Genomic DNA, 115,343 nt, shown 5'->3' on the forward strand with positions numbered 1-115,343 from the left:
GCCGCATTGTTGACCTTCGGCGGCGCCTATGCGGTTTTGCCCTACGTCTACCAAGGCGCCGTCGGACACTTCGGCTGGCTGACCCCGACACAAATGATCGACGGCCTGGCCCTGGGCGAAACCACCCCCGGGCCGCTGATCATGGTTGTGGCCTTCGTCGGCTTCGTCGGCGGCTACGTGATGCAGGTGTTCGGCCCCGAACAGGCCTTTCTTGCCGGGGCCGTCGCGGCCACGCTGGTGACCTGGTTTACGTTCCTGCCCTCGTTCCTGTTCATCTTGGCTGGCGGCCCGCTGGTGGAATCGACCCACAACGCATTGAAATTCACCGCGCCGCTGACGGCGATTACCGCAGCGGTGGTCGGAGTGATCCTTAACCTGGCGTGCTTCTTCGGTTACCACGTGCTCTGGCCCAACGGTTTTGCAGGTGCCCTGGACTGGCCGTCGGCGATCATTGCAATTGCCGCGGCCGTGGCGCTGTTTCGCTACAAGCGCGGGGTGATCCAGGTCTTGCTGGCGTGCGGCCTGGCCGGGCTGGCGGTGCATTTGCTGCGCTAGTGGCCTGTACGGTTAATTCGAGTACTCAAATTCGAGTGCCAGGGCTTGCCAGGCAAGGCGCCATGACGAGTCGTAGCCCGCTACGGCGAGGAATGGCAACGCAGACTGGCAAGTTCTGGCGCCGAAGTTGAGTGCACGAATTAGCCACACAGGCCACTAGACGAGGCGCTTGCTCAGGTACGTCGCCGAAGCCGGGCACAAGGTCTTGAACTGGGCCGTCGCGCTGATCGAAACGGGCGCCAGCGAGCGGTCCCCCGGCCGATAGCCCTGGCCGGTAAAAAACGCGGCGGCGCTCTCGGTCAGCAAGTGAAGCCGCTCTGCCCCCTCGCGTTTTGCAAACGTTTCAATAGCGGCCAGCACCGCCGCACCAGTGCCCTTGCCTCGCAGCCCCTCAAGCACAACCAGCGAGCGCAGCAACCGCTCGGCCCCCTCTCCTTCTATGCCGGCAAACGCCACTTCAACGCCTTGGTGGCTGAAGCTGAAGAACTGTCGGCCAGGATACGTCAGGTCGTCCACAGGTAGGCCGGCCAAGCTAAGCGCATCGCGCAGTGGTTCCAGGTGGTTATTGCTTAGAGCTGTCATACGCATGGTTTGGGCTCGCTCCTATTCATTGGTTATCCTCTATTTTGGTTACAACCGACAGGGTGAATAGGAGGATGGAATTCCAATAACATGTCCCACCGTCAGGCACTGGAGATAACCGTGAGCATTTTTTCGATGAGCTGATGGAAAGCGTGCAACAGATGGACGAACTCGTCCACGCTAAGCAGCTACCGTCACCACCACCTTCCGGCAACCCACCACCTCATGACCCAGCGCAAACGACCCCCCCAGCCCATCAGCTAAGCTCAACCTATCATCACGACAGGGAATCGACATGAGCAAGGCAGACGAGCTAGCGGCCAAACTGAGGAAAACCCAGCAGACCCGCGCGGATACCGACAACTGTGCCGACCTGGCAATCGAGCACTGGCCCGCCCAGGTCTACGAACTGTATCGCCAGATCGAAATCTGGCTGGCGCCCGTGTGCGAGGCCGGCCTGGATATCCGGCGCAATCCCACCCACGTATTTGAAAGTCATTCCAGCGGTTCGACGTATAACTACGCGATCGATCAACTGGTGATCGAAGGCAATCATCGCCGCATTTCATTCGACCCGATTGCGCGTTTTTCGCCCCAGGGCGAGGGCTGCATTGAAGTCCATATGAAGGGGCAGGAACACTGCATCGTGCGCTCGCTCGGCGAGCATGGCGAATCGCTTTGGCATATCCAAGCCCTGCGATCGGCCGGGCAACCGCGTCCTGATCCTATCATTCTGGACGAGGACACTTTGCTCTCGCTGATAGAAGAAGGCCTCGGCCTTTAAGGCAAATGGGCGACTCTTGAGGTTAATGCCAGTCAGCTAAGCAGTAATCCTGTGGGAGCAGAGCTTGCTCGCGATTGCGGTAAGCCAGCCGACTACGATATTGGCGACTCTGCCGCTATCGCGAGCAAGCTTTGCTCCCACAGGATTTATGCCGTTTGCTGCTTAACTGACAGGTACTAACCCTAAAGTTCACCCATTTTCATCGCGGCGCTGATTCAAGCGTTGAGTCGGGCCCGGGAACCAGTAGCGTCAATGCTTGCGCCGGTCTTCCCACAAGTTTATTCAAGGCATTGTCGATTTCGTCAGCCGCACCTTGCGTATATTGGGCATCTGCCCAGCCCCAGTACGGATCGGATATCAGCCCGCCCACGGCGTGCGCACACAATTCATCGCTACTGATGCCCATCTTCCCGGCAGCAGCGATCACAGCCATCAGGGCTTGTTCTAATTGGGAAATTCGCTCGGTAGTCACAATCAACCAACATGCTGGATAAACAGACCCCGAGCATAACAAGCCATCAATGTGCCACCAAGCTCAGGCGCCCAACGGTCGCCCTCTCCTGGCTTACAGGACTGGCCTCAATCCGCCGCGCTATAAGAGGCCGTATCCGAAATCGACGAAGGCTCTCGGACCGCTGAACGAGCAGCCAGCACCGTCAGCACCGCGGCCATCCCCAACACGGCCGCACCGGTTTCGAACGTCGCGCGATAGCCATTCAGATCAAACAGAACGCCACCCACGGTCGCGCCTCCGGCGATGGCAAGTTGGACGATCGCCACCATCAGGCCGCCGCCGGCTTCGGCATCTTCCGGCAGCGTTCGCGAAAGCCAGGTCCACCAGCCGACGGGCGCGGCCGTGGCCGCCAGACCCCACAGGCCGAGCAAGAGCGTCGTGACCGTGACCGACCCGCCGAACCCCACCAGCGCAATGGCAATCGCGGCCATCAGCAGAGGAATGACGATGAGCGTCCGATAGAGGTTGTTTTTCAAGCAGGCGCCGATCAGGAAAGTGCCCAGCAGCCCCGCCACACCGATCACTAGCAGCATGAAGGACAGCGTGGATACGCTCACTTGTGTCACCGACTCGAGGAACGGTCGCAGGTAGGTGAACAGCATGAACTGGCCCATGAAAAACGTGCTGACCGCCAGCATCCCCAGCGCGACCGGTGTCCGGGCCATCAACTTGAAGGCGTTGGTGGTGCCCCGCTTCGCCTGCGAAGGCATGGCGGGCAGGCGTAACAACAGCCAGACCAGGGCGATGGCAGCAACAGGCACGATGCAGAAAAACGCGCCACGCCAACCAATAATCGCCCCGAGGAAACTGCCCAGCGGCGCCGCGACCACCGTCGCCAAGGCGTTGCCGCCGTTGACGATGGCCAGCGCTTGCGGGACGCTATCTTCCGGCACGAGCCGCATGGCCGTGGCCGCCGACAGCGACCAGAAGCCGCCAATCGCCACGCCGATCAACGCACGTCCGACCATGAATACCGCGTAGTTTGGCGCGAACGCCACCACGGTACCTGAAACGATCATCAGCAAGATCAGTCCCAGCAGGAGCCATTTGCGATCAACCCGGGCGGCGATCGAGGCGATAAACAGACTGGTGATCAGGGCAAAGGCGCCAGAGACGGCAATGCCTTGACCAGCCTGCCCTTCGCTGACCTGAAGATCCGCCGCCACCGGCGTCAGCAAGCTGACCGGCATGAACTCCGAAGCCACCAGCACGAACGCGGCGAGGGCCATGGCAAATACCGCGCCCCAGGCGGGCGGGTCTTGTGGCAATGATTTATCGGTCATTGAATGACAATCCTGTATTGCTTGATGGACCTGTGGGAGCGAGCCTGCTCGCGATGGCGTCGGCACAGCCAACATCGCTGTCTCAGGCAGACCGCTATCGCGAGCAAGCTCGCTTGCACCGTTTTGAATGGCGGCGTTCCCCTATTTCGTGCCCGCTATCTTCATCGCCCAGATCAATGTGCAGGTAGTGCATACCGATGAGATTCTTGCCTGATCCTAGGCGTTGTTCCCGCGCATATAGGCAGCGCTTCGCTTAGCGCGTTAATGTCCTGCCTATAGCGCTCGAGCCGAGACGACACCCGGAGCCGACATGGCCACCCAACGCAGATCCATACAAGAAACAATGACCGCCATCATCGACGACTGGACCCCACACCCGGGCGACGTCGAAACGCCCATCCCCGGCCTCGCCTTCTTCCGACGTGAAGCCCCGGCACCGCCGGTGATTTGCATGATCGAGCCGAGCATCGTGCTGGTGGCCCAAGGCGTGAAGCAGGTATGGATCGGTGGCGAGGCCTATGGCTACGACACCGGGCGATTCCTCATGACCTCGCTGGACATCCCGGCCAATTCCGAAGTGCTGCAGGCAAGCCCCGAACAACCCTGCCTGGGCCTGGTCCTGAAGCTCGACTTGCGCATGGTCGCCGACCTGATCGCCCAAGGCAGCCTGTCGCCCCCGCGTGATCGAGCGGTCGGGATTGGCGCGGGCATCGGCACCGCGACGCCCGACCTCTTGGCGCCGTTCGCACGCCTGCTGGCGTTGTTGGAAGAACCCGAAGCGATCCCCATACTGGCACCGTTGATCCAGCGCGAGATTCACTACCGTCTGCTGCTCAGCGACCAGGCCGCGCGGCTACGGCAGATCGCCTCGGTCGATAGCCAGGGCTACCGGATCGCCAAGGCCATCGACTGGTTGAAACTCAACTACACCGAGCCCGTGCGCGTAGACGACCTCGCGGCGCGGGTCCAAATGAGCGCGCCGACGTTTCACCACCACTTCCGCCAGCTCACGGCGATGAGCCCGCTGCAATACCAGAAGTGGCTGCGGTTGAACGAAGCAAAACGCTTGATGCTCAACGAGCACGTGGACGTGGCGAGCGCGGCCTTCAAAGTGGGTTATGAAAGCCCTTCCCAGTTCAGCCGCGAATATGCCCGCTTGTTTGGTGCACCGCCCAAGCGGGACATCGCGGCGTTGCTCGGGCTAGGCAATCACACCAAAGCGGTTTGATTGATCCGGGCTTGATCCGTTGTGGCTTGATCCATTGTGGCTTGATCCATTGTGGCTTGATCCATTGTGGCGAGGGAGCTTGCTCCCGCTGGGCTGCGTAGCAGCCCGCTTTTTTGTGAGCGCTTCGCACTCAAGCGGGAGCAAGCTCCCTCGCCACAAGGGCCAACTTTCACCCGTCAAATCGCGGCAACATGCTCCAGGCTGTTCAAGACATCAGGCTTGCCAGCCCCCTGCGCCAACGCCACACACTTCAACGCCAGGATCATCGTCGGATCAACAAGCGCCACCCTATGCCCGTTGATCTCGAACGCCTCGCAATGCCCCAGCACTAGCGGCAACTCCGTGCACCCCAGGATCAGCACGCCCGCGCCCAACTCGCACAAATGCTCGGCCGCCAGCAACAGTTGCTCCTTGCAAAGGCCTTGCGTGAAGCCGGCCTTGATACCCCGCGGTCCGTAGATAGCGTCCATGACCATCGCCTGATAATCGACACCGGGCGTGAGGACCTGGAGCCCGGCATGACGCGCCGCCTGGTGATAGACCTGGCTCTGCAGCGTACCGGACGTGGCCAGCAGGCCAATCGCCTGGCCCGAACCATGGGTGCGCGCAATCCACTCCACCGTCTCGCTCAACATGTTCACGATGGGCACCCTCAAGTGCGCCTGGATCCGCTCGACGAAGGCATGGGCGGTGTTGCAGGGAATCGCGATGGCGTTGGCGCCGGCGCTTTCAAGACGTTTGCAGGCGGCGTACATCGCCATCGTCGGATCGGTCTCGTCCCGCAGCAGGCTGGCCGTCCGATCCGGTATTTGCGGGTTTTGCTCGACCACCATCTTGATGTGGTCCTGGTCCCTTCCCGCCGGCGTATTGGCTACCACCTTGGCCATGAAATCCACCGTGGCAGCAGGCCCGACGCCGCCCACGATGCCCAGCTTGAAGGGTGGGCGCATGGGCTGCTGGTCCAGCGTCGCGAAGTCGGCGTAGATCTCATTGATGTCAAGCACGGTAATCCCGCGACGCTGCAAATCGGCACACACCAGGGACAGCTCAGTCATGCCGGGCAGGATCACTGTCGCCCCCTGGGCCTGCAACGACAGGCACGCCTGATAGACCGCTTCAAGTGGGGCGCCCTCGAGGTGACCGTCCTTGATGCCGTTGAGACCGTACATCGCCTCCATCAACTTCGCTTGAGCGTCTGCGTCGGGGTAAACAATCTGGAAGTCTTTCCCGAAATGTCGCTCGAACAATCCGCAATGGCGCACGAAGTCGGAGGCGATCACCCCCAACGTCGTCCGGGGCGACACCGTATGGCGGACGTGCCGGGCCAAGGCCACCATCATGTCCAGCACCGGAATGCCCAGCTCCTCCTCGATTTCAGCGCGAAATGTCTGGCTGGCGAAGCACGGAAGCATCACCGCATCGAAGCCACTGTCCTCGAACGACTTGCACACCTGGAACACATAGAACTTGCGCGACGTCATGCTCGAGCCCTGGTCCAGCGGCAGCAGCACGTCCTTGAAGGGGTGCTGCTCGAACAGGAAATGGTAGCGGCCCTGATCCTCGAGCACCGCCCGGGACTTGACCAACTTGTAGAACAGATCGCCCCCGGCCAGTGACCCAAGCCCGCCCACGATGCCCAACTTGCGCACCACGGAAGCCTGTTGACGCGATCTCGATTTAGCCTTCATGACCGTCTCCTCAAGCCGCCGGCACCGGCTCGGACCGCGACTGAATAGGGGCATGTACATCCTCGTCCTCGTCGGCTTCTTCGTGGGGTTCGGACTTGGCGACCACCGCCGTGGCAATGCTGTTACCCACCACGTTGGTGGCAGTGCGGGCCATGTCGAGGAACTGGTCGATGCCGATGATCAACAGCAACCCCGCCTCGGGCAGATTGAACATCGGCAACGTGGCCGCGACCACGACCACCGAAGCCCGGGCGACACCGGCCATGCCCTTGCTGGTGATCATCAATGTCAGAAGAATCAGCATCTGTTGAGTGAAACTCAAATCGATGTTGTAGGCCTGGGCGATGAACAGGATGGCGAACGCCTGGTACATCATCGAACCGTCGAGGTTGAACGAATAACCCAACGGCAGCACGAAGCTGGACACGCGTTTTGGCGCGCCAAACTTCTCCAGCGCCTCGATGGTTTTCGGGTAGGCGGACTCGCTGCTGGCAGTGGAAAAGGCCAGGAGAATCGGTTCGCGAATGAGCTTGCCAAGGTGGAAAACCGAGCGGCCAAGGAACAGGTAGCCAGCACCGAACAGCAATGCCCAAAGGATCAAGATCCCCAAATAAAACTCGGCAATCAGCTTGCCGTAATCCACCAGCAACCCAAGCCCCTGAGTCGTAATGGCCGAGGCGATGGCGGCAAACACCCCAATCGGCGCGAAGGCCATCACATAGTCGGTGATCTTGAACATCACCTTCGCCAACTCCTCGATGGAATCGGTGATCCGGGTGTAGCCCGCCCGTTTCACGCCCGCCAGTGCAAAGCCGAAGAACAGCGAAAACACCACGATCTGCAGGATCTCGTTGTTGGCCATCGCTTCGGCAATGCTGCGGGGAAACACGTGGCCGATGAACGCCTTGAGACTGAAGTCACCGGTATTGACCGGCACGGCCACAGCCGCATGCTGGGCCACGTCCATGTTCAGCCCGGCACCGGGTTGGAACAGGTTGACCAGCCCCATTCCGATCAACAGCGAGACCACCGAGGCGGTGACAAACCAGGCCATCGCCCGCGCCCCGATCCTGCCGACGGAACGGGAATTGCCCATGCTGGCGATACCGCCCACCAGCGTCGCGAAGACCAGGGGCGCGATGATCATCTTGATCATGCGCAGGAAAATATCCGTGACCATCGAGAAGTAACTGGCGATCTCTTTGGCACTCTGCTCGCTCCCTGCGAAATGGTGACACGCCCAACCGACCAGCACGCCCAGGGCAATGCCCATTGCAATACGACGTGGGAGCTTATTCTTCTTCACGGTGCTGTCCTCAAGTAGTTCTTGGAGTTTTTTACTTGGCAGGATCGATTCTAAAGAGCGGACTCAAGAGGATGATGAGTAATCCAGCTAGCCCCATGCGCTTTTGGAATAGTTAGCGAAAGGCCGCGCTATGCCGGGAGATCGCGCAGTAAAATCGTGCGCTCACAGCGGGAGTTCTAGATATGCAACTCAAATGGCTGGACGATCTTCTGGCGATTGGCGAATGGAAAAACTTCTCCCGCGCGGCCGAGGTACGTTGCGTGACGCAATCGGCTTTGTCCCGGCGTATCCGTTCACTGGAGGAATGGGTGGGCGTCAAGCTGGTGGACCGGGGCACCTACCCTGTCCAACTCACACCCGCGGGAGTCACCTTCTGCGATGAAAGCCGAGAGGCGCTCGCCGGGTTATTGAGGTTGCGCTCGACCCTGCGGGACGTGGAACGCATGCCCGGACGCTCGATCCAGATCACCGCCGGCCACAGCCTGTCGATGACCTTCCTGCCCAAGTGGCTTTCGCAGTTCCAGCCACACAACGAACAGTTCAACGCCCGGGTGGTGGCCGCCAACATTCACGACGCCGTTATTGCCTTGGAAGAAGGCAGTTGCGACTTGATGATGGTCTACCACCACCCACTTGCCCCCATCCTGCTGGACCCCGAGCGGTTCGGCAGCCTGGTGCTCGGCCACGACGCATTCATCCCCCTGTGCGCGCCCAACCGCAAGGGCGAACCGCTGTTCCGCCTGCCCGGCCGCGCCGGCAAACCGGTGCCCTACCTGGCCTACACGGCAACGACGTTCCTCGGTCGCGTCGCCGACATCGTCATCAACAACGGCCCTGAACCGATCGCGCTGGAGCGCTGTTATGAAGCGGACATGGCGATGCTGCTGATGCGCATGGCCATCGAGGGCTACGGCGTGGCCTGGTTGCCGCAGAGTGCGGTGGCCGACGAGTTGGAGCGCGGGCTGTTGGTGCGGGCCGGTGGCGAGCAATGGAGCACGCGATTGGAGATTCGCTCGTACTGTGCGATTGCCAATCGCAATCCGACGATGCGCAAGCTGTGGAAAACGTTGGAGGGGGCTTCGTTGCAGCGGCCGGGCAGCGCGCCCTCTGCGCCCACGGAGGCGAATTGATCAACGTTACTCAAGCACTGCTCACAAGTTTTACTGTGGGAGCGAGCTTGCTCGCGAAGACGGCAGCACATCCAGCCACTCATCAACAGACCCACCGCTATCGCGAGCAAGCTCGCTCCCACAGTGGATTTAGGGTGTACGCACTGTCTGTGAACACCCCGGAAAAAACTGTGGAAGCGAGCCTGCTCGCGAAGACGGCAGCACATCCAACCTCTCAACCAACTGACCTACCGCTATCGCGAGCAAGCCCGCTCCCACAAATCGCTGGCTGCAAAGGTGACCTTATGAGATCACCCATTTCCATTACAACGCCAACACCTGCGCCTGCAATCGTCGCCCAATCACATCCAGCAAATCACACCCATCGCGCAGGGGGATCGCCAGCACTTGGGCAAAATCATGAAGTATCACGGCATCCGTACTGATGTCGGAACGCATGGCGAGGTTTTCCAGTAACTGGGTGACAGTGGCAATGCGGTAAGCGGCGGTGTCGTGTAGCACGTCCAGCGGCGCTTCTGTGTCGATCAGGAGCGCGTGGAAATTGTTTTCGATACCGGTGATGGGCATGTAGCGGGACATGAGGGATTTACTCCTGCGGGGATGGGAGGTCAGTGGCGGATTGGGATGCCGCTGGCAAAGGGAGCGAATCCGGGATCGAGCTTCGGATATTTAGCAGGAGATGTTCGTGGGTGACGCTAGACGAAAGCCACCTTGGATTGGCTGTGGCTTTCGGAGGGTTGGGGGTGAGCTTTTTCATTTGGCTTATATCCTAGATTATGTAAAGGAACTGCCTTCACCACTTCCACATGGTGGGTGGCAGCTGTACGCGGGTGTGGAAGACCGAGAATCTAGGACCCGGCGCACCCGAAGGTGCCCCGCGTACAGCCGCCGTAATTTAACAGCAGACCCAGGAAAAGCGTCTGCTTTTTAATTTAGCGGCGCAACGCGCTAGATTTTCGTGAGGGCTTCCACACCCTGCCGCTGAATTTGCAGCGACGGAGAGAACTTAGCGCACGGCGTGATTGGCTGGATAGTCAGCGGGGAGCGACGCGGCTTGAACGAAATTTCCGATGGGGGTGTCCGGCGTTGGACTCAGTAGTTCAGTTGATGGGACGCAAGAATGATTTCGATACGAATGAGCGCTCAACGCCATAAGCGAGAGCTGAGGTTCATCGTATGGTTGAACGCACCCGTACTGCCCGCAAGCCAAACGAAAGGGCTGACACAGGATCTTTTTTATACATATAGAATATGCATAATGACAACATTCAGAATTCAATATGCGACTAGCCTCCAAAAAAGAACTGCGTCAGTACCTGGGAGGTTGAACCTCATGAAAGAAGAATACGATTTCAGCACAGCCAAGCGTGGGGCGGTTGCCAGCAGCAAAGGCAAAACCCGCATAACCATCATGCTTGATGATGACGTGATCGAGGCCGCTCGCGAACGCGCCGAAAGTGCTGGTACTGGATATCAGACCATCATCAACAATTTACTGCGTCAGGCTCTGGTATCTGAAACTGCCCACAATCTGGCACCGGCAGCCCAAAAGCGAACCCGAACAGTCAAACCCTATGCAAACGGCATTACCCGGTCCGATGTGAAGGATCTGGAAAAGCGACTAGCCGCTATGACTGAAGAGCTGCACAAGATGGTGGACGCATCTAAGCCCGGTAAAGCCAAAGCATCGGTATGAACTGAGAAGATCCGATTTACTCAGGGGCAAGGCACTGTCTTAACTCAGTGCCTTCACCCAGACCGACAATAATCCGCTTGCCCATTTTCTCCCCCACCTCCAACGCCTGCCCATCCCGCTGCTTCCCCCGCCGCGCCAACCCCACCAGTCGAGGAATCAACTCCCCTTCCGGCAAGTGCCGCCAGAATCGCCCCGGCATGTGCTGACGCAGCGCCTGGGGATTGAGCCGCGCCGGGTTGAAAATGTGCTTGTAATAAGTTCGCCACAGCTCCGCGCCGGGATCCTCGGCGTGACGTGCCCAATGCTGCCATTGCGCGGGACAACGTCGCCGGTAATCCAATGACTGCCCATCAAAACGGATGCCGTCGCGCGGCGTTGCGATCAGCCAGCGTTGCTGCCCCAGCCGCTCGGCAAAATGGCCGCTGGCGCTTTCGAGGATGTCGTGGGCCGGCTGATGAAAAGCGACCAGGTCCAACTGCAGTTGCTTGGCCAATGGCTGCGGCAAGGGAATAAAGCGCACGAAGGCATGCAGGTGATGAGCCTCGCGTTGCACCTGCTTGATCCGCCGCTGCAATTCACTGCCCAGGCGGTCACCGGCGAGCATGGCCGTGCGGTCGCCGTGGGCAACCCGCCAAAGCACTTCGTACAACAGATTCCAGCGTTGTTCGCCCTGGTAGCGGCCAGCCTGTTCGAGCTGAGTCAGCAAGGCCGCAGGGACCCGCGTACGGAACGGGCCAAGCCCTTGAGGCGGCGCTGCCGGCACGGCCAACAGATCGGCCATCGGACCTTGGGCCCAGGTGACATCGCTCGGGTCGATACCGTGGCCGAGCAGCGTTCGGGCCTGATCTCGCCACGTGGAGAAATCATCCTCACAATCCAGGGCAATCACGACCACAGCCCCATCTGCTCTGGCCGCTGGGGGTCGCGCAACCGCGCCCGTAGCAAACCGCTGCGCACCTGGGCGTCGGCAGGCCGATAATCGCTGGTCACAATGAACGGTCGCGCCTTCTCCAGCACGCACCGCAACTGCACCAGGTCGTCATAACGCACCCGCCGCTCCCGACGCAGTGCAACCAAGCGTTGCACGCTACGCAGGCCAATCCCCGGGATACGCGCCAGCAATGCGGGTTCGGCGCGGTTGATATCCAGCGGAAACACCTCACGATTGGCCAGCGCCCAGGCCAGCTTGGGGTCGATGTCCAAATCCAGGTTACGGGTTTCACTCAAAAGCTCCCCCGCCTTGTAACCGTAACCGCGCATGAGAAAGTCGGCCTGATACAGCCGATGCTCCCGCAACAACGGCGGTGCCGCCAGGGGCACGCTGGCGGGGCTGTCGGGAATCGGGCTGAACGCTGAATAGTAAACCCGCCGCAAACCGTACCCCTGGTAGAGCGACTCGGCGTTGCTCAAGATGGCGTGATCATCAGTGGTATCCGCCCCCACAATCACCTGCGTGCTCTGCCCGGCCGGGGCGAAACGCGGCGCTCGCGGCTCGCCGACTACCGCCTGTTGTCCCAGATGGATAATGCCCATGGCCTGGCGAATGGTCGTCAATTGCTTCTCCGGCGCCAGGCGCTTGAGGCTGATATCGGAGGACAACTCGATATTCACGCTCAAGCGATCAGCCAACCGCCCCGCTTCCTCGATCAACAGCGGGTCGGCATCGGGAATGGTCTTGAGGTGGATATAGCCACGAAACTGGTGCTCCTCCCGCAACAACCGCGCCACCCGTATCAACTGCTCCATGGTGTAATCGGCCGAACGAATGATGCCGGAACTCAAAAACAACCCGCTGATGCAGTTGCGACGATAAAAATCCAAGGTCAGCCGGACCACCTCCTCCGGCGTAAAACGCGCCCTCGGCACATTGCTGGAGCGACGGTTAACGCAATACTGGCAGTCGTACAGGCAAAAATTGGTCAGCAGTATTTTCAGCAACGAAACGCAGCGTCCGTCCGGCGTATAGCTGTGGCAAATGCCCATGCCATCGGTGGCCCCCAGCCCCTCACGACCACGGGAGCTACGCTTGGGAGCACCGCTGCTGGCGCAGGAAGCGTCATATTTGGCAGCGTCGGCAAGAATGCCGAGCTTGGCGATCAGTTGCATGGAACGCTCTCGAATACTGGATATAAACACAGTATTTTGAGGCGCGCCGAGATGCAAGCGCCATTGGTCATTTCCGCGACATAGGTCATGCCAACGGGATGGGCTATAATCCGTCCATCAACGCGATTTGAGGTCCAGCCCATGGGCAATGTCAGCCTTGAAACCAAAAAGGCCTACGCCGCGAGAACACGTAGATCCAACTACGCGGCCAGCCTCCGTCTGGAAGGTTTCAAAACGACCTTCGCCGACGGCGAACGCAAAATGCCAACGCGTGAAGAGGTCTTGAAGGCCTTCACCCAGACCAGAACCTGATGCCTGATAAATATGGAGTCGGTGAAGACGCTTATTGCTATCCCGGCTCCACGGTCCTGCGCAACAAACTCGATATCCGTGACGAACCGACCCTAAGCGAAGCCGAACAACAGCTCTCGGCCATCGCAGCGGACAACGTCGAATTCGGCCCTCCTCCCTACAGCCTGGCCTACCTTCAAAACATTCATCGAATTCTCTTTTCGGACTTGTTCGAATGGGCTGGAGAGTTGCGCACCGTTGGCATGTCCAAACAAGCCACCCGCTTTTGCCAACCTGAGTACATGGAGAAAGAAGCCAATAAAATCTTCGCCAACATGGCCGCGGCAAACTGGTTCGAGGGCATGGAGCGGACTGAGCTGATCGTCGCTGTGGCAGAGGCTTATTCCGACATCAACGTCGTACACCCCTTCCGCGAAGGCAATGGCCGTGCGCAACGCATCCTGTTTGAACACCTCATCATGAATGCAGGGTTTGAAATCAGTTGGTGGGGGATTGAAAAGGACGAGTGGATCTTCGCCAATATCGCGGCTTACAACGGCGTCATGGAGCCTATGGAGCAGGTTTTTGAGAAGTGTATTGGTGAGGCGATTCAAGCTTGACCGTACAACCTTATTCCCTCGCTCAGCAGCTTACTGTTTATTTCGCCAAATGATACAGTCACCGCCAATCAACATCTGCTGAAGCACTGAAAATGTACAGGACGAGATCTTTTCCATCCAACACAAAAGGTCGCGATTTTGTGGTGGGCGACATTCACGGGCATTTCAAACTTCTAACAGCAGCCTTAAACAAACTAGACTTCAACACTGAGCTGGATCGCATCTTTTCCGTAGGCGACCTCATCGACCGAGGCCCCGACTCCATAGACGTATTGAACTGGCTTGAGAAGTCTTGGTTCCACGCCGTACGCGGCAACCATGAGCAGATGCTTATTGACTGTATCTCCGGCCAAGGGGACATACCCCGACACATCCGAAACGGTGGTGCCTGGCTCTACGAGCTACAACCCGACATTCAGCAAGAACTATCAAAAGCCCTGCAAGCACTTCCACTGATCATTGAAATCAAACTTTCAAACGATCATACAATTGGAATAGTTCATGCTGAAGCCCCCGTCATCCAAAGTAGCGATGACTGGCAGGAAGCCAAAGAGGCTATTACTGGAAATTCTGGGGAGCCACGTCAGCGGCACGCCTTGAAAACAGCGCTGTATGCAAGAGAAAAAATCGAGCAACAAGACCTCACGTCCATTAAAGGAATAGATCGGCTCTATGTCGGGCACTCAACAGTACCCGGTGTCATACGCTTGGGCAACGTCGTTTATATCGACACAGGCTGCTCATTTTCCGACGGCGCATTGAGCTTGGTAGACATCCAAACCGAAACCATAATCAGCATAGGCATGGACCAGTGAGAATGGAGCAGTCTCATTTGCCTTGATCCTCGGTGTGAGATCAACGTCATGCCATTCCATATCCCACATTTATCCGCAGGACGGCGTCTGTGAGGCTTTTCAGATCAGCGCACGAGGGGAACAATTCACGTCGAGACACACCTTGCGACGGCCTGCTGATTCAAGCGCTCGGTCAACGGTGTAAGATGCCCGAAAACGTCCACCATCGAGGCTGCCATGTCCGGCATATCCCTGAATCTGCCCGAAGACCTATCGAACTCCCTCGCCGACCTGGCCAAGACCAACGGGCAAAGTGCGAGCTACCTGGCGATGGACATTCTTCGCGACTACATCGAACACGAAAAAGCGCTGACCACACAGATCGAACTTGCCGTAAAGGAAGCTGACCAAGGAAAATTCGCTACCGATGAGCAAGTGGCAGCGATGCGTGTCCGGCGATGGGGTCAGAATGCAGGTTGAGTGGCTGGAAAAAGCACTCAAAAACCTGGAGGACGAAGCCAACTATATTGCACTTGAAAACCCCAAGGCTGCTGACGACTTTTCCGAAGCGATCTTCGCCAGCGTAGATAAATTGGCTCAGTTTCCCGCAATGGGTCGGGAAGGACGAGTTAAACAGACGCGGGAATGGGCAGTCCCAAACTAGTCTTATCTGATTCCATATCGCGTACACGGTAATCGCCTTCAAATCCTCGGCGTATTTCACACTCGACAACGCCCCCGCACCAACTGGTGAAGTCGGCGTAATATTGCCCTCCCACCACGTCCTGCCCTTCCCTGATAGACTGTGCCATCCACCTCGCTTATACCGTTACCGAGGCAAAGCTAATCAGCACGCAGCAAAAAGCCGCCTCATCGGCGGCTAATTTTTTACGAACAGTATTTAGCAACTAAGCCTTCAGTTCTTCTGGTGTATGCGTCTTGAGCCAATCGGCCAAGGCGGCGTTCATCCGTGTTTGCCAGCCCGGGCCAGAAGCTCTGAATCTCTCCAACACATCTGCATCGAAACGAACATTGACGTGCTCCTTAGTGGTTACCGACTTGGGGCGACCACGCTTTGGCTTGAGCATTTCCTTTGCCTGGGCTTTGCCAAACAACTCAACAAGCACCTCGCTGGCTGGTTTGGCCTTGGCAAAGTCTTCGGTCGACCATTCGGGGTTTGCCGTATCGACCCTCTCAGGACTGGGTTTCTTGGTCATAATTCTTGACCTCCCGTTTGTTGGCTTTACGAAAGCTGATGACGTGCAAACGGAAGTCCACGTTCTTCGACGTTGCGAGCGTCTTTGGCTGGGTCATAGGTAATCTGCATGCAATTATCGTAGCCACATTAAATCACCAATACAAGGTGCGCGTTGAAACCTGACCGAGCATGCGCTCTGCCTGGTTGTCATCAAAGATTGAGTGGCTAGGCTTGAGAGCCCGTCAAGTACCCGACAAGCATCCCTGATAAACTGCGGCCATTCGCCCCAATGACTCAGATTCCCAATGTCCCTACAAGCTGCCCCACTGTCCCGCCGCTTCTCCGTCGCCCCGATGATGGACTGGACCGACGCCCACTGTCGCTTCTTCCTACGCATCCTCTCCAAACACGCCCTGCTCTACACCGAAATGGTCACCACCGGCGCTTTACTCAACGGCGACCACGAACGCTTCCTGCGCCACCACTCATCCGAACACCCCCTGGCCCTGCAACTGGGCGGCAGCGTCCCAGCCGACCTCGCCGCCTGCGCCCGCATGGCCCAGGAGCACGGCTACGACGAGGTGAACCTCAACGTCGGCTGCCCCAGCGACCGGGTGCAGAACAACATGATCGGCGCGTGCCTGATGGGTCATCCGGACTTGGTGGCCGATTGTGTGAAGGCCATGCGCGATGCCGTGTCGATTCCGGTGACGGTCAAGCACCGCATCGGGATCAATGGGCGGGACAGTTACGAGCAGTTGTGTGAGTTTGTCGGGACGGTGCGCGAGGCCGGTTGCACGAGTTTTACCGTGCATGCGCGGATTGCGATTCTGGAGGGGTTGTCGCCGAAGGAGAATCGCGACATCCCGCCGCTGCGTTATGACGTGGCCGCGCGGTTGAAGGCGGATTTTCCGGAGTTGGAGATTGTGCTCAACGGCGGAATCAAGACGCTGGAAGCCTGCCACGAGCATTTGCAGACCTTCGACGGCGTGATGCTGGGACGCGAGGCTTATCACAACCCGTATCTGCTGGCCGAAGTGGACCAGCAGTTGTTCGGCAGCACTGCGCCGATCATCTCTCGGGCCGAGGCGCTGGCGCAGTTGCGGCCTTATATCGCCGATCACCTGGCCGCGGGTGGGGCGATGCATCACATCACCCGTCACGTGTTGGGGCTGGGGACCGGGTTCCCGGGGGCGCGGCGGTTTCGGCAGTTGTTGTCGGTGGATATTCACAAAACCAAGGATCCGCTGGGGTTGCTGGATCAGGCGGGGCAGTTGCTGGAGGGGCGTTAACCGTCACTTGCTTTGAACCTGCGGGCGGTTTTGGCATCGTATCTACCGATACCGCCCCGGCCTTTCAAACAACCGTTTTCAGGTTGTTGCCGCTGGGGCCCGTCGATACCTCTTCACGCCCTTGAGTGGCTGCCGGCCCTCGGGTAATGTCAACAGACCCATAGGACAGAGCACGCTCATGACTTCCAAGCTGGAACAACTCAAACAGTTCACTACCGTCGTGGCCGATACTGGCGACTTCGAAGCCATCGCCCGCGTCAAACCCGTCGACGCCACCACCAACCCTTCCCTGCTGCTCAAGGCGTCGGCCATTCATGGCTATGCCGAGCAGCTGAACGCCTGTGTGGCGGACTGCAAAGGCGATGTGGGCCTGGCCAGCGACCGTTTTGCCGTGGCGGTCGGGCAAGAAATCCTGAAAGTGATCCCTGGGCGTATTTCCACTGAGGTGGATGCGCGCCTGTCGTTCGACACCGAGGCCATGTTGAAGCGTGCGCATCGTCTGATCGATCTGTACGAAAAGGCCGGCATTGGCCGCGAGCGTGTGCTGATCAAGATCGCCTCCACCTGGGAAGGCATTCGCGCGGCCGAGCAGCTGGAGCGTGAAGGCATCCAGTGCAACCTGACCCTGCTGTTCTCCTTCGCCCAGGCCGCCGCCTGTGCCGATGCCGGGGTGTTCCTGATTTCGCCGTTCGTGGGCCGTATCTACGATTGGTACAAGAAAGCCAACGGCAACGATTACACCGGCGCGGATGATCCGGGCGTGCAGTCGGTGACGCGTATCTACAACTACTACAAGGCCAATGACTACAAGACCGTGGTCATGGGCGCGAGCTTCCGCAACCTCAACCAGATCGAGCAACTGGCCGGCTGCGACCGCTTGACCGTCAGCCCGGACCTGCTGGAAAAACTCGCCGCCGACGAAGGCAAGCTGGAGCGCAAGCTGGCACCTGGGCAAGCCGGGGAAGCGCGCTTGATCCTCAACGAAGCGCAGTTCCGCTGGTTCTCCAACGAAGACGCCATGGCGACCGAGAAACTGGCTGAAGGCATTCGTCAGTTTGCCCGGGACCAGGAGAAGCTGGAGGCGTTGCTGCAAGCCAAGCTTTGAGCTGATTCAGCAGGCATGCAAAAAGGGCGAACCTGGGTGGGTTCGCCCTTTTTTATGCGGTTTGGCCTAGGGGATGTGGTGGATTGATAAATGCCATCGCGAGCAGGCTCGCTCCCACAGGAGATTGGGGGCAGATCCAAAAGTGTAGTCTATGCAAGACACTGTGGGAGCGAGCCTGCTCGCGAAAGCGTCAGTTCGATCTACACAAGCCCAAGGCTCAGGGACGCTCCAACGCATTCACCAGATCATGAAACGCTTCACGATTGGAGTCGTTCAGCCCCATGAGAATCTTGTGGGCTTCGAGCACCTTGATCCGCACTTCCTCTTCGGACTGGTCCTGGTCAGGCAGGTCGTCCAGGCATTCCGGGCACGGCACAGGGTCGCCCACGATGTTGAACACCTGGTCGAAGCCCATCGATTGCAGCAGACGGGTAATGTCATTGTGGGTGGTGACGACGGTCGGCAGCAGGCCGACCTTTTGCCGCGACAGAATTGACAGCTTGGCCAACAGGCCCAACGTGGTGCTGTCGATGCTGCGGGTTTCGGTCAGGTCGATCACGATGGCGCTGAAATTCAGCGCGGTGAAGATCCGCTCAATAGTCGCATCCAGCGCCGAACACAGGGTCAGGCGCACTTCACCGACAAACTTCAGGACGAAGGTGCCGTCCTGCTCGGCGAACTGGATTCTACCGGTACTCATCAAAGGTTCCTGCTCAACACTAACAGGGCGATATCATCCGGCATCTCCCCGAGCGTGGCTAATCCAAACACTTGGCGCAAGCCTTCCAGGCTGCCGCCCGCTGCACTCACCCGTTCAGGCAAGGCCGCTTCTTTCTCTTTGAGTGTAGGTTCTGTCAAAAGGTCCAAAATGCCATCAGACATCAGCGTCAGGCTGAAGGTCGGCGGCAATTCAAGCACATGGTCTTCGTAGGTGGCCTCGTTGAACAGGCCCACCGGCAAACCACGCCCTTCCAGGTAACGAACACTGTCTGGCGTATACAACACAGGCAAAGGCAGGTGACCGCCGATGCTATAGGTCAACAAACCAGTCTCCTCGTCGATGACTCCACCGACCATTGTGACGTGTTTGCCCAGCTTACAACTGATCAGGCCTCGGTTGATATGCCCAAGGACTTCCGAAGGCTTGAACTCTGGCAAAGTGCCGTTGCGCTTGGACTCGAACAACAGCCGCGTGGTCATGAACTTCAACAGCACCGTCACGAAGGCCGAAGACGCACCATGGCCAGAAACATCCGCCAGGTAGAACGCCACTCGCCGCTCGTCAACGCGAAAATAGTCCACGAAATCGCCCGACAGGTACAACGACGGGATGATCTGGTGGGCAAAGCGGAAATCGTCGACGGTCCAAGGGCTGACCGGCAGCATGTTCATCTGCACTTGGCGACCGGCGTTCTGGTCTTCCTGCAACAGGTTCAGGCTGGCTTCCAGCTCGCGGTTGGCGGTTTCCAGCTTCTCGCGGTAGCGCTGGTTTTCCACCAACAGGCGCGAACGGTCCAAGGCCCGGCGCACCGAATGCTCGAGCACGGCAAGGTCTTCAAGGGGCTTGATCAGGTAATCCGCCGCGCCCAGGCGCAATGCCTCGACCGCGTCGTTCATCACGCCCGCGCCCGACACCACGATCACCGGCGTCTGCGAGGAGATCTCGGTGACTTGGCGAATGAGTTCGAGTCCGCCCATCTGCGGCATGCGCAAGTCGCAGATGACCAGGTCGGGCTTGTCTTGCTCGAATACCTGAAGACCCTGTTGGCCATTGCTGGCCTGCAGGACGCTGAAACCACTGTCTTCCAAGTAGGCTGCGAGACTGGCTCGCACCACTTCGTCATCGTCGATTATCAGCAGCGTGGCACTGGTTTTTGGCATGTGGGCAAACGGCGCCAGAATTAGGTTGGCGTAGCGGGCTGGGCGGTCTGGCCTGGCACGCACTACTGGATTCGCTTTCTAGCCTCTCTGTCGTACCGGTTTCAGGCCATTGCCCTACACACAATTACATCAGAGGTGCCCTTCTAAGGCGCAGACGGTACTCCCATCCGCGGGGCGTTTCAAGCTCATGCAGATAGCCGCTTGCCGTCTTTATTTGTCAAAGCACAGAGAGTTATAAGAACCGAGCGAAGCGTAACTCAATGGAAGGATCAAACCCGCTCAAACCCGCCCCGAAAGCACAGAAGGCGGCCTTATGGGCCGCCTTCGTGGTTTACAGGACGAAATTAAAAGTCGTCTTCGACCTGCCCATCCTTGACCTTGAACTCGCGGTTTTGCAGGTAGGCGTTGCGGATAAAGACATATTTGTCGCCACTCACCATTTTCTCGGCCGACAACAGGCTGGCGCGGGTGTCGACGATGTTCAGGCCCCAGATGGAGTTACGCACCGAAACGTTATCGATATAGCGATACGGGGCGGTGTAGTTATCCACCAGCTTGGCCGGCGCATCTCGCAGGGTGCTTGGCCCCATCAGCGGCAGCATGACATACGGACCACTGCCCACGCCCCAGTAGCCGAGGGTCTGGCCGAAATCTTCGTCGCTGCGCTGCAGGCCCATCTGGGTACCCACGTCAAAGAAGCCCAGCAGGCCGAAGGTGGTGTTGAAGATCAATCGGGCGGTGTCGACCCCGGCAGCGGCCGGCTTGGCCTGCAGCACGTTATTGGCCAAGTTGCCGACGTCACCGATGTTGCGGAACATATTGTGGATGCCGTCTTCGAGGAACTGCGGCGTCACGTATTGATAGCCCTGGGCCAGTGGCTTGAGCGCATAGGTATCGAGGGTGTCGTTGAAGGTGAAGATGGGCCGGTTGACGCTTTCCCAAGGATCTTCTTCCGTAGCGGCCTGGGCGGCGAACGGAACCAGCAGGACGCAGGCGGAAAGACACAGCTGAGCTAGACGATGGCTCCAGCGCATAGGGGAAAACTCCTTGGATTATTCAGGCAAGGGCGCCGAGCCCAGGCGGTAAGCTGGCTAGTATAAGACGGAACGCGAGGATAGGCAGCACCGAAAAAACATGCCGGCCGTAGGATGTTTTCGCTACTGGCGCCCTTCACTTCTCTGTCACCGGACTGTCATCCACGCGCTTTAGGCTGCTGGTTATTTCAAGGACGTTCCCATGCCCCGCACCGAAGCCCTGCCCCTTCCTGCTCCCAGCCTCACCGCTGTACTGTTTGGCCTGAGCGGGTGCCTGGTGGATTTCGGCGCGCGCATTCGTCAGCCAGGGGCAGCGCCGGCGGATCACGCCCAGCCGACACCCGGCGCGTTGGAAAGCCTGCAAAGCTTGCAGCATCTGAACATCCCCTGCGCCTGGCTCGACGAATTGCCCCCCGCCACCAGTCATGGCCTCGCGGCCGCATTGCCTACGTCCATCAAAGCACCGCAACTTCCTGCAACAAATTATCCATGGCCGGCTCCGCACGCCTGCTGGCAAGCCCTGATGGCGTTGAATGTCCAGCAGTTGGACGGCTGCGTGCTGGTCAGCGGCGAACCCCGGTTGTTGCAGTCTGGGCTCAACGCAGGTTTGTGGACCATCGGACTGGCCTCCTGCGGCTCTTTGTGTGGCCTGGCGCCCGCCGAGTGGCAGGCATTGAGCCAACAGGCGCGGGAAGCCAAACGCGCCAAGGCCACCGTGCAGTTGTTCAGCCTGGGGGTGCATTCAGTGATCGATCACTTGGGCGAACTCGAGACTTGCCTGGCCGACATCTGTCTGCGTCGCATTAAAGGCGAGAAGCCCTGACCGGGATCATGCAGGGCGCGTGAGTGTGGATTACTCTTAAGGCAGGCCATGGACTTTTGACACATCGTCGCGGTCCATGGTGTGCCTATCAATAAAGGGAGTACGCCAATGCCTGCCCGCGAATTGCAAGAACAGCTCAATAAACTGCGCGAGCAATTGGACCACAATCCACCGCTGTCCGAAGCCGAGCGCGAAGACCTGCACGCGCTGATGCAACAGATCGAACTTGAGCTTGAGTTGGAAACCAAAACACAGGACACCAACCTCGCCGACAATGTGAACCTGGCCGTCGAACGCTTCGAGCTGGAGCACCCCACCTTGGCCGGGACCTTGCGCAACATCGTACAAACCTTGGGCAACATGGGGATCTGAACCCTTTAAATGCAAAAAGCCCTGCTATCGCTAGCAGGGCTTTTTAATGTCGGCGTTCTGAAACGCAATCCACTGTGGGAGCGGGCTTGCTCCGGGCGGCGATCCGACGAAGGCGGTGTGTCAGCCAAATGGATGTCGACTGATACACCGCCTTCGCGAGCAAGCCCGCTCCCACATTAGCTACTCATTGGCGGACCAGGCGATGGTTCGGCAGTTGAACGGCTTCAGTACTGCGATACGGGTTGATGTCCAGCCCACCACGGCGCACATACCGCGCATACACCGTCAGTTTCTCCGGCTTGAGCAACCGCTGCAGGTCAAGAAAGATTCGCTCCACGCATTGCTCATGGAAATCCGAATGCTGGCGGAAGCTGACGATGTAGGCCAGCAGGCTTGCCGGGTCCAGGGCCGCGCCGCGATATTGCACCGCCACGCTGCCCCAGTCTGGCTGGCTGGTCACCGGGCAGTTGGACTTGAGCAGGTGGCTATGCAGGCTTTCCTCGACGATGCGCGAAGCATCGCAACGCAGCAGTTCCGGGCGCGGATGCGCGTAGGAATCGACGCTGATGTCCAAGTCGTCAATGCACGCACCGGGCAGCGCCACGACGCCTTCGCTTTCCACATCCTTGAGACTGCGAATCCGTACACCCACTGGCTTGCCGGCAGCCGCCGAAAGGTCTTTGCGCAGCGTCGCTTCCAGGCTCGCGGTGTCGGCGAACGGGGTCTGGTTCAACGAATTGAGGTACAGCTTGAAGGATTTGGATTCGATGATATTCGGCGAATCCGCCGGGATCGCGAATTCGCCGATGGCCACCACCGGCTTGCCGGACGGCAGCAGCCACGACAGCTCGAAACAGTTCCAGAAATCCACGCCCTTGTACGGCAGGGTCTCGGCCGTCAGGCCCAGTTCCGCCCATTTCGCGGTGCGCGGGATCGGGAACAGCAGTGACGGCGTGTAGGTGGCGATGTATTCGCTGGATTTGCCCAGCGGCGAATGTTCGGCTGCGGGATGCATGACGGAAACCTGACTGAAGAATCAGCGGATTCTACCAGTCTTTGCCGCCGCCTTTGAGTGCTTACTGACTGACTGTCAGGTCGCCCTTCATCCCGGCCTGGTAGTGGCCGGGAATATTGCAGGCGAATTCCAGGCGCGTGGCCTTGCTGAAGGTCCAAGTCAGCTCGCCGGTCTTGCCCGGCTCCACCAGCACGCTGTTGGGATCATCGTGGCGCATGCTCGCCTGGTCGTGGCCCATGGCGGCGTGATCCATCCCTGGCTTCATCGCGGTCGGCAACAACTGGCCGCTCTGCTGCATCTTGAGCATTTCCTGTTGGTGGTCGGCGTGCATGGCCGCGTTGCCCAGGTTGAATTCGTGGAGCAACTGGCCTTTGTTGACCAGCACGAACCGAACGGTCTCGCCGGCCTTGATATCCAGTGCTCCGGGATCGAACGTCATGTCACCCATCACCACCTCGATGCTGCGACTGGCCTTGGTCGCCGGTGCAGGCTGGCCGAAATCATAATGCCCCGGCGATGCCCACGACGGCGCACTGAGGGCCAGTGCGCAAGCGGCCAGGATCAAGCGTTTTCCCATCAACATGTCCATACTCCAATCAGGTTCGGCGTGTGGGAAACTCTATCGTTGCAGGCCTGCCAATCGGCTTACAGCTCGATTACAACTTTGTCAGGTTGCGCCACGAACCCACCCGCCACGGTATAACGCCCTCGTCCCAACCTGCCTCGAGCCGCCCATGAAATTGCTGATCGTCGAAGACCAAACCAAAACCGGCCAATACTTGCGCCAGGGCCTCGGCGAAGCCGGGTTCACCGCCGACCTGGTGGCCGACGGCATCACTGGCCAGCAACTGGCCTTGAGCGGTGAATACGCCTTGCTGATCCTCGACGTGATGTTGCCCGGCCGTGATGGCTGGCAAATCCTCCAAGCGGTCCGCGGGGCCGGCCTGGATACCCCGGTGCTGTTTCTCACCGCAAGGGATGCGGTGCAGGACCGGGTCCACGGCCTGGAGCTGGGCGCCGATGATTACCTGGTCAAGCCCTTTGCCTTTTCCGAGTTGCTGGCGCGGGTGCGCAGCCTGTTGCGTCGAGGCAATTCGACGCAACAGGAAACCAGCCTGCAACTGGCCGACTTGCGCCTGGACCTGATCCGCCGCCGCGTCGAACGCAGCGGCCGGCGCATCGACCTCACCGCCAAGGAATTCGCCTTGCTGGAAATGCTCCTGCGCCGCCAGGGTGAAGTGCTGCCCAAATCGCTGATCGCCTCCCAGGTCTGGGACATGAATTTCGACAGCGACACCAACGTCATCGAAGTCGCCATCCGGCGCCTGCGCATCAAGATCGATGATGAGTTCCCCAATAAGCTCATCCACACCGTGCGCGGCATGGGCTATGTGCTTGAAGAGCGCAGCCTGTGAGGGGCCGGTGGTCGCTGAGCAGCCGCCTGGCGCTGCTGTTCGCCGCCTGCGCGGCGGTGGTGTCGTTGTTCGCCGGGGTCTTGTTCAGCCGGGGTAGCGAGGCGCACTTCATCGAGCTGGACCAGCAATTGCTCGAAGGCAAGCTGATCGGCCTGCGCCGGGCCCTGCAAGACCTTAACGCCGAGCAGACCCAGAGCCGCCTGGAAGATGAACTGAGTCGTCAGGCCGACCTGGCGCTGCGCATCAAGGGCAGCGATGGCGTGCGTTGGTACGACAGTTCGATCCGGATTCCAGCGCAATTGCCGGAGCGCCCCGGCCTGTCGACCCTCAGCGATGCCGACAACGATTATCGAGTGTTGAATGCGCCGCTGTACCCCGACCGAACCAATTCGCCGCAACTGACCTTGCTGCTGGATATCACTCATCACCAGCATTTCCTGCAGCGCATGCAACGGCTGATCTGGTTGACCGTCGGCCTCTCGGCCCTGGCCACCGCCCTGCTCGGTGCCTGGGCCGCCCGGCGCGCCTTGCGGCCGTTGCGACGCATGGGCGCCATTGCCGGCAATGTCTCGGCCCGCTCCCTCAACGCCCGGCTGCCAGAGGAACAAATGCCCGCCGAACTGGCGGAATTGGCCCACAGCATCAACGCCATGCTCGGACGCCTCGACGACGCGTTTCAACGGCTCTCCGCGTTCTCCGCCGACATCGCCCACGAATTGCGCACACCGCTGTCGAACCTGCTGACCCACACCCAAGTCACCCTCACCCGCGAGCGCTCCCTTGAGGATTACCGCGAGGCGTTGCACAGCAATCTCGAAGAACTGCAATGGATGGCGCAACTGGTCAACGACATGCTGTACCTGGCCAAGGCCGACCACGGCCTGCTGGCGCTCCATCGCGAACCGCTGCAATTGGCCGAGGAAGTGGACATGTTGCTGGATTTCTTCGCGCCCCTGGCCGAAGACGCCAACGTACGCCTGAGTCGCGACGGCGAGAGCCTGATCGAGGGTGATCGCAACATGCTACGTCGAGCCCTTTCCAACCTGCTGGACAACGCCCTGCGCTTCACCCCGGTTGACGGCGAAGTGCGGGTGAGGATGGTCGATGGGGCTCAAGGGGTGAGCGTAAGCGTGGAAAACAGTGGCGAGGGAGTTCCAGCGGATTTACTGCCGCGCCTGTTCGACCGATTCTACCGCGCCGACCCGGCCCGCCAGGAAGGCAGCAGCGAACACGCGGGGCTTGGACTGGCCATCACCCGCTCGATCATCCGCGCCCATGGCGGGCAGATCCGTTGTGAATCGGCCGATGGCTGGACGCGGTTTCTTATCGAACTGCCGAAGGGTAATTAAGGCCGAATCAAGTCCCTGTGGCGAGGGAGCTTGCTCCCGCTGGGCTGCGCAGCAGCCCCAAATGCTGCGCACGCATGCGCGGAACTTCCGTTTTTTTGGGAGCGCTTCGCGCTCCAGCGGGAGCAAGCTCCCTCGCCACAAGAGCAATCGTCACTTGCCAGTGGGCTTGCAGTGAGTCAGCAAATCCACTGTTGCAGGGGCCTCAGGAATACCGCAACGCCTGCGCCGGTTCGATCTTCGCCGCGCGCCACGCCGGGTACACGGTGGCGAGGAAGCTCAGGATGAACCCTGCCGAGCAGATCAGAACAACGTCCCCACGCTGCAGCTCCGACGGCAGGTTGCTGACGAAGTACACATCGGAACTGAAGATGTGCTGGCCACTGACCCGTTCCAGCCAACCCACCAGCGCACTGACGTTCAACGCCGCGATCACGCCCAGCACGCCACCGATCAGCGTGCCGACGACGCCGATCACCGTGCCCTGGACCATGAAGATCGCCATGATCTGCCGCGGCGTGGCGCCAATGGTGCGCAGGATCGCGATGTCCGCGCCCTTGTCGTTCACCACCATGATCAGGGTCGCGATGATGTTGAACGCCGCCACCGCGACGATCATCAGCAACAGCAGGCCAATCATGGTTTTTTCCATTTTCATGGCGCTGAACAGGCTGCCCTGGGTGTGGGTCCAGTCGTCAGACTTGTAACTCGCACCAAGACCGGCGGCGATGTCACCCGAGACCTTCGGCGCCGCGTACAAGTCTTTCACCGCCAGGCGCACGCTTTGCACCTGGTTCGGCTGCCAATGCTGCATCTGCGCGGCATCGGCCAGGTGAATCAGCGCCATGGAGCCGTCCAGCTCCGCACCGACCTTGAACACACCCACGACATTCAAGCGCTGCATCCGCGGGGTAATACCGCCCGGCGCGGTGCTGACTTCCGGCACGATAAGGGTCAGTTTATCGCCCACGTTCAGGCGAAAACGCCGAGCCGTGATCTCACCGATCACGACGCCAAACTCGCCCGGCTTCAAGGCATCGAGACGCCCTTGGACGATATGCTGGGCAACGATGGACACCTTGCCTTCCTGGGCCGGGTCGATGCCGCTGATCTGGATCGGCTGCATCGAACCCTTATGGCTCAGCATCCCTTCCATCTCGGTAAACGGCACGGCCGCCGTGACTGCGGGATTTTTCAGCGCCGCGGCGGCCACCGGCTGCCAATCGTCGATCGGATTGACGCCGACGATAGTGGCGTGGGGCACCATGCCGAGGATGCGCGAGCTCATTTCGCGCTGGAAGCCGTTCATCACCGACAACACCACGATCATCGCCAGCACACCCAGGGCGAGGCCGATCATCGAGGTCATGGAGATGAACGAAACAAAGCGATTGCGGCGCTTGGCGCGGGTATAGCGCGTGCCGATAAAGATCGATAACGGTCTGAACATTCGCGGGGCACCGTATGCAAATAAAAGACCCGGCACTTGCAGCAAGTGCCGGGTTTCGGTCGGTCAGATGGGGGTCAGGCAACCTTCCTGCAAATGCAGGACGCGGTCCATCTGGCGGGCCAGGTTCATGTCGTGGGTCACCACCAGGAACGCCGTGCGCATCGAGGTGCTGAGTTCCAGCATCAAGTCCTGGATGCCTTGGGCGGTGTGGGAGTCGAGGTTGCCGGTCGGCTCGTCGAGCATCACCAAGCCAGGTTTGTTGACCAGGGCCCGGGCAATCGCCACGCGCTGGCGCTCGCCACCGGACAGTTCGGCTGGCTTGTGCTCCAGGCGATGCCCCAACCCTACCCGCTCCAGCAACGCCGTGGCACGCTGACGAGCCTCGGGAATCGCCGTGCGGCCGATCAACAGCGGCATGCAGACGTTTTCCAGCGCGGTGAACTCGGGCAGCAGGTGGTGGAACTGGTAGACAAAGCCCAGGGAACGGTTGCGCAGCAGGCCACGGGCCTTCTCGTTCAACGCCGACAGTTCCTCGCCGGCCAGCCAGACGCTGCCAGCGGTCGGCGTATCCAGCCCGCCCAGCAGGTTGAGCAAGGTACTTTTGCCCGACCCGGAAGTGCCGACAATCGCCACGCGCTCGCCCGGATGCAACTCCAGTTGCAGGCCCGACAACACCACCACCGACTCTGGGCCTTCCTCGTAGGATTTGCCCAGGTTGCGGCAGCTCAAGATTGCTTTTTCACTCATGCCCGACTCACTCATAACGTAACGCCTCCGCAGGCTGGGTGCGCGCGGCACGCCAGGCAGGATACAGGGTGGCGAGGAAACTCAAGACCAACGCGGCGCCGCAGACCATCAACACGTCATCGGACTGCAACTGCGATGGCAGGTAGTCGATGAAGTACACGTCGGCGTTGAGGAACTTGTGCCCGATCAGCCCTTCGAGGCCGGCGATCGCAGCGCTGACATTCAGCGCGGCGAACATGCCGACCAACGCGCCGACGAACGTGCCGATGACGCCGATGACGGTGCCCTGGACCATGAAGATCCGCATGATCTGCCCCGGCGTGGCACCGAGGGTACGCAGGATGGCGATGTCGCCCTTCTTGTCGTTCACCACCATCACCAGCGTGGAGATGATGTTGAACGCCGCCACGGCGACGATCAGCAACAGCAGCAGGCCGATCATGGCTTTCTCCATGCGGATCGCCTGGTACAGGTTGCCATGGGTGCGGGTCCAGTCCCGGGCGTAGTAGCGGTCTTCGCCAAGCTGCTGGGCGATGGTCCAGGCCACTCGAGGGGCCTGGAACAGGTCATCGAACTTCAAGCGCAGGCCCTGCACCTGATCCGGCTTCCAGCGATGCAGGCGGGCGAGATCCTGGAGATTGGTCACGCCGAGGTAGCCGTCCAACTCGCCAGCACCCACATGGAAAATGCCGACCACGGTAAAGCGCTTCATGCGCGGGAACATGCCGCCCGGCGTCACGGTGACTTCCGGCGCCACGAACGTCAGCTTGTCGCCGATGGCCACGCCGAGCTTCGCCGCGGCCTTGTCGCCGATGACGATGCCGAAGCTGCCCGGCGCCAGGTCGTCGAGTTTGCCCTGCTTCATGAAGTTGTCGATGATCGACACCTGCCGTTCCAGCCCGGGATCGATGCCGTTGAGCAAGACCTTGGACACCTTGCCGTCGTTGGTCAGCAGCCCCTGCATCTGGGTGAAGGGCGCCACGGCCAGCACCTGCGGGTTCTGCTTGACCTTGGCGGCCAGGCTTGGCCAATCGCTGATGGCTTCGCCGGTTTCGAGGGTCGCGTGGGGCACCATGCCCAGCACGCGGGTGCGCATCTCATGGTCGAAGCCGTTCATCACCGACAGTACGACAATCATCACGACCACGCCGAGGGCGAGACCGATGATGGAGGTCAGGGAAATGAACGATACGAAATGATTGCGACGCTTTGCACGGGTATAACGCGTGCCGATAAATACGAAGAGAGGTCTGAACATGTCGGGGCTTGTTCGGAGGGAAAAGGAACGTCCTTGTGGCGGGGGTCACAAACCAGCTTTACACTCAGACCACCGCCGCTACCATGGGTTCGCCATGTCGACATTAGATGAAGAAGATCGCCGCGAATACTACCGTATCGAGGACACGATCGCACTGGAAATTCGGCCCCTGTCCATTCCTGAAGCTGCTGGCCAGGAAGTGTTGCAGGATGCTTCTCCATTGTTCAATCTGCTCAGCGAACTGCACCTGAGCGAATTCGAGTCGCAACACCTGCTGCGCCAGATCAGCGAGCGCGAACGCAGCATCGCGGCGTACCTCAAGGCGATGAACAAACGCATCGACCTGCTCAGCCAGGTCATTGCCCTGACGGTGCTCGGCGAAATTGGCGATCCGCAGCCGGTGATCATTTCCGAAGGCGGCATCGACTTCCAATACCCCACCCCCATCGCCGTCGGCGCGCACCTGTCGATCAAGCTGGTGCTGATGCCCCAGGCCCTCGGCTTGCTGCTGCGGGCGCGGGTCACGCACTGCGACCCCAAGGGCGACGGCTACGACGTGGGCACCGAGTTCGAACGCCCGACCGACGCCCAGCGCCAGTTGCTGGCCCGCTACATCCTGCAGAAACAGGCGCAAGAACGGCGCCTGGCCCGGGAACTGAACGAATCAGGCATCAATAAGGAAGAACCGTGACCCTCATTTATGGCCACCGCGGCGCCAAGGGCGAAGCGCCGGAAAACACCCTGACCGGTTTTCAGGAGTGCCTCAAGCACGGCGTACGCCGTTGCGAGCTGGACCTGCATCTTTCAATGGACGGCGAGTTGATGGTGATCCACGACCCGACCCTCAAGCGCACCACCGACCGGCGCGGCAAGGTGGTGGAGCATTCCGCCGCCGAGCTGGTGACCTACGATGCGCGCAAGGGTGGCCCGGGATGGATCAAGCCGTGCCCGATCCCGCGCTTGGAGGAGTTGTTCGAGCAGTGTGATTTCGAGCATTGGCAACTGGAGGTCAAGAGCGCTTCACGCACCCGCGCCGCCGCCACCGTGCTGGGCATCCGCGAAATGGCCCAGCGTTTCGGGCTGCTGGACAAGATCACCATCACTTCCAGTTCCCGGGAAGTGCTCAAGGCGGCCTTGGACCTGACCCCGGACATTTCCCGTGGACTGGTGGCCGAATACGCCTGGCTCGACCCGTTGAAGGTCGCCCAGAGCTACGGCTGCGAGATTCTGGCGCTGAACTGGACCCTGTGCACGCCGGAACGCCTGGCCAAGGCGCAGCGCCAGGGGCTGCATGTGTCGGTGTGGACCGTCAACGAGCCCGCGCTCATGCGCAGGCTCGCCGACTTTGGCGCTGACAGCCTGATTACAGACTTTCCCGGTTTGGCCACTGCCACCCTCGAGAATTGCTGAAATCGGTCTCCCCGGCCGGCTCAGGCCACCGGCCGGAGCCGCTCAAAAAAGCCGGTTGAGCCCGTCGTAGGCGGCTACCCGATAGGCTTCGGCCATGGTCGGGTAGTTGAACGTGGTGTTGACGAAGTACTTCAGCGTGTTCAGTTCGCCCGGCTGGTTCATGATCGCCTGGCCGATGTGCACGATCTCCGATGCCTGGTAGCCGAAGCAGTGCACGCCGAGCACTTCCAGGGTCTCGCGGTGGAACAGGATCTTCAGCATGCCTTGCGGCTCGCCGGCGATCTGCGCACGCGCCATGCTCTTGAAGAACGCCTTGCCCACCTCGTACGGCACCTTGGCCTGGGTCAGCTCCTGCTCGTTCTTGCCGATCGAGCTGATCTCCGGAATGGTGTAGATGCCGGTCGGCACGTCGTTGACGAAGCGCCAGCTGCCATTGTCGACAATACTGCCGGCGGCCGAACGACCCTGGTCGTGAGCGGCACTGGCCAGGCTCGGCCAGCCGATCACGTCACCGGCACCGTAGATGTTCGGCACGCAGGTGCGGTAGTTCTCGTCGACTTCGATCTGGCCACGGCTGTTGACCTTCACGCCGATGTTTTCCAGGCCCAGGGTGTCGGTGTTGCCGGTACGGCCGTTACACCAGAGCAAGGCGTCGGCCTTGATCTTCTTGCCAGACTTGAGATGCAGGATGACGCCATTGTCGACGCCTTCGACGCGGTCGTAGTCTTCGTTGTGGCGCACGGTGATGTTGTTGTTGCTGAAGTGATAGCTCAGGGCCTGGGAAATTTCCGAGTCCAGGAAGCTGAGCAACTGGCCGCGGTTGTCCACCAACTCCACCAGCACACCCAGGCCGCTGAAGATCGAGGCATATTCGCAACCGATCACGCCGGCACCGTAGACGATGAGCTTACGCGGGGTGTGACCCAGGCTCAGGATGGTGTCGCTATCGTAGATCCGCGCATGGTTGAAATCGATGTCGGCGGGGCGATACGGGCGCGAACCGGTGGCGATGATGATGTGCTTGGCCACCAGCTTCTCGACCACGCCGTTGCCACAGACCACCTCGACCGTCTGCTCATCGGCAAAGCTGCCGGTGCCGAAGAACACGTCTACGCGGTTGCGGGCGTAGTAGCCGGTACGCGAGGCCACTTGCTTGGAGATAACCTTCTCGGCGCTCTTGAGCACGTCCGGGAAGGAGAACCAGCGCGGCTCGCCGATGGCCCGGAACATCGGGTTGGTGTTGAACTGCATGATCTGCCGGACCGAGTGACGCAAGGCCTTGGACGGGATGGTACCCAAGTGGGTGCAGTTGCCGCCGACCTGCCGACGGCTGTCGACCATCGCCACCTTGCGCCCTGCCTTGGCCGCGTTCATTGCCGCGCCTTCCCCCGCCGGGCCGGAGCCCAGTACCACCACGTCGTAGTTGTAGACAGCCATGCGTACTCCTCAGAACAGGCCGCGATGCCACGCTTGGCATCCACGGCTAAATCATGCCGGCCGGCGGCATGAAGGAACAATTTTAGGCCGGTTCACGCGCCCGGCCACAGTCTATAGAAGCGTCAACGCCGCGCACATTACCCCTTGGTCGCGCCGTAGGCTAGTTTTGCCTGCGCTATTTCGCCACAGGTAACCTTTCAGGGCGCTGTCATTGCATGACGCTCATCTCAAGCTCGCTTGAATCATTGTGGCGAGGGAGCTTGCTCCCGCTGGGGTGCGTAGCGCCCCCCCTTTTGTGAGCGCTTCGCACTCAAGCGGGAGCAAGCTCCCTCGCCACGGTAATCCCGCTTCAGTGGTCATTGGGTTTTTCCACGGGTCATCCGTTCAAAGATGTCGTTGGTGCGGCTGACGAAACGCTCCCCATCCCGCACTACGAAAAATACCCCAATGTCATGCTTCTGGGCATAGTCCCAACCCCGTTCAGGACCGAGAATCAGCAACAGCGTCGATAGTCCATCGGCCATCATCGCCGAAGGATGAATCACCGTGACGGACGCCAGGTTGTGTAGGACCGGCGCACCAGTACGCCCATCAAAGGTGTGGGAATAACGCTGGCCGCCCTGCTCGAAATATTTACGGTAGTCACCCGAGGTGGAAACCCCGTAGCCGTTGACCTCGATGATACGCTCAGCCACTTGCCGGTCATCCCGAGGCTCTTCCAGGGCAATGCGCCAGGCCGAACCATCAGGCTTACGCCCGACAGCCTTGAGTTCACCGGTGGCTTCGGCCAGGTAACTGTCGATGCCCAAGGCCTGGAGCCTGGCGGCGATGCGGTCGACGGCATGACCGGCGGCGATACTGTTGAAGTCGACTTCCACCGCCGCATCCTTGCACAACCGGTCGCCCTCAATGCGCAGATGCTCGTGGCCAACGCGCTGGCGCACCTCGGCCAGCGCCTCGGCGCTCGGCACTTGCTCTGTGCGGGACTGGGGACCGAAGCCCCACAGGTTCAACAGTGGCTCCACCGTCAGGTCGAAGGAGCCATCGCTTTGGACCGACAATTGCTCGCCCACGCGGATCAACGCCAGGACCGGGCCAGGCATGACCTGGCAACTGTTGGCCGGCAGCGCATTGAAACGCTCGACGTCCGAGTCGCTGCGATAGGTCGAGAATTGCCGATCCACTTCGGCCAGGATGTTTTCCACCTCGGCCTGCACCGTTTTCGGAGCGGGCCCGGCGGGAGGCCTGACGTACTGGATGGAATAGTGACTGCCCATGGTCGGGCCGTCGAAGCGCTCCAAGGTGTCGCCACCGCCGCAACCGGACAACACGCCGGCCAGCACCACAAGGCCTATCCATCGTCCAGTTAACAAATCTTCATCTCCTCTCAAAACCGCGCCGGCCATTATGAACGCCAGCGCGTGCAAAAAACCCTGTGGGAGCCAATGGAGCCCTGTGGGAACCTGTTGAAGCCTGTGGGAGCAAAGCTTGCTCGCGATGAACGATGACGCGGTCTTGCAGTTGAACCGTATCGTCTGCATCGCGAGCAAGCTTTGCTCCCACAGGGCTCCATTGGCTCCCACAGGTCTTCACAAGACTTCCCACAGGGGGTGCAGCGCTTTCATACAAGATTTACCAGAGTGAGTACCAACCCATGCCTTCCAATACAAGCAACGGCAAGGCGATTTTTCGCGTTGTCAGCGGCAACTTCCTGGAGATGTTCGACTTCATGGTCTATGGCTTCTACGCCACGGCCATCGCCAAGACGTTCTTCCCCGCCGACAGTGCGTTTGCCTCGCTGATGCTGTCCCTGGCCACGTTCGGTGCCGGGTTCCTGATGCGCCCCCTGGGGGCGATTTTTCTCGGTGCCTACATCGACCGCCACGGCCGTCGCAAAGGCTTGATCATCACCCTGGTGCTGATGGCCATGGGCACCATACTGATCGCCTGCGTGCCGGGCTATGCCGTCCTCGGCGTGGCGGCGCCCTTGCTGGTGCTGCTCGGCCGCTTGCTGCAAGGTTTCTCCGCTGGTGTGGAATTGGGTGGCGTGTCGGTTTACCTGGCGGAGATCTCCACGCCGGGGCGCAAGGGCTTCTTTGTCAGTTGGCAATCGGCCAGCCAACAGGCCGCCGTGGTGTTTGCCGGTCTGCTGGGGGTTGGCCTCAATCACTGGCTGAGCCCCCAGGAAATGGGGGATTGGGGCTGGCGCGTACCGTTCCTGGTGGGTTGCATGATTGTCCCGGCGATCTTCATGATCCGTCGTTCGCTGGAAGAAACACCTGAGTTTCAAGCGAGAAAACACCGTCCCAGCCTGTCGGAAATTGTCCGCTCAATCGGTCAGAACTTCGGCATCGTCCTGGCCGGCATGGCGCTGGTGGTGATGACCACCGTATCGTTCTACCTGATCACGGCTTACACACCGACTTTCGGCAAGGCCGAGTTGAACCTGTCGGACCTGGACGCGCTGCTGGTCACGGTGTGCATCGGCTTGTCGAATTTTTTCTGGCTGCCAGTGATGGGGGCGTTTTCCGACAAGATCGGACGCAAACCCCTGCTGCTCGGTGCGACTGTCCTGGCGATCCTGACCGCTTATCCGGCCCTGTCCTGGCTGGTGGCGAACCCCAGTTTCAGCCATTTGTTGATCGTCGAGCTGTGGCTGTCGTTCCTGTATGGATCCTACAACGGTGCAATGGTCGTCGCCTTGACGGAAATCATGCCGGTCGAGGTGCGCACCACCGGGTTCTCCCTGGCCTACAGCCTGGCGACGGCAACGTTCGGTGGGTTTACCCCGGCAGCCTGTACCTACCTGATCCATGTGCTCGACAACAAGGCCGCGCCGGGGATATGGCTCACTGGGGCGGCAGTGCTGGGGCTGATTGCCACCCTGGTGCTGTTCAAGGGTAATCGGCATGAATTGCGGACGGCGCAGGCTTCCGTCATAAGCGGTGCCTGATAGATTGCCTTCGTCGGATCGCCGCCCGGAGCAGGCTCGCTCCCACATTGGACCGAGTAGTTGCGGATGCATGCGGTAAAGCGTGGGAGCGAGCCTGCTCGCGAAGAGGCCAGCCCAGGCACCACAAACTCCAGACAAAAAAACGCCCCGACAAGTCGGGGCGTTTTCACAAGCGGCTAACGCTTAGCGCGGGAACGCTGGCGGGTTTACCCCGGCCATGTCTTCCATCACGCGAACCACCTGGCAGCTGTAACCGAATTCGTTGTCGTACCAGACGTACAACACCACGCGGTTATCTTGGCTGATGGTGGCTTCAGCGTCCACCACACCGGCGTGGCGCGAGCCCACGAAGTCGGTGGACACCACTTCCTGGGAATTGACGAAGTCGATCTGCTTATGCAGGTCGGAGTGCAGCGCCATGTAGCGCAGGTACTCGTTCATCTCTTCACGGGTAGCGGCTTTCTCAAGGTTCAGGTTGAGAATGGCCATCGACACGTTCGGCGTCGGTACGCGGATCGCGTTGCCGGTCAGCTTGCCGGCCAGTTCAGGCAGGGCCTTGGCGGCGGCGGTGGCGGCACCGGTCTCGGTGATGACCATGTTCAGCGCGGCGCTGCGGCCACGGCGATCGCCCTTGTGGAAGTTGTCGATCAGGTTCTGGTCGTTGGTGTACGAGTGAACCGTTTCGACGTGACCGTTGACGATACCGAACTTGTCGTTCACGGCCTTGAGCACCGGCACGATGGCGTTGGTGGTGCAAGAGGCGGCGGAGACGATCTTGTCGTCGGCGGTGATTTCGCCGTGGTTGATGCCGTGAACGATGTTCTTCAGCTTGCCCTTGCCAGGCGCGGTCAGGACAACGCGGTCGACACCCGGGCAGGCCAGGTGCTGGCCCAGGCCGTCGGCGTCACGCCATACACCGGTGTTGTCCACCAGCAGTGCGTCCTTGATGCCGTACTGGGTGTAATCCACCTCGGTCGGGTTCTTCGCGTAGATCACCTGGATCAGGTTACCGTTGGCGGTGATGGTGTTGTTTTCTTCGTCGATGGTGATGGTGCCGTTGAACGAACCATGGACCGAATCGCGACGCAGCAGGCTGGCGCGCTTGGTCAGGTCGTTCTCGGCGCCCTTGCGCACCACGATGGCCCGCAGGCGCAGGCCGTCGCCACCACCGGTTTTTTCGATCAGGATGCGCGCCAGCAGACGGCCGATACGACCGAAGCCGTACAGGACCACGTCAGTGCCTTTGCGAGCCGAAACGTTCTGCTGGCCAACCACATCAGCCATCTCTTCACGTACGAATTGCTCGGCGCTACGGCCATTGCCTTCGTTGCGGAATTTGAATGCCAACTTGCCCAGGTCCACCGAAGCCGCGCCGAGCTTGAGCTCGCTCATGGCCTTGAGCAGAGGGAATGTTTCGTGGACGGAGAGTTCGCTGTCGTCGGAAGAACGGTGGCGCGCAAAGCGGTGGGCTTTGAGGATCGCGATGACAGACTGGTTGATCAGGCTGCGGCCATAGATCGAGCTCACCACGTTGTTATTGCGGTAGAGCTGACCGATGAGAGGGATCATCGCTTCGGCGAGCGCTTCACGATCAATCCATTCACCAAGACACTGGTCGGGCTTCTGAGTCACGGTAACCTTCCACATGTAGGGGCTGAAAAAAGGGGCTACATTATGCCGCCGAGTCCTCTGCGGAGCAATGCGCGCCCGTCGCGCCGTGGTTTTCCTGCCTGCCTGGGTAGTCTGCGACTGACAGCAGCCCCCTTCCCCCGCTACAATTGTCGACTTTGTCGCAATGCTGGAGCTCAATCTTCCGTGCCCGTTCTGCGTCTTCCGCTTCTCCCTGCCGCGGCAGGTAAACAGCACTGGGGCAACCTGCCCGGTGCCGCCCTGAGCCTGGCCATCGCCGAGGCTGCCAGCGCTGCAAAGCGTTTCACCCTGCTACTGACCGCCGACAGCCAAAGCGCCGAACGGCTGGAACAGGAGCTGAGTTTCTTCGCGCCGGATTTGCCGGTCTTGCATTTTCCGGACTGGGAAACTCTGCCCTACGATCTGTTTTCGCCGCACCAGGACATCATTTCCCAGCGAATCGCCAGCCTTTATCGGCTGCCGGAGCTCAGTCATGGCGTTTTGGTAGTGCCGATCACCACAGCCCTACATCGCCTGGCCCCGACCCAATTTTTGCTCGGCAGCAGCCTGGTGCTAGACATCGGCCAGAAGCTCGACGTCGAGCAAATGCGCACCCGCCTCGAGGCCAGTGGCTATCGGTGCGTCGACACGGTGTATGAGCACGGCGAGTTCGCGGTGCGTGGCGCCTTGATCGACCTGTTCCCGATGGGCAGCAAACTGCCGTATCGCATCGACCTGTTCGATGACGAAATCGAGACGCTGCGCACCTTCGACCCGGAAAACCAGCGCTCCATCGACAAAGTGCAGTCGATCCGCCTGTTGCCCGCCAAGGAATTCCCGTTGCAGAAAGACGCCGTGACCCGCTTCAAGGCGCGCTTTCGCGAACGCTTCGATGTGGATTTCCGGCGTTGCCCGATCTTCCAGGACCTGAGCAGCGGGATCACGCCCGCCGGTATCGAGTACTACCTGCCGCTGTTTTTCGAAGAAACCTCCACCCTGTTCGATTACTTGCCCCAGGACACCCAGGTGTTTTCCCTGCCGGGCATCGAGCAAGCGGCGGAAAATTTCTGGAACGATGTGCGCAACCGCTACGAAGAGCGTCGCGTCGATCCGTCCCGGCCTCTATTGCCGCCAGCCGAGCTGTTCCTGCCGGTGGAAGATTGCTTTGCCCGTCTCAAGAGTTGGCCGCGCGTGGTGGCGAGCCAGCAGGACGTGGAAACCGGCGTCGGTCGTGAACGCTTCCCGGCCAAGGCATTGCCGGACCTGGCCATCGAAGCCAAGGCCACGCAGCCGCTGGCGGCGCTGGCGGGTTTCCTCGATGCATTCCCCGGCCGCGTACTGTTCGCCGCCGAATCCGCGGGACGTCGCGAAGTGCTGCTGGAACTGCTCGAACGTTTGAAGCTGCGACCGAAGACTGTCGACAGCTGGTCGGACTTCGTTGCCGGCAAGGATCGCCTGGCGATCACCATCGCGCCGCTGAACGACGGCCTGGTCCTGGATGAGCCAGCCTTGGCGCTGGTGGCCGAAAGCCCTTTGTTCGGCCAGCGGGTCATGCAGCGTCGCCGTCGCGAGAAACGCGCCGACGCCGCCAACGACGCGGTCATCAAGAACCTCACCGAGCTGCGCGAAGGCGCGCCCGTGGTACACATCGATCACGGCGTGGGTCGCTACCTGGGCCTGGCGACACTGGAAATCGACAACCAGGCCGCCGAGTTCCTGACCCTGGAATACGCCGAGGGCGCCAAGCTCTACGTGCCGGTGGCGAACCTGCACCTGATCGCTCGCTACACCGGCAGCGACGACGCCCTGGCCCCGCTGCATCGCCTGGGCTCGGAAACCTGGCAGAAAGCCAAGCGCAAGGCCGCCGAACAGGTGCGCGACGTGGCTGCCGAACTGCTGGACATCTACGCCCGTCGCGCGGCTCGCGAGGGCTACGCCTTCGCCGATCCGAAAGCCGACTACGAAACCTTCAGTGCCGGCTTCCCCTTCGAAGAAACCGTCGACCAACAGACCACCATCGAAGCCGTGCGCGCCGACATGCTCGCCCCCAAGCCCATGGACCGACTGGTGTGTGGCGACGTGGGCTTCGGCAAGACCGAAGTGGCGATGCGCGCCGCGTTCATTGCCGTGCATGGCGGCAAGCAGGTGGCGATCCTGGTCCCGACCACCCTGCTTGCCCAGCAGCACTACAACAGTTTCCGTGACCGCTTCGCCGACTGGCCAGTGACCGTGGAAGTGATGAGTCGCTTCAAATCCACCAAGGAAGTGAACGCCGCCGTGGCCGACCTGGCCGAGGGCAAGATCGACATCGTCATCGGCACGCACAAGCTGCTGCAGGACGACGTGAAGATCAAGAACCTGGGGCTGGTGATCATCGACGAAGAGCACCGTTTTGGCGTGCGCCAGAAGGAACAGCTCAAGGCCCTGCGCAGCGAGGTCGACATCCTGACCCTGACCGCCACGCCGATCCCGCGTACGTTGAACATGGCGGTGTCGGGCATGCGCGACCTGTCGATCATCGCCACGCCGCCGGCCCGGCGCCTGTCGGTGCGCACCTTTGTCATGGAGCAGAACAAAAGCACGGTCAAGGAAGCCCTGCTGCGTGAGCTGCTGCGCGGCGGCCAGGTCTATTACCTGCACAATGACGTGAAGACCATCGAGAAATGTGCCGCCGACCTGGCCGAGCTGGTGCCGGAAGCGCGCATCGGCATCGGCCACGGGCAGATGCGCGAGCGTGAACTCGAACAGGTGATGAGCGACTTCTACCACAAGCGCTTCAACGTGCTGATCGCCTCGACCATCATCGAGACCGGCATCGACGTGCCGAGCGCCAATACCATCATCATCGAGCGCGCCGACAAATTCGGCCTGGCCCAACTGCACCAGTTGCGCGGCCGGGTCGGTCGTAGCCACCACCAGGCCTATGCCTACCTGTTGACGCCACCGCGCCAGCAAATTACCCCGGATGCGGAAAAACGCCTCGAAGCCATCGCCAACACCCAGGACCTCGGCGCCGGTTTCGTGCTGGCCACCAACGACCTGGAAATCCGCGGCGCCGGCGAATTGCTCGGCGACGGCCAGAGCGGCCAGATCCAGGCCGTCGGCTTCACGCTGTACATGGAGATGCTCGAACGCGCCGTCAAGTCGATCCGCAAGGGCGAGCAGCCGAACCTCGACCAACCCCTGGGCGGCGGGCCGGAAATCAACCTTCGAGTACCGGCACTGATCCCGGAAGACTACCTGCCGGACGTCCACGCACGGCTGATCCTCTACAAACGCATCGCCTCGGCCAGCGACGAGGAAGGCCTCAAGGACCTGCAAGTGGAGATGATCGACCGCTTCGGCCTGCTGCCGGAACCGACCAAGAACCTGGTGCGCACCACGCTGCTCAAGCTCAAGGCCGAGCAACTGGGCATCAAGAAAGTCGATGGCGGCCCCAATGGCGGCCGGATCGAGTTCGAGGCCCAGACGCCGGTCGACCCACTGGTGCTGATCAAGTTGATCCAGGGCCAGCCCAAACGCTACAAGTTCGAAGGCGCCACGATGTTCAAATTCATGGTGCCCATGGAACGCGCGGAAGAGCGTTTCAATACCGTAGAGGCGCTGTTCGAGCGCCTCACTCCGACCACTGCTTGAAGGACGCCCCATGCGCCTGTTTCGCTCATTGACCTTGTTGTTGACCCTGGTCGCTCCCCTGGCGTTCGCCGACGACCTGTATCAGGTTGAAATGATCCTGGTACGCCAGAACGCCGAGCCGGCGATTGTCAGCCGCGCCGCACCGGAAGACTGGGACGCCGGCGCGCAACGCCTGGGCGCGGACAGCCAGCGCACGCCGGCCTTGGGCAACGTCGTCGAGAAACTCACCGCCAGCGGCCAATACACCGTATTGATGCACAAGGCCTGGCAGCAGACCCTCGGCGAACAGGGCCGAAAAGTCGCCATCAGCGACGGTACTGAACAGTTCGGCCAGTTTCCCATCGAGGGCACCCTGGAACTGAAACTGGGGCGTTTCACCGACGTGGATGCCGATTTCTGGGTCAACCAGATCGACGCCAATGGCCTGGTCACCGCCAGCGAGCGCCTCAAACAGCAGAGCCATACCAAGAATGGCCAACTGAACTTCCTCGATAACGGTCACCTCGGCCTGTTGATCAAGATCACTTCGCTGACTGCGCCCGCACCTCGGCAGGCACCTGAAGTCATTCCGGACTGATTGGCGCGCCTATGCCCTCGCCCCTGAGCAAACCCCTGGCACCTTCCTGGGTCAATCGATTCAAGGAACAGAGCCTGGAGCGCGGGCGCCGTTATGCGCTGGAAAACCGCGTCAGGATCGTCGAGGCCGGCGACAGCACCATCATCGCCAGCTGCGAAGGCTCTGGCGGCAGCGTCTACCGTCAGACCATTCGCCTTAAAGAGTCAGCCAAGGGCACGCTGATTCTGCTCGAAGCCGCGTGCTCCTGCCCGGTGCGCATCAACTGCAAGCACTGCGCGGCCGTGTTGCTGCAAGTCCAGGAAACCCTGGCCTACCCGGCCGCCGAAAAGGACGCCCTCCTGCTGGAGAAACTCCAAGCGGTGCTGGACAACCGCAGCCCCAAGGCCCCGCCACAAGTGCTGGTGGACAACGTGCAGCCGGTGCCGCGCCTGTGGCTGGCCAGTATCGAGTTCAGCGCCTTCGAGCCACGCAACGGCAAGATGCAGCGCTACATCCAGCACCGCGCCGCGCTGTCCTTCAGTTATCTGGATGAATACGTCAGCGGCCAGCGCAACACCGACGTGCTGATTCGCCAGGAAACCCAGACGTTGCGGATAAAACGCCACACCGATGTGGAACAGTCCTACCGCGAACAACTACGTATCCTCGGCTTCAAGGTCGCGACCCGACAAAGCAAGGCCCTGCCGGAAAGCGCCGGCGAACTGTACGAAATGGTCAACGACAGCGCCTGGCTGACCTTCACCCTCAACGACCTGCCGAAACTACGCACCCAGGGCTGGGAGTTGCAGATCGACGAGGACTTCGGCTTTGACCTGACGGCGGTGGACGAGTGGTATGCCACGGTCGAGGAAACGCCGGAGCGGGACTGGTTCGACCTGGAACTGGGGATCATCGTCAATGGCGAACGCCTGAGCCTGCTGCCGATCCTGTTGAACCTGATGCGCTCGCACATCGAATTGTTCAATCCGGAACGCCTGGCCCGGCGCCGGGACGATGAACTGATCCTGGTCAACCTGCCCAACCGCCCGAACTCGGAATTCGGCCCGCAGCAAGTGGCCCTGCCCTATGGCCGGCTGAAACCGGTGCTGGCGACCCTGGGCGAGTTTTACCTGCAAGAGCCCGGCACCACCAAACTGCGCCTCAACAGCGCGGACGCCTTGCGCCTGAACCCGCTGCAGGACATGCCATTGACTTGGGAAGGCGGCGAACACATTCGCGGCCTGGCCCAACGCCTGCGGGACATCAAGGATTACACCGCCACCGCGCCAGAAGGCCTGAACGCGACGCTGCGGCCTTATCAACTCGAAGGCCTGAGCTGGATGCAGTCGCTGCGACAGCTGGAAGTCGGCGGCATCCTCGCGGACGACATGGGCCTGGGCAAAACCCTACAGACCCTGGCGCACATTCTCAGCGAAAAACACGCCGGTCGCCTCGACCGGCCGTGCATGGTGGTGATGCCGACCAGCCTGATTCCCAACTGGCTCGACGAAGCGTCCCACTTCACGCCGCAGCTCAAGGTCCTGGCGCTTTACGGTGCGGGACGCAAAAAACATTTCGAACGGCTGGTGGATTACGACCTGATCCTCACCACTTATGCCCTGCTTCCCAAGGACGTCGAGCGCCTGAAAGCGCAGCCACTTCACGTGCTGATCCTCGATGAAGCCCAGTACATCAAGAATCCCACCAGCAAAGCCGCCCAGGCCGCCCGCGAGCTCAACGCCCGCCAGCGGCTGTGCCTGTCCGGTACGCCCCTGGAAAATCACCTGGGCGAATTGTGGTCGCTGTTTCACTTCCTGTTGCCGGGCTGGCTCGGGGACGTCAAGAGTTTCAACCGCGATTACCGTGTACCGATCGAAAAGCGCGGCAGCGACGTACGATTGCAGCACCTCAACGGTCGGATAAAACCTTTCCTGCTGCGCCGGACCAAGGAACAAGTGGCGACGGAGTTGCCACCCAAGACCGAGATCATCCATTGGGTCGAACTCAGCGACGCCCAGCGGGACGTCTACGAAACCATGCGCCTGGCGATGGACAAGAAGGTCCGCGACGAGATCACCCGCAAAGGCGTGGCCCGCAGCCAGATCATCATCCTCGAAGCGCTGCTCAAGCTGCGCCAGGTGTGTTGCGACTTGCGCCTGATCAACGACGCCACCGTGCCCGCCCGAGGCAGCACCTCAGGCAAGCTCGACAGCCTGATGGAAATGCTCGAAGAGCTGTTTGAAGAAGGGCGACGGGTGCTGCTGTTTTCGCAGTTCACGTCCATGTTGGCGCTGATTGAAGATGAGTTGAAGAAACGCGGCGTCGACTACGCCATCCTGACCGGCCAGACCCGGGATCGACGCACGCCCGTCAAGGAATTCCAGAGTGGCAAGCGTCAGATCTTTTTGATCAGCCTGAAGGCCGGTGGTGTAGGCCTGAACCTGACCGAGGCCGACACCGTGATTCACTACGACCCGTGGTGGAACCCGGCCACCGAAAACCAGGCCACCGACCGTGCCTACCGCATCGGCCAGGAAAAACCGGTGTTCGTCTACAAGCTGATAGCCCGAGGCACGGTGGAAGAGAAAATCCAGCTGCTGCAAAAGGAAAAATCCGACCTCGCCGCTGGCGTGCTGGATGGACGCGTGGCCGGTGATTGGAAATTGCAGAGCGACGATATCGAGGCGTTGTTCGCGCCGCTGCCGGACAAGCTCGAGAAGCGCTGACACTCCCTCAACTCAGCCTGGGTGTCCCTGAGCCTGGTGTTCACCGCAGAGCCACTGTGGGAGCAGAGCTTGCTCGCGATAGCGGTGGTTCAGTTGATGCAGATGTTGACTGTGCAGCCATCATCGCGAGCAAGCTCGGCTCTCACAGGAAGTTGTGGCGTTCACATAATCTGAGTCCACCACACTTCCAATGTGGGAGCGAGCCTGCTCGCGATAGCGGTGGTTCAGCCGGCCTAGATGCTGACTGTGTTGCCGTCATCGCGAGCAGGCTCGCTCCCACAGGGGAGTGTTGCAACGTTCACCCAACCAGAATCCCCTACTAATCAATAAGCTGCGCAGCTCTCAGTGCGCCGAGCGCCGTCAGCCAGCGTGGGTCCTGGCGGTATTCCGTGGAGGCACAGGCCTGGCCGCGCATGCGGGCGATCCGCGCCGAAGGCTTGACCTTCAGGCGTTGGGCAGCGCTCAGGGCCAGCTCCGCGGCGGCGCGATCGTTACACACCAGGCCCATGTCGCAACCCGCCGTCAAGGCCGCCTCGATACGACTGGCGGCATCACCGACCACATGAGCCCCGGCCATCGACAAATCATCGCTGAAGATCACACCGTCAAATTGCAACTCGCCGCGCAGGATGTCCTGCAACCAGCGGCGGGAAAAACCAGCTGGATTGGCATCAACCTGCGGGTAGATGACGTGGGCCGGCATGATCGCGGCCAGTTGCTTGCTCAGCTTGGCGAACGGTACCAGGTCGCTGGCGCGAATCTGCTCGAGGCTGCGCTCATCGTTCGGGATCGCCACATGGGAATCAGCCTCGGCCCAACCATGACCCGGGAAATGCTTGCCAGTGGCCGCCATCCCGGCGGCGCTCATGCCACGGATGAAGGCACCGGCCAGCAACGCCGCGCGTTCAGGGTCACCTTCGAAGGCACGACTGCCGACGACGGCGCTGCGCTGGTAATCGAGGTCCAGCACCGGGGCAAAACTCAGGTCGAGACCGACCGCCAGCACTTCGGTGGCCATGATCCAGCCGCACTGCTCGGCCAGGTACTCGGCGTTCGGGTTCTCGGCGATCGCCCGCATCGCCGGCAACCGCACAAATCCTTGGCGCAACCGTTGAACACGGCCGCCTTCCTGGTCCACCGCCAATAGAAGGTCGGGACGGATGGCGCGGATCGACGCACTCAATTCGCGCACCTGACGTGGATGCTCGATATTGCGGGCAAAAATGATCAGGCCGCCTACCTCGGGCTGGCGCAACAGGTGGCGATCTTCGGCCGTCAGCCAGGTACCGGCGACGTCCACCATCAACGAGCCTTGCAGGCCAGCAGTCATAGCATTTCCTTAATAACGATGAACCCGCGCGGTGACACAGACACGACCACACCGCCAGGCCCAAGGCCCGGCAGGTCGCGGTCATGAAATATAGAATGGAACGGGTTCGAAACAAGAGTCGGCATGGGCGGTTAGCTTAGCGGATGTAGGCAGCCACGCCCACCCGTGCGCTCAAGCCTTGGCCAGCGCCGGCGTCGATTTGCTGCGTGGACGCAGTTGCGCGGCCGCCATGGCCTCATCGGTGACGCCACTTTCGGCACGCATGCCGGCTGCCAGGAACGGCACCATCAGGCGCATCACCTGCTCGATGGAGGTGTTCACACCAAAATCGGTTTCAGCGATGGCCCGCAGCGCTTTGATACCGGACATGCTGAACGCAGCGGCGCCGAGCATGAAGTGCACCCGCCAGAACAGCTCGATAGGCGGAATGCGCGGTGCGGCTTCGTTGACCAGCAGCATGTAGCGACGGAAGACCTTGCCGTACATGTCTTCCAAGTAACGCCGTAGGTGGCCCTGGCTCTGGCTGAACGCAAGGCCCAACAGGCGCATGAAAATGGACAGATCGTTACCGCTGCGCGGTTGCACGACCAGGGCTTGCTCGACCAGGATTTCCAGCAGCTCTTCCAGGGTTGGCTTGACGTCGGGCTTGGCCTGGCGCCGCTCCAGTTCGCGATCGAGGCTGAGGCAGAAAGGCCCGAGGAACCGCGAGAAAACCGCCTGGATCAAGGCTTTTTTCGAGCCGAAGTGATAGTTCACCGCCGCCAGGTTCACCCCGGCCTTACTGGTGATCAGACGCAACGAGGTTTCGGCGAAACCTTTTTCCGCGAACAACTGCTCGGCAGCATCGAGAATGCGTTCAACGGTTTCCGACTGGGCCATGGTTACTCCGCCTGACAAACACTTGTTTGAAACATACGTTTCAGCCTAGGGGTTGTCAAGCCTGCCGGGGCGTTTTGCGAACGGTCGGTCACGTATTTAACCACACCTTTTCTCAGGTGGTAGCCCTGCCCCAACCAACAAGCCGACCGACCGTCCAGCGGCCCGCGAAAAAAGGAGGATTGCCAAGCAGCGTCTACTGTATATAATCCCAGTCACTGTATAAAAAGACAGAGCGATCAATATGCTAAAGCTGACGCCACGCCAAGCAGAGATTCTGGCCTTCATCAAACGCTGCCTCGAAGACAACGGCTACCCGCCGACTCGCGCGGAAATCGCCCAGGAACTGGGTTTCAAGTCGCCCAACGCGGCTGAAGAACACCTCAAGGCGCTGGCGCGCAAGGGCGCGATCGAAATGACCCCGGGCGCATCCCGTGGCATTCGCATCCCTGGCTTCGAAGCCAAGGCCGACGAAACCACCCTGCCGATCATTGGCCGGGTCGCGGCAGGCGCACCGATCCTCGCCCAGCAGCATGTCGAGGAATCCTGCAATATCAACCCTTCGTTCTTCCATCCCCGGGCCGATTACCTGCTTCGGGTACACGGCATGAGCATGAAGGACATCGGTATCTTCGACGGTGACCTCCTGGCCGTCCACACCACCCGCGAAGCCCGCAATGGCCAGATCGTGGTGGCGCGCATCGGCGACGAAGTGACCGTCAAGCGCTTCAAGCGCGACGGCAGCAAGGTCTGGCTCATTGCCGAGAACCCTGAGTTCGCCCCCATCGAAGTGAACCTGAAAGACCAGGACCTGGTCATCGAAGGCTTGAGCGTCGGCGTCATTCGCCGCTAAAGGAGGCTTTATGCAGTTCCCTCACACACCACAACACACACAACTTCCGCTGTTCGAGGCATTCATGGCCCAACCGCTGGTTCCAGTCCTGAAAGAGGTCATCGAGTCGCCCTGGGGCGTCGAACCCGAGGCTTTCAGCGAACTGTCGTTACGTGGTGCGGCCGGAAACTGCCTGAACCTGCTGGCGCCGATTCTGCGAGAACTCAGCCAGGACCAGGATGCTCGCTGGTTGACGCTGATCGCGCCACCGGCCAGCGTTACCCAGGCCTGGCTGCGGGATGCCGGCCTGAACCGTGAACGCATCCTGTTGCTGCAGCCACGGGGCACCCAGAGCGCCCAACAGTTGACCTGCGAAGCCTTGCGCCTGGGCCGCAGCCACACTGTGGTCAGTTGGCTCAACCCATTGACCGCGACCGCACGGCAACAGTTGATCAGCGCCGCCCGCACCGGGGACGCACAAAGCCTGAATATTCGATTGGGGTAAGACAAACGCGGGGCTTCTCCAAGACAGAGAAGCCGGTCAGTCACATTTTTCAAAAAAGCCGACAGGCGGGATTAATGAAGGACCCGCGGCCCCTCTTCCTTGTTGAATTCGCCTTCAACCAGGCGACCGGCCATCTGGACGCCCACGCTCAGCATCGCCTTGGCGACTTCGACGTGTTGGCCTTGGAGGAACACCTTGGCATCTTCGGAGAAGTTCAGGGTAACCAGAGAACCCTCGTCCTCTGCCCTGCGCAGCTCGATGCGGCCATCAGGAAGTTCGACAATTTCTAGAAAGGACGTAGGCATAAAAGTCTGTTCTCCACGAAAGGCGAGGATTATATAGTCATCGGCCAGGCTCCGCTCGGGATCTTGACCAAGCGTTATCAATGGACGTAAAGGGCCGAAGGGAAACTCAGCACTCGTTCAACCCTTCACGAAAGCGTATCGCCAAGCTCTTGAGGTTCTGGCGCCAGCTCTCCAGCTCTTCCCGGCTCAGCTCCTGCTCGGGATCCTGCTCGTCCAGATTGACCGCGACGATCAACGGCTGGGTCACGTCCCCCTTGGGCTTGCGCGGGGCTCGTGGCGGCTCGAACAGCGCCGCATGGGCCGCCAACAGCTTTGCCAGCCAGGTTTCCGGGTTGTGTGCCAGCTCGACCATTTCGGCCATTTCCGGGATGGCGATGGTTTCCAGCACTTCGCGGGTCAACAGCAGCTCGGCCCGCGGCGCATTCGCTTGTGGCAGGCGATAGAAACCAGCGATTTCATGGCATAACCCCAACAACGCACCGTATAGGTGAAACAGCGCGGACTCACGCCCTGCCTGGAGCAGCGCCTGGGAATTCATCGCACGCCCGTCTTCGGCCCGGGTGAGCGCTTCGAGCGACAGACCGGCGAAATAGATTTTCTGATTGGTGCGGGTATAGAGTTCGTGGGCCATGGCGGCATCTCCCCAACGAAATGAAAGCTTCACGCAAGTGCGACAGTGTCGTGGATCAACCAAGGCCACTGCAAGCCAAAAACAAAAAGGCCACATGAAAACCTATGGGTTGTCATGTGGCCTTTTTGTTCAGTCGGGCCCTATCGAGGACGGCTGTGCCGCCCAGTGGGAGCAAGCTCCCTCGCCACGGGGTCCTCGCTTAGCCCTCCTTCTTAAACAGGCGTTCAATCAACGCTTGTCTTCAACCGTCCACTTACCGCCGTCGTAATAGGCCTTCCAGCCGGTCGGCTTGCCGTCGACTTCGGTCTGCACGTACTGCTCCTTGGTCTTGCGGCTGTAGCGAATGACCGCCGGACGCCCTTCCGGATCCTTCTGCGGTGCTTCACAGAGGAAATGGTACTTCGGATCGATCTCGTCCTTATGCGGCACGATCTCCATCACCAATGGCGCACGGGTCTCACGGTTTTTCGGGAACTGGCTGGCTGCCAGGAACAGGCCGGAGGCGCCGTCACGCAGGATGTAGGTGTCGTTGACCTTCTCGCATTTGAGCTCAGGCATCTTCACCGGGTCCATCTTCGGCGGCGCCGCGTCCCCGCTCTTGAGCAGTTTTCGGGTGTTCTTGCAGGTCGGGTTGGTGCAACCGAAGAACTTGCCGAAACGGCCGGTCTTGAGCTGCATCTCGCTGCCGCACTTGTCGCATTCCAGGCTCGGGCCTTCGTAGCCCTTGATGCGATAAGTGCCCTCTTCAATCTCGTAGCCGGCGCAGTCCGGGTTGTTACCGCAGATGTGCAGCTTGCGCTTTTCATCCAGCAGGTAGGCATCCATCGCCGTGCTGCAGATCGGGCAGCGATGCTTGCCGCGCAGTACCAGGGATTCCGACTCACCCTCGTCGTCCGCAGCGATTTCGTCGCCCGGCACCAGGTTGACGGTAGCCTTGCAGCGCTCCTTGGGCGGCAGGCTGTAGCCCGAGCAACCGAGAAACACGCCAGTCGAGGCGGTACGGATTTGCATCGGACGCCCGCAGGTCAGGCACGGGATGTCGGTCATGACCGGCTGGTTGGCGCGCATGCCGCTGTCAGGGCTTTCAGCTACTTCGAGTTTTTTCTTGAAGTCGCCATAGAATTCGTCGAGGACATTTTTCCAGTCCCGTTCGCCCTGAGCCACATCGTCGAGGTTTTCTTCCATGCCGGCGGTGAAGCCGTAGTCCATCAGGTTCGAGAAGCTCTCGGACAGACGCTCGGTGACGATGTCCCCCATCTTTTCCGAATAGAAACGACGGTTGTGCAGCGCCACATAACCGCGGTCCTGGATGGTGGAGATGATCGCGGCGTAGGTCGAAGGACGGCCGATGCCGCGTTTTTCCATTTCCTTGACCAGGCTGGCTTCGGAGTAACGGGCCGGCGGCTTGGTGAAGTGCTGGGTCGGATCGAGCTTGATCAGCTTCATCACGTCGCCCTGGGCCATGTCCGGCAGGACATCGTCATCCCCAGGCTTGGTGATTTGCGGCATGACGCGGGTGTAGCCGTCGAACTTCAGGATGCGCCCCTTGGCGCGCAGCTCGAAGTCGCCGGCACCGACGCTGACCGTGGTGGACAGGTATTGCGCCGGCAGCATCTGGCAGGCCAGGAACTGGCGCCAGATCAGCTCGTAGAGACGCTCGGCATCGCGCTCCATGCCCGACAGCTTGCTTGGCTCGGTGTTGGCATCGGACGGACGAATCGCTTCGTGAGCCTCCTGCGCGCCTTCCTTGCTGCTGTAGACGTTCGGCGTGTCCGGCAGGTACTTCTTGCCGAACTCGCTTTCTATATAAGTGCGCGCCATCGCCACGGCATCGGCCGACAGGTTCGTCGAGTCGGTACGCATGTAAGTGATGTAGCCGGCTTCGTACAAACGCTGGGCCATCATCATGGTTTTCTTCACGCCAAAGCCCAGGCGATTGCTCGCGGCCTGTTGCAGCGTGGAGGTGATGAACGGCGCCGACGGCTTGCTGCTGGTCGGTTTGTCTTCACGCTTGACGATGCTATAGCTGGACGCCTTGAGCTTCTCCAGCGCCGCCATGGCCTGGGCTTCGTTGAGCGGTTTGAAGGCTTCACCCTTCTCGCGGGCCACGTCGAAGCGCACAGTCGCGCCCTTGGCAGTGCCGAGGTCGGCGTGGACTTCCCAGTACTCTTCAGGGATGAACGCCCGGATTTCCCGCTCGCGCTCCACCACCAGCTTCACGGCCACCGACTGCACGCGACCAGCCGACAGGCCGCGGGCGATCTTGGCCCACAGCAGCGGCGAAACCATGTAGCCCACCACACGGTCGAGGAAACGCCGCGCCTGTTGGGCGTTGACCCGGTCGATATCCAGTTCGCCCGGCTGGGAGAAGGCTTCCTGGATGGCCTTCTTGGTGATTTCGTTGAACACCACGCGCTTGTAGCGGCTGTCATCCCCACCAATGGCTTCGCGCAGGTGCCAGGCAATGGCTTCCCCTTCGCGGTCCAAGTCCGTCGCGAGATAGATGGTGTCGGCATCCTTGGCGAGCCGACGCAGTTCTTCGATGACCTTTTCCTTGCCTGGGAGGATCTCGTACTTGGCTTTCCAGCCGTGTTCCGGATCGACCCCCATGCGTGAGACCAGCTGCTTGCGCGCCTTGTCTTTCGGCGACAGCGCCGGCGCTTCACCGGCAGCAGCCTTGCCGCGCTTGGCGGCTGGCTCCTTACTGGCGCTAGCCGAACCGCTGGTGGGCAGGTCTCGGATATGGCCGATACTCGACTTCACCACGTATTGGTTGCCCAGATACTTGTTGATGGTCTTGGCCTTAGCCGGGGATTCCACAATGACCAGCGATTTGCCCATGGATCAGAAAATTCCTGAATTCTAAAAAGTGAAAGGCGGTTGGCGCCTGACGCGGCACCGCTATATATAGTGGCTGCAAGGTGAGGTCAAGCGCAGGGTTGCCCGCATGCCGGCCTCAAGGCTTGGAAAAAATGCTCTCCTCGGCCTGCACCAAAGCAAAGCGTGGCACCTGTTCGCCGTCAACCTCGACGGACTCCTCGAACATGCTCAAGGGACGCACCCAAAAGCCGTAATCGCCATACAGGGCTTGATAGAAGACCACTTCCTCCTCGGTCTCGGAATGCCGCGCAATGCTGAATACGCGGTACTGCGGACCTTTGTAATGCTGGTAGAGCCCAGGTTGTATCGGCATGCTTTGGCCCTCACTCAAATCTTTTCAAAATAAAAACAAAATTCTTTTGTTACTAACCCCGAAAAAACAAAAACCGGGGCACTTGGCCCCGGCTTCCATCGACGCAACGCTTAGACGCGTTCGAAGACAGTGGCGATGCCTTGGCCGAGGCCAATGCACATGGTCGAGACACCAAAGGTGCCGCCATTCTGCTTCATGACGTTGAGCAGCGTGCCGGAGATACGCGCACCGGAGCAACCGAACGGATGACCCAGGGCGATCGCACCGCCGTGCAGGTTAACCTTCTCGTTCATCTTGTCGAGCACTTTCAAATCTTTCAGCACCGGCAGGGCCTGTGCGGCGAAAGCTTCGTTGAGCTCGAAGAAGTCGATATCGGCGATACTCAGGCCTGCACGCTTCAAGGCTTTCTGCGTGGCCGGTACTGGACCATAGCCCATGATCGCCGGGTCCACACCCGCCACGGCCATCGAACGAATCACTGCCATCGGCTGGATACCCAGGTCCTGGGCACGCTGGGCCGACATCACGATCATGCACGAGGCACCGTCGGTGATCTGCGATGAAGTACCAGCTGTCACGGTGCCACCCTTCGGATTGAAGGCCGGCTTCAGGGCCGCCAGGCTTTCCAGGGTGGTTTCCGGACGAATGGTTTCGTCGTAGTCGAACAGCTTCAGGAAACCATTCTCGTCATAGCCCTGCATCGGGATGATCTCGTCCTTGAACTTGCCTTCCACGGTCGCCTTGTGGGCGAGCTGGTGGGAACGCACGCCAAAGGCGTCCTGCTGTTCGCGGCTGATGCCGTGCATCTTGCCCAGCATTTCCGCGGTCAGACCCATCATGCCCGAGGCCTTGGCCGCGTACAGCGACATGTGCGGGTTCGGATCGACGCCGTGCATCATGCTCACGTGGCCCATGTGCTCGACACCACCGACGACGAATACGTCACCATTGCCGGTCATGATCGCCTGGGCGGCGGTGTGCAGCGCGCTCATGGACGAACCGCACAGGCGGCTGACGGTCTGGCCGGCCGCGGTGTGAGGAATCTGGGTCATCAGCGAGGCCATGCGGGCGATGTTCCAGCCCTGCTCCAGGGTCTGGTTCACACAGCCCCAGATCACGTCTTCGACTTCGTTGGGGTCGACCTTGACGTTGCGCTCCAGCAGCTTGCTGATCAGGTGCGCCGACATGTCTTCGGCGCGGGTGTTGCGGTGCATGCCGCCCTTGGAGCGGCCCATCGGCGTACGACCGAAGTCGACGATCACGACGTCTCTAGGATTCAAGCTCATAAATGTTCTCTCGCTCTAGTCGTTGGGCGCTTAACCGAAGAAGCGTTGGCCGTTCTTGGCCATTTCACGCAGCTTCGCGGTCGGGTGGTACAGCGCGCCCAGATCAGCGTACTGGTCAGCCAGGGCAACGAACTCGGCCACACCAATCGAATCGATGTAACGCAGCGCACCGCCACGGAATGGAGGGAAACCGATACCGTAGACCAGACCCATGTCGGCTTCGGCGGCGGTTTCGACAATGCCGTCTTCCAGGCAACGCACGGTTTCGAGGCACAGCGGGATCATCATCCAGTTGATGATGTCCTCGTCGGTGACGTCGCGCTGCTCGTAGACGATCGGCTTGAGCACTTCCAGCACCGACGCATCGGCGACTTTCTTCTGCTTGCCGCGCTTGTCGGTCTCGTAGGCGTAGAAGCCCTTGCCATTCTTCTGGCCCAGGCGCTTGGCTTCGTAGAGCACGTCGACAGCCGAACGACGGTCGTCTTTCATGCGGTCCGGGAAGCCTTCAGCCATGACGTCGCGACCGTGGTGGCCGGTGTCGATGCCGACCACGTCCATCAGGTACGCCGGGCCCATCGGCCAGCCGAATTTTTCCATGATCTTGTCGATGCGCACGAAGTCCACACCGGCGCTGACCAGCTTGGCGAAACCGCCGAAGTATGGGAACAGCACGCGGTTGACCAGGAAACCCGGGCAATCGTTGACGACGATCGGGTTCTTGCCCATTTTCTTGGCGTAGGCCACGGTGGTGGCAACAGCCAGCTCACTGGACTTCTCGCCACGGATCACTTCCACCAGCGGCATCATGTGCACCGGGTTGAAGAAGTGCATGCCGACGAAGTTCTCCGGACGCTTGAGGGCCTTGGCCAGCAGCGAGATGGAGATGGTCGAGGTGTTCGAGGCGAGGATGGTGTCCTCCTTGACCTTGTCTTCGACTTCAGCCAGTACCGCTTGCTTGACCTTCGGGTTCTCGACAACCGCTTCGACCACCAGGTCGACATGGCCGAAATCGCCGTAGGACAGCGTCGGACGAATGCCGTTGAGCACTTCGGCCATCTTCGCGGCGGTCATGCGCCCCTTGTCGACGCGACCGACCAGCAGCTTGGCGGCTTCGGCCAGGCCCTGCTCGATCCCGTGTTCATTGATGTCCTTCATCAGGATCGGCGTACCCTTGGACGCCGACTGGTAGGCGATGCCGCCGCCCATGATGCCGGCGCCGAGCACGGCGGCCTGCTTCACGTCACGGGCGATTTCGTCGTAGGCCTTGGCCTTTTTCTTCAGTTCCTGATCGTTGAGAAACAGGCCGATCAGGCTTTGCGCAGCCGAGGTCTTGGCCAACTTGACGAAGCCGGCGGCCTCGACTTCCAAGGCCTTGTCGCGACCGAAGCTTGCGGCTTTCTGGATAGTCTTGATCGCTTCGACCGGCGCCGGGTAGTTCGGGCCAGCTTGTCCGGCCACGAAACCCTTCGCGGTTTCGAAGGCCATCATTTGTTCGATGGCGTTGAGCTTGAGCTTTTCCAGCTTCGGCTGGCGCTTGGCCTTGTAGTCGAACTCGCCGCTGATGGCGCGCTTGATGGTTTCAAGGGCCGCTTCCTGGAGCTTGCCAGGTTCGACCACCGCATCCACGGCGCCGACTTTCAGTGCGTCTTCGGCACGGTTTTCCTTGCCGGCGGCAATCCACTCGATGGCATTGTCGGCACCGATCAGGCGCGGCAGGCGCACGGTACCGCCGAAGCCCGGGTAGATGCCCAGCTTGACTTCCGGCAGGCCGATCTTGGCCGTGGTGGCCATGACGCGGTAATCCGCCGCCAGGCACATCTCCAGGCCGCCACCCAGGGCGATGCCGTTGATGGCCACGACGGTCGGTACGTTGAGGTCTTCGAAGTCGCTGAAAATACGGTTGGCTTCGAGGTTGCCAGCGATCAGTTCGGCATCGGGCAGCTTGAAGTTGTCGACGAATTCGGTGATGTCGGCACCGACGATGAACACGTCCTTGCCGCTGCTGACGATCACACCCTTGATCGAAGCATCTGCCTTGATAGTGTCTACGGCCTGACGCAATTCATTCAGGGTTAGACGGTTGAACTTGTTGACGGACTCACCCTTGAGGTCGAATTTCAGTTCGACGATGCCACTTTCAAGAGCCTTAACCGTGATGGCTTTACCTTCGTAAATCATCAACTGATCTCCACGATATGGAAGCTGAACAGTACACGTTGGACGCTGGCCACTGGTTCGACACTGACGTTACCGTCGATGCTACGCCAATCCGCCAGGCACACCCGTCAACGCGATAGTCGGGGTCTGTAGGAGCGTTCCGAAAATACAAACGCTCAATTCATACGCCCGTTTGATTTGGGTACGTCACCTTCACGGAATTTCCGACAATTGTCAATCGCCCTAAACACGGGCGAGAACGCGACTTTACGGTCATTTCCGTACCGTACGGATCCGCAACACGGCGCCGCATGTGCAGCTATTCATAGGATCAATCATTAGAAAAATCGCCCTAATTCCAGACATATCGGGTCCAGCCGACTACGCTGTCGGGAATGCGATTGAAATTTCAGGAACGAAGGGCGCTGCGAACGCACGCCCTGACATGAGATGGATTACCGGCCTGCCTGGCCAACCGCCCGATGAGACTGTCGGGCTTTTTTATGCCTCAGGCCAGCGCCTTGAGCGTGCTGGCAATGTCTTGCAAAACACTGGCTTCGCCTTTTTCGCCCCAGTACACCGCAATCATTTGCCGGTCGGCTTCGACTTTGTAGACGTTGGCCGGCAATTTTTCGAAATGATTGAGCAAGGATTCATCCTGGCAGACTTCCCGCCACTGATTGGCCCAGACGCCCGGTGCCGTTTGCCAATAGCTCCAACAGGCCGGCTGGTTGCCTCGCCGAGGCCGATAGTACTGGGCACAGGGGTTTGGCGGCTGCTGGCCGAGCCAGTGCGGCCACTCCTGTGGCGCCAGTTGCATGGCCAGGCCCAGGCGTCGCGCTTCCATGCGCAGGGCCATGCGACCGTTCTGTACACGGGACGGACGCAACCATGCCAATGGACTTAACACCACCAACAGGATTGACAGCACTATCCAGACCGTCATATTCGTACTCCCCGATTCTGATGAGCCATTGACCCAGGTCGCCGTCAATGCGCTTGAAACCAGCCATACTTACCGTATCGCAATTCTCTGGAGTGCCTTCCATGTACTACAACCACGTTCTGGTCGCCGTTGACCTCACTGAAGAATGCGATCCGGTCGTCAAGCGCGCCCTCGCCCTTTGCGAAGGCCGAGACACCCAGCTGTCGCTGGTGCATATCGTCGAACCAATGGCCATGGCCTTCGGCGGCGACGTGCCGATGGACCTTTCCCAGTTGCAGCAGCAGCAATTCGACCAGGCCAAGGAACGCCTTGACCGACTGATCGTGAAATACCCGGCCCTGAAGAAGGAGTTCAGCCACTTGACCTACGGCCAGCCACGCCAGGAGATCCATCACCTGGCCAAGGAACAGGGTTGCGACCTGATTGTCGTCGGCAGCCATGGTCGCCATGGCCTGGCGCTTCTGCTGGGCTCGACTGCCAACGATGTGCTGCATGGCGCGCCCTGCGATGTGCTGGCAGTGCACCTGGTCAAGCGCACCTGAGCCATATACCCCTGTGGGAGCGAGCCTGCTCGCGAAAGCGGTGTGTCAGCCAACACCAATGGCGCTGATCGACCGCTATCGCGAGCAGGCTCGCTCCCACAGGGATTGGTTTCTTATCTCAATGGATCAAGCGTCCAGCTCGGCCCAGCGCTCGACCAATGCATCCAGCTCGGCCTGCAGTTGTTCCAACTGCGCGATAACCTTGGCGGTTTCGGCAGCAGGCCGCTGATAGAACCCAGCGTCGGCCATTTCGGCTTCCACCGCGGCGATCTGCTGCTCCTTCGCATCGATATCGCCCGGCAGAGCCTCCAGCTCGCGCTGCAATTTGTAGCTGAGCTTTTTCTTCGCCGGGGCCGGAGCTGCGGCGGCAACCGGCGCGGGCTCGGCCTTGACCACCGCCGAATTCAGGTCGGCCTTGCCGGACTTGCTCTCGGTGACCCCAAGCAGACGCGGCGAGCCGCCCTGGCGCAGCCAGTCCTGATAACCACCGACGTATTCACGCACCAGGCCTTCGCCTTCGAACACCAGGGTGCTGGTGACCACGTTGTCGAGGAATGCCCGGTCGTGACTGACCATCAGCACGGTGCCGTTGAAGGTCAACAGCACTTCTTCCAGCAACTCCAGGGTTTCCACGTCCAGGTCGTTGGTCGGTTCGTCGAGCACCAGCAGGTTCGCTGGCTTGCTGAACAGCTTGGCCAGCAACAGACGGGCGCGCTCACCGCCCGACAGCGCCTTGACCGGCGTACGGGCACGCTGTGGACTGAACAGGAAATCGCCGAGGTAGCTCAACACGTGACGGCTCTGGCCATCGATGTCGATGAAATCGCGGCCTTCGGCCACGTTGTCGATCACGGTCTTTTCCAGGTCCAACTGATGGCGCAACTGGTCGAAGTAGGCAACGTCGATCTTCGTACCCTCCTCCACCTTGCCATTGGTCGGCACCAGGCCGCCAAGCATCAGTTTGAGCAAAGTCGTCTTGCCGGTGCCGTTGGCCCCTAGCAAGCCGATGCGATCGCCACGCTGCAGGACCATGGAGAAGTCCTTGATCAGGAACGGGCCGCCAGGGTGGGCGAAGCTCACATTCTCAAGGACCATCACCTGCTTGCCGGACTTGTCGGCAGTATCCAACTGGATATTGGCCTTGCCGGTACGTTCACGGCGTTCGCTGCGCTCAACGCGCAAGGCCTTGAGGGCCCGCACACGGCCTTCGTTGCGGGTGCGACGAGCCTTGATGCCCTGGCGAATCCAGACTTCTTCCTGGGCCAGTTTCTTATCGAACAGGGCATTGGCGGTTTCTTCCGCCGCCAGCGCCGCTTCCTTGTGCACCAGGAAGCTGGCGTAGTCGCCGTTCCAATCGATCAGGCCGCCGCGGTCCAGTTCAAGGATGCGCGTCGCCAGGTTCTGCAGGAAGGAACGGTCGTGGGTGATGAACAGCACCGCCCCCTGGAAGTCCTTCAGGGCTTCTTCAAGCCAGGCGATGGCACCGATGTCCAGGTGGTTGGTCGGTTCGTCGAGCAGCAGCAGGTCCGGCTCGGACACGAGGGCCTGGGCCAGCAGGACGCGACGACGCCAGCCGCCGGACAACTCGGCGAGGGTCTTGTCGGCCGGCAATTGCAGGCGGCTCAGGGTGCTGTCAACCAGTTGCTGCAGACGCCAGCCATCTCGGGCTTCAAGGTCGTGCTGCACGTGCATCAACTTGTCCAGGTCGGCATCGGTGACGATGTTCTGGCTCAGGTGGTGATACTCGGCCAACAGCGCGCCGACCCCGTCCAGGCCTTCGGCGACCACGTCGAATACGGTCCGCTCGTCGGCCACCGGCAGTTCCTGGGGCAATTCGCCGATTTTCAGGCCTGGCGCGCGCCAGACCGAGCCGTCATCGGGCTTTTGATCGCCCTTGACCAGCTTCATCATGCTGGACTTGCCAGTGCCGTTGCGGCCGATGATGCACACCCGCTCACCACGGGCGATCTGCCAGGACACCTTGTCCAACAACGGCATAGCGCCGAAAGCAAGGGACACATCGCTGAATTTGAGCAGGGTCATGAGCTTCTCCAAAAACCGGGCGCGCATTCTACCTGAGATGAGGCCTCAAGGGTCCGCCAATTTCGCCACTGAAGCACTCTGCACGACAAATGTTGCGAACTTGCACCGACAGCCCTGCAAAGCTTTCGCCGGCTGCTGGCAAAAGGCTAAGCTACAGACAGTTACCCTGGGTTAACCCTTGGGCTTGTCATGTTTTTTCTGCCCGGACGTCTCATGCGCAGTCGCCTTTTCAGTGTTTTATCGTGTCTTTTTGTATGTGCCACTGCCGTTCAATCCGCTCAGGCGGTGGATATTTCCACTCAGCGCCAGTATTACAACGAGGCCAAGCGGGCCTTGGCCAAGGGTGATTCCGGCCCTTACTTTCGCTACAGCCAGGCCTTGCGCGATTACCCGTTGGAGCCCTACCTGGCCTACGATGAACTGACCGCGCGCCTCAAGAGCGCCAGCAACGCCGAAATCGAAAAATTCCTCGCCGAGCACGGTGACCTGCCCCAGGCCAACTGGATGAAACTGCGTTGGTTGCGCTGGCTGGCCGAGCGCGGCGATTGGGCGACCTTCGTCAAGTATTACGACCCCAAGCTCAACTTCACCGAATTGGACTGCCTCAACGCTCAGTACCAGCTCAGCCATGGCCTTAAGGCCGAAGGCTATGCCAATGCCGAAAAGCTCTGGCTCACCGGCAAGTCACAGCCCCAGGCCTGCGATGCGTTGTTCGGCCTATGGGCATCCCAGGGCCAGTTGACCGAGCAGAAACGCTGGGAGCGCACCAAGCTGGCCGCCCAGGCGCGCAATTATCCGCTGGCCAACAGCCTGGTCAGCGGCCTGACCACTCTCGCCCCCCGTGGCAAGTTGCTGGTGGACGTGGCGCAAAAGCCTGAGTTGCTCAACCAGCCCTCGCGCTTCAGCCCGGCCGATGAACCGATGTCCGATATCGTCAGCCTCGGCCTGCGTCGCCTGGCCCGCCAGGATCCGGAAAAAGCCATGGCGCTGCTGGATGGCTACGCCAGCACCATGCATTTTTCCCGGGATGAAAAAGTCGCGATTGCCCGGGAAATCGGCCTGACCCTGGCCAAGCGCTTCGACAGCCGCGCCTTGGACGTGATGACCAAATACGACCCGGAACTGCGCGACGACACCGTTTCGGAGTGGCGCTTGCGCCTGCTGCTGCGCCTGGCCCGCTGGGACGATGCCTACCAACTGACCCGCCGCCTGCCCGAGTCGCTGGCGAGCACCAACCGCTGGCGCTACTGGCAAGCCCGCACGCTGGAGCTGGCGCAGCCGCAAAACCCCGAGGCCCTGGCGCTCTACAAGCACCTGGCCCGTGAGCGGGACTTTTATGGCTTCCTGGCCGCCGACCGCTCCCAGTCGCCGTATTCCCTCGTCAACAAGCCACTGGTGATGAGCCAGGCGCTGATCAATAAGGTGCGCAACACACCGGGCGTGCGTCGTGCACTGGAGTTTCATGCCCGTGGGGACATCGTGGACGGACGCCGCGAGTGGTATCACGTCAGCCGGCATTTCAACCGGGACGAAATGGTCGCCCAGGCGAAACTGGCCTATGACCTGAAGTGGTATTTCCCGGCCATTCGCACCATCAGCCAGGCCAAGTACTGGGACGACCTGGACATCCGTTTCCCGATGGCCCACCGCGACACCCTGGTACGTGAAGCCAAGGTGCGTGGCCTGCATTCGAGCTGGGTCTTCGCAATCACTCGCCAGGAAAGTGCCTTCATGGACGACGCCCGCTCCAGCGTCGGCGCCGCCGGCCTGATGCAACTGATGCCTGGCACTGCCAAGGAAACCGCGCGCAAGTTCAGCATTCCCCTGGCGTCGCCTCAGCAAGTGTTGAACCCGGACAAGAACATCCAGTTGGGCGCGGCCTACCTGAGCCAGGTTCACAGCCAGTTCAACGGCAACCGCGTCCTCGCCTCGGCGGCCTACAATGCCGGCCCCGGTCGCGTGCGCCAATGGTTGCGCGGTGCCGATCACTTGAGCTTCGACGTCTGGGTCGAAAGTATTCCATTCGACGAGACCCGCCAATACGTGCAGAACGTGTTGTCATATTCGGTGATCTACGGCCAGAAGCTCAACTCGCCGCAACCGCTGGTGGACTGGCATGAGCGGTATTTCGATGATCAGTGAGTATTAGCGCAGGCTGTTACTGAGAAGAAAAAATGCCCGCCTCGAAGGAAGCGGGCATTTTTTTGCTCGGTGACTGGGTCGGTTGCTGGACCCTGTGGGAGCGAGCCTGCTCGCGATAGCGGTGTGACAGTCAGCATCTTTGTTGCTGATCAGCCGCTATCGCGAGCAGGCTCGCTCCCACATTGATCTCAACACATCAAACTCACTAAACATCCTCGCCGTGCTGATTGAACTGCAACGCCGCCAACCGCGCATACAGCGCATTGCTGGCTACCAGCTCCTGGTGAGTGCCCACGGCAACCACCTTGCCCTGGTCCATCACCGCGATCCGGTCGGCGTTTTTCACCGTGGCCAGGCGATGGGCAATGACCAGGGTGGTGCGGTTTTTCATCAGGCTAGGCAAGGCTTGCTGGATCAGGTGTTCGCTTTGCGCATCGAGGGCACTGGTGGCTTCGTCCAGCAGCAGGATCGGCGCATCCACCAACAAGGCTCGGGCGATGGCCAGGCGTTGGCGCTGGCCGCCGGACAAGCCCAGGCCGCCGTCGCCCAGGTGAGTCTGGTAGCCGTTGGGCATTTTTTCGATGAAGTCATGGGCATGGGCGATCTGCGCGGCCTCGCGCACCTGTTCGGGCGTCGCCTGCGGATTGCCGTAACGAATGTTTTCTTCGACCGTGCCGAAAAACAGCGCCGGGTTTTGTGAGACCAGGGCGAAGTGCCGGCGCAGGTCCAACGGATCGAGCTGGGTCAACGGCACGTCGTCGATCAGGATCTGCCCTTGCACCGGATCATAGAAACGCAACAGCAAGTCGTAGACCGTCGACTTACCCGCACCGGAAGGCCCGACGAGGGCCAGGGTCTCGCCGGCCTTGACGCTCAGGTCGAGACCGTCGACCGCGTAACTGTCCGGCCGGGACGGATAGGAAAAACGCACGCCTTCAAGACGTAAATCGCCGCGGACCCGCACCGGCAAGGTCACGAGTCCTGAGGCCGGCGGCTGGATGATGTTCTCCGAACGCAGCAGCTCGGCAATGCGCTCTGCCGCACCGGCCGCCCGCTGCAGCTCGCCGATCACTTCGCTCAGGGTCCCGAAGGCGCTGCCGACAATCAGGCTGTAGAACACGAACGCCGCCAGCTCGCCGCCGGAAATCCGCCCGGCGATCACATCCATACCGCCGACCCAGAGCATTACCCCCACCGCCCCCAGCACGAGCACGATCACCAGGGTGATCAGCCAGGCCCGCTGGGCGATGCGCTTGCGAGCGGTGTGGAAGGCCTGCTCCACTGTCACGGAAAAACGCTGTTCGTCCTGGACCTGATGGTTGTAGGCCTGCACGGTCTTGATCTGGCCGAGAGTTTCGGAGACGTAGCTGCCGACGTCGGCAACACGGTCCTGGCTCTCACGCGACAAGCTGCGCACTCGCCGCCCAAAGATCAGGATCGGCGCCAATACCAGCGGCAGGGCAATCACCACGATGCTGGTCAACTTGGGATTGGTGACAAACAGCAGCACGATGCCCCCCACCACCATCAAGACATTGCGCAAAAACAACGACAGCGACGAACCGATCACCGATTGCAGCAAGGTCGTGTCAGTGGTCAGCCGCGACTGGATTTCCGAACTGCGGTTGTTTTCGTAGAAGCCTGGGTGCAAGTACACCAGATGGTTGAAGACCTGCCGCCGGATATCGGCCACTACCCGCTCGCCGATCCAGGACACCAGGTAAAAACGTGCAAACGTACCGATCGCCAGCCCCACCACCAACACCATGAACAGGCCGATGGATTGATTGAGCAAGTGTGGCGAACGGGTCATGAAGCCCTGGTCCACCAACAAGCGGATGCCCTGGCCCATCGACAAGGTAATGCCGGCAGTGACAATCAAGGCCAGCAACGCGCCGGCGACTTGTTTGCGATAAGGGGCGATGAAGCCGGTGGCCAGGCGTATGGCACGGCGATGTCGAGAAGAAAGCATCAAAGGCGTCCGATAATTCAGCAGGAAAAGGCCGGCCCGCGCGGTCGAAACGCAACGGAACCAGGTTGAATCAGAATGAGTCAGGTTAAATATGACCACGACGACTAGGCGCTAGATGTTATCGGTCTAAAGTCTGGCTGGAAACGCGACTGTGTTTCTGATTGAGTGGAGGTGTCGCCATGAACCTGCAAGGAGTGTCATGGCTCGGTCACCTGGCGACATTAAAGTAGGCACACAACCTGATGAGGAGACAGGCCATGTCCTTGCAACACAGCAGCGACGACAAGATTCAAGTAATCCGCACGCAACCGGACCAATCTCTGGGCTGCTCGTTCATCGATGAACAAGGGCGCGAAGTACCGATCACCGAAGACATGATTCGCAAAGCCTGCGGCGAGTTGGAAAAACGACTGGTCAAGCCTGCCGAACAAAAGTGATACAGCCCGTCTCGATTGAACCCGACCTTGATGTCGGGTTTTTTATGCCTGCTGATTTTGCAGACTCTTGTGGTGAGGCTCTTGTGGCGAGGGAGCTTGCTCCCGCTGGGTTGCGAAGCGACCCTAATGCCTTTTGGATTCCAAAAAGCGACGACTGCTTCGCAGCCGAGCGGGAGCAAGCTCCCTCGCCACAACAGCGCTCCACGCTATATGGCAGTGGCACCCAGCGCCGTCACGATCTGTTGCAAGGTCGCCGACTGCCCTTCGATACGAACCTTCAAGCTGTCGATTTCCCGCCGTGGCGGATAATGCTTGCGCAAGGCGTCGAACGCGCTGCGTTGCTCGCTGACCGTGCCCACCAGGCTGCGGCGAAAGTTTGCGTCGTCGCCACGGGGGTCGTACACGCTCCGGCACAACGCCGCCAAGGCCCAGGCCGGGTCGGTTGCGGCATCCAGGGTGATGCCACCGAGCCAAGGCCGAGGCAACAGGTCGCTGAGGCTGACTTCAACCGGCTGTTCCAGGAAAGCGCACAAGGCCTGGTAGATCTGGGCGGTGCCGCGCTGACGACCATCGAGGCTGTAACCGGCAATGTGCGGGGTAGCGATCACGCACAAATCGGCCAGGTCCACATCAACGGTGGGCTCCTGCTCCCAGACATCCAGCACCGCTTGCAGGTCTTCGCGCTCCAGCAACACCTCGCGCAGCGCGGCGTTGTCGATCACCGGGCCGCGGGCCGCATTGATCAGCCAGGTGCCGGGCTTGAGCTGGTTCAGGCGCGCTTCGTCGAACAGGTGCCAGGTCGGTTGCTCGCCGTCGTGGGTCAACGGGGTGTGCAGGCTGATCACATCGCATTGCTCGATGATCTGTTCCAGGCTCACATAGTCACCGCCCTCGGCGGCCTGACGCGGCGGATCGCAGACCTTGACGGTCCAGCCCAGGCCCTTGAGCAGTTCGATCAACCGCCCGCCCACCTGCCCTGCGCCGACCACGCCGAAGGTCCGCTGCGCGAGCGCCACGCCTTCGATTTCCGCCAGGGTCATCAGGCTGCCCAACACGTAGTCCACCACGCCACGGGCGTTGCAACCGGGTGCGCTGGCCCAGTGAATACCGGCCTCGGCCAGATAATCCAGGTCCAGGTGATCGGTGCCGATGGTGCATGTGCCGACGAAGCGTACCTTGCTACCCTCCAGCAGCGCCCGATTGACCTGGCTGACCGAACGCACCAGCAGCACATCGGCTTGCTCGACCATCGTCCGGTCGATTCCCCGGCCCGGTACCCGGCGGATTTCGCCGAACCCTTGGAAAAACGCATCAAGCAGGGGGATGTTTTCGTCGGCGACGATCAGCATGGCAGAGCTCCTTTGGCGGGAGGGGCAGTGTAGGCGTTCCTCGCCTCGATGGGCCAGTCCATTGCCTCAGTGAACGCGTTTGTGGCGAGGGAGCTTGCTCCCGCTCGGGTGCGAAGCAGCCGCCCGCTTTTTGGCCTGCTTCGCAGTCCAGCGGGAGCAAGCTCCCTCGCCACAGAAACTACCCGGGCAGACGTTGACGATTACAAATCCACAACACAGCTTTTTTCCTGACCACAGCGTCAAGGCGTAGAATTCGCCGCCTTGCGCTAATTTCTCTCGGACGCTTCGCCTGTGAATCCTGTCATCGACTCTCCTGCCACCCTTTCCCGCCCGGCCCGGGTGCGTCTGGAATTCAAGACCCTGCTGGCCTTGGCCGTGCCAATCATGGTGGCGCAACTGGCGACCACCGCCATGGGCTTTGTCGACGCGGTGATGGCCGGTCGGGTCGGCCCACGGGACTTGGCGGCCGTGGCCCTGGGCAACTCGATTTGGGTACCGGTGTTCCTGTTGATGACCGGCACGTTGCTGGCGACCACGCCAAAAGTGGCCCAGCGCTTCGGTGCCGGCACGTTCGACGAAATCGGGCCGCTGGTGCGCCAGGCACTGTGGCTGGCGCTGGTGGTGGGTTTGCTCGCGACCCTGGCGCTGTTCAGCGCCGAACCGATCCTGCACATCATGAAGGTCGATCCCGAATTGATCGGCCCCTGCATGGAATACCTGCGTGGCATCGGCACGGGCCTGCCGGCCGTGGCGCTGTATCACGTGCTGCGCTGCTTCAGCGATGGCCTGGGCCGCACGCGACCGGCAATGGTGCTGGGGCTGTGCGGGCTGGCATTGAACATTCCGCTCAATTACATCTTCATCTACGGGCACCTGGGCGTGCCCGCCATGGGCGGCGTCGGTTGCGGCTGGGCCACGGCCATCGTGATGTGGTTCATGGCGCTGGGCATGGCCGGTTGGGCCCGTTGGGCACCGGCCTATCAGTCGAGTCGGTTGTTCAGCCGTTTCGACTGGCCGCAATGGACAGTGATCAAGCGCCTGCTGGGCATCGGCCTGCCAATTGGCATCGCGGTGTTCGCCGAGTCGAGTATTTTCGCGGTGATCGCGCTGCTGATCGGCAGCCTCGGGGCCACGGTGGTGGCCGGGCACCAGATCGCGCTGAACTTCAGCTCCCTGGTGTTCATGATCCCCTACTCCCTGGGCATGGCTGTCACGGTGCGGGTCGGCCAGGCCTTGGGCCGTCGCCAGCCCCGTGAAGCGCGCTTTGCCGCCGGGGTGGGCATGGGCACGGCCCTGGCGTACGCCTGCCTGTCGGCGAGCCTGATGTTCGCATTGCGCGGGCCTATCGCGGCGATCTATACCGCCGACCCGGTGGTGATCGAAGTGGCCTCGATGCTGATCGTCTACGCGGCGCTGTTCCAGTTTTCCGATGCGATCCAGGTCACGGCGGCAGGCGCGTTGCGCGGCTACCAGGACACCCGTGTGACGATGATCCTGACCCTGTTCGCCTATTGGGGCATCGGCCTGCCGGTGGGCTACGCGCTGGGCCTGACCGACTGGCTCGGCGCGGCCAGCGGCCCGAGCGGGTTGTGGCAAGGCCTGATCGTAGGCCTGAGCTGCGCGGCGCTGATGTTGTCGATCCGCCTGACACGCAGCGCACGCAAGCAGATCCGCGTCAGCCACTCGACGGATTAAGCGAGTTTCTTGCGGATCCAGTAGAGGTAGGTACCAGCCTCTTCCTGCTGGGCCACCAGTTCGTGATCCAGGAACACGCAAAACTTGGGGATGTCGCGGCGAGTCGAGGGGTCGGTGGCGATGACTTTCAACAGGCCACCGGGGGCCAGGTCACGGATGTGCTGGTGCAGCATCATCACCGGTTCCGGGCAATTGAGGCCCGTGGCATCCAGTGTGCCGTCGACCGGCGTGTCGTTCATTTCACTCATGTTCTACTCCTGAAACTGGCCGGCATTGTCGCGCAATGCCGGCGCTCTTAACAGATGTACATCAGCCCTGTGGCGAGGGAGCTTGCTCCCGCTCGGCTGCGAAGCAGTCGTCACTTTAGGAGTCCAACAGGACATTGGGGTTGCTTCGCAACCCAGCGGGAGCAAGCTCCCTCGCCACAAAAGCTCGCTCCATAGCTTCAGCGGGACTTCGGCTTTTTGGTATCCAGCCGCCGCAGATGGCACGTCACTTCCTCGCGGTCGTGGTACAGCTGCTTGCAACCGATTTCAACCTGGATACCCCGGGCCTTGAAACCCTCGGCGATGCGTTCGAGCAGGCGTTTCACCTCGGCATAACGCTGTTTCATAGGCAGCTTGAGGTTGACCACAGCCTCGCGGCAATGCCCTTCGCCAATCCACTCCTCCAGCATCGCCGCGTTGCGCGCGGGCTTTTCGACGATGTCGCAGACCATCCAATCCACCGGCTGCTTGGGCTTGAACGTGAAGCCGTCCGCCATCAGATGCTGCACCAGGCCGGTATCCATCAGGCTTTCGGCCATCGGGCCGTTGTCGATGGCCGTCACCAGCATGCCGCGGTTGACCAGTTGCCAGGTCCAACCGCCCGGCGCGGCGCCGAGGTCCACGCCGGTCATGTCACTGTGCAGGCGCTCGTCCCACTGGTCCCGGGGGATGAAATGGTGCCAGGCTTCTTCGAGCTTGAGGGTGGAGCGGCTTGGCGCCTCCCGGGGGAACTTGAGGCGCGGGATGCCCATCGGCCACATCGCCGAATTATCCGCGTCCGCCAGGCCCAGGAAGACTTCGCGGCCACTCTTGAAGGTCAGCAGCAGGCGCGGCTTGCGCGGATCGTCCACCAACTTGCCAGCCCCGCTCAACGCCTTGCGCAGCGGGCCTTCGAATTTCTTGCAGAAGTTCGACAGTTCCTTGCCGTCATTGGTGTCGACCACCTCGAGCCATAAGCTGCCACAGACTGGGAAGCCGCTCATGTGGGCCAGGATGACGCTGATACGGTCGGTTTCCGGCAAGTCAATGAACGTGCCCCGCGCCCACTGGCGCGGGAAAATCAGCTCGGCAAAACGCTGCCCACGCATCAGCCGTTCGGCGCCGTCCTCTTGCGTGCAGACAAATTCGGCGCAGGCGCTGGCCGGCTTGGCCTTGGCATAGCCGGCCACGTTGAGCCGAGCCGCATGTTCGGCGATCTCGGAACAGACCTCGCCTTCGAAGCCCGGCCGGCAGTGCATAAAAAGCGTGTTCATTGAAACTCCGTAGCAAAGCCTGTCACGAAAACCGCCGCATGATAGCGGAGTTCGGAACCGCGAACCTTGCAATAGAGTCCAGTGATTAGTCATACGCTCAAAACAGGGCTAGGTTAAAGGCTCTGTCCGTTCCGTCAGTCCGTAGCCGTGCGGACTCAAAGGAGTGATTTCAATGCCGTCCCTCGATAGCCTGAAAACCCTTAAAACACTGCAAGTCGACGCCAGGACCTACCACTATTTCAGCCTGCCGGATGCCGCCCGAAGCCTGGGCGACCTCGACAAACTGCCCATGTCCTTGAAAGTGCTGCTGGAAAACCTGCTGCGCTGGGAAGATGAAAAAACCGTCACCGGCGCCGACCTCAAGGCCCTGGCCGGTTGGCTCAAGGAGCGCCGCTCCGACCGCGAGATCCAATACCGCCCCGCACGGGTGCTGATGCAAGACTTCACCGGCGTGCCCGCCGTAGTCGACCTGGCCGCCATGCGCGCCGCTGTGGAAAAGGCCGGCGGCGACCCCCAGCGGATCAACCCGCTGTCCCCCGTGGACCTGGTGATCGACCACTCGGTGATGGTGGACAAGTTCGCCAGCAGCCAGGCGTTCGAGCAGAACGTCGACATCGAAATGCAGCGCAACGGCGAACGCTACGCCTTCCTGCGCTGGGGCCAGAGCGCCTTCGACAACTTCAGCGTGGTGCCGCCGGGCACCGGCATCTGTCACCAGGTCAACCTCGAATACCTGGGTCGCACCGTGTGGACCAAAGAAGAGGACGGCCGCACCTACGCCTTCCCGGATACCCTCGTGGGCACGGATTCCCACACCACCATGATCAACGGCCTCGGTGTACTGGGCTGGGGCGTCGGGGGGATCGAGGCGGAAGCAGCGATGCTGGGTCAACCGGTGTCGATGCTGATTCCCGAAGTCGTTGGCTTCAAACTCGTCGGCAAACTGCGCGAAGGCATCACCGCCACCGACCTGGTGCTGACCGTCACGCAGATGCTGCGCAAGAAAGGCGTGGTGGGCAAATTCGTCGAGTTCTATGGCGACGGTCTGGCCGACCTGCCGTTGGCAGACCGCGCCACCATTGCCAACATGGCCCCGGAATACGGCGCCACCTGCGGATTCTTCCCGGTGGATGAGGTGACCTTGGACTATCTGCGCCTGTCCGGGCGTCCGGCTGACACCGTGAAGCTGGTGGAGGCCTATTGCAAGGCCCAGGGCCTATGGCGCCTGCCCGGCCAGGAACCGGTGTTCACCGATACGCTGGAGCTGGACATGGGCAGCGTCGAGGCCAGCCTCGCCGGCCCTAAACGCCCTCAGGACCGGGTCTCGCTGCCCAATGTCGGCCAGGCCTTCAGCGACTTCCTGGGATTGCAGGTCAAACCCACCAGTAAGGAAGAAGGCCGCCTGGAAAGTGAAGGCGGCGGTGGCGTCGCGGTGGGCAACGCCGACCAGGTAGGCGAAGCCGAGTACGAATACGAAGGCCACACCCATCGCCTGAAAAACGGCGCGGTGGTGATTGCCGCGATCACCTCGTGCACCAACACCTCCAACCCCAGCGTCATGATGGCCGCCGGGCTGCTGGCGAAAAAAGCCGTGGAAAAAGGCTTGGTTCGCAAGCCTTGGGTCAAGAGCTCCCTGGCACCGGGCTCCAAGGTGGTCACCGATTACTACAACGCGGCCGGCCTGACCGAATACCTGGATAAACTCGGTTTCGACCTGGTGGGCTATGGTTGCACCACCTGCATTGGCAACTCCGGGCCGTTGCCGGACCCCATCGAGAAAGCCATCCAGAAAGCCGATCTCACCGTGGCCTCGGTCTTGTCGGGCAACCGCAACTTCGAAGGCCGAGTGCACCCACTGGTGAAGACCAACTGGCTGGCCTCGCCGCCATTGGTGGTCGCCTATGCCCTGGCCGGCACGGTGCGCATCGACATCAGTAGCGAGCCGCTGGGCAACGACCGGGACGGCAAACCGGTGTACCTGCGGGACATCTGGCCCAGCAGCCAGGAAGTCGCCGCCGCCGTGGCCCAGGTCAATACCAGCATGTTCCACAAGGAATACGCCGCTGTGTTTGCCGGTGACGAGCAATGGCAGGCTATCGAGGTGCCGCAAGCGGCCACCTATGTCTGGCAGGACGATTCGACCTATATCCAGCATCCACCGTTCTTCGACGACATCGGCGGGCCGCCACCGGCGGTCAGGAACGTCGAGGGCGCCCGAGTGCTGGCCCTGCTGGGGGACTCGGTAACCACCGACCACATCTCCCCGGCCGGTAACATCAAGGCCGACAGCCCGGCCGGTCGTTACCTGCGCGAACAGGGCGTGGAGCCACGGGACTTCAACTCCTACGGTTCACGGCGTGGCAACCATCAGGTGATGATGCGCGGCACCTTCGCCAACATCCGCATCCGCAACGAAATGCTCGACGGCGAAGAAGGCGGCAATACGATCTACATTCCCAATGGCGAACGCATGCCGATCTACGACGCCGCCATGCTGTACCAGGTCGCGGGCACGCCGCTGGTGGTGATCGCCGGCCAGGAATATGGCACCGGGTCGAGCCGGGACTGGGCGGCCAAGGGCACCAATCTGTTGGGGGTCAAGGCGGTGATCGCAGAAAGCTTCGAGCGCATCCATCGCTCCAACCTGGTGGGCATGGGCGTGCTGCCGTTGCAGTTCAAGCTCGACCAGAACCGCAAGAGCCTGAACCTCACGGGCAAGGAAACCCTGGACATCCTCGGCCTCAATGACGTCGAACTGACGCCGCGCATGAACCTGCCCCTGGTCATCACCCGGGAGGATGGCAGCCAGGAGCGAATCGAAGTGCTGTGTCGGATCGATACCTTGAATGAAGTGGAGTATTTCAAGGCCGGCGGGATTCTTCACTATGTCTTGCGACAATTGATTGCTGCTTGAAATTGTGGGAGCGGGCTTGCTCGCGAAGGCGGTGAAACAGTCAACATTGATGCTGCCAGGCACACCGCTTTCGCGAGCAAGCCCGCTCCCACAGGTTCTGCGCCTCGCTGACTGTTATTCACCTCTTAACGGGCGATGTTTTGTATCGACCCGCCTATAATCCCGCCGGCACTCACGGAACAGAGTCAGCCAAACCGCCAGCCCCTCCTGCGCATGAATCTGCATGGACACAAATGTGCTCTTTGCGCGACACAGTGGCGTCGAAGACCCGACGGCCGCCCTCGCCCAGAGTTCTCCCGCTAAAAGGATGTTGTATGCCCGCTCTATCCTGGCTTCACCTGGCCCTTCTTTCCACCGGCTATGGCTTGTCGCTGCTCTACGGCCAGTTGGCCTGGACCGCGGCCATCTCGGTTGCGCTGCTGCTGTTCGCCGGGTATGCGGTTCGCCAGCAACAGACACCGGTTGGCCAGTTTCTCGGGCATGCGCTGTTCATTGTCATGGCCCTGGCATTGGCCCTGCACTGGATGCCTGGCTTCTTTAACGGCCGGGCCATCGCCCCCCAGCGTTTGACCGATGATGCCGTGCCGTTTGCCATGTACCTGAACCAGGACAAGCCGCTGATCGGTTTCTGGCTATTGCTGGCCTGCCCCTGGATCGTCGGCCGGCGCTCACTGCGCCTGTCCGTCCAGGCCACGGCACTGGGCTTGGGGCTGAGCGCGGTGCTGGCCCTCGGCGGGGCTGTGCTGCTGGGCATGGTCCACTGGGCGCCGAAGTGGCCGGATCACGCCTGGTTGTGGACCGCTAATAATCTTTTATTGGTCACGATCGTGGAGGAAGCGCTGTTTCGTGGCTACATTCAGGGGGGATTGAGTCGACGCTTCAAACATTTGGCCCAAGGCGACAACCTGGCGCTGCTCCTGGCCTCGCTGCTGTTCGGCCTGGTGCATGCCGGCGCGGGCTGGCAGTGGGTGCTGTTGTCGGGCCTGGCGGGCGTCGGTTACGGCCTGGCGTATCGTTTTGGCGGCCTGGGCGCGGCGGTCGCTACGCATTTTCTGCTCAACCTGCTTCATTTCGCCCTCTTTACCTACCCGATGCTGGCGTGATAGCGACAGGCAAAAATAACTTCAACTAAAACCTGACGACGCCGACAACCTTTCAAAGCCTTGCGGATCTACACACCATGCGTAACAACCAACCCGTCACACAACGCGAAAGGACCTTCCCGGCCCAGCAACGATTGATTTCCACCACCGACACCAAGGGTGTGATCACTTACTGCAACGATGCTTTCGTTGAAGTCAGCGGGTATTCGAAGGAAGAACTGATCCGTGCGCCGCACAATCTCGTGCGCCATCCCGATGTCCCCTCCGCCGTGTTCGCGCACATGTGGGGCACACTGAAACAAGGCTTGCCATGGATGGGCATCGTCAAGAATCGCTGCAAGAGCGGTGACCATTACTGGGTCAACGCCTATGTCACGCCCGTGTTCGAGGGCAACCAGGTGGTCGGCTACGAGTCGGTGCGGGTCAAGCCCACCGCCGAGCAGATCGGCCGCGCCGAAGCCCTCTATCAACGCATCAATCAGGGCAAGTCCGCAGTGCCGGGCAGCGACAAGTGGTTGCCGATACTGCAGGACTGGCTGCCGTTCATCCTGGTCAGCCAGCTGGGCTTCGTCGTCGGCGCGTTTCTGAATTCTTCCTGGGGCTTTGCCCTGGCTGCCCTGCTGTCGGTGCCCTTGGGGCTGATGGGCCTGCAATGGCAGCAACGCGGGATCAAGCGCCTGCTGCGCCTGGCCGAACAAACCACCTCCGACCCGCTGATCGCGCGGATGTACACCGACAGCCGCGGCGTCCAGGCACGCCTGGAGATGTCGATTCTCAGCCAGCAAGCGCGCCTGAAAACCTGCCTGACCCGCCTGCAGGACACCGCCGAACACCTCAACGACCAGGCTCGCCAGTCCAATACCCTGGCCCACGACAGCTCCAGCGGCCTGGAACGTCAGCGGGTGGAAACCGAACAGGTCGCCACGGCCGTCAACCAGATGGCGGCAACGACCCAGGAGGTCGCCAGCCACGTGCAGCGCACCGCCGATGCCACCCAGGAAGCCAATCGCCTGACCAGCCGCGGCCGCGACATCGCCGGGGAGACCCGCGAAGCCATCGAGCGGCTATCGGTGGTAGTGGGTGAGACCGGTCAAACCGTCACCCAACTGGCCAAGGACAGCGACGAGATCGGTGGCGTGGTCGACGTGATCAAAGGCATCGCCGACCAGACCAACCTGCTGGCCCTCAACGCGGCCATCGAAGCGGCCCGTGCCGGCGAGATGGGCCGCGGCTTTGCCGTGGTGGCCGACGAGGTAAGGCAACTGGCGCAACGCACCAGCGAGTCCACCGGGCAGATCCACGCGCTGATCGCCAAGCTCCAGCAGACCGCCACCAACGCCGTGCAAACCATGGACGCCGGCAACCGCCAGGCCGAAGAAGGCGTGGCGCGGGTCATGGAAGCGGACCAGGCGTTGGTGGGCATCAGCGAAGCCGTGGCGCATATCACGGACATGGCCACCCAGATCGCCGCTGCCACCGAGGAACAAAGCTCAGTGGCCGAGGAGATCAGCCGCAACATCAGCAACATCTCGGAACTGGCCGACCAGACTTCGGGACAGGCCCACAGCTCGGCGCTGCTCAGCGAAGAGCTGACCCGGACAGCCAATACGCAGTATTCGTTGGTGGAGCGGTTCAACCGCTGATAGATGCCTGCCCAATAAAAAACCGGGAAGGTGTTGCTTCCCGGTTTTTTATTGCCAATTCAAAAGTGGTGTCGCTTTATGAACCATCTTCGCGAGCAAGCCCGCTCCCACAGGGGATTGCAGTTCTTCATGCGAACGCATTCTAAAATGTGGGAGCGGGCTTGCTCGCGAAGAGGCCAGGACAGGCGCTATCAATCCTGAAGAAACGCCGCCACCTTGCCTGCAGCAGCCTCCAAATGCTGCTCATGACTAAACCCCGAAACCTTCAGCGGCTTGAGGTCATGATCCCCCGCCACCAACCACAACACCTCGATGCTGGGTGACAAGGTGTAGCCCTGCACCGCCTCCCGATTACCCAACGCATCCCGCTCGCCCTGGACGATCAAGGTGCGCGTCTTCAATGCCGCCAGATGCTCGACCCGCGGTTTCTCCGGCTTGCCCACCGCGTAGAAGGGATAGCCCAGGCATACCAGCGCATCGGCGCCCAGCTCATCGGCCAGCAGGCTCGCCATGCGCCCCCCCATGGACTTGCCGCCAATGGCCAGCCGCCCAGCGACATAAGGCCGCACCTTGGCGTACACCTCTCGCCAGCATTCGAGCAGCTTGGGCGCCGGGTTCGGTGGACGCTTGCCGCCATCCAGACGCCGCTGGGCCATGTAGGGAAACTCGAAGCGCAACACGTTGACACCTTGTGCAGCAAGGCGTGCGGCCATTTCCTCCATGAAGCCGCTGTCCATCGGCGCACCGGCACCGTGGGCCAGGATCAGGGTCGGTGGTTCGGCGCACACCCCGGGCCGCGCGACCGTCCACAACCAGCCATGTTGCTCCACGCACCGCGCCCATTGATCCCCGTCAATACTGGCCTTGTGCTGTTTGTCCATGCTTGCCTCGCTTTTAGTCTGCCTATAACTCCAGGCGAAGAACGCCGCACTGCCTTGCGCAGGCGCTCACTTCGGCTGAACCGTGGATGGGGAACCATGAACACTTCTATCAGTACCGCCTACAACTACAAGGTGGTCCGCCAATTCGCCATTATGACGGTGGTGTGGGGCATCGTCGGCATGGGGCTCGGGGTTTTTCTCGCAGCCCAATTGGTCTGGCCGCAGCTCAACTTCGATTTGCCCTGGACCAGCTTCGGCCGCCTGCGCCCGCTGCACACCAACGCGGTGATCTTCGCCTTCGGCGGCTGCGCGTTGTTTGCCAGTTCGTTCTACTCGGTGCAACGCACCTGCCAAACCCAGCTGTTTGCGCCGAAAATCGCCGCGTTCTGCTTCTGGGGCTGGCAACTGGTGATCCTGCTGGCGGCCATCAGCCTGCCGCTGGGCTACACCAGTTCCAAGGAGTACGCCGAACTGGAATGGCCGATCGACATCCTGATCACCATCGTCTGGGTCGCCTACGCCATTGTGTTCTTCGGCACCGTGGCCAAGCGCAACACCAAGCACATCTATGTCGGTAACTGGTTCTTCGGCGGGTTCATCCTGACCGTGGCGATCCTGCACATCGTCAACAACCTGGAACTGCCGGTGAGCTGGACCAAGTCCTACTCGGTGTACGCCGGGGCCACGGACGCGATGGTGCAATGGTGGTACGGGCACAACGCCGTAGGCTTTTTCCTCACCGCAGGCTTCCTGGGGATGATGTATTACTTCGTGCCGAAGCAGGCCGAACGCCCGGTGTATTCCTATCGCCTGTCCATCGTCCACTTCTGGGCGCTGATCACCCTGTACATCTGGGCCGGCCCGCACCACCTGCACTACACCGCGCTGCCGGACTGGGCACAGTCCCTGGGCATGGTGATGTCGCTGATCCTGCTGGCACCGAGCTGGGGCGGCATGATCAACGGCATGATGACCCTCTCGGGCGCCTGGCATAAGTTGCGCAGCGACCCGATCCTGCGGTTCCTGGTGGTGTCCCTGGCGTTCTACGGCATGTCGACCTTCGAAGGTCCGATGATGGCGATCAAGACCGTCAACGCCCTTTCCCACTACACCGACTGGACCATCGGCCACGTGCATGCCGGCGCGCTCGGCTGGGTGGCGATGATTTCCATCGGCGCGCTGTACCACATGATCCCGAAAGTCTTCGGCCGGCCACAGATGCACAGCATCGGCCTGATCAACGCGCACTTCTGGCTCGCAACCATCGGCACCGTGCTCTACATCGCCTCGATGTGGGTCAACGGCATCGCCCAGGGCCTGATGTGGCGGGCGGTGAACGAGGACGGCACGCTCACCTATTCCTTCGTCGAAACCCTGGTGGCCAGCCACCCAGGCTTCGTCGTGCGGTTGGCGGGCGGGGCGATCTTCCTCATCGGCATGCTGCTGATGGCCTACAACACCTGGCGCACCGTGCGGGCCTACCAGCCTGCCGAAGCCGCCGCTGCCGCGCAGATGGCCTGAGGAGTCCGCCATGAAACACGAAACAATCGAAAAAAACGTCGGCCTGCTGATGCTGCTGATGGTCCTGGCCGTGAGCATTGGCGGCCTGACCCAGATCGTGCCGCTGTTCTTCCAGGACGTGACCAACAAGCCGGTGGACGGCATGAAGCCCTACACCGCCCTGCAACTGGAAGGCCGCGACATTTACATCCGTGAAGGCTGCGTCGGCTGCCATTCGCAGATGATCCGTCCGTTCCGCGCCGAGACCGAGCGCTACGGCCACTACTCCGTCGCTGGCGAAAGTGTCTGGGACCACCCGTTCCTGTGGGGTTCCAAGCGTACCGGGCCAGACCTGGCACGGGTCGGCGCGCGCTACTCCGATGATTGGCACCGCGCTCACTTGTACAACCCGCGCAACGTCGTGCCGGAGTCGAAAATGCCGGCCTACCCCTGGCTGGTGGCCCAGGCCGTGGACAGCAGCCACACCGAAGGCAAGCTGCGCGCCATGCGCACCCTCGGCGTGCCGTACACCGACGACGACATCGCAGGCAGCGTGGCCTCGCTCAAGGGCAAGACCGAAATGGACGCGCTGGTGGCCTACCTGCAAGTGCTCGGCACTGCCATCAAGAGCAAGAGGTGAGCCTGATGTTCTTTGAAATGAGCACTGGAATGATCCGTGGGCTGGGCACCGTCGTGGTGTTCATCGCCTTCATCGGCCTGATCCTGTGGGTGTTCAGCAGCAAGCGCGGACCGGAGTTCGCCCAGGCGCGCCTGCTGCCGTTCGCCGACGAGCCACCCGCCGATCTCACCCCCCAAGACCCTGCAACAAGGAGTACCCGGCCATGACCACCTTCTGGAGTACGTGGATCTGCGTACTGACCCTCGGCAGCCTCATCGGCCTGACCTGGCTGCTGATCGGCACCCGCAAGGGCGAGACCAAGGGCAGCGTCGACCAGACCATGGGCCACAGCTTCGACGGCATCGAGGAATACGACAACCCACTGCCGCAGTGGTGGTTCCTGTTGTTCGCCGGCACCCTGGTGTTTTCCGTCGGTTACCTGGTCCTCTACCCGGGCCTGGGCAACTGGAAAGGCATCCTGCCCGGGTACGAGAACGGCTGGACCGGCGCCCATGAATGGGAAAAGGAAATGGCCAAGGCCGACGCCAAGTTCGGGCCGATTTTCGCCAAGTTCGCGGCCATGCCCGTGGAAGAAGTCGCCAAAGACCCACAGGCCTTGAAGATGGGTGGCCGCCTGTTCGCCTCCAACTGCTCGGTCTGCCACGGCTCGGACGCCAAGGGTGCCTTCGGCTTCCCGAACCTGGCCGACAGCAACTGGCGCTGGGGCGGCGGCGCCGAGACCATCAAGGCGACCATCATGGGCGGGCGCATGGCGGCGATGCCGGCCTGGGGCGAAGTGCTGGGGGAGTCCGGGGTCAAGAACGTGGCCGCCTATGTTCGCCACGACCTGGCCGGCCTGCCTTTGCCGGCGGACAGCGGTGCCGACCTGCAAGCCGGCCAGCAGGCCTTCAACACCACCTGCGTTGCCTGCCACGGCGCCAACGGCCAGGGCACCGAAGCCATGGGGGCGCCGAACCTGACGCAACCGGCCGGCTTCATCTACGGCACCAGCCTGACCCAGTTGCAGCAGACCATTCGCCATGGACGCCAAGGCCACATGCCGGCACAGAATGAGTTGCTGGGCAATGACAAGGTGCAACTGCTCGCGGCTTATGTCTACAGCCTGTCCCAGGGTGTCGGCACCGAGCGCCTGCAAGCGGAACACAAAAGCGAATAAATCCTGACCACACGAACAGCCGCATTCATCTGGATGCGGCTGTTCCGTGCCCCTGCGCGACTCATTGTCGCACCCTCCCATAGTCTTTCTTTCGGTTCCCCTGAATCAGGTCTAAGCTTGCCTTTGCGTGCGCTGGCGACTGCCGGTTTCAGGTCGATCCGACCCGATGCGTTCGACAATCGTTCGACAAAAAGGCCGCAAAGGCAGGTGAATACCGGCCGTTGCGACAGTTGCCTGGCATCACCCGAACGCCGTGTTCGAACACACCCCGTTACAACCGACCTGACCCCCTCGCCTCTTTCCTTCGTTGCGACATTTTGCCGAGGGCCAATTTTGTCCCTACACCGAACAGGGAAAGGCCGCAGAATCAGCTTTGGAAAGCATTGACCCAGGTCATGGCGCGTTGCAATGACCCCCCGCTTTCTCCATACTTGCGACCGATTTTTATCCTAATAAAACACCCAAACCGTGGAACCTTAGAATGAGCACAGCAATCAGTCCGACTGCTTATAACTATAAGGTAGTCCGCCAGTTCGCCATCATGACGGTGGTCTGGGGGATCCTTGGCATGGGGCTCGGTGTCTTCATCGCCTCGCAACTGGTCTGGCCGGAGTTGAACTTCGATCTGCCATGGACGACATTTGGACGCCTGCGCCCGCTGCACACCAACCTGGTGATCTTCGCCTTCGGTGGTTGTGCGTTGTTTGCCACTTCTTACTACGTCGTGCAGCGAACCTGCCAAACGCGACTGATTTCCGACAGCCTCGCCGCCTTCACCTTCTGGGGTTGGCAAGCGGTGATCGTCGGCGCGATCGTGACCTTGCCAATGGGTTTCACCACCACCAAGGAATACGCGGAACTGGAATGGCCCCTGGCTATCCTGCTGGCGATCGTCTGGGTGACCTACGGTTTGGTGTTCTTCGGCACCATCGTCAAGCGCAAGACCAAGCACATCTACGTCGGTAACTGGTTCTACGGTGCCTTCATCGTCGTGACCGCCATGCTGCACATCGTCAACCACGCCTCCCTGCCGGTCAGCTTCTTCAAGTCGTACTCGGCCTATTCGGGCGCGACCGACGCGATGATCCAGTGGTGGTACGGCCACAACGCCGTGGGTTTCTTCCTGACCACCGGCTTCTTGGGGATGATGTACTACTTCGTGCCGAAACAGGCCGAGCGTCCGATCTATTCCTATCGCCTGTCCATCGTCCACTTCTGGGCGCTGATCACCCTGTACATCTGGGCCGGCCCGCACCACCTGCACTACACCGCACTGCCAGACTGGGCACAATCCCTGGGCATGGCGATGTCGATCATCCTGCTGGCGCCAAGCTGGGGCGGCATGATCAACGGCATGATGACCCTGTCGGGTGCCTGGCATAAATTGCGCACCGACCCGATCCTGCGCTTCCTGGTGGTATCCCTGGCGTTCTACGGTATGTCGACCTTCGAAGGCCCGATGATGGCCATCAAGACCGTCAACTCCCTGAGCCACTACACCGACTGGACCATCGGCCACGTACACGCCGGTGCACTCGGTTGGGTTGCGATGATTTCCATCGGCGCCATCTACCACATGATCCCGAAACTGTTCGGTCGTGCGCAGATGCACAGCACCGGTCTGATCAACGCGCACTTCTGGCTCGCGACCATCGGCACCGTGCTCTACATCGCCTCGATGTGGGTCAACGGCATCACCCAAGGCCTGATGTGGCGTGCGATCAACGACGACGGCACCCTGACCTATTCGTTCGTCGAAGCGCTGCAAGCCAGCCACCCTGGCTTCATCGTGCGTGCCCTGGGCGGCGCGTTCTTCGCCAGCGGCATGCTGTTCATGGCCTACAACGTGTACCGCACCGTTCGTGCCTCTGACCCGGCTGAAGCTGAAGCCGCCGCCAAGATCGCCGTAGTTGGAGCTCACTGATGAAGCACGAAGCAGTAGAGAAGAATATCGGCCTGCTGGCCTTCTTCATGGTCATCGCCGTGAGCATCGGCGGCCTGACCCAGATCGTTCCGCTGTTCTTCCAGGATGTGACCAACAAGCCGGTCGAAGGCATGAAGCCGCGTACCGCCCTTGAACTGGAAGGCCGTGACATCTATATCGCCAACGGCTGTGTCGGCTGCCACTCGCAGATGATCCGTCCGTTCCGCGCCGAGACCGAACGCTACGGCCACTACTCCGTTGCCGGCGAAAGCGTCTGGGACCACCCGTTCCTGTGGGGTTCCAAGCGTACCGGCCCGGACCTGGCCCGCGTTGGCGGCCGCTACTCCGACGACTGGCAGCGTGCGCACTTGTACAACCCGCGCAACGTGGTGCCTGAGTCGAAAATGCCGGCCTACCCGTTCCTCGTAGAAAACAAGCTCGACGGCAAAGACACCGCCAAGAAAATGGAAGTCCTGCGTGCCTTGGGCGTGCCTTACACCGACGAAGACATCGCCGGTGCCAGGGATGCCGTCAAGGGCAAGACTGAAATGGACGCGCTGGTGGCCTATCTGCAAGGCCTGGGCACCATCATCAAAAGCAAACGGTGATTTAGATGGATATCGGGATGATTCGTGGCCTGGGCACCGTCGTCGTGATGGTGGCCTTCATTGGTCTGGCCCTGTGGGTGTTCAGCCCCAAGCGCAAGTCGGAGTTTGACGACGCGACCTTGCTGCCGTTCGCGGATGATCCCGAAGCCATCAAGCACGTCGAGCAAGCTTCTAGGAGTAACAAAGAATGACTACATTCTGGAGTCTGTACGTCACAGTCCTCAGCCTGGGAACGATCTTCGCCCTGACCTGGCTGCTGCTGTCGACCCGCAAGGGCCAGCGTAGCGAAGCCACCGAAGAGACGGTTGGCCACTCCTTCGACGGGATCGAGGAGTACGACAACCCGCTGCCGAAATGGTGGTTCATGCTGTTCGTGGGCACCATCATTTTCGCCCTCGGTTACCTGGTGCTCTACCCTGGCCTGGGCAACTGGAAAGGCCTGCTGCCAGGCTATAACTACCTGGACACCGAAAAGCAGACCGCCTTCGCCAACGGCCAGACCGGCTGGACAGGCGTTCATGAGTGGGAAAAGGAAATGGCGCGCTCGGACGCCAAGTTCGGTCCGATCTTCGCCAAGTTCGCCTCCATGCCGATCGAAGAAGTCGCCAAGGACCCACAAGCCCTGAAGATGGGTGGCCGCCTGTTCGCCTCCAACTGCTCGGTTTGCCATGGTTCCGATGCCAAGGGTGCCTACGGTTTCCCGAACCTGACCGACGCCGACTGGCGCTGGGGCGGTGAGCCGGAAACCATCAAGACCACCATCATGGGCGGCCGTCACGCCGTGATGCCGGGCTGGGCTGCCGTGGTGGGCGAACAAGGCGTGGCCGACGTGGCCGCCTACCTGGTGACCGGTCTGCACGGTCGCAAACTGCCCGAAGGCGCCAAGGCCGATCCGGCCAACGGCCAGAAACTGTTCGCGGCCAACTGCGTGGCCTGCCACGGTCCTGCCGGCAAGGGCACGCCCGCCATGGGCGCACCTGACCTGACGCATCCAGCGGGTTTCATCTACGGTTCGAGCTTCGCTCAACTGCAGCAGACCATCCGCTACGGTCGCCAGGGCCAGATGCCGGCCCAGGCCGACCTGCAAGGCAACGACAAGGTCCACCTGCTGGCGGCCTATGTCTACAGCCTGTCTCACGGCGAAAAGGCTCCGGCCGCTGACGCCCAGTAAGACAAGTCGCTGATACACGAAAGGCCCCGCCAATCCGATTGGCGGGGCCTTTTTATTACCGGCGGGAAAACCTGGGCAAAGCTGTTGCGCTTGCGGCCTCTCCACACCAGTAGTAACGTGCCTACATTCGAACTGAACATGAGGGCACGCCCATGTCCATCACCACCCTCTCCAGCCGTGAATTCAACCACGACACAAGTGGTGCCAAAAAAGCCACCCGCGAAGGGCCGGTGATCATCACCGACCGTGGCAAGCCGGCCCATGTGCTGCTAAGCATTGAGGAGTACCAGAAACTGACCGGCCTCGGCACCAGCATTGTCGAGTTGCTGCTCATGCCCGATGCGCCGGACATCGACTTCGAGACCGAGCGCGCCGTCATCACGCCTCGCTCGGTGGACCTGTCCTGAATGTTTCTACTCGATACCAACGTCATTTCCGAACTGCGCAAATCCCAGGCAGACAAGAACGTCCAGGCCTGGGCGCGCAGCGTTCCCGCGCCCAGCCTGTACGTCTCGGCGATTACCGTACTGGAACTGGAAACCGGCGTGCTGCGCTTCGAACGCAAGGACCCGACGCAAGGCAGCCGCTTGCGGGCCTGGCTGGATGATCATGTGCTGCCGGCCTTTGCTGGCAGGATCCTGGCCGTGGACCGTGCCGTCGCGCTGCGCTGCGCTCGCCTGCATGTGCCTGGCCGCAGCAATGAATGTGATGCATTGATCGCCGCGACCGCGCTGGTCCATGGGTTGACCGTGGTGACCCGCAACGTGAGTGATTTCCAGGGCTGCGGCGTGGCAGTGCTCAATCCGTGGGTTGGCTGATGTCTATTTGGCAGTCACTACAAGGTGGCCTTTTTGTGGCGAGGGAGCTTGCTCCCGCTGGGTGGCGAAGCCGCCCCAGAAAATCGCCAGGCTTTTCCAGGTCAGACCGCACCAGCCTGATTTACGACGGCTGCGCCGCCGAGCGGGAGCAAGCTCCCTCGCCACAGAAGGCCTCCTCGCCACGAACAGGGGAGCCCTCAGAACGTGGCCTTCGTTTCGCCAACGCCATCGACTGTCTATAGTCAATTGATCTGGATCATGACTTGTTACATCCGCTACACCATTCGACCCAGACGCCCAACGCGACCAAAGGTCGCACCCTTGAGCCAGAGCGACAGGCGTATCATTGCGCCACTGCAACACCCTTTCTGACCGAGGTCGGCACGTACTGGCCCCGGCACTTTTCCACTGCCGTGGGATGCAATTGATGAGCAACCAGATTCCGGTACATGACGTTACCCCGCCTGCCAAGGACGCTAACAAAAGCGTCGACCTGTATGCCTCTCGGGAAAAAATCTACACCCGCGCTTTCACCGGCCTGTTTCGCAACCTGCGGATGGTGGGCGGAGCGTTCCTGTTCCTGCTGTATTTCGGTACGGTCTGGTTGAACTGGGGCGGCCATCAGGCCGTCTGGTGGAACCTGCCGGAACGCAAGTTCTTCATTTTCGGTGCGACGTTCTGGCCCCAGGATTTCATCCTGCTCTCCGGGATGCTGATCATTGCCGCGTTTGGCCTGTTTTTCATCACGGTCTATGCCGGACGGGTGTGGTGCGGCTACACCTGTCCACAAAGCGTGTGGACCTGGATCTTCATGTGGTGCGAAAAAGTCACCGAAGGTGACCGCAACCAGCGCATCAAGCTCGACAAGGCGCCCATGGGTGCCAACAAATTCCTGCGCAAGTTCGCCAAGCACAGCCTGTGGCTGCTGATCGGCTTCGTCACCGGTGTGACCTTCGTCGGTTACTTCACGCCGATCCGCGAACTGGTGTTCGAGTTCTTTACCGGCCAGGCCGATGGCTGGTCGTATTTCTGGATCGGCTTCTTCACTCTCGCCACCTACGGCAACGCCGGCTGGCTGCGTGAACAGGTGTGCATCTATATGTGCCCTTACGCGCGTTTCCAAAGCGTGATGTTCGACAAGGACACCTTGATCGTGTCCTACGACCCGCGTCGTGGCGAAAGCCGTGGCCCGCGCAAGAAGGGCGTGGACTACAAGGCCCTGGGTCTTGGCGACTGCATCGACTGCACCATGTGCGTCCAGGTCTGCCCCACCGGCATCGACATCCGCGACGGCCTGCAGGTCGAGTGCATCGGCTGCGCGGCCTGCATCGACGCCTGCGACAACATCATGGACAAAATGGATTATCCCCGCGGCCTGATCAGCTACACCACCGAACACAACCTCTCAGGGCAGAAAACCAATAAACTGCGCCCACGCCTGATCGGTTATGCGCTGGTGTTGCTGACGATGATCAGCCTGCTGGCGGCGGCGTTCTTCATGCGCTCGCTGGTGGGGTTCGATGTCAGCAAGGATCGCGTGCTGTACCGTGAAAACGCCGAAGGCCGGATCGAGAACGTCTACAGCCTGAAGATCATGAACAAAGACCAACGCGACCATACGTACATCCTGGACGCCGTTGGCCTGCCCGACCTCAAGCTGCAAGGTCGCCGGGAAATCAAGGTCGCGGCCGGCGAGATCTACAGCCAGCCGGTCGAGCTGTCCAGCGCACCGGAACAACTGCCATCAAGCGCCAACGAGGTGACGTTCATCCTCAAGGACGCCGATGATGAAAGCGTACATGTCGAAGCCAAGAGCCGGTTCATCGGCCCACAAACTCGTTGAGAGAAATGAACATGCCTGCAGCAACCGCCACCAGCCCTTGGTACAAGCACCTCTGGCCGTGGATCATCATTGCGATCCTGAGCTGCTCGGTGACACTGAGCCTGACGATGGTGACCATTGCGGTGAACAACCCCGACAATCTGGTCAATGACAACTATTACGAAGCCGGCAAGGGCATCAACCGCTCGCTGGAGCGCGAACTGCTGGCCCAGACCCTGCAACTGCATGCCAATGTGCAACTGGATGACGTGACCGGCGAAGTGAACCTGCGCCTGAACGGCGACAGCCGTCCCCAGACCCTGGAACTGAGCCTGATCTCGCCGACCCAACCGGAGAAGGACCGCAAGATCGTCCTGACCCGCAACGACAGTGAGCCGGGGCGCTACGTCGGCCAGTTGACGGACAAGATCGAAGGCCGGCGCTTTGTCGAATTGCTGGGGGTGGAGCACGACAAGACCTGGCGCCTGTTCGAAGAAGAGCAAATCAACCACGACCAGGCCATCCTGCTGGGCGATGAACCGCTGCAAGGCGCTGAAGACCTGAAAAAATAAGCTGCTGTTGTGGCGAGGGAACTTGCTCCCGCTGGGCTGCGAAGCGGCCCTGAAGCCTGAGTCCCGGCGCTATCAGGCTCCATCGTGTCGGCTGCTTTGGGCCTGCTACGCAGGCCAGCGGGAGCAAGCTCCCTCGCCACAAAAAGCGCCCTCACTTGTAGCAAGCTCCTTCCACAAAGGCCTTCATGCGATACCCATGACCACTCCACAACCCTGCTACCACTGCGCCCTGCCCGTTCCCCCCGGCAGTCGCTTCACCGCCGTTGTCCTCGGTGAAACCCGCGAGCTGTGCTGCCCGGGCTGCCAGGCGGTGGCCGAAGCGATTGTCGCCGGCGGCCTGGAAAGTTATTACCAGCATCGCAGTGAAGCATCGGCCAACCCCGAATCCCTGCCCGTCCAGTTGACCGATGAACTGGCGCTGTACGATCGCCCTGACGTACAGCAATCATTCGTGCGCCATGAAGGCGAACTGGCCGAAACCACCCTGTTGATGGAAGGCATCAGTTGCGCCGCCTGCGGCTGGTTGATCGAAAAACAGCTGCGCAGCCTGCCGGCCGTGGCCGAGGCGCGGTTGAACCTGTCCAACCATCGCCTGCATGTGCGCTGGGCCGATGCCCAATTGCCGCTGAGCACGCTGCTCGCCGAATTGCGCCAGATCGGCTACGTAGCGCACCCGTACCAGGCCGACCAGGCCTGTGAACAACTCGCCGCACAAAACCGCCTGGCCCTGCGCCAATTGGGCGTGGCCGGCCTGTTGTGGTTCCAGGCGATGATGGCGACCATGGCCACCTGGCCGGAATTCAACATCGACCTGAGCCCGGAGATGCACACCATCCTGCGCTGGGTCGCCCTGTTTCTCACCACGCCCATCGTCTTCTACAGCTGTGCGCCGTTCTTCAAAGGCGCCCTGCGCGACCTGCGCACCCGCCACCTGACCATGGACGTTTCGGTGTCCCTGGCCATCGGCAGCGCCTACATAGCAGGTATCTGGACATCGATCACCGGCGTCGGCGAGTTGTACTTCGATGCCGTGGGCATGTTCGCCCTGTTCCTGCTGGCCGGCCGTTACCTGGAGCGCCGGGCCCGGGAGCGCACGGCGGCCGCCACCGCCCAGCTGGTCAATCTGTTGCCGGCCTCGTGCCTGCGCCTGGCGGATGACGGCCAGAGCAAACGTATCCTGCTCAACGAATTGCGCACCGGCGACCGCGTGCTGGTACATCCCGGGGCGGTCCTGCCGGCCGATGGCAAGATCCTTGAGGGTCAATCCAGCATCGACGAATCGCTGCTGACCGGTGAATACCTGCCACAGCCTCGGCAAGTGGGCGATGCGGTCACCGCGGGCACGCTGAATGTCGAAGGCGCCTTGACCGTCGAAGTGCTGGCCCTCGGGCAAGACACCCGGCTGTCGGCCATCGTGCGTCTGCTGGAGCGGGCCCAGGCCGAAAAACCGCGACTGGCGGAAATCGCCGATCGCGCCGCCCAATGGTTCCTGTTGTTCTCCCTGGTCGCGGCGGCGGCCATCGGCTTGCTGTGGTGGCAACTGGATGCCTCGCGGGCCTTTTGGATCGTCCTGGCGATGCTGGTTGCCACCTGCCCCTGCGCGTTGTCCCTCGCCACGCCGACCGCCCTGACTGCGGCCACCGGCACCTTGCACAAACTTGGCCTGCTGCTGACGCGCGGCCATGTGCTGGAGGGCCTGAACCAGATCGACACGGTGATTTTCGACAAGACCGGCACCCTCACCGAAGGCCGCTTGGCCTTGCGCGCCATTCGGCCACTGGCGGGCCTCGACAGCGATCAGTGCCTGGGCTTGGCCGCGGCCTTGGAAAACCGCTCTGAACACCCCATCGCCCGGGCGTTTGGCCGCGCGCCGTTGGCCGCCGAGCAGGTGCACAGCACCCCGGGGCTGGGGCTGGAAGGCCAGGTGGCGGAACAGCGCCTGCGCATCGGCCAACCCGGTTTTGTCTGCGAGCTGAGTGACGCCACCGTACCGCAAATGCCGGAGGAAGCCGGGCAATGGCTGTTGCTAGGCGATGAGATCGGGCCGCTGGCCTGGTTCGTCCTCGATGACCGCTTGCGCGTCGATGCCCCGGCCCTGTTGGCGGCCTGCAAGGCACGAGGCTGGCGAACGCTGCTGCTGTCGGGCGACAGCTCACCGATGGTCGCCAGTGTCGCGGCCGAGCTGGGCATCGATGAGGCCCGCGGCGGCCTGCGTCCAGACGACAAGCTGGCGGTGTTGCAGCAGCTACACCAACAAGGCCGCAAGGTGTTGATGCTCGGCGATGGCGTGAATGATGTGCCGGTCCTGGCGGCGGCGGACATCAGTGTCGCCATGGGCTCGGCCACCGACCTGGCCAAGACCAGTGCCGACGCCGTGCTGCTGTCCAACCGCCTCGAGGCCCTGGTCCACGCCTTCAGCCTGGCCCGACGCACGCGCCGGGTGATCGTCGAGAACCTGGTGTGGGCAGGGCTGTACAATGGCCTCATGTTGCCGTTCGCCGCCCTCGGCTGGATTACGCCGGTGTGGGCCGCGGTCGGCATGTCCATCAGTTCGTTGACCGTGGTGTTGAATGCCTTGAGGCTGACCCGCCAACCGAAGGCGCAGGTGTTCGCCGCCACGCCCGATACCCGTCCGCTGCCGGCCTGAGCCGCGCGGACATGGAGTTCCGACATGCCAGCTCTCTACGTGATGATTCCGGCCGCGCTGCTGATCGTGGCCATCGCCGTGTACATTTTTTTCTGGGCCGTGGACAGCGGCCAGTACGACGATCTCGACGGTCCGGCCCACAGCATTCTGTTCGACGACCAGGACCCGAACCACAAGGCAGCGGTGGACGAAGCCAGTGGCGAGGCCCGCAAGCCGGACGACAAGGCCCCGCCCCATGCTTGACCTGGCGCCATTGCTGGTATCGGCGGTCATTCTTGGCCTGCTCGGTGGCGGCCATTGCCTGGGCATGTGCGGTGGCCTGATGGGCGCCCTCACCCTGGCGATCCCCAAGGAACAGCGCAGTCGGCGCTTTCGGTTACTGCTGGCGTACAACCTGGGGCGGATCCTGAGCTACGCCACCGCTGGGCTGCTGATCGGCCTGGCGGGATGGGCCGTGTCCAACAGCCCGGCCGCGATGATCATGCGGGTGCTCGCCGGCTTGCTGTTGATCGCCATGGGCCTGTACCTGGCGGGCTGGTGGAGCGGCCTGACCCGCATCGAAAGCGTGGGGCGTGGCTTGTGGCGGCACATCCAACCCGTCGCCAACCGCTTGCTGCCGGTGTCGAGCCTGCCCCGGGCCTTGCTGCTCGGCGCCCTGTGGGGCTGGCTGCCGTGCGGGTTGGTCTACAGCACCCTGCTCTGGTCCGCCAGCCAGGGCAATGCCTTGGACAGTGCCTTGCTGATGCTTGCCTTCGGCCTGGGCACCTGGCCGGTGCTGCTCGCCACCGGCCTGGCCGCCGAGCGCATCACCGCCCTGTTGCGCAAACGCAGCGTGCGCATGGCCGGTGGCTTGTTGGTGATTATTTTCGGGGTATGGACACTGCCGGGGCCGCATCAGCATTGGCTCATGGGGCATTAATGATTTCAGTCCAGACAACTCAAAACCCTGTGGCGAGGGAGCTTGCTCCCGCTGGCCTGCGAAGCAGGCCCCAACACTCCTCAGGTAGAACGCATTAGCTGATATTGCGACTGCTGCGCAGCCGAGCGGGAGCAAGCTCCCTCGCCACGGGTTTTGAGTTGTCTGGACTAACATCATCGACAGCTCCGATGCGCCGTTGACGCAAATCAAAACAGCCTCGACCACAGCCCCCTAGACTCGCCCCATGCCAGCCTATCCGGGGAACACCCGCATGCTCGACGCCATCCGTTGGGACTCAGACCTGATCCGCCGCTACGACCTGGCGGGACCACGCTACACCTCGTACCCGACTGCGGCGCAGTTCGGCGGCCAGGTGGGCACCTTCGACCTGCTCCATGCCCTGCGTGACAGCCGCAAGGCCCGGCGGCCGCTGTCGCTGTATGTGCACGTACCGTTCTGCGCAAACATTTGCTACTACTGCGCCTGCAACAAGGTCATTACCAAGGACCGGGGCCGCGCCCACGCCTACCTCCAACGCCTGGAACAGGAAGTCCAGCTGATCGGCTGCCACCTGGACCCGACCCAGCGCGTCGAACAATTGCACTTTGGCGGCGGCACCCCGACGTTCCTCAGCCATGACGAACTGCGGCAATTGATGGCCTCGTTGCGCAAGCACCTGAACCTGCTGGACGACGATTCCGGCGACTACAGCATCGAGATCGATCCCCGGGAAGCCGATTGGTCGACCATGGGCTTGTTGCGAGAACTGGGTTTCAATCGGGTCAGCATCGGCCTGCAAGACCTGGACCCGGCCGTGCAACGCGCCGTCAATCGCCTGCAAAGCCTGGAAGAAACCCGCGCGGTGGTCGAGGCTGCCCGGACCTTGCAGTTCCGTTCGATCAACATCGACCTGATCTACGGGCTGCCCAAGCAGACTCCGGACAATTTCGCCCGCACCGTCGAAGAAGTGATCCACTTGCAACCGGACCGCCTCTCGGTGTTCAACTACGCCCACCTGCCGGAACGCTTCATGCCCCAGCGGCGCATCAACAGCCAGGACTTGCCAAACCCGGAGCAGAAGCTGGCGATGCTGCAAGGCACCATCGAACAGTTGACCGCCGCCGGCTACCGCTACGTCGGCATGGACCACTTCGCCCTGCCCGACGACGAGCTGGCCATCGCTCAGGAAGAGGCCACGTTGCAGCGCAATTTCCAGGGCTACACCACCCATGGCCATTGCGACCTGATCGGCCTCGGCGTGTCCGCCATCAGCCAGATCGGCGACCTGTACTGCCAGAACAGCAGTGACCTGAACCATTACCAGAACACCCTCGCCGACGGGCAACTGGCAACCAGTCGAGGACTGACCTGCACGGCCGACGATCGGTTGCGACGTGCGGTGATCCAGCAACTGATCTGCCATTTCCACCTGGCGTTCGCGGACATCGAGCACCGTTTCAATGTCGATTTTCGCGGTTACTTCGCGCCGCTGTGGCCGCAATTGCAGGCCATGGCCGAGGATGGGCTGATCGAGTTGGATGACATCCACATCCGGGTACTGCCCGCTGGGCGCCTGCTGGTGCGATCCGTGTGCATGGTGTTCGATGCCTATTTGGAGCAGCACAATCGCCAACGTTTCTCCCGGGTCATTTGAGCGCGACAATTTGACGACGACACCGCACTGGCTGGAGTGTCTGCTCTGGGGTACCCTTACGCCTTATGTGTGTTTTCCCACAAGGATTTAAGAAATGTCCGAGCCCGTCAAACTGCGCGCCCACAACCAGGCCCATTGCAAGGATTGCAGCCTGGCCCCCCTCTGCCTGCCACTTTCGTTGAATCTGGACGACATGGACGCGCTGGACGACATCGTCAAACGAGGCCGCCCGTTGAAAAAAGGTGAATTCCTGTTTCGCCAGGGCGACGCGTTCGATTCCGTCTATGCCGTGCGCTCGGGCGCCTTGAAAACCTTCAACTTGAGCGACGGCGGCGAAGAACAGCTCACCGGTTTCCACTTGCCCAGCGAACTGGTGGGCCTGTCGGGCATGGACACCGAGACCCATCCGGTCTCGGCCCAGGCGCTGGAAACCACCTCGGTATGCGAAATCCCCTTCGATCGCCTGGACGAGCTGGCCATACAGTTGCCGCAACTGCGTCGCCAGTTGATGCGAGTCATGAGCCGGGAAATCCGTGATGATCAGCAGATGATGTTGCTGCTCTCGAAAAAAACCGCTGACGAGCGGATCGCCACGTTCCTGGTCAACCTCTCGGCACGCTTCCGCGCCCGCGGGTTCTCGGCCAACCAGTTCCGCCTGAGCATGTCGCGCAACGAAATCGGCAACTACCTGGGCCTGGCGGTGGAAACCGTGTCCCGGGTATTCACGCGTTTCCAGCAGAACGAGCTGATTGCCGCCGAAGGCAAGGAAATTCACATTCTCGACCCGATCCAGCTCTGCGCCCTGGCTGGCGGCTCGATCGACGGCTGATGAACCTGCGCGGCTGAGGGATTGGCCTCGCCGCGCTATACTGCCGCGTTTGCAGCCCTGCCAGGACACCTCGACGATGGTCTTTGACTCCTTCGACATCAAATCCCTGATCCGCCCCGTGATCGACTTCCCCAAGCCCGGCGTGATCTTTCGCGACATTACTCCACTGTTCCAATCCCCGACCGCCCTGCGCCTGGTCATGGACAGCTTTGCCCACCGCTATGTCGAGGCAGAGTTCACTCACATTGGCGCAATGGATGCTCGCGGCTTCCTGATCGGCTCGATCCTGGCCTATCAGTTGAACAAGCCGCTGGTGTTGTTCCGCAAGCAAGGCAAGCTGCCGGCCGACGTGCTGGCCGAGGGTTACCAGACCGAATACGGTGAAGCCTTCCTTGAAGTGCACGCCGACAGCCTGTGCGAAGGTGATTCGGTGGTGATGTTCGATGACCTGATCGCCACCGGTGGCACGCTGATCGCCGCCGCCAACCTGATTCGCCGCATGGGCGCCAAAGTCCACGAAGCCGCGGCGATCATCGACCTGCCGGAACTGCTCGGCTCCCAGCGTCTGGAAGACATGGGAATTCCAACGTTCTGCCTGACGCAGTTTTCGCTTAGCGAGAAATAACCTTCGAGCAACAGTTACCTGTGGGAGCGGGCTTGCTCGCGAAAGCGGAGTGTCAGTCAATATAATCGCTTGCTGATCCACCGCTTTCGCGAGCAAGCCCGCTCCCACATTAGCTTTGGGGTGGCTGTTACAAGGCGATCGGCTTACGCCCCGCAAACGAATGCGCCAGCGTCCCGCCGTCCACCAATTCCAGCTCCCCACCCAGCGGCACGCCGTGGGCGATGCGGGAGGCGACCAAGCCTTTGTTGCTCAGCAATTGGGCGATGTAATGGGCGGTGGCTTCGCCTTCGACCGTCGGGTTCGTGGCGAGGATGACTTCCGTGAACGTGCCCGCCTCTTCGATCCGTGCGATCAACTGTGGGATGCCAATGGCTTCAGGCCCCAAGCCATCGAGTGGGGACAAATGGCCCTTGAGCACGAAATAACGGCCACGGAAACCGGTCTGCTCCACCGCATACACATCCATCGGCCCTTCCACGACGCAGAGCAGGCTGTCGTCCCGACGCGGATCGGCACATTGCGGGCAGAGGTCGTCTTCGGTGAGGGTGCGGCATAAACGGCAATGCCCTACGCCCTCCATGGCCTGGCTCAAGGCCTGGGCCAGGCGTGAACCGCCGCTGCGATCACGCTCGAGCAATTGCAACGCCATGCGCTGGGCAGTTTTCTGACCTACACCCGGCAACGTTCGCAGGGCATCGATCAGTTGGCGAATCAAAGGGCTGAAGCTCATGGAGGAAATGTCCGACATAACAACGAGACGCGGTTTATACCCGCGCCTCCGATTAGCGTCAAATACTCAATCCTGCGCGACCCGCACCACCAACTTGCCGAAGTTGCGCCCTTCCAACAGGCCGATAAACGCCTGTGGCGCATTTTCCAGGCCGTCGACCACGTCCTCGCGGAACTTGACCTTGCCATCGCGCACCCAAGGCGCCATGGCACTGACGAACTCCGGCTGACGGTCACCGTAGTCGTCAAACACAATAAACCCCTGGATCCGCACGCGCTTGGTCAGCAAGGTGCGCTGCAGTTGCGGCAAGCGATCCGGACCGTTCGGCGCCTGATTGTCGTTGTAGGACGCGATCAGGCCACAGAGCGGGATTCGTGCCTTGGCGTTGAGCAACGGCACGACGGCATCAAAGACCTTGCCGCCGACGTTTTCGTAATAAATGTCGATGCCCTTGTCACAGGCCCGCGCCAATTCCTCGGCAAAATTGGCGCTCTTGTGATCGACACAGGCATCAAAGCCCAGCTCGTCGACCACGTACTTGCATTTCTCGCTGCCGCCCGCGACGCCGACCACCCGCAGGCCCTTGATTTTTGCGACCTGGCCGACCACCGAGCCCACGGCACCCGAGGCTGCCGCGACCACCAGGGTTTCCCCGGCCTTGGGCTGGCCAATGTCCATCAGCCCCATGTAGGCGGTCAGGCCCGGCATGCCCAACACCCCCAGGGCCATCGACGGACTGGGTAGCCCGGAAGGAATGGGCATCACGTTGCGCCCGTCACTGATGCTGTGGGTTTGCCAACCCGTAGCGCCAACCACCAAATCGCCCTCATGGAATTTCGGGTGCGTCGAACATTCCACGCGGCTGACAGCGCCGCCGGTCATCACCTCATCGATTTCCACCGGAGCGGCGTAGGAAGGCGCGTCACTCATGCGCCCGCGCATGTAGGGATCCAAGGACAGGAACAACGTCTTGAGCAGGATCTGTCCCTCTGCCAGATCCGGCAGTGTCACATGTTCAAGACGAAAGTTTTCAGGAGTGGGCGCACCTTGGGGACGGGAGGCCAGGACGATGCGCTGGTTGGAAATCGATGACATGGAGGCGTCTCCTTGTTCGTTGGGCGGACACGTATAGGAAGCAGACCATTACCGAGGGGGCGGCGTTCGATGTTTATTCCGGGATAGCGCGGTGCAGCCTTCGCGAGCAGGCTCGCTCCCACATAGAACCTGCGGCGAATATCACAATCGAAGCCCCTTCAATCCAGTGTGGGAGCGAGCCTGCTCCGGGCGGCGTTCCGACGAAAGCGGTCGAACAACTACCCGAGGCTCCGACAGAAACAAAAATGCCAGGCGCGATGCCTGGCATTGTGTGTAGCCCATCCCGACCGGGATGGCGAATCAGAACGGCAGTTTCATGCCCGGCGGCAATTGCATGCCTGCCGTCATGCCGGACATCTTGTCCTGGCTGTTGGCTTCGATCTTGCGCACCGCGTCATTGACGGCGGCGGCGAACAGGGCTTCGAGCATTTCCTTGTCGTCTTCGCTCAGGCCTTCGACCACGCTTGGGTCGATGCTGACGCGCTTGATGTCATGGCGACCGGTCATGACCACGGTCACCATGTCGCCGCCGGACTTGCCGGTGACTTCGGCGTTGGCCAGTTCTTCCTGCATCTTGGCCATCTTTTCCTGCATCTGCTGCGCCTGCTTCATCAGGCCGGCCATGCCACCTTTCATCATGGGAATCACCTCGAAAGTACTTGGATAAACAACGCGCCCGGCCCGTTCGGCCCGGCGCCTTCAGTTATGAGCCCTGGGTGACCGGGGCCTCGACAGGTTCGATAGTATCGTGACGGACCACGGCGCCGAACTGTTGCATCATCTGTTGGATGAATGGATCGCCGTGGATCGACTCCTCGGCTTCGCGCTGACGGTCGGCACGGCGGCGGGACGCGGCCTGGGCCGGGGTCTCCTGCTCAGGCTTGATCAGCTCGATGGTCAACGTCAGGTTACGCTGGTGGTACTGGTTCAGCGCATCGTTGAGGCGACGCTGCTGGGTCGCGTTGAACAGTGCACTGTGTGCCGGATCCAGGTGCAGCAGCCAGTGGTCGCCTTCCACGGCCATCAGCGTGCAGTTGGCGGCGATGCTGCCGGTCATGCCGCTGATCGGCAATTTAGGGAACAGTTCCAGCCATTGCAGGGCCAGGCCGGTGGCCGGCATCGCCGCCGGCTCGGGCTCGGGCTCCGGGGCCGGTTCAGCGGCGTGCTCGCTGGCCAGATCGTCCAGGTAGCTGTAGGCCGAATCCATGTCCGGCTCGATATAATCCTCGTCCAGCGGCGGCTCGTCGTCCAGGTCGATGCCCGGCGTGGCGACATCGACATCGGCCACCGTTGGCTCGGGCACCGGCGCGGCCACCCACTCTGGCGCATCGGGCACCACGCTGTCGGGCGTTGGCAGCGGCATTGGCGGCAACTCAGGCTGCTCGGCAACGGTTTCCAATACGGGCTCGACGACCGGCTGCTGGACAACTTCCGGCTCGACCGGGTCGTTCCACGGCAGGTCGATGACTTCTTCAACAACGGGCTCGGACTGCGCCTCGACGACCGGTTCGGGTTCCGGCTCAGGCGTCGCGACAACAGGCGTCGGCGTCGGCATGGGCTGGGCGACAGGCACCACCGCGGCCGGAGCCGAAGCCACTGCCGGCGCAACGACGGGCGCGGCAGCCACTGGCTTGGCGGAATCAGCTGTGGCTTGGCTGATCCCCACTGGCTTTAGCGCTTGCCTCGGCGCATCCGCCGTGTCGGCTGGCCGGAACGCCAGCATTCGCAACAGGACCATTTCGAAGCCGCCGCGCGGATCCGGCGCCAAGGGCAGATCGCGTCGGCCGATCAGGCCCATCTGGTAATAGAACTGCACATCTTCGGCCGGCAGCGCCTGGGCCAGGGCCAGTACGCGGTCACGGTCGCCGTGGCCGTTGTCGACGCCTTCAGGCAGGGCCTGGGCGATGGCGACACGGTGCAGCACGTTGAGGATTTCCGAGAGCACGCCATTCCAGTCCGGGCCCTGCTCGGCCAAGTGACGCACCGCCTCGAGCAGCGCCTTCGCATCGCCTTCGATCAGCGCATGCAAGACGTCATAGACCTGGCCATGATCGAGAGTGCCGAGCATGGCCCGGACATCGGCGGCCATGACCTTGCCTTCACCGAACGCGATGGCCTGGTCGGTCAGGCTCATGGCGTCACGCATCGAACCATCGGCGGCGCGGCCCAACAGCCACAGCGCATCGTCTTCGAACGGGACGTTCTCGACACCCAATACGTGGGTCAGGTGCTCGACCACCCGTTCCGGCGTCATGTTCTTCAGGGAGAACTGCAAGCACCGCGACAGAATCGTTGCAGGAAGTTTCTGCGGATCGGTGGTCGCCAGGATGAACTTGACGTAGGGCGGCGGCTCTTCAAGGGTCTTGAGCAGCGCATTGAAGGAATGGCTGGAGAGCATGTGCACTTCGTCGATCAGGTAGACCTTGAAGCGCCCACGGCTCGGCGCGTACTGCACGTTGTCGAGCAGTTCGCGGGTGTCCTCGACCTTGGTGCGGCTGGCGGCGTCGATCTCGATCAGGTCGACGAAGCGGCCCTCATCGATTTCCCGGCAGACCGAACACTCGCCACAAGGCGTCGAGGTGATGCCGGTTTCACAGTTCAGGCACTTGGCGATGATCCGCGCGATGGTGGTCTTGCCCACGCCCCGGGTCCCGGTAAACAGGTAGGCATGGTGCAGCCGCTGGCTGTCCAAGGCATTGATCAGAGCCTTGAGCACATGGGTCTGGCCGACCATTTCGCGGAACGAGCGCGGACGCCATTTACGTGCAAGAACCTGATAACTCATCGAAAACCGTCGCAACGAAGGAACATAAGCGGCTAATGCTAGCGGAGCAGGGGCGAAATTGCATCCGGTGTGCTCGTCTAATCTGACTAAGCTTGGGTTGTCGACGCGGTTTTACACAGTCAGGGAGAGTTTATGCGATCAGCCATGGGGGCTTTGCTGTTGCTGGGTACCGGTTGCTTAGCCGAAGAAGCCCCCTTGCGTTTCGCCATTACCGACGGCTGGGCAATGCCCATGGTACAGATCGAACGAGGCCGCCCGATCCAGGGCATCCTTCCCGATATCATGACCAGCCTGGCGACCCAAGTGGGAAGGCCGGCGCAATTCCACGTCCTGTCCCGCGCCCGGCTCGACGCTGCCATGAAACACGGCGAAATCGATATACGTTGCTATGTCAGCCCTGACTGGGTGAAGGACAATGGCGATTATCTGTGGAGCATCCCGTTGTTTTTCCAGCGCGACCTGCTCGTCGCCCCGACCAGCGCACCGGCGACGGTCACGCCAGCAACGCTTTCGCACCAAGCCATCGGCACCGTGCTCGGCTATAGCTACCCGACCCTGCAACCCTTGTTCGACACCGGTCAACTGCACCGCGACGATGCCCGTAGCCAGGAACAAGTGCTGGCGAAACTGCTGGCCGGGCGTTATCGCTATGGGGTCACCAACCAATGGGCGCTGGACTGGTTCAATCAACGGCATGCCGCTGATCGCCAGCTCCATGAGGTGACTGTCCTGCAGGAACAGCAGTTGAGCTGTTACGTGCGCAACGATCCGGACATTCCCGCACAACGCATTCTGAGGACATTGCTGAACATGAAAACGTCCGGGGAAATCGACGCGATCATCCAGCTTTACACCGGCCGCAGTGAAACATCGCGGGGCAGGAGCGAGGTGCCTTCGCCCTGATCGCCGGGCCGCTGTTGCCATTGGGACGGCGGAATGAACCCCTGAACCCAGTCGGGTATCTGTTCGGGCGGCATGGGCCGGGCGATGAAATAACCTTGTGCCACCTCGCAGCCCAGGCTCAGCAGCAGTTGGCCGTGCTCCAGGCTGTCCAGCCCCTCGGCGACCACCTCGCGACCAAAGGCCCGGGCCAGGCCGATCACCGCTTCAGTCAGCGCCAGGTCGTCGCGGTCATCAAGGATGTCGCGGACAAAGGTCTTGTCGATCTTGATGGTTTGCGTGCGCAGGTGCTTGAGGTCGTTGAGCGAGCAGTAGCCCGTGCCAAAACCACCCAGGGAAAAACCCACGCCCAGCGCCTGGCATGCCTGGAGGCAGGCGCTGACGTGGGCCAGGTTCTCCACGGCGACGGACTCGACAATCTGCAGGTCCAACAGCCGTGGCGGCACCGCCGGATGCCGCTCCAACACCTGCCGCAGCCGCTCGACAAAATCCGCCCGCTGGAAATGCCGTGCCGAGATATTGATGCTCACCGGCCAGCCTTGTCCCATTTGCTGCCATTGCTGCAGCTGGGTCAAGACCTGTTCCATGACCCACTCGCCGATCTCGACGATCAGGTCAGTCTCCTCCACCAAGGGCAGGAACTCCCGAGGCGGCACCAGGCCACGTTGCGGATGCTTCCAGCGCAGCAACGCCTCCAGGCCGACCACGGTGCCATGGCGCATGTTGACCTTGGGTTGGAAATGCAGCCGCAGCTCGTTATCGGCCAGTGCCTGGCGGACCCGTTCGACGGTCTGGTAAGTGGCCCGTACCTCCTTGTCCCGGGACACATCGAACAAGTGGAAACGATTGCGCCCGCTTTGCTTGACCACATACATCGCCTGGTCGGCGTGACGGAGCAGGGTCTCGGCGTCTTCGTTGTCCCACGGGAACAGCGTGACGCCAATACTGGCGAAGACCTTGATGTCCTTGCCATCAATGCCATACGGCATGGAGACGGCGATCAACACCCGGTTCAACGCGGCATGCAGCTCTTCCATGCCACGCACATGGCGCAGCACCAGCACGAACTCGTCCCCGCCCAGCCGCGCCACCACGTCCTCGCCACGCACGATGCTGCGCAGGCGCCTGGCAACCTCCACCAGCAGCCGATCACCGCTGGCATGACCATAGCCGTCGTTGACGGCCTTGAAACCATCGAGATCGAGCATGCACACCGCCAGGGGCAGGTTCTCCGTGCGGGAAAATTCCAGCGCCTGGTCCAGCAGGTCCGACAGATAAGTACGATTGGGCAGCCCGGTCAGCACATCGTGACCGACCCGCCATTGCAGCGAATGCAGCAAGCGACGCTTTTCACTGACGTCGAAGCGAATCGCCAGGTAGCGCTCGATTTGCCCGGTCTCATCGTCGATCACTGGCACCAGAGTGGTGTCGACCCAATGCAGCGTACCGTCCTTGGCCCGGTTGCAGATTTCCCCTTTCCAGACCTGCCCCAAGGCAATGGTGCGCCACATGGCGCTGAAGAACTCGCCGGGGTGCTGAGCGGAATTGAGCAGGCGATGGTTCGCGCCCAGCAACTCATCGCGCCGGTAACCAAAAAGGCTGCAAAATTGATCGTTGACGTAAGTGATGCGCCCGCTCAGATCGGTCTCGGAAAAAATCGCGGCGGCGTCAACGGCCCTGCGGTACTTCTTATCCATCGAAGCAGTCATCCATGAGTCAGGCTCATTTGTCGCGCGCGGTTGCACCGCCTTCAAGACAGGCGAAAATCAACTAGGCTCAAACACTTTGAGGGAAGCTGGAGCGCGGGCCCTGGCGGTGCCCAGGGAGGGCGCAGCCCTTGCCTTGTATCGTGGCAAGAAACACAAGGCCCGGTCTTTGCACACCCCTCGGCTTCGCAAAGCGGGTCACCAAATACCCGTGCCAAAGGCCGATTCTACGAAACACATCACACTTTGCAAAGCAAGGTGATGGATCACGCGGTTGCCTAATGCGAAAATCTATCGTTAAGTTCTTGATTCTAAATGGGAATTAAGCGATGCAAATTTCAAGTTTGGGTCCAGCCATCAGACGCTACCGCAAAGTAGCGGGGCTTACTCAGGCTGAACTTGGCGAAAAAACCGGTTTTGACCCTAAAACCATCAGCCGCTTCGAAACCGGCACCTACACCCCCAGCGTCGAAGCCTTGTTCCTGCTTGCCAATGTGCTGGATGTGCAACTGAAGGCTTTTTTTGCCGACATGACCGATGAGGACGAACAGCGGGCTTACCTGTTCGGTGTCATACACAAAGCCACCCCGAAGGATCTTGGGAAGCTGATTGCGGCGGTCGACCAGGCCTTGTCCAAGCCTTGACGCAATGGAAGAGAAGCCTGGCCTGTCGATGCAAGACAGGCCAGGCTTCTCTTTGCGCGCTTGCCCAATTCCGAGCGTGACACAAGACATAATGTCACGTTGACATCCCTAGCCACGAAACCGGACTATCAACACGCTGATTCCTGCGTCCCTATGACGCCTACCGACTCGTCGACATAATAAAATCCCCGGGGACACTGTGCATAAACTTTCGATCATTCTTGTCTCGATACTCGCCACCGGCTGTACCGCCAAATACGCTCAACAAGACGTATTCCCCAACCCGGGAAAACTTGATCGGCAAATGCCCGTCACCATCGCCACACCAGTCGATGGCCGCTACGAAACGACACCCTACGCCGCGTCTGGCGATATGACAGCTGCCGCGGTCAAGACGGCATTCTCTTATTACACCAACCGTGTGACGGTAATGGGCTCGTGCCGTGAACTGAGCTGCCTGAGACAGAACAACCCTTCGGGCTACTACGTCATCCCGGAAATCCTGCATTGGGAAGAACGTGCTACGGAATGGTCGGGCCTCCCCGACAAAATTGAAGTGAAGCTCGCTATATATGGCCCGACTGGCGCACAGCCGCTGGGGTCAGCGATCTTGTCCGGTAAAAGCAAATGGGCGACTTTCGGCGGGGATCATCCACAGGATCTTTTGCAAGAGCCGATTGCTGAGTATGTGAAGGCTCAGTACTGACTGGAGGGTCCGGTCCCGTCGATGCGCAGGACCGGCCTCCGCCCATCCGGCAGAGTCTGGACAGCAGAAAGCACCGATCAGTATCGATCAGTGAAGCAAAAAGAAATTTTGAATTTGGCAAACCTTGCGAATGAAGGCTTGGGCGTTATGGAGGCAACCCCACCAGCCACACCCCGGCACACAATGTTCCCGCTGTGGCTGCTTCCTTCCGGATCTGACCAGGTTCACGGGTAATCGTTGCGGGGGGACCGATGGGGTCACCATAACGACGCCCGCCTGACGGCGAGCCGCGCCATTGTACCTATCTGGCAAGAAGTTACAACCGTTCGTGTCGGATTAAAAACTGAAGGCGTTCAAGCACTTGCCGTGGGAGCAAAGCTTGCTCGCGATGACGTGGGCACATCGGGCATTGATACAAGCTGACCGGCCGCTATCGCGAGCAGGCTCGCTCCCACAGGGGTTCTGTGCCTGGACGCAGGAGCCTGTGGACCCTCTGGAGCCAGTGTGGGGTCTGGGCTTGCCTGCACTGAAACCTACAACAGCACCTCATCCGCCCGACCGCCCTCCTCCTGGATCACCAGATGAATGAAGTGCAGCTTGGTAATGACGGCAGCCGGTACGACGAACGGATAGAAGTCCGGCTGGCCCATGCTGCGGGACAATTCGTTGAGCATGCCGGCCAGTTCGATCCAGGCGTTGACGAACGAGAGAAAGGCCGCGCCGCCTGCGTGTTCGGCGTCGTACAAGGTCTCGGGCGGGAACGGCTGGTAGTCGAAATCCATCTCCCGAGCACTCATGCCAAAGCCCAGGGCAGTGTCGACCGCGTCCATCATGTGCAGGTAATGGGCCCAGGTTTCCGCCCAGTCTTCCCATGGGTGCATGGTGGCGTAGGCACTCACGTAGCGGGTTTGCCAATCCAGCGGCGCGCCTTGCTGGTAATGCCGCTCCAGGGCGCCGGCATAGCTGACGCGCTCGTCGCCGAACAGTTCGCGAAAAGCCCCGAGCCAGTGGCTGTTGGCAATCAGCCGGTCCCAGTAGTAGTGCCCCACCTCATGGCGAAAATGCCCGAGCAAGGTGCGATACGGTTCGTGCATTTGCTGGCGCACATGCTCGCGATGGGCATCGTCCGCCTCCTTGATGTCGAGGGTGATCAATCCGCTGGCGTGACCCGTGGTCGGCGGCGTGCCATCTGGGTCGACGCCGATGAAATCGAACGCCAAGCCGATGTCTTCATTGACGGTTTTCGGGATGACCGGCAAGCCGAACGTGATCAGTTGCGCGACCAGTCGACGCTTGGCGGTCTCGACCTTGCGCCAACGTTCAGGATTTTCCGGAATCGACAGGTCGGGAATGGTGCGATTCAGGCTACAGGCGATGCACAGGGTATCGCGGCCATTGTCCGGCAGCAGCCAATTGCAGGCCGCCGGGGTGTCGAGGTTGGCGCAACGGCGAAACAGCCCGGCGTGCGGATCGGCATCCAGCGTCCAGGTGTCGGGTTGCTCAGCGGGTTGCAGGGAGGACAGGCGGCTCCGCTCAGGTTGATAACCCAGCGCCGCCAGACAGGCCAGGCACTGGCTGTTGCGAAAGAACAATGACTGGCCGCAGCGGCACGGCCAGACCTTGCTGTTACGTGACCGATCACCCAGGAACGGCGCGGCAATGCGTGAACTCAGCTGTTCGAAGAAGCGGTACATGGCGATCTCTCCCTGGAGCCTGCAAGACTAGATCACCTTACGCTCATGATCGTTCCAAAACGCTGGGTCATGACGCCGGTAAATCGTGGCGAGGGAGCTTGCTCCCGCTCGGCGGCGCAGCCGTCGCAAAACCAGCTAATGCGGTCCACCAGGAGCATTGCGTCGCCCCGATTGGGGCGGCTGCGCCACCCGGCGGGAGCAAGCTCCCTCGCCACAAAAGCCGATCACCCTCAGACCGTGATGCCATGGCCCGCCAGGAAGTCGACAAAAGCTTGTTCGTCGAGCACCTTCACCCCCAGCTCGTTGGCCTTGGTCAACTTCGAACCAGCACCCGGCCCGGCCACCACGCAGTGGGTTTTCGCCGACACGGACCCGGCGACCTTCGCTCCCAGGCTCTCCAACTTATCCTTGGCGACGTCACGGCTCATCAGTTCCAGCGAACCGGTCAGCACCCAGGTGTGACCCGCCTCGGGCAAGCCTTCGACGACCTTCTTCTCGCTCTGCCAGTGCATGCCAAAGTCGCGTAACTGCTGCTCCGCCGCTTCGGCCTGCTGACGGTTGGCGGCGATGGCAAAGAACTCGCGCACGGCATTGGCCTGTTTTTCCGGCAGGGCCTGGCGCATGTCCAGCCAGTCGGCGTTCATGACCGCTTCGAGCGAACCGAACTTGTCCGCCAGCTTCTGTGCCCCGCCCGGCCCCACCGAGGGAATGTGCAACTTGTCGAGAAAGCCGCCCAGGGTGGTGCTGGCGGAGAACTCGGCGCCCAACTCGCCCTGGTCCTGGATCTCCAGGCCATGGCGCAACAGGTCCTTGATCACCTGGCGGTTGTGCGGGTCTTCGAAGAAGCTGTGGATCTCGTGGGCGACTTCCAGGCCGACATCAGGCAAGTACGTGAGCACTTGGGGCAACGCCGCCTGCACGCGCTCCAGCGAACCGAGGGAGCGGGCCAGGACCTTGGCGGTCTCCTCGCCCACGTCCGGGATGCCCAGGGCATAGATGAAACGCGCCAGGCTCGGCTGCTTGCTGTCGACGATGGCGGCCAGCAAGTTCTTGCTCGACAGTTCGGCGAAGCCTTCCAGGTCGACCACCTGCTCGAAGGTCAGCGCATACAGATCGGCAGGCGAACCCACCAGGCCCTCATCCACCAGTTGCTCGACGCTCTTCTCGCCCAAGCCTTCGATGTCCATGGCCCGACGCGAGACGAAATGGATGATCGCCTGCTTGAGCTGCGCGCCACAGGCCAGGCGACCGACGCAGCGGTACACCGCGCCTTCGCTGACGGTTTCGCGGCCCTTGCTGCGCTTGATCAGTTGCGTGCGCTCGACGTGGGAGCCGCAGACCGGGCATTGCTGGGGCACTTCCACCGGGCGGGCGTTTTCCGGACGGCGCTCGGTGACGACCTGCACCACCTGCGGGATCACGTCCCCGGCACGGCGGATGATCACCGTATCGCCGATCATCACGCCCAGGCGCGCCACTTCGTCCATGTTGTGCAACGTCGCGTTGGCCACGGTTACGCCGGCGACTTTCACCGGCTTGAGACGGGCCACCGGAGTCACCGCGCCGGTGCGGCCGACCTGGAACTCGACGTCCAGCAACTCGGTGAGTTCTTCGGTGGCGGGAAACTTGTGGGCAATGGCCCAGCGCGGTTCCCGGGCACGGAAACCAAGCTCGCGCTGGGAAGCGATGCTGTTGACCTTGAACACGACACCGTCGATCTCATAGGGCAACGCGTTGCGGCGCTCGCCGATGTCACGGTAGTAATCCAGGCATTCGTCGACGCCGTGGGCCAGCTTCAACTCACGGCTGATGGGCATGCCCCAGGCCTTGAGTTGCTTGAGGTTGCCAATATGAGTGTCGGCGATGTCCGCCGTCACCTGGCCGATGCCATAGCAACAGAACTCCAGGGGACGGTTGGCCGTGATCCTCGAATCGAGCTGACGCAAGCTACCGGCCGCCGCGTTGCGCGGATTGGCAAACGTCTTGCCGCCCGCCTCCAGTTGCGTGGCGTTCAGGCGCTCGAAGCCGGCCTTGGACATGTACACCTCGCCGCGCACTTCCAGCAGCGGCGGCCAGCCAGTGCCCTGCAACTTGAGGGGAATGTTGCGCACGGTGCGTACGTTGACGCTGATGTCCTCGCCCGTGGTGCCGTCACCGCGCGTGGCGCCGCGCACCAGCATGCCGTCCTGGTACAACAGGCTGACCGCCAGGCCATCGAGCTTCGGTTCGCAGCTGTACTCCACTGCCGCGCCACCGCCCAGCAAATCGCCCATGGGCAGGTCGAGGCCTTCCGTCACCCGGCGGTCGAATTCGCGCAGGGTAGTTTCGTCGAAGGCATTGCCCAGGCTGAGCATCGGGATCTCGTGACGCACCTGGCTGAACGCCGACAGCGCCATGCTGCCGACCCGCTGGGTCGGGGAGTCGCTGGTGACAAGTGAAGGGTGCTGCTCTTCCAAGGCTTTGAGCTCGTGGAACAGGCGGTCGTACTCGGCGTCCGGGATGCTGGGTTCGTCGAGGACGTGGTAGCGGTAGTTGTGCTGGTCCAGCTCGGTGCGCAGCTCTAGGATGCGGGTTTCGACGGAGTTCATGGGTGTTCTCTCATAAAGCAAAAGAGCAGCCTGGGCTGCTCATTCTTTTTAAATCTTTTGGGGGGCTTCGCCCCCAGCGGGAGCAAGCTCCCTCGCCACAAAAGCTCTCCTGCCATAAAAAGCTCTCTGGTCAGGGAGAGCCTGTGTCATTGATCAGCGCTTCTGGGTCAGCGCCCGGCGCTCGAATTCGACGATGCGCTGGCGGTAGTGCTCGATGGTCTGGGCGGTCAGCACGCTGCGCTGGTCATCCTTCAGTTCGCCGTTGAGCTCCTGGGACAGCTTGCGAGCGGCGGCCACCATCACGTCGAATGCTTGCTTGGGATGACGCGGGCCCGGCAGGCCAAGGAAGAAGCTCACCGCCGGCGTGCTGAAATGATCGATGTCGTCGAGGTCGAACACGCCAGGCTTGACCGCGTTGGCCATGGAGAACAGCACCTCGCCGTTACCGGCCATGCTTTCGTGACGGTGGAAAATGTCCATTTCGCCAAAACGCAGGCCGCTTTCGAGGATGTTCTGTAGCAACGCCGGGCCCTTGAAGCCGGCCGGGTCGCGGCAGATCACGCTGATCACCAGCACTTCTTCAGCCTGGGCCTGGTCTTTGTCGGCGCTCGGGGCCTTGTTTTCGTCCGGGAAGTCGCCGTCGCGACTGCTGAAGCTCGGCCCGCCATCCAGGTCGAGGTTCAGGTTCAAATCACCTTGGGACGGCTCGCTGTTGCGCTTGCCACGCTTGGAACCCGACTCCCGTGGCTCTCGGGCAGGCGCGCTCATCGACGGCAAGTCATGCTCGTCCAACTGCGGCTCCTTGTGGGCGTCCAGCACCCGCGGCGGCCCCAGCAGCTCGGCGCTATCATCCTCATCGGGCAGGTTCGACAGGCTGCGATCCAGGCGAAACTTCAGTTTCCCCTTGCCGCCGCGCATGCGACGCCAGCCGTCGAAAAGAATACCGGCAATGACAATGATGCCGATGACGATCAGCCACTCGCGCAGACCGATTTCCATGTAATCCCGTGCCTCTATAAAAATGCTGAAAAATAAGGGGCTTAGCTATTTGCAAACCGCTTTAAAACGTGGCGCCAACTCTATGTTCTGAATGGCGTTTTGCCCACGCATACGAAAAATTGACATTAAACTAGCACGACCAAAGATAACTTTACACCGTCTGTCGCATAGGCTTGTGCCCAATCTGTGAATTGAACATCAGCCCCAAGGGTAAAAAATACCTACAGCGTTCGAAGTTGAAGCCCTACAAGCCGTTGTTCAGGCATCCACCATGGCCATGGCCTCCTCCACATCCACCGCCACCAGTCGCGAACAGCCCGGCTCGTGCATCGTCACCCCCATCAACTGATCGGCCATTTCCATGGCGATCTTGTTGTGGGTGATGTAGATGAACTGCACCGTTTCAGACATTTCTTTCACCAGCCGTGCGTAACGGCCTACGTTGGCGTCGTCCAGCGGCGCGTCGACCTCGTCGAGCATGCAGAACGGCGCCGGGTTCAATTTGAAGATGGCAAAGACCAGGGCCAGCGCGGTCAGCGCCTTTTCGCCACCGGAGAGCAAATGGATGGTGCTGTTCTTCTTGCCAGGAGGACGCGCCATGATTGTCACCCCTGTATCGAGTAAATCTTCGCCCGTCAGTTCCAAGTAGGCGCTGCCGCCACCGAAAACTTTTGGAAAAAGGGCCTGCAAACCGCCGTTGATCTGATCAAAGGTATCCTTGAAGCGGTTGCGGGTTTCCTTGTCGATCTTGCGGATGACGTTTTCCAGGGTCTCCAGCGCTTCCACCAGGTCGTCGTTCTGGGCGTCCAGGTAGCGCTTGCGTTCGGACTGCTGCTGGTACTCGTCGATGGCCGCCAAGTTGATGGCCCCCAGGCGCTGGATGCGCTGGGCAATGCGCTCCAATTCTTCCTCGGCGTCCTTCTCGTTCGCCCCGGCCACCAGGGTAGCGAGCACGCCGTCGAGGTCGTAGCCGTCTTCCAGCAACTGGTCCTGCAAGGCCTTGCGCCGCACCGTCAAGGCTTGCCACTCCATGCGCTGCTGTTCCATCTGGCCACGGATCAGTTGCGATTGCTGCTCGGCCTGGCCGCGGCGCTTTTCGGCGTCGCGCAGTTCACGGTCGGCATCCTCCAAGGCGATTTGCGCGGTCTTGAGTTCTTCGTCGACACTCATGCGCTTGTCGAGCAACTCTTCAAGCTTGAGGCGCAGCTCTTCCAGCGGCGCTTCGCCCTCCTCCAGATTGAGGCTCAACTGCTCGCGTTTTTCGGTCAGGCGCTCGGACTGCATTTCCAGCCGTTCCAAGGCCTGGCGCGTGGAATCGTGCTGGGCCCTGAGCGAGCCCAGGCGCACCGCCAGTTGATGGGCGTGGTCCTTGTGCTGGCGTGCTTCCTGGCGCACCCGGTCCAGGCGTTCGCGCAAGCTGTCGCGCTGGGCCAGCAACAGTTCGCGCTGCTCGGTGTCCAGCGCCATGGCATCAAGGGCTTCTTGCAGTTGCAAGCGCGCTTCGCCGATCTGCTCGTGCTCTAGCGCTCGTTGCTCGCCCAGTTCGGCGATTTCTTCTTCCAAGCGGGTGCGGCGCAGCGCCAGTTGCTCGACCTTGGCCTTGCCAGCCGACAACTGCGCCTTGAGCTCGCCTTGCTGGCGCGCTTCATCCTGCAACAGCCGCCGCAGGTGTTCGCGGCCGTTTTCCTGTTGACGCTGTTGCGCCCGCAGGTTTTGCAATTCGGTTTCCAGGGCTTCGACGCTGGCTTCGCGCTCTTCGCGCTCGGCGCCCAGGCGCTGGATTTCCTGGCCGCGGGCGAGCATGCCGCTCTCGGCTTCGCTGGCCCGGCGCACCCGCAGGAAATGCCGGCCAACCCAATACCCGTCACGACTGATCAAGCTTTCGCCGGCTGCCAATTGCCCGCGCAAAGCCAAGGCCTGCTCAAGGCTGTCCACTGGCTTGACCTGCCCGAGCCAGGGCGACAGGTCGACCTGGGCCTCGACCTTATCGAGCAAGCTGCCGGGAATTCGCACGCCATCGCCGGCCGGGCTGAGTAGGCGCAGATCGCCTTGAGTGAAGCCCGACAGGTCGAAGCCAGCAAAGTCATCCACCAGCACCGCTTGCAGGTCGGCGCCGAGCACGGTTTCCACCGCCAGTTCCCAGCCACCATCGACCTTCAGGCCCTCGGCCAGGCGCGGACGCTCGGCCAGGTGCTGGTCGCGCAGCCATTCGGCGGTGCCAGTGCCCGGGTCCAGCGCCGCTTGCTGCAAGGCCTCCAGCGAGGCCAGGCGCCCATTGAGCCGCTGCAATTCGCCCTGGGCCTGTTGCTGGTTCTGCAAGGCCAGTTGCAAAGCCTGGCGCAGTTGTTCAAGGCGCTCGACTTGGGCATCTTCGCTGGCCTGCAAGTCTTCGAGGGTGGCCTCGCTGGTCGCCAGTTGCTCGCTCAGCTCCAGAATCGCGGCGTCTTCCGGATCCGCGGCGAGCAAGGCGCGCTCTTCGGACAGGCGGCGCTGACGTTCAGCCAGGCGCTCCATGCTGGTTTCCAACTGCTGGATGCGCGACTGCTGGACTTCTGCCTGGCGCCGCGGCTCGGCCGACGTCAGGTTGAAACTGTCCCACTGCTCTTGCCAGCCATGCATGGTCAGCTCGGCTTCTTCCAGGGCTGCGGCAGCCTCTTCGGCGGCGGCGCTGGTGATTTCCTGCTCCGGCGTCAGCCTGTCCAGCTCTTCGCCGAGGGTCAACAGCAACGTGCGGTCATGACCCAGGTGCGATTCGGTTTCCAGGCGCGCCCGCTCGGCTTCCTTCAAGTCGTCCTGCAACTGCCGCAGCCGTTGCTGACCATGCTGGATGCTCTGCTCGACCCGGGCGATGTCGCCCCCCACGGAATAGAAGCGCCCTTGCACCAGATTGAAGCGCTCGGACAGGTCATGGTGGCCGTCGCGCAGGCGCTCGATGGCCGCGTCAGCGTTGCGCTGCTCGGCCACCAGGGCTTCGAAGCTGACTTCCTGGTTGCCGATGATTGCTTCGCGCTGGCCGACCTGCTCGTTCAGCGCCTGCCAGCGCAAGGCCGACAGCTGGGCCTTGAGCTGGCGCTCCTCGCCCTTGTACTCCTGGTACTTCTTCGCGGCCTCGGCCTGACGGTGCAGACGTTCGAGCTGGCGTTCGAGCTCTTCGCGCAGGTCGGTCAGGCGCGCCAGGTTTTCGTGGGTGCGACGAATGCGGTTTTCGGTCTCGCGCCGGCGCTCCTTGTATTTGGAAATGCCGGCGGCCTCTTCGATGAAGTTGCGCAGGTCTTCGGGCTTGGCCTCGATCAACTTGGAGATCATGCCTTGCTCGATGATCGAGTAGCTGCGCGGGCCCAGGCCGGTGCCGAGGAAAATATCGGTGATGTCCCGGCGACGGCACTTGGCGCCGTTGAGGAAATAGCTGTTCTGGCTGTCGCGGGTCACTTTGCGACGAATGGAAATTTCCGCATAGGCCGCGTACTCGCCCACCAGGGTGCCGTCGGAGTTATCGAACACCAGCTCGATGCTGGCCTGGCTCACCGGCTTGCGACTGGTGGAGCCGTTGAAGATGACGTCGGTCATCGACTCGCCGCGCAGGTTCTTGGCCGAGCTTTCGCCCATCACCCAGCGCACGGCGTCGATGATGTTCGACTTGCCGCAACCATTGGGCCCGACCACCGCCGCCATGTTACTGGGGAAGTTCACCGTGGTCGGGTCGACGAAGGATTTGAACCCCGCCAACTTGATGCACTTGAGCCGCACGTCAGGCCGCCGTCAGGGCAGAAACCACCAGGTCGCAACTGCGCTGGGCGTAGGCCGTGAGCACGATGCGGATCTGCGGCAAATCACGGGCCAGCACAGCGGCGAGCAGGCGCTGGAACAGGTCGAGGAATTCGCTCATTTCCGCCTTGCGCTGGTCCAGGGCCAGGAAATAGGCACGGCTCATGGCCGGTTGCAGGTTCTCGACGGTTTCCTGCAGATACGGATTGTTGGCAAAGGGATAGGCGGCGCGCATCACGCTGAAGCTTTCATCGACGAAGGTGCGGATGTCCTGGCGCGCGTAGGCGTCGTTGAGACGCTGCTGGATCGCGACGAACGGCGCCATGTCGGCCTGTTCTTTCCAGCCATGGGCCACGGCGTTGCCCAGCAAGATGTACAGCTCGCTCATCAGGGTGCAGAGGCTGCGCACCTTGTGCTCGGTGAGTTCGGTGACGTGGGCGCCACGGCGCGGCAGGATCGCGATCAAATGGCGTCGTTCCAGGATCAGCAAGGCCTCGCGGACCGAGCCGCGGCTGACGTTGAGCGCCAGCGTGACCTTCTGCTCCTGGATGCGCTCTCCCGGTTTCATTTCGCCGCGAATGATGCGTTCGGCGAGGTGATGGGCGATTTGCTCGGCGAGGCTGTCCGGGGCCTTGAACGTCATGGTTGTCCTTCAAACTCTTCGATCTGCACAAGCGGCGCAGTGTAGCGCACTCGGTACGTCATGGCGCAGGGCCTGCAGCGGGTTTTTGGCACGATATAAGCAAAAAAATCCGGACTCTCATCCTGGAACAGAATCTGTGGAAGAACCTGTGGGAGCCGAGCTTGCTCGCGATAGCGGTCTGTCAGCTTGCATCCATACTGAATGTACCGCCGTCATCGCGAGCAAGCTCGGCTCCCACAGGGTTCCACCGTGTCCATAAAGCGTTGTTTATCGACCAGATGGATTTTCTTGACCCTTAAGTCAGAAAATCGTTGACCGAAAAGTCAGACCTGATAAATTCAGGCCCACGTCGAAACAACAATAATGAGTCTGCGAGGCCTTCCGTGATCCAGTTTTTACTCAACCAGGAACTCCGTAGCGAGCACGCCCTGGACCCGAACCTGACCGTGCTCAACTATTTGCGCGAACACGTTGGTAAACCCGGCACCAAAGAAGGCTGCGCCAGCGGCGACTGTGGCGCGTGTACCGTGGTGGTCGGCGAATTGGAAACGGACGCCAATGGCCGCGAACGCATTCGCTACCGCAGCCTCAACGCGTGCCTGACCTTCGTCTCTTCCCTGCACGGCAAGCAACTGATCAGCGTCGAGGACCTCAAGCACCAGGGCCAATTGCACAGCGTTCAGCAAGCGATGGTCGATTGCCACGGTTCGCAATGCGGTTTCTGCACACCGGGCTTCGTCATGTCGCTGTTCGCCCTGCAGAAGAACAGCGAGCAAGCCGACGCCCACCAGGCCCACGAAGCCTTGGCCGGCAACCTGTGCCGTTGCACCGGCTACCGGCCGATCCTGGTCGCCGCCGAGCAGGCCTGCTGCAGCAAGCAGCCGGACCAGTTCGACGCCCGCGAGGCCAAAACCATCGCCCGCCTCAAAGCCATCGCCCCCACCGAGACCGGTGAACTCAACAGCGGCGACAAACGCTGCCTGGTGCCGCTGACCGTCGCCGACCTGGCCGATCTCTACGACGCCTATCCCCAGGCGCGCCTACTGGCCGGCGGTACGGACCTGGCCCTGGAAGTCACGCAATTTCATCGCACCCTGCCGGTGATGATCTACGTGGGCAACGTCGCCGAACTCAAGCGTATCGAACGCTTCGACGACCGCCTGGAGATCGGCGCCGCCACCGCCCTCTCCGATTGCTACGAGGCCCTGAAAGCCGAATACCCGGACTTCGGCGAACTGTTGCAACGCTTCGCCTCGCTGCAGATCCGCAACCAGGGCACCTTGGGCGGCAACATCGGCAACGCCTCGCCTATTGGTGACTCGCCGCCCCTGTTGATCGCCCTCGGCGCGCAGATCGTGCTGTGCAAGGGCCAGGTCCGCCGCACCCTGGCCCTGGAAGACTACTTCATCGATTACCGGGTTACCGCCCGCCAGGAAAGCGAATTCATCGAAAAAATCATCGTGCCGCTGGCCAATGCCGAACAGGCGTTCCGTGCCTACAAGGTGTCCAAGCGCCTGGACGATGATATTTCCGCCGTGTGCGCGGCGTTCAACCTGCGCATCGACAACGGTGTGGTCCGCGATGCCCGCGTGGCCTTCGGCGGCATGGCCGCCACACCGAAACGCGCCAAGCATTGTGAAGCCGCCTTGATCGGCGCGCCGTGGACCAATAGCACCATCGAACGCGCCTGCGCCGTCCTGGCCGAGGACTTCACGCCGCTGTCGGACTTCCGCGCCAGCAAGGAATACCGCCTGCTCAGCGCCCGCAACCTGTTGCGCAAATACTTCATCGAGCTGCAAACACCGCACATCGAAACTCGGGTGACCGCTTATGTCTAACCATCACGCCGTAGAGAAGACCCAAGCCGAACTGGCGGAGTTGTTCGCCCGCGACCTCACCACTGGCGTGGGCCGTAGCGTCAAGCACGACAGCGCCGCCAAGCACGTGTCCGGCGAGGCGCAGTACATCGATGATCGCCTCGAATTCCCCAACCAGTTGCACGTCTATGCCCGGCTGTCGGACCGCGCCCACGCCCGGATCATCCGCATCGATACCGCGCCGTGCTACGCCTTTGAGGGCGTGCGCATCGCCATCACCCACGCAGACATTCCAGGCCTGAAGGACATTGGCCCGCTGCTGCCCGGCGATCCGCTGCTGGCCATTGATGACGTGCAGTTCGTCGGCCAACCGGTGCTGGCTGTTGCCGCCAAGAATCTTGAGACCGCACGTAAGGCAGCGATGGCCGCCATCATCGAATACGAAGACCTGGAGCCGGTGCTGGACGTGGTCGAGGCCCTGCGCAAGCGGCACTTCGTGCTGGACAGCCACACCCACCAGCGCGGCGATTCGGCCACCGCGCTGGCGAGCGCCGAGCATCGTATCCAGGGCTCGCTGCACATCGGCGGCCAGGAACATTTTTACCTGGAAACCCAGATTTCCTCGGTGATGCCCACCGAAGACGGCGGCATGATCGTCTACTGCTCGACCCAGAACCCCACCGAAGTGCAGAAACTGGTGGCCGAAGTACTCGGCGTGTCGATGAACAAAGTCGTGGTGGACATGCGTCGCATGGGCGGCGGCTTTGGCGGCAAGGAAACCCAGGCCGCCAGCCCGGCGTGCCTGTGCGCCGTCATCGCGCACCTCACCGGGCAACCGACCAAGATGCGCCTGCCCCGGGTCGAAGACATGCTGATGACCGGCAAGCGCCACCCCTTCTACATCGAATACGACGTCGGCTTCGACAGCCGCGGGCGCTTGCACGGCATCGCCCTGGAACTGGCCGGCAACTGCGGCTGCTCGCCGGACCTGTCGGCCTCCATCGTCGACCGGGCGATGTTCCACGCCGACAACGCCTACTACTTGGGCGATGCGACCATCAACGGCCACCGCTGCAAGACCAACACCGCGTCGAACACCGCCTACCGGGGGTTCGGCGGGCCGCAGGGCATGGTCGCCATCGAAGAAGTGATGGACGCCATCGCCCGGCACCTGGGGCTCGATCCGCTGGCGGTGCGCAAGGCCAACTACTACGGCAAGACAGAACGCAACGTCACCCACTACTACCAGACCGTCGAGCACAACATGCTCGAGGAAATGACCGCCGAGCTTGAAGAAAGCAGCCAGTACGCCGAACGCCGTGAAGCGATCCGTCGCTACAACGCCAATAGCCCGATCCTGAAAAAGGGCCTGGCGCTGACCCCGGTGAAATTCGGCATTTCGTTCACCGCCAGTTTCCTCAACCAGGCCGGCGCCTTGATCCACGTCTACACCGACGGCAGCATCCATCTCAACCACGGCGGCACCGAAATGGGCCAAGGCCTGAATACCAAGGTCGCCCAGGTGGTGGCCGAGGTGTTCCAGGTGGAAATGGACCGCGTGCAGATCACCGCGACCAACACCGACAAGGTGCCGAACACCTCGCCCACCGCCGCCTCCAGCGGTGCCGACCTGAACGGCAAGGCGGCGCAGAATGCCGCCGAAATCATCAAGCGGCGCCTGGTGGAATTTGCCGCGCGGAACTACAAGGTCAGTGAAGAGGATGTGGAATTCCACAACGGCCATGTGCGGGTGCGCGATCACATCCTGACGTTCGAAGCGTTGGTACAGCAGGCGTATTTCGCCCAGGTCTCGCTGTCCAGCACCGGCTTCTACAAGACCCCGAAAATCTACTACGACCGCAGCCAGGCCCGTGGCCGGCCGTTCTACTACTACGCCTATGGCGCGGCGTGTGCCGAGGTGATCGTCGACACCCTCACCGGCGAGTACAAGATGCTGCGCACCGACATCCTCCACGATGTCGGCGCCTCGCTGAACCCGGCCATCGACATCGGCCAGGTCGAAGGCGGTTTCATCCAGGGCATGGGCTGGCTGACCATGGAAGAGCTGGTGTGGAATGACAAGGGCAAGCTGATGACCAATGGCCCGGCCAGCTACAAGATCCCCGCCGTGGCCGACATGCCGCTAGACCTGCGGGTCAAGCTGGTGGAAAACCGCAAGAACCCTGAAGACACGGTGTTCCATTCCAAGGCCGTGGGCGAGCCGCCGTTCATGCTCGGCATCGCCGCGTGGTGCGCCATCAAGGACGCCGTGGCGAGCCTGGGGGATTACCGGCAGCAACCGAACATCGACGCCCCGGCGACGCCGGAGCGGGTGTTGTGGGGGTGTGAGCAGATGCGGGGGTTGAAGGCGGCCAAGGCTGAGGAAGCTGAACCCGAGTTGGCTTCGCTTTAGACCGCGGCGCCGCCTTCGCGAGCAAGCCCGCTCCCACAGGGAACCGCGTTCCAATGTGGGAGCGAGCCTGCTCGCGAAGGCGGTTGAACAGATAACAGAGATGTCGAGGTGAATATGTACAACTGGATCAGCGCCCTCGCCGACCTGCAAACCCGCGGCGAACCCTGCGTGCTGGTGACGATCATCGAAGAACTCGGCTCCACCCCGCGCAACGCCGGTTCGAAGATGGTCATCAGCGCCAGCCAGACGTTCGACACCATCGGTGGCGGACACCTGGAATACAAGGCCATGGAGATCGCCCGGCAAATGCTCGCCAGCGGCCAGCAGAACACCCACCTGGAGCGCTTCAGCCTCGGCGCGAGCCTGGGCCAGTGCTGCGGTGGCGTCACCGTGTTGCTGTTCGAACCCATGGGCCAGGTCCAGGCGCAGATCGCCGTGTTCGGCGCCGGCCATGTCGGCCGAGCCCTGGTGCCGCTGCTGGCGAGCCTGCCCTGCAAGGTGCGCTGGATCGACTCGCGAGAAGCGGAGTTCCCCGAACACTTGCCCCATGGCGTGCGCAAGATCGTGGCCGAAGAGCCATTGGATGAAGTCGATGAGTTGCCCGCCGGCAGCTACTGCATCGTCATGACCCACAACCATCAGCTCGACCTGGAGCTGAGCGCCGCGATCCTCAAGCGCAACGACTTTGCCTACTTCGGCCTGATCGGTTCGAAGACCAAGCGGGTCAAGTTCGAGCATCGCCTGCGTGATCGTGGTTTTGATAGCAGCACCTTGCAACGCATGCGTTGCCCGATGGGTATCGGCGAAGTCAAAGGCAAGTTGCCTGTGGAAATCGCCATCTCCATCGCCGGCGAAATCATCGCCACCTATAACGCCGATTTCGGCCAGCACACCGTGCGCGCCGAACCGATTGCCAAGTTGCTGCCAGCTTCGCGCCGCAGCCAGCGTTAATCCCTTTATCGAGACAGACCATGCCCCTGACACGCAAAGCCTACCGCGCCGCCCTGCTCCACAGCCTCGCCGACCCGGCCGAAGTGGGTATCGAAGCGTCCTATGAATATTTCGAAGACGGCCTGCTGGTGGTGGAGAACGGCCAGATCAGCGCCATCGGCCACGCCCATGACCTGTTGCCGACCCTGGCGGCGGACATCGACATCGCCCATTACCCGGACGCACTGATCACGCCAGGTTTGATCGACACCCACATCCATCTGCCGCAAACCGGCATGGTCGGCGCCTATGGCGAGCAATTGCTGGATTGGCTCAACACCTACACCTTCCCCTGCGAAAGCCAGTTCGCCGACAAGGCCCACGCCGATGCGGTGGCGGATATTTTCGTCAAGGAGCTGCTGCGCAACGGCACCACCACCGCCCTGGTGTTCGGCAGCGTACATCCGGAGTCGGTGAACGCGTTTTTCGAAGTGGCCCAGAAGCTCGATCTGCGCATGATCGCCGGCAAGGTGATGATGGACCGCAACGCCCCGGACTACCTGGTCGACACCGCCGAATCCAGCTACACCGAGAGCAAGGCGCTGATCGAGCGCTGGCACGGCAAGGGCCGGTTGCACTACGCCGTGACCCCGCGCTTTGCTCCCACCAGCACCCCGGAACAACTGACCCTGGCCGGTCAATTGCTGGGGGAATACCCCGGCTTGTACATGCAGACCCACATCAGCGAGAACCTGCAGGAAGTGCAGTGGGTCAAGGAGCTGTTCCCGGAGCGCAAGGGCTACCTGGACGTCTACGATCACTACCAACTACTTGGCGAGCGTTCGGTGTTCGCCCATGGCGTGCATTTATGCGATGACGAAT

At 61.3% G+C, this 115,343-nt stretch carries 99 protein-coding genes, 1 other RNA gene and 1 pseudogene (2 of these 101 running past the window's edge); 56 read left to right on the forward strand and 45 right to left on the reverse strand.

Annotated features, from left to right (window positions below; genetic code table 11):
* Positions 1-555: the final stretch of a chromate efflux transporter gene (gene chrA, locus M1D99_RS20175; protein ID WP_434571310.1), read on the forward strand. It extends 804 nt beyond the left edge of the window; only the last 555 of its 1,359 coding nucleotides appear in the window; its start codon lies off the left edge, out of view; its stop codon occupies positions 553-555.
* Between the two features lie 156 nt (positions 556-711).
* Here the strand turns inward: chrA and arsN2 are convergent, their stop codons facing one another.
* Positions 712-1,143, reverse strand: coding sequence for an arsenic resistance N-acetyltransferase ArsN2 (gene arsN2 / locus M1D99_RS20180; protein ID WP_458130680.1), 432 nt, complete (start codon positions 1,141-1,143; stop codon positions 712-714).
* A 289-nt stretch (positions 1,144-1,432) separates the two neighbouring features.
* Between arsN2 and M1D99_RS20185 the strand changes: the two genes are divergently transcribed.
* Positions 1,433-1,921, forward strand: a complete 489-nt coding sequence (locus tag M1D99_RS20185; protein WP_186728251.1) for a hypothetical protein — start codon at positions 1,433-1,435, stop codon at positions 1,919-1,921.
* A 579-nt stretch (positions 1,922-2,500) separates the two neighbouring features.
* On the opposite strand, the gene M1D99_RS20190 is transcribed toward M1D99_RS20185, so the two are convergent.
* Positions 2,501-3,718 (reverse strand): MFS transporter, encoded by a 1,218-nt coding sequence (locus tag M1D99_RS20190; RefSeq protein WP_458130681.1) that lies wholly within the window; start codon positions 3,716-3,718, stop codon positions 2,501-2,503.
* A gap of 310 nt (positions 3,719-4,028) precedes the next feature.
* Here M1D99_RS20190 and M1D99_RS20195 point away from each other — a divergent pair, with 310 nt between their 5' ends.
* Complete coding sequence (locus M1D99_RS20195) at positions 4,029-4,946, forward strand: AraC family transcriptional regulator (protein ID WP_434571315.1); 918 nt, start codon at positions 4,029-4,031, stop codon at positions 4,944-4,946.
* A 176-nt stretch (positions 4,947-5,122) separates the two neighbouring features.
* On the opposite strand, the gene cuyB is transcribed toward M1D99_RS20195, so the two are convergent.
* Together cuyB and M1D99_RS20205 are read right to left on the reverse strand one after the other, a co-directional pair.
* Positions 5,123-6,634: a cysteate racemase gene (gene cuyB / locus M1D99_RS20200; protein WP_458130682.1), complete on the reverse strand. Its 1,512-nt coding sequence runs from the start codon at positions 6,632-6,634 to the stop codon at positions 5,123-5,125.
* A gap of 10 nt (positions 6,635-6,644) precedes the next feature.
* On the reverse strand, positions 6,645-7,940 hold the full coding sequence (locus tag M1D99_RS20205) for a dicarboxylate/amino acid:cation symporter (protein ID WP_434571319.1): 1,296 nt from the start codon (positions 7,938-7,940) through the stop codon (positions 6,645-6,647).
* Between the two features lie 182 nt (positions 7,941-8,122).
* Between M1D99_RS20205 and M1D99_RS20210 the strand changes: the two genes are divergently transcribed.
* Entirely contained in the window at positions 8,123-9,070 is a 948-nt protein-coding gene (locus M1D99_RS20210) for a LysR substrate-binding domain-containing protein (protein WP_434571321.1), read from the forward strand.
* Positions 9,071-9,373: 303 nt separating this feature from the next.
* Here the strand turns inward: M1D99_RS20210 and M1D99_RS20215 are convergent, their stop codons facing one another.
* Positions 9,374-9,649 (reverse strand): hypothetical protein, encoded by a 276-nt coding sequence (locus M1D99_RS20215; RefSeq protein ID WP_434571323.1) that lies wholly within the window; start codon positions 9,647-9,649, stop codon positions 9,374-9,376.
* A gap of 754 nt (positions 9,650-10,403) precedes the next feature.
* On the opposite strand from M1D99_RS20215, the gene M1D99_RS20220 reads away from it, so the two are divergent.
* Positions 10,404-10,766, forward strand: a complete 363-nt coding sequence (locus M1D99_RS20220; RefSeq protein WP_250965770.1) for a BrnA antitoxin family protein — start codon at positions 10,404-10,406, stop codon at positions 10,764-10,766.
* Positions 10,767-10,782: 16 nt separating this feature from the next.
* On the opposite strand, the gene M1D99_RS20225 is transcribed toward M1D99_RS20220, so the two are convergent.
* Positions 10,783-11,661: a TIGR03915 family putative DNA repair protein gene (locus M1D99_RS20225; RefSeq protein WP_458130683.1), complete on the reverse strand. Its 879-nt coding sequence runs from the start codon at positions 11,659-11,661 to the stop codon at positions 10,783-10,785.
* Positions 11,652-12,872: a putative DNA modification/repair radical SAM protein gene (locus M1D99_RS20230; protein ID WP_434571327.1), complete on the reverse strand. Its 1,221-nt coding sequence runs from the start codon at positions 12,870-12,872 to the stop codon at positions 11,652-11,654. The genes M1D99_RS20225 and M1D99_RS20230 overlap by 10 nt, the downstream gene beginning before the upstream one ends.
* 141 nt (positions 12,873-13,013) lie before the next feature.
* Between M1D99_RS20230 and M1D99_RS20235 the strand changes: the two genes are divergently transcribed.
* From M1D99_RS20235 to M1D99_RS20255, 5 genes and pseudogenes are all read left to right on the forward strand, one after another.
* Complete coding sequence (locus M1D99_RS20235) at positions 13,014-13,184, forward strand: YhfG family protein (protein ID WP_003199786.1); 171 nt, start codon at positions 13,014-13,016, stop codon at positions 13,182-13,184.
* Complete coding sequence (locus tag M1D99_RS20240; protein WP_458130684.1) at positions 13,184-13,783, forward strand: putative adenosine monophosphate-protein transferase Fic; 600 nt, start codon at positions 13,184-13,186, stop codon at positions 13,781-13,783. The genes M1D99_RS20235 and M1D99_RS20240 overlap by 1 nt, the downstream gene beginning before the upstream one ends.
* Positions 13,784-13,926: 143 nt before the next feature.
* On the forward strand, positions 13,927-14,598 hold the full coding sequence (locus M1D99_RS20245; RefSeq protein ID WP_458130685.1) for a metallophosphoesterase: 672 nt from the start codon (positions 13,927-13,929) through the stop codon (positions 14,596-14,598).
* A 216-nt stretch (positions 14,599-14,814) separates the two neighbouring features.
* Positions 14,815-15,057: a CopG family ribbon-helix-helix protein gene (locus tag M1D99_RS20250; RefSeq protein WP_434571335.1), complete on the forward strand. Its 243-nt coding sequence runs from the start codon at positions 14,815-14,817 to the stop codon at positions 15,055-15,057.
* A pseudogene (locus M1D99_RS20255) lies at positions 15,047-15,331 on the forward strand (type II toxin-antitoxin system RelE/ParE family toxin). Before M1D99_RS20250 ends, M1D99_RS20255 begins: the two are co-directional and overlap by 11 nt.
* 154 nt (positions 15,332-15,485) lie before the next feature.
* Here the strand turns inward: M1D99_RS20255 and M1D99_RS20260 are convergent.
* Positions 15,486-15,794: a BrnA antitoxin family protein gene (locus M1D99_RS20260; protein WP_434571336.1), complete on the reverse strand. Its 309-nt coding sequence runs from the start codon at positions 15,792-15,794 to the stop codon at positions 15,486-15,488.
* A gap of 286 nt (positions 15,795-16,080) precedes the next feature.
* Between M1D99_RS20260 and dusA the strand changes: the two genes are divergently transcribed.
* Complete coding sequence (gene dusA, locus M1D99_RS20265) at positions 16,081-17,067, forward strand: tRNA dihydrouridine(20/20a) synthase DusA (RefSeq protein ID WP_458130686.1); 987 nt, start codon at positions 16,081-16,083, stop codon at positions 17,065-17,067.
* 178 nt (positions 17,068-17,245) lie between these two features.
* Entirely contained in the window at positions 17,246-18,172 is a 927-nt protein-coding gene (tal, locus tag M1D99_RS20270) for a transaldolase (RefSeq protein ID WP_458130687.1), read from the forward strand.
* A 217-nt stretch (positions 18,173-18,389) separates the two neighbouring features.
* Here the strand turns inward: tal and rssC are convergent, their stop codons facing one another.
* From rssC to M1D99_RS20285, 3 genes are all read right to left on the reverse strand, one after another.
* Positions 18,390-18,872, reverse strand: coding sequence for an anti-sigma factor antagonist RssC (gene rssC / locus M1D99_RS20275; RefSeq protein ID WP_025212773.1), 483 nt, complete (start codon positions 18,870-18,872; stop codon positions 18,390-18,392).
* Complete coding sequence (rssB, locus tag M1D99_RS20280) at positions 18,872-20,053, reverse strand: two-component system response regulator RssB (protein ID WP_053120765.1); 1,182 nt, start codon at positions 20,051-20,053, stop codon at positions 18,872-18,874. The genes rssC and rssB overlap by 1 nt, the downstream gene beginning before the upstream one ends.
* 344 nt (positions 20,054-20,397) lie before the next feature.
* Positions 20,398-21,087: an MlaA family lipoprotein gene (locus M1D99_RS20285; protein ID WP_186705211.1), complete on the reverse strand. Its 690-nt coding sequence runs from the start codon at positions 21,085-21,087 to the stop codon at positions 20,398-20,400.
* A gap of 202 nt (positions 21,088-21,289) precedes the next feature.
* Between M1D99_RS20285 and M1D99_RS20290 the strand changes: the two genes are divergently transcribed.
* Both M1D99_RS20290 and M1D99_RS20295 read left to right on the forward strand, forming a co-directional pair.
* Entirely contained in the window at positions 21,290-21,910 is a 621-nt protein-coding gene (locus tag M1D99_RS20290) for an HAD family phosphatase (RefSeq protein ID WP_186705212.1), read from the forward strand.
* 108 nt (positions 21,911-22,018) lie between these two features.
* Complete coding sequence (locus M1D99_RS20295) at positions 22,019-22,282, forward strand: DUF4404 family protein (protein ID WP_186728232.1); 264 nt, start codon at positions 22,019-22,021, stop codon at positions 22,280-22,282.
* 184 nt (positions 22,283-22,466) lie between these two features.
* On the opposite strand, the gene queF is transcribed toward M1D99_RS20295, so the two are convergent.
* Both queF and copI read right to left on the reverse strand, forming a co-directional pair.
* Positions 22,467-23,297, reverse strand: coding sequence for an NADPH-dependent 7-cyano-7-deazaguanine reductase QueF (gene queF / locus M1D99_RS20300; RefSeq protein ID WP_434571342.1), 831 nt, complete (start codon positions 23,295-23,297; stop codon positions 22,467-22,469).
* Between the two features lie 61 nt (positions 23,298-23,358).
* Positions 23,359-23,880: a copper-resistant cuproprotein CopI gene (gene copI / locus M1D99_RS20305; RefSeq protein WP_186705215.1), complete on the reverse strand. Its 522-nt coding sequence runs from the start codon at positions 23,878-23,880 to the stop codon at positions 23,359-23,361.
* Between the two features lie 151 nt (positions 23,881-24,031).
* On the opposite strand from copI, the gene M1D99_RS20310 reads away from it, so the two are divergent.
* Both M1D99_RS20310 and M1D99_RS20315 read left to right on the forward strand, forming a co-directional pair.
* The gene (locus M1D99_RS20310) at positions 24,032-24,712 is read left to right on the forward strand and encodes a heavy metal response regulator transcription factor (protein WP_434571345.1); all 681 of its coding nucleotides are present in this window, start codon (positions 24,032-24,034) and stop codon (positions 24,710-24,712) included.
* Positions 24,709-26,061 (forward strand): heavy metal sensor histidine kinase, encoded by a 1,353-nt coding sequence (locus M1D99_RS20315; RefSeq protein WP_434571347.1) that lies wholly within the window; start codon positions 24,709-24,711, stop codon positions 26,059-26,061. The genes M1D99_RS20310 and M1D99_RS20315 overlap by 4 nt, the downstream gene beginning before the upstream one ends.
* Positions 26,062-26,263: 202 nt before the next feature.
* Here M1D99_RS20315 and M1D99_RS20320 read toward each other — a convergent pair whose 3' ends face one another.
* The 3 genes from M1D99_RS20320 to M1D99_RS20330 all read right to left on the reverse strand — a co-directional run bounded on the left by M1D99_RS20320 (position 26,264) and on the right by M1D99_RS20330 (position 29,513).
* Positions 26,264-27,508 (reverse strand): lipoprotein-releasing ABC transporter permease subunit, encoded by a 1,245-nt coding sequence (locus tag M1D99_RS20320; RefSeq protein WP_186705218.1) that lies wholly within the window; start codon positions 27,506-27,508, stop codon positions 26,264-26,266.
* Positions 27,509-27,571: 63 nt separating this feature from the next.
* Positions 27,572-28,255 carry a lipoprotein-releasing ABC transporter ATP-binding protein LolD gene (lolD, locus tag M1D99_RS20325; RefSeq protein WP_162843734.1) on the reverse strand — a complete coding sequence of 228 codons (684 nt, stop codon included), beginning with the start codon at positions 28,253-28,255 and terminating at the stop codon, positions 27,572-27,574.
* Between the two features lie 7 nt (positions 28,256-28,262).
* Positions 28,263-29,513, reverse strand: coding sequence for a lipoprotein-releasing ABC transporter permease subunit (locus M1D99_RS20330; protein ID WP_207961301.1), 1,251 nt, complete (start codon positions 29,511-29,513; stop codon positions 28,263-28,265).
* Between the two features lie 94 nt (positions 29,514-29,607).
* On the opposite strand from M1D99_RS20330, the gene M1D99_RS20335 reads away from it, so the two are divergent.
* Positions 29,608-30,204: a PilZ domain-containing protein gene (locus M1D99_RS20335; RefSeq protein WP_186705220.1), complete on the forward strand. Its 597-nt coding sequence runs from the start codon at positions 29,608-29,610 to the stop codon at positions 30,202-30,204.
* Entirely contained in the window at positions 30,201-30,923 is a 723-nt protein-coding gene (locus M1D99_RS20340) for a glycerophosphodiester phosphodiesterase (RefSeq protein WP_053120741.1), read from the forward strand. The genes M1D99_RS20335 and M1D99_RS20340 overlap by 4 nt, the downstream gene beginning before the upstream one ends.
* 42 nt (positions 30,924-30,965) lie before the next feature.
* Here M1D99_RS20340 and sthA read toward each other — a convergent pair whose 3' ends face one another.
* Positions 30,966-32,360 carry a Si-specific NAD(P)(+) transhydrogenase gene (gene sthA, locus M1D99_RS20345; RefSeq protein WP_003183399.1) on the reverse strand — a complete coding sequence of 465 codons (1,395 nt, stop codon included), beginning with the start codon at positions 32,358-32,360 and terminating at the stop codon, positions 30,966-30,968.
* A gap of 356 nt (positions 32,361-32,716) precedes the next feature.
* Positions 32,717-33,766, reverse strand: coding sequence for an FAD:protein FMN transferase (locus tag M1D99_RS20350; RefSeq protein WP_434571352.1), 1,050 nt, complete (start codon positions 33,764-33,766; stop codon positions 32,717-32,719).
* Between the two features lie 248 nt (positions 33,767-34,014).
* On the opposite strand from M1D99_RS20350, the gene M1D99_RS20355 reads away from it, so the two are divergent.
* Positions 34,015-35,313 (forward strand): MFS transporter, encoded by a 1,299-nt coding sequence (locus M1D99_RS20355; RefSeq protein ID WP_434571354.1) that lies wholly within the window; start codon positions 34,015-34,017, stop codon positions 35,311-35,313.
* Between the two features lie 183 nt (positions 35,314-35,496).
* On the opposite strand, the gene M1D99_RS20360 is transcribed toward M1D99_RS20355, so the two are convergent.
* Positions 35,497-36,960 (reverse strand): glyceraldehyde-3-phosphate dehydrogenase, encoded by a 1,464-nt coding sequence (locus M1D99_RS20360; RefSeq protein ID WP_186705223.1) that lies wholly within the window; start codon positions 36,958-36,960, stop codon positions 35,497-35,499.
* Positions 36,961-37,128: 168 nt separating this feature from the next.
* Here M1D99_RS20360 and mfd point away from each other — a divergent pair, with 168 nt between their 5' ends.
* The 3 genes from mfd to M1D99_RS20375 are packed head-to-tail and all read left to right on the forward strand — an operon-like array spanning position 37,129 to position 43,860.
* A complete protein-coding gene (gene mfd, locus M1D99_RS20365; RefSeq protein ID WP_458130688.1) occupies positions 37,129-40,578 on the forward strand; it encodes a transcription-repair coupling factor in 3,450 nt (1,149 codons plus the stop codon).
* A 10-nt stretch (positions 40,579-40,588) separates the two neighbouring features.
* On the forward strand, positions 40,589-41,155 hold the full coding sequence (locus tag M1D99_RS20370; protein ID WP_186705225.1) for a CsiV family protein: 567 nt from the start codon (positions 40,589-40,591) through the stop codon (positions 41,153-41,155).
* Positions 41,156-41,166: 11 nt separating this feature from the next.
* Positions 41,167-43,860 (forward strand): DEAD/DEAH box helicase, encoded by a 2,694-nt coding sequence (locus M1D99_RS20375; RefSeq protein ID WP_434571361.1) that lies wholly within the window; start codon positions 41,167-41,169, stop codon positions 43,858-43,860.
* A gap of 319 nt (positions 43,861-44,179) precedes the next feature.
* Here the strand turns inward: M1D99_RS20375 and nagZ are convergent, their stop codons facing one another.
* Entirely contained in the window at positions 44,180-45,178 is a 999-nt protein-coding gene (nagZ, locus tag M1D99_RS20380) for a beta-N-acetylhexosaminidase (RefSeq protein ID WP_434576569.1), read from the reverse strand.
* 183 nt (positions 45,179-45,361) lie between these two features.
* On the reverse strand, positions 45,362-46,069 hold the full coding sequence (locus M1D99_RS20385) for a TetR/AcrR family transcriptional regulator (RefSeq protein WP_013692622.1): 708 nt from the start codon (positions 46,067-46,069) through the stop codon (positions 45,362-45,364).
* A gap of 241 nt (positions 46,070-46,310) precedes the next feature.
* On the opposite strand from M1D99_RS20385, the gene lexA reads away from it, so the two are divergent.
* Positions 46,311-46,919, forward strand: coding sequence for a transcriptional repressor LexA (gene lexA / locus M1D99_RS20390; RefSeq protein ID WP_003199651.1), 609 nt, complete (start codon positions 46,311-46,313; stop codon positions 46,917-46,919).
* 10 nt (positions 46,920-46,929) lie between these two features.
* Positions 46,930-47,403 (forward strand): SOS-induced cell division inhibitor SulA, encoded by a 474-nt coding sequence (gene sulA / locus M1D99_RS20395; RefSeq protein WP_003199648.1) that lies wholly within the window; start codon positions 46,930-46,932, stop codon positions 47,401-47,403.
* A 71-nt stretch (positions 47,404-47,474) separates the two neighbouring features.
* Here sulA and M1D99_RS20400 read toward each other — a convergent pair whose 3' ends face one another.
* From M1D99_RS20400 to M1D99_RS20430, 7 genes are all read right to left on the reverse strand, one after another.
* Positions 47,475-47,708, reverse strand: coding sequence for a hypothetical protein (locus M1D99_RS20400; protein ID WP_003183419.1), 234 nt, complete (start codon positions 47,706-47,708; stop codon positions 47,475-47,477).
* 106 nt (positions 47,709-47,814) lie between these two features.
* Positions 47,815-48,339: a DUF6586 family protein gene (locus M1D99_RS20405; protein WP_434571364.1), complete on the reverse strand. Its 525-nt coding sequence runs from the start codon at positions 48,337-48,339 to the stop codon at positions 47,815-47,817.
* Between the two features lie 228 nt (positions 48,340-48,567).
* The gene (gene topA, locus M1D99_RS20410; protein WP_413794789.1) at positions 48,568-51,180 is read right to left on the reverse strand and encodes a type I DNA topoisomerase; all 2,613 of its coding nucleotides are present in this window, start codon (positions 51,178-51,180) and stop codon (positions 48,568-48,570) included.
* A 115-nt stretch (positions 51,181-51,295) separates the two neighbouring features.
* Positions 51,296-51,532, reverse strand: a complete 237-nt coding sequence (locus M1D99_RS20415) for a DUF1653 domain-containing protein (protein WP_003199644.1) — start codon at positions 51,530-51,532, stop codon at positions 51,296-51,298.
* A gap of 110 nt (positions 51,533-51,642) precedes the next feature.
* The gene (fadA, locus tag M1D99_RS20420) at positions 51,643-52,818 is read right to left on the reverse strand and encodes an acetyl-CoA C-acyltransferase FadA (protein WP_053120718.1); all 1,176 of its coding nucleotides are present in this window, start codon (positions 52,816-52,818) and stop codon (positions 51,643-51,645) included.
* 30 nt (positions 52,819-52,848) lie between these two features.
* Positions 52,849-54,996: a fatty acid oxidation complex subunit alpha FadB gene (fadB, locus tag M1D99_RS20425; RefSeq protein ID WP_186705231.1), complete on the reverse strand. Its 2,148-nt coding sequence runs from the start codon at positions 54,994-54,996 to the stop codon at positions 52,849-52,851.
* Between the two features lie 487 nt (positions 54,997-55,483).
* Positions 55,484-55,921 carry a hypothetical protein gene (locus tag M1D99_RS20430; protein ID WP_186705232.1) on the reverse strand — a complete coding sequence of 146 codons (438 nt, stop codon included), beginning with the start codon at positions 55,919-55,921 and terminating at the stop codon, positions 55,484-55,486.
* Positions 55,922-56,022: 101 nt separating this feature from the next.
* Here M1D99_RS20430 and M1D99_RS20435 point away from each other — a divergent pair, with 101 nt between their 5' ends.
* On the forward strand, positions 56,023-56,463 hold the full coding sequence (locus tag M1D99_RS20435; RefSeq protein ID WP_060738415.1) for a universal stress protein: 441 nt from the start codon (positions 56,023-56,025) through the stop codon (positions 56,461-56,463).
* A 126-nt stretch (positions 56,464-56,589) separates the two neighbouring features.
* Here the strand turns inward: M1D99_RS20435 and M1D99_RS20440 are convergent, their stop codons facing one another.
* Positions 56,590-58,506, reverse strand: coding sequence for an ATP-binding cassette domain-containing protein (locus M1D99_RS20440; RefSeq protein ID WP_186705233.1), 1,917 nt, complete (start codon positions 58,504-58,506; stop codon positions 56,590-56,592).
* A 213-nt stretch (positions 58,507-58,719) separates the two neighbouring features.
* On the opposite strand from M1D99_RS20440, the gene M1D99_RS20445 reads away from it, so the two are divergent.
* Positions 58,720-60,648 carry a transglycosylase SLT domain-containing protein gene (locus tag M1D99_RS20445; RefSeq protein ID WP_186705234.1) on the forward strand — a complete coding sequence of 643 codons (1,929 nt, stop codon included), beginning with the start codon at positions 58,720-58,722 and terminating at the stop codon, positions 60,646-60,648.
* A 205-nt stretch (positions 60,649-60,853) separates the two neighbouring features.
* On the opposite strand, the gene M1D99_RS20450 is transcribed toward M1D99_RS20445, so the two are convergent.
* Positions 60,854-62,620 (reverse strand): ABC transporter transmembrane domain-containing protein, encoded by a 1,767-nt coding sequence (locus M1D99_RS20450; RefSeq protein ID WP_434571369.1) that lies wholly within the window; start codon positions 62,618-62,620, stop codon positions 60,854-60,856.
* Positions 62,621-62,877: 257 nt separating this feature from the next.
* On the opposite strand from M1D99_RS20450, the gene M1D99_RS20455 reads away from it, so the two are divergent.
* The gene (locus tag M1D99_RS20455) at positions 62,878-63,057 is read left to right on the forward strand and encodes a PA1571 family protein (protein ID WP_186705236.1); all 180 of its coding nucleotides are present in this window, start codon (positions 62,878-62,880) and stop codon (positions 63,055-63,057) included.
* 206 nt (positions 63,058-63,263) lie between these two features.
* Here the strand turns inward: M1D99_RS20455 and pdxB are convergent, their stop codons facing one another.
* Positions 63,264-64,406: a 4-phosphoerythronate dehydrogenase PdxB gene (gene pdxB / locus M1D99_RS20460; RefSeq protein ID WP_458130689.1), complete on the reverse strand. Its 1,143-nt coding sequence runs from the start codon at positions 64,404-64,406 to the stop codon at positions 63,264-63,266.
* A gap of 291 nt (positions 64,407-64,697) precedes the next feature.
* Between pdxB and M1D99_RS20465 the strand changes: the two genes are divergently transcribed.
* Positions 64,698-66,101: an MATE family efflux transporter gene (locus tag M1D99_RS20465; protein WP_346343453.1), complete on the forward strand. Its 1,404-nt coding sequence runs from the start codon at positions 64,698-64,700 to the stop codon at positions 66,099-66,101.
* Here M1D99_RS20465 and tusA read toward each other — a convergent pair.
* Both tusA and rlmM read right to left on the reverse strand, forming a co-directional pair.
* Positions 66,098-66,349, reverse strand: coding sequence for a sulfurtransferase TusA (gene tusA / locus M1D99_RS20470; RefSeq protein ID WP_003183455.1), 252 nt, complete (start codon positions 66,347-66,349; stop codon positions 66,098-66,100). The genes M1D99_RS20465 and tusA overlap by 4 nt on opposite strands.
* A gap of 197 nt (positions 66,350-66,546) precedes the next feature.
* A complete protein-coding gene (gene rlmM / locus M1D99_RS20475) occupies positions 66,547-67,620 on the reverse strand; it encodes a 23S rRNA (cytidine(2498)-2'-O)-methyltransferase RlmM (RefSeq protein ID WP_186728209.1) in 1,074 nt (357 codons plus the stop codon).
* Positions 67,621-67,792: 172 nt separating this feature from the next.
* On the opposite strand from rlmM, the gene acnA reads away from it, so the two are divergent.
* The 3 genes from acnA to M1D99_RS20490 all read left to right on the forward strand — a co-directional run bounded on the left by acnA (position 67,793) and on the right by M1D99_RS20490 (position 73,280).
* Positions 67,793-70,534: an aconitate hydratase AcnA gene (gene acnA / locus M1D99_RS20480; RefSeq protein ID WP_458130690.1), complete on the forward strand. Its 2,742-nt coding sequence runs from the start codon at positions 67,793-67,795 to the stop codon at positions 70,532-70,534.
* A 314-nt stretch (positions 70,535-70,848) separates the two neighbouring features.
* A complete protein-coding gene (locus M1D99_RS20485; RefSeq protein ID WP_186728206.1) occupies positions 70,849-71,637 on the forward strand; it encodes a CPBP family intramembrane glutamic endopeptidase in 789 nt (262 codons plus the stop codon).
* Positions 71,638-71,714: 77 nt separating this feature from the next.
* Positions 71,715-73,280, forward strand: coding sequence for a methyl-accepting chemotaxis protein (locus M1D99_RS20490; protein ID WP_186705241.1), 1,566 nt, complete (start codon positions 71,715-71,717; stop codon positions 73,278-73,280).
* A gap of 191 nt (positions 73,281-73,471) precedes the next feature.
* On the opposite strand, the gene M1D99_RS20495 is transcribed toward M1D99_RS20490, so the two are convergent.
* A complete protein-coding gene (locus tag M1D99_RS20495) occupies positions 73,472-74,161 on the reverse strand; it encodes an alpha/beta family hydrolase (RefSeq protein WP_434571376.1) in 690 nt (229 codons plus the stop codon).
* A 96-nt stretch (positions 74,162-74,257) separates the two neighbouring features.
* Between M1D99_RS20495 and ccoN (M1D99_RS20500) the strand changes: the two genes are divergently transcribed.
* The 18 genes from ccoN (M1D99_RS20500) (at position 74,258) to M1D99_RS20585 (ending at position 91,046) form a co-directional block, all read left to right on the forward strand.
* Positions 74,258-75,682, forward strand: coding sequence for a cytochrome-c oxidase, cbb3-type subunit I (gene ccoN, locus M1D99_RS20500; RefSeq protein ID WP_186705242.1), 1,425 nt, complete (start codon positions 74,258-74,260; stop codon positions 75,680-75,682).
* A 10-nt stretch (positions 75,683-75,692) separates the two neighbouring features.
* Positions 75,693-76,301: a cytochrome-c oxidase, cbb3-type subunit II gene (gene ccoO / locus M1D99_RS20505; protein ID WP_053120686.1), complete on the forward strand. Its 609-nt coding sequence runs from the start codon at positions 75,693-75,695 to the stop codon at positions 76,299-76,301.
* A 5-nt stretch (positions 76,302-76,306) separates the two neighbouring features.
* Positions 76,307-76,507, forward strand: a complete 201-nt coding sequence (locus M1D99_RS20510; protein WP_186705243.1) for a cbb3-type cytochrome oxidase subunit 3 — start codon at positions 76,307-76,309, stop codon at positions 76,505-76,507.
* Positions 76,504-77,457 (forward strand): cytochrome-c oxidase, cbb3-type subunit III, encoded by a 954-nt coding sequence (gene ccoP / locus M1D99_RS20515; protein WP_186728205.1) that lies wholly within the window; start codon positions 76,504-76,506, stop codon positions 77,455-77,457. The genes M1D99_RS20510 and ccoP (M1D99_RS20515) overlap by 4 nt, the downstream gene beginning before the upstream one ends.
* Positions 77,458-77,938: 481 nt before the next feature.
* Complete coding sequence (ccoN, locus tag M1D99_RS20520) at positions 77,939-79,381, forward strand: cytochrome-c oxidase, cbb3-type subunit I (protein ID WP_053120682.1); 1,443 nt, start codon at positions 77,939-77,941, stop codon at positions 79,379-79,381.
* A complete protein-coding gene (gene ccoO, locus M1D99_RS20525; RefSeq protein WP_072407855.1) occupies positions 79,381-79,989 on the forward strand; it encodes a cytochrome-c oxidase, cbb3-type subunit II in 609 nt (202 codons plus the stop codon). Before ccoN (M1D99_RS20520) ends, ccoO (M1D99_RS20525) begins: the two co-directional genes overlap by 1 nt.
* Positions 79,990-79,994: 5 nt before the next feature.
* Positions 79,995-80,180 carry a CcoQ/FixQ family Cbb3-type cytochrome c oxidase assembly chaperone gene (locus tag M1D99_RS20530; protein ID WP_003183474.1) on the forward strand — a complete coding sequence of 62 codons (186 nt, stop codon included), beginning with the start codon at positions 79,995-79,997 and terminating at the stop codon, positions 80,178-80,180.
* Complete coding sequence (gene ccoP, locus M1D99_RS20535) at positions 80,177-81,160, forward strand: cytochrome-c oxidase, cbb3-type subunit III (RefSeq protein WP_186705245.1); 984 nt, start codon at positions 80,177-80,179, stop codon at positions 81,158-81,160. Before M1D99_RS20530 ends, ccoP (M1D99_RS20535) begins: the two co-directional genes overlap by 4 nt.
* A 152-nt stretch (positions 81,161-81,312) precedes the next feature.
* The gene (locus tag M1D99_RS20540; RefSeq protein ID WP_186705246.1) at positions 81,313-81,567 is read left to right on the forward strand and encodes a type II toxin-antitoxin system Phd/YefM family antitoxin; all 255 of its coding nucleotides are present in this window, start codon (positions 81,313-81,315) and stop codon (positions 81,565-81,567) included.
* Positions 81,568-81,978: a PIN domain-containing protein gene (locus M1D99_RS20545; protein ID WP_458130691.1), complete on the forward strand. Its 411-nt coding sequence runs from the start codon at positions 81,568-81,570 to the stop codon at positions 81,976-81,978.
* Positions 81,979-82,405: 427 nt separating this feature from the next.
* Positions 82,406-83,821 (forward strand): cytochrome c oxidase accessory protein CcoG, encoded by a 1,416-nt coding sequence (ccoG, locus tag M1D99_RS20550; protein ID WP_458130692.1) that lies wholly within the window; start codon positions 82,406-82,408, stop codon positions 83,819-83,821.
* Positions 83,822-83,832: 11 nt separating this feature from the next.
* Complete coding sequence (locus M1D99_RS20555; RefSeq protein ID WP_186705249.1) at positions 83,833-84,372, forward strand: FixH family protein; 540 nt, start codon at positions 83,833-83,835, stop codon at positions 84,370-84,372.
* Between the two features lie 196 nt (positions 84,373-84,568).
* Positions 84,569-87,019 (forward strand): heavy metal translocating P-type ATPase, encoded by a 2,451-nt coding sequence (locus M1D99_RS20560; protein ID WP_458130693.1) that lies wholly within the window; start codon positions 84,569-84,571, stop codon positions 87,017-87,019.
* Between the two features lie 24 nt (positions 87,020-87,043).
* A complete protein-coding gene (gene ccoS / locus M1D99_RS20565; RefSeq protein WP_003183505.1) occupies positions 87,044-87,262 on the forward strand; it encodes a cbb3-type cytochrome oxidase assembly protein CcoS in 219 nt (72 codons plus the stop codon).
* Positions 87,255-87,938: a sulfite exporter TauE/SafE family protein gene (locus tag M1D99_RS20570; RefSeq protein WP_186705251.1), complete on the forward strand. Its 684-nt coding sequence runs from the start codon at positions 87,255-87,257 to the stop codon at positions 87,936-87,938. Before ccoS ends, M1D99_RS20570 begins: the two co-directional genes overlap by 8 nt.
* Before the next feature lie 271 nt (positions 87,939-88,209).
* Positions 88,210-89,592 carry an oxygen-independent coproporphyrinogen III oxidase gene (hemN, locus tag M1D99_RS20575; RefSeq protein ID WP_434571389.1) on the forward strand — a complete coding sequence of 461 codons (1,383 nt, stop codon included), beginning with the start codon at positions 88,210-88,212 and terminating at the stop codon, positions 89,590-89,592.
* Between the two features lie 94 nt (positions 89,593-89,686).
* Entirely contained in the window at positions 89,687-90,421 is a 735-nt protein-coding gene (fnr, locus tag M1D99_RS20580; RefSeq protein WP_434571391.1) for a fumarate/nitrate reduction transcriptional regulator Fnr, read from the forward strand.
* A 76-nt stretch (positions 90,422-90,497) separates the two neighbouring features.
* Positions 90,498-91,046, forward strand: a complete 549-nt coding sequence (locus M1D99_RS20585) for an adenine phosphoribosyltransferase (protein WP_003183509.1) — start codon at positions 90,498-90,500, stop codon at positions 91,044-91,046.
* 127 nt (positions 91,047-91,173) lie between these two features.
* On the opposite strand, the gene recR is transcribed toward M1D99_RS20585, so the two are convergent.
* From recR to dnaX, 4 genes are all read right to left on the reverse strand, one after another.
* A complete protein-coding gene (gene recR / locus M1D99_RS20590) occupies positions 91,174-91,776 on the reverse strand; it encodes a recombination mediator RecR (RefSeq protein ID WP_003183510.1) in 603 nt (200 codons plus the stop codon).
* A 66-nt stretch (positions 91,777-91,842) separates the two neighbouring features.
* Positions 91,843-92,871 (reverse strand): NADP-dependent oxidoreductase, encoded by a 1,029-nt coding sequence (locus M1D99_RS20595; protein ID WP_434571393.1) that lies wholly within the window; start codon positions 92,869-92,871, stop codon positions 91,843-91,845.
* 300 nt (positions 92,872-93,171) lie between these two features.
* On the reverse strand, positions 93,172-93,510 hold the full coding sequence (locus M1D99_RS20600; RefSeq protein WP_003183512.1) for a YbaB/EbfC family nucleoid-associated protein: 339 nt from the start codon (positions 93,508-93,510) through the stop codon (positions 93,172-93,174).
* Between the two features lie 64 nt (positions 93,511-93,574).
* Positions 93,575-95,656, reverse strand: coding sequence for a DNA polymerase III subunit gamma/tau (gene dnaX / locus M1D99_RS20605; protein WP_458130694.1), 2,082 nt, complete (start codon positions 95,654-95,656; stop codon positions 93,575-93,577).
* Between the two features lie 132 nt (positions 95,657-95,788).
* Here dnaX and M1D99_RS20610 point away from each other — a divergent pair, with 132 nt between their 5' ends.
* Positions 95,789-96,559, forward strand: a complete 771-nt coding sequence (locus M1D99_RS20610; RefSeq protein WP_458130695.1) for a substrate-binding periplasmic protein — start codon at positions 95,789-95,791, stop codon at positions 96,557-96,559.
* On the opposite strand, the gene M1D99_RS20615 is transcribed toward M1D99_RS20610, so the two are convergent.
* Positions 96,505-98,253, reverse strand: a complete 1,749-nt coding sequence (locus M1D99_RS20615; protein WP_458130696.1) for a putative bifunctional diguanylate cyclase/phosphodiesterase — start codon at positions 98,251-98,253, stop codon at positions 96,505-96,507. The genes M1D99_RS20610 and M1D99_RS20615 overlap by 55 nt on opposite strands.
* 338 nt (positions 98,254-98,591) lie before the next feature.
* On the opposite strand from M1D99_RS20615, the gene M1D99_RS20620 reads away from it, so the two are divergent.
* Both M1D99_RS20620 and M1D99_RS20625 read left to right on the forward strand, forming a co-directional pair.
* Positions 98,592-98,906: a helix-turn-helix domain-containing protein gene (locus tag M1D99_RS20620; protein WP_186705257.1), complete on the forward strand. Its 315-nt coding sequence runs from the start codon at positions 98,592-98,594 to the stop codon at positions 98,904-98,906.
* 199 nt (positions 98,907-99,105) lie between these two features.
* A complete protein-coding gene (locus tag M1D99_RS20625; RefSeq protein WP_434571399.1) occupies positions 99,106-99,612 on the forward strand; it encodes a DUF4823 domain-containing protein in 507 nt (168 codons plus the stop codon).
* Between the two features lie 157 nt (positions 99,613-99,769).
* Here the strand turns inward: M1D99_RS20625 and ffs are convergent.
* The 6 genes from ffs to M1D99_RS20655 all read right to left on the reverse strand — a co-directional run bounded on the left by ffs (position 99,770) and on the right by M1D99_RS20655 (position 109,301).
* Positions 99,770-99,866, reverse strand: an RNA gene (ffs, locus tag M1D99_RS20630) — signal recognition particle sRNA small type.
* Positions 99,867-100,145: 279 nt separating this feature from the next.
* Positions 100,146-101,306, reverse strand: coding sequence for a zinc-binding metallopeptidase family protein (locus M1D99_RS20635; RefSeq protein ID WP_458130697.1), 1,161 nt, complete (start codon positions 101,304-101,306; stop codon positions 100,146-100,148).
* Positions 101,307-101,536: 230 nt separating this feature from the next.
* Entirely contained in the window at positions 101,537-103,894 is a 2,358-nt protein-coding gene (gene ligA, locus M1D99_RS20640; protein WP_458130698.1) for an NAD-dependent DNA ligase LigA, read from the reverse strand.
* A 153-nt stretch (positions 103,895-104,047) separates the two neighbouring features.
* The gene (zipA, locus tag M1D99_RS20645; RefSeq protein WP_186705260.1) at positions 104,048-104,893 is read right to left on the reverse strand and encodes a cell division protein ZipA; all 846 of its coding nucleotides are present in this window, start codon (positions 104,891-104,893) and stop codon (positions 104,048-104,050) included.
* Between the two features lie 258 nt (positions 104,894-105,151).
* Positions 105,152-108,640 (reverse strand): chromosome segregation protein SMC, encoded by a 3,489-nt coding sequence (smc, locus tag M1D99_RS20650; protein WP_458130699.1) that lies wholly within the window; start codon positions 108,638-108,640, stop codon positions 105,152-105,154.
* A gap of 1 nt (position 108,641) precedes the next feature.
* Positions 108,642-109,301 carry a GntR family transcriptional regulator gene (locus M1D99_RS20655; RefSeq protein WP_186705262.1) on the reverse strand — a complete coding sequence of 220 codons (660 nt, stop codon included), beginning with the start codon at positions 109,299-109,301 and terminating at the stop codon, positions 108,642-108,644.
* Positions 109,302-109,684: 383 nt separating this feature from the next.
* Between M1D99_RS20655 and xdhA the strand changes: the two genes are divergently transcribed.
* The 4 genes from xdhA to guaD form a co-directional block, all read left to right on the forward strand.
* Entirely contained in the window at positions 109,685-111,139 is a 1,455-nt protein-coding gene (gene xdhA / locus M1D99_RS20660; protein WP_458130700.1) for a xanthine dehydrogenase small subunit, read from the forward strand.
* The gene (gene xdhB / locus M1D99_RS20665) at positions 111,132-113,531 is read left to right on the forward strand and encodes a xanthine dehydrogenase molybdopterin binding subunit (RefSeq protein WP_434571407.1); all 2,400 of its coding nucleotides are present in this window, start codon (positions 111,132-111,134) and stop codon (positions 113,529-113,531) included. Before xdhA ends, xdhB begins: the two co-directional genes overlap by 8 nt.
* 114 nt (positions 113,532-113,645) lie before the next feature.
* A complete protein-coding gene (xdhC, locus tag M1D99_RS20670) occupies positions 113,646-114,482 on the forward strand; it encodes a xanthine dehydrogenase accessory protein XdhC (RefSeq protein WP_186728189.1) in 837 nt (278 codons plus the stop codon).
* 20 nt (positions 114,483-114,502) lie between these two features.
* Positions 114,503-115,343, forward strand: partial view of a guanine deaminase gene (gene guaD, locus M1D99_RS20675; protein WP_458130701.1) — the 5' portion only. Its footprint extends 464 nt past the window's final position; only the first 841 of its 1,305 coding nucleotides appear in the window; its start codon is at positions 114,503-114,505; its stop codon lies beyond the right edge, outside the window.

This window comes from Pseudomonas sp. R3-41, assembly GCF_054161485.1.

Coding starts and splice junctions, on each gene's coding strand:
- M1D99_RS20595 (WP_434571393.1), bottom strand. CDS start 92,871: ATGTCATCGATTTCCAACCAGCGCATCGTCCTGGCCTCCCGTCCCCAA.
- tusA (WP_003183455.1), bottom strand. CDS start 66,349: ATGAGTGAAATGAACGACACGCCGGTCGACGGCACACTGGATGCCACG.
- ccoN (WP_053120682.1), top strand. CDS start 77,939: ATGAGCACAGCAATCAGTCCGACTGCTTATAACTATAAGGTAGTCCGC.
- recR (WP_003183510.1), bottom strand. CDS start 91,776: ATGAGCTTCAGCCCTTTGATTCGCCAACTGATCGATGCCCTGCGAACG.
- rssC (WP_025212773.1), bottom strand. CDS start 18,872: ATGAGTACCGGTAGAATCCAGTTCGCCGAGCAGGACGGCACCTTCGTC.
- ccoN (WP_186705242.1), top strand. CDS start 74,258: ATGAACACTTCTATCAGTACCGCCTACAACTACAAGGTGGTCCGCCAA.
- M1D99_RS20240 (WP_458130684.1), top strand. CDS start 13,184: ATGCCTGATAAATATGGAGTCGGTGAAGACGCTTATTGCTATCCCGGC.
- M1D99_RS20235 (WP_003199786.1), top strand. CDS start 13,014: ATGGGCAATGTCAGCCTTGAAACCAAAAAGGCCTACGCCGCGAGAACA.
- lexA (WP_003199651.1), top strand. CDS start 46,311: ATGCTAAAGCTGACGCCACGCCAAGCAGAGATTCTGGCCTTCATCAAA.
- M1D99_RS20215 (WP_434571323.1), bottom strand. CDS start 9,649: ATGTCCCGCTACATGCCCATCACCGGTATCGAAAACAATTTCCACGCG.
- arsN2 (WP_458130680.1), bottom strand. CDS start 1,143: ATGCGTATGACAGCTCTAAGCAATAACCACCTGGAACCACTGCGCGAT.
- M1D99_RS20335 (WP_186705220.1), top strand. CDS start 29,608: ATGTCGACATTAGATGAAGAAGATCGCCGCGAATACTACCGTATCGAG.
- M1D99_RS20445 (WP_186705234.1), top strand. CDS start 58,720: ATGCGCAGTCGCCTTTTCAGTGTTTTATCGTGTCTTTTTGTATGTGCC.
- rssB (WP_053120765.1), bottom strand. CDS start 20,053: ATGCCAAAAACCAGTGCCACGCTGCTGATAATCGACGATGACGAAGTG.
- hemN (WP_434571389.1), top strand. CDS start 88,210: ATGCTCGACGCCATCCGTTGGGACTCAGACCTGATCCGCCGCTACGAC.
- fnr (WP_434571391.1), top strand. CDS start 89,687: ATGTCCGAGCCCGTCAAACTGCGCGCCCACAACCAGGCCCATTGCAAG.
- M1D99_RS20195 (WP_434571315.1), top strand. CDS start 4,029: ATGGCCACCCAACGCAGATCCATACAAGAAACAATGACCGCCATCATC.
- zipA (WP_186705260.1), bottom strand. CDS start 104,893: ATGGAAATCGGTCTGCGCGAGTGGCTGATCGTCATCGGCATCATTGTC.
- ccoO (WP_053120686.1), top strand. CDS start 75,693: ATGAAACACGAAACAATCGAAAAAAACGTCGGCCTGCTGATGCTGCTG.
- M1D99_RS20355 (WP_434571354.1), top strand. CDS start 34,015: ATGCCTTCCAATACAAGCAACGGCAAGGCGATTTTTCGCGTTGTCAGC.
- xdhB (WP_434571407.1), top strand. CDS start 111,132: ATGTCTAACCATCACGCCGTAGAGAAGACCCAAGCCGAACTGGCGGAG.
- dnaX (WP_458130694.1), bottom strand. CDS start 95,656: ATGAGTTATCAGGTTCTTGCACGTAAATGGCGTCCGCGCTCGTTCCGC.
- M1D99_RS20295 (WP_186728232.1), top strand. CDS start 22,019: ATGCCTGCCCGCGAATTGCAAGAACAGCTCAATAAACTGCGCGAGCAA.
- rlmM (WP_186728209.1), bottom strand. CDS start 67,620: ATGAACACGCTTTTTATGCACTGCCGGCCGGGCTTCGAAGGCGAGGTC.
- M1D99_RS20220 (WP_250965770.1), top strand. CDS start 10,404: ATGAAAGAAGAATACGATTTCAGCACAGCCAAGCGTGGGGCGGTTGCC.
- M1D99_RS20230 (WP_434571327.1), bottom strand. CDS start 12,872: ATGCAACTGATCGCCAAGCTCGGCATTCTTGCCGACGCTGCCAAATAT.
- M1D99_RS20490 (WP_186705241.1), top strand. CDS start 71,715: ATGCGTAACAACCAACCCGTCACACAACGCGAAAGGACCTTCCCGGCC.
- tal (WP_458130687.1), top strand. CDS start 17,246: ATGACTTCCAAGCTGGAACAACTCAAACAGTTCACTACCGTCGTGGCC.
- ccoP (WP_186728205.1), top strand. CDS start 76,504: ATGACCACCTTCTGGAGTACGTGGATCTGCGTACTGACCCTCGGCAGC.
- fadB (WP_186705231.1), bottom strand. CDS start 54,996: ATGATTTACGAAGGTAAAGCCATCACGGTTAAGGCTCTTGAAAGTGGC.
- sulA (WP_003199648.1), top strand. CDS start 46,930: ATGCAGTTCCCTCACACACCACAACACACACAACTTCCGCTGTTCGAG.
- ccoO (WP_072407855.1), top strand. CDS start 79,381: ATGAAGCACGAAGCAGTAGAGAAGAATATCGGCCTGCTGGCCTTCTTC.
- M1D99_RS20350 (WP_434571352.1), bottom strand. CDS start 33,766: ATGGCCGGCGCGGTTTTGAGAGGAGATGAAGATTTGTTAACTGGACGA.
- M1D99_RS20540 (WP_186705246.1), top strand. CDS start 81,313: ATGTCCATCACCACCCTCTCCAGCCGTGAATTCAACCACGACACAAGT.
- M1D99_RS20385 (WP_013692622.1), bottom strand. CDS start 46,069: ATGGCCCAGTCGGAAACCGTTGAACGCATTCTCGATGCTGCCGAGCAG.
- M1D99_RS20615 (WP_458130696.1), bottom strand. CDS start 98,253: ATGGATAAGAAGTACCGCAGGGCCGTTGACGCCGCCGCGATTTTTTCC.
- M1D99_RS20320 (WP_186705218.1), bottom strand. CDS start 27,508: ATGTTCAGACCGTTATCGATCTTTATCGGCACGCGCTATACCCGCGCC.
- M1D99_RS20375 (WP_434571361.1), top strand. CDS start 41,167: ATGCCCTCGCCCCTGAGCAAACCCCTGGCACCTTCCTGGGTCAATCGA.
- lolD (WP_162843734.1), bottom strand. CDS start 28,255: ATGAGTGAAAAAGCAATCTTGAGCTGCCGCAACCTGGGCAAATCCTAC.
- M1D99_RS20450 (WP_434571369.1), bottom strand. CDS start 62,620: ATGCTTTCTTCTCGACATCGCCGTGCCATACGCCTGGCCACCGGCTTC.
- M1D99_RS20405 (WP_434571364.1), bottom strand. CDS start 48,339: ATGGCCCACGAACTCTATACCCGCACCAATCAGAAAATCTATTTCGCC.
- M1D99_RS20655 (WP_186705262.1), bottom strand. CDS start 109,301: ATGACGTTCAAGGCCCCGGACAGCCTCGCCGAGCAAATCGCCCATCAC.
- M1D99_RS20455 (WP_186705236.1), top strand. CDS start 62,878: ATGTCCTTGCAACACAGCAGCGACGACAAGATTCAAGTAATCCGCACG.
- M1D99_RS20560 (WP_458130693.1), top strand. CDS start 84,569: ATGACCACTCCACAACCCTGCTACCACTGCGCCCTGCCCGTTCCCCCC.
- fadA (WP_053120718.1), bottom strand. CDS start 52,818: ATGAGCTTGAATCCTAGAGACGTCGTGATCGTCGACTTCGGTCGTACG.
- xdhC (WP_186728189.1), top strand. CDS start 113,646: ATGTACAACTGGATCAGCGCCCTCGCCGACCTGCAAACCCGCGGCGAA.
- M1D99_RS20545 (WP_458130691.1), top strand. CDS start 81,568: ATGTTTCTACTCGATACCAACGTCATTTCCGAACTGCGCAAATCCCAG.
- M1D99_RS20585 (WP_003183509.1), top strand. CDS start 90,498: ATGGTCTTTGACTCCTTCGACATCAAATCCCTGATCCGCCCCGTGATC.
- M1D99_RS20260 (WP_434571336.1), bottom strand. CDS start 15,794: ATGACCAAGAAACCCAGTCCTGAGAGGGTCGATACGGCAAACCCCGAA.
- M1D99_RS20430 (WP_186705232.1), bottom strand. CDS start 55,921: ATGACGGTCTGGATAGTGCTGTCAATCCTGTTGGTGGTGTTAAGTCCA.
- M1D99_RS20570 (WP_186705251.1), top strand. CDS start 87,255: ATGCTTGACCTGGCGCCATTGCTGGTATCGGCGGTCATTCTTGGCCTG.
- M1D99_RS20435 (WP_060738415.1), top strand. CDS start 56,023: ATGTACTACAACCACGTTCTGGTCGCCGTTGACCTCACTGAAGAATGC.
- M1D99_RS20400 (WP_003183419.1), bottom strand. CDS start 47,708: ATGCCTACGTCCTTTCTAGAAATTGTCGAACTTCCTGATGGCCGCATC.
- M1D99_RS20285 (WP_186705211.1), bottom strand. CDS start 21,087: ATGCGCTGGAGCCATCGTCTAGCTCAGCTGTGTCTTTCCGCCTGCGTC.
- M1D99_RS20555 (WP_186705249.1), top strand. CDS start 83,833: ATGCCTGCAGCAACCGCCACCAGCCCTTGGTACAAGCACCTCTGGCCG.
- copI (WP_186705215.1), bottom strand. CDS start 23,880: ATGTTGATGGGAAAACGCTTGATCCTGGCCGCTTGCGCACTGGCCCTC.
- M1D99_RS20185 (WP_186728251.1), top strand. CDS start 1,433: ATGAGCAAGGCAGACGAGCTAGCGGCCAAACTGAGGAAAACCCAGCAG.
- M1D99_RS20310 (WP_434571345.1), top strand. CDS start 24,032: ATGAAATTGCTGATCGTCGAAGACCAAACCAAAACCGGCCAATACTTG.
- M1D99_RS20635 (WP_458130697.1), bottom strand. CDS start 101,306: ATGTACCGCTTCTTCGAACAGCTGAGTTCACGCATTGCCGCGCCGTTC.
- M1D99_RS20600 (WP_003183512.1), bottom strand. CDS start 93,510: ATGATGAAAGGTGGCATGGCCGGCCTGATGAAGCAGGCGCAGCAGATG.
- ligA (WP_458130698.1), bottom strand. CDS start 103,894: ATGAACTCCGTCGAAACCCGCATCCTAGAGCTGCGCACCGAGCTGGAC.
- M1D99_RS20485 (WP_186728206.1), top strand. CDS start 70,849: ATGCCCGCTCTATCCTGGCTTCACCTGGCCCTTCTTTCCACCGGCTAT.
- M1D99_RS20370 (WP_186705225.1), top strand. CDS start 40,589: ATGCGCCTGTTTCGCTCATTGACCTTGTTGTTGACCCTGGTCGCTCCC.
- M1D99_RS20290 (WP_186705212.1), top strand. CDS start 21,290: ATGCCCCGCACCGAAGCCCTGCCCCTTCCTGCTCCCAGCCTCACCGCT.
- M1D99_RS20510 (WP_186705243.1), top strand. CDS start 76,307: ATGTTCTTTGAAATGAGCACTGGAATGATCCGTGGGCTGGGCACCGTC.
- cuyB (WP_458130682.1), bottom strand. CDS start 6,634: ATGAAGGCTAAATCGAGATCGCGTCAACAGGCTTCCGTGGTGCGCAAG.
- topA (WP_413794789.1), bottom strand. CDS start 51,180: ATGGGCAAATCGCTGGTCATTGTGGAATCCCCGGCTAAGGCCAAGACC.
- pdxB (WP_458130689.1), bottom strand. CDS start 64,406: ATGCTGATCGTCGCCGACGAAAACATCCCCCTGCTTGATGCGTTTTTC.
- M1D99_RS20190 (WP_458130681.1), bottom strand. CDS start 3,718: ATGACCGATAAATCATTGCCACAAGACCCGCCCGCCTGGGGCGCGGTA.
- acnA (WP_458130690.1), top strand. CDS start 67,793: ATGCCGTCCCTCGATAGCCTGAAAACCCTTAAAACACTGCAAGTCGAC.
- M1D99_RS20360 (WP_186705223.1), bottom strand. CDS start 36,960: ATGTGGAAGGTTACCGTGACTCAGAAGCCCGACCAGTGTCTTGGTGAA.
- ccoG (WP_458130692.1), top strand. CDS start 82,406: ATGAGCAACCAGATTCCGGTACATGACGTTACCCCGCCTGCCAAGGAC.
- M1D99_RS20620 (WP_186705257.1), top strand. CDS start 98,592: ATGCAAATTTCAAGTTTGGGTCCAGCCATCAGACGCTACCGCAAAGTA.
- sthA (WP_003183399.1), bottom strand. CDS start 32,360: ATGGCTGTCTACAACTACGACGTGGTGGTACTGGGCTCCGGCCCGGCG.
- ccoS (WP_003183505.1), top strand. CDS start 87,044: ATGCCAGCTCTCTACGTGATGATTCCGGCCGCGCTGCTGATCGTGGCC.
- queF (WP_434571342.1), bottom strand. CDS start 23,297: ATGCATCCCGCAGCCGAACATTCGCCGCTGGGCAAATCCAGCGAATAC.
- M1D99_RS20210 (WP_434571321.1), top strand. CDS start 8,123: ATGCAACTCAAATGGCTGGACGATCTTCTGGCGATTGGCGAATGGAAA.
- M1D99_RS20530 (WP_003183474.1), top strand. CDS start 79,995: ATGGATATCGGGATGATTCGTGGCCTGGGCACCGTCGTCGTGATGGTG.
- M1D99_RS20440 (WP_186705233.1), bottom strand. CDS start 58,506: ATGACCCTGCTCAAATTCAGCGATGTGTCCCTTGCTTTCGGCGCTATG.
- ccoP (WP_186705245.1), top strand. CDS start 80,177: ATGACTACATTCTGGAGTCTGTACGTCACAGTCCTCAGCCTGGGAACG.
- M1D99_RS20610 (WP_458130695.1), top strand. CDS start 95,789: ATGCGATCAGCCATGGGGGCTTTGCTGTTGCTGGGTACCGGTTGCTTA.
- M1D99_RS20495 (WP_434571376.1), bottom strand. CDS start 74,161: ATGGACAAACAGCACAAGGCCAGTATTGACGGGGATCAATGGGCGCGG.
- M1D99_RS20415 (WP_003199644.1), bottom strand. CDS start 51,532: ATGCCGATACAACCTGGGCTCTACCAGCATTACAAAGGTCCGCAGTAC.
- M1D99_RS20330 (WP_207961301.1), bottom strand. CDS start 29,513: ATGTTCAGACCTCTCTTCGTATTTATCGGCACGCGTTATACCCGTGCA.
- dusA (WP_458130686.1), top strand. CDS start 16,081: ATGTCCCTACAAGCTGCCCCACTGTCCCGCCGCTTCTCCGTCGCCCCG.
- M1D99_RS20250 (WP_434571335.1), top strand. CDS start 14,815: ATGTCCGGCATATCCCTGAATCTGCCCGAAGACCTATCGAACTCCCTC.